At 55.0% G+C, this 115343-nt stretch carries 84 protein-coding genes, 2 tRNA genes, 22 pseudogenes and 1 riboswitch (2 of these 109 cut by a window edge); of the genes and pseudogenes, 41 read left to right on the top strand and 67 right to left on the bottom strand.

Annotation, left to right across the window (positions count from 1 at the left end):
- Positions 1-419, top strand: the final stretch of a protein-coding gene (locus tag HA45_RS01110) for a 2Fe-2S iron-sulfur cluster-binding protein (protein WP_100703431.1). 1627 nt of this gene lie to the left of the window's left edge; 419 of the gene's 2046 nt are visible here — the last part of the coding sequence; the start codon falls outside the window, past its left edge; its stop codon occupies positions 417-419.
- A 65-nt stretch (positions 420-484) separates the two neighbouring features.
- Here the strand turns inward: HA45_RS01110 and ymcF are convergent.
- The 3 genes and pseudogenes from ymcF to HA45_RS01100 all read right to left on the bottom strand — a co-directional run bounded on the left by ymcF (position 485) and on the right by HA45_RS01100 (position 1381).
- A pseudogene (gene ymcF / locus HA45_RS29395) lies at positions 485-615 on the bottom strand (cold shock small protein YmcF).
- A gap of 22 nt (positions 616-637) precedes the next feature.
- Positions 638-850, bottom strand: a complete 213-nt coding sequence (gene cspE / locus HA45_RS01105; RefSeq protein WP_100703661.1) for a transcription antiterminator/RNA stability regulator CspE — start codon at positions 848-850, stop codon at positions 638-640.
- Positions 851-1213: 363 nt separating this feature from the next.
- Entirely contained in the window at positions 1214-1381 is a 168-nt protein-coding gene (locus tag HA45_RS01100; RefSeq protein ID WP_071845640.1) for a YhfL family protein, read from the bottom strand.
- 633 nt (positions 1382-2014) lie between these two features.
- Here HA45_RS01100 and HA45_RS01095 point away from each other — a divergent pair.
- Entirely contained in the window at positions 2015-2278 is a 264-nt protein-coding gene (locus tag HA45_RS01095; RefSeq protein ID WP_100703430.1) for a hypothetical protein, read from the top strand.
- A gap of 1 nt (position 2279) precedes the next feature.
- Positions 2280-2444 (top strand): annotated as a pseudogene (locus HA45_RS01090) (type VI secretion system tube protein Hcp); the annotation flags it as partial.
- A 147-nt stretch (positions 2445-2591) separates the two neighbouring features.
- On the opposite strand, the gene HA45_RS01085 reads toward HA45_RS01090, so the two are convergent.
- Positions 2592-2667 (bottom strand) — tRNA-Phe (locus tag HA45_RS01085).
- Between the two features lie 194 nt (positions 2668-2861).
- Between HA45_RS01085 and HA45_RS01080 the strand changes: the two genes are divergently transcribed.
- The 5 genes from HA45_RS01080 to HA45_RS01060 all read left to right on the top strand — a co-directional run bounded on the left by HA45_RS01080 (position 2862) and on the right by HA45_RS01060 (position 7244).
- Positions 2862-4187: a methyl-accepting chemotaxis protein gene (locus HA45_RS01080; protein WP_100703429.1), complete on the top strand. Its 1326-nt coding sequence runs from the start codon at positions 2862-2864 to the stop codon at positions 4185-4187.
- Positions 4188-4336: 149 nt separating this feature from the next.
- Complete coding sequence (locus HA45_RS01075) at positions 4337-5560, top strand: SpoIIE family protein phosphatase (protein WP_100703428.1); 1224 nt, start codon at positions 4337-4339, stop codon at positions 5558-5560.
- Positions 5561-5570: 10 nt separating this feature from the next.
- Positions 5571-6143 (top strand): SiaB family protein kinase, encoded by a 573-nt coding sequence (locus tag HA45_RS01070; protein ID WP_100703427.1) that lies wholly within the window; start codon positions 5571-5573, stop codon positions 6141-6143.
- Positions 6144-6150: 7 nt separating this feature from the next.
- On the top strand, positions 6151-6537 hold the full coding sequence (locus tag HA45_RS01065; protein WP_100703426.1) for a DUF1987 domain-containing protein: 387 nt from the start codon (positions 6151-6153) through the stop codon (positions 6535-6537).
- On the top strand, positions 6534-7244 hold the full coding sequence (locus tag HA45_RS01060) for a GGDEF domain-containing protein (RefSeq protein ID WP_100703425.1): 711 nt from the start codon (positions 6534-6536) through the stop codon (positions 7242-7244). Before HA45_RS01065 ends, HA45_RS01060 begins: the two co-directional genes overlap by 4 nt.
- On the opposite strand, the pseudogene mrdA reads toward HA45_RS01060, so the two are convergent.
- The 11 genes and pseudogenes from mrdA to HA45_RS01005 form a co-directional block, all read right to left on the bottom strand.
- Positions 7245-9129: pseudogene (gene mrdA, locus HA45_RS01055) on the bottom strand (penicillin-binding protein 2). It abuts the gene before it with no gap.
- A 215-nt stretch (positions 9130-9344) separates the two neighbouring features.
- Positions 9345-10058, bottom strand: coding sequence for a purine-nucleoside phosphorylase (gene deoD, locus HA45_RS01050; protein ID WP_034828492.1), 714 nt, complete (start codon positions 10056-10058; stop codon positions 9345-9347).
- A gap of 33 nt (positions 10059-10091) precedes the next feature.
- Positions 10092-11315, bottom strand: a complete 1224-nt coding sequence (gene deoB, locus HA45_RS01045; RefSeq protein WP_100703423.1) for a phosphopentomutase — start codon at positions 11313-11315, stop codon at positions 10092-10094.
- Between the two features lie 91 nt (positions 11316-11406).
- Positions 11407-12728, bottom strand: a pseudogene (deoA, locus tag HA45_RS01040) (thymidine phosphorylase).
- A gap of 95 nt (positions 12729-12823) precedes the next feature.
- Complete coding sequence (gene deoC / locus HA45_RS01035; RefSeq protein ID WP_100703660.1) at positions 12824-13603, bottom strand: deoxyribose-phosphate aldolase; 780 nt, start codon at positions 13601-13603, stop codon at positions 12824-12826.
- Between the two features lie 290 nt (positions 13604-13893).
- Positions 13894-14670: a TatD family hydrolase gene (locus HA45_RS01030; RefSeq protein WP_100703421.1), complete on the bottom strand. Its 777-nt coding sequence runs from the start codon at positions 14668-14670 to the stop codon at positions 13894-13896.
- A pseudogene (locus tag HA45_RS01025) lies at positions 14667-15709 on the bottom strand (patatin-like phospholipase family protein). The gene HA45_RS01030 and the pseudogene HA45_RS01025 overlap by 4 nt, the downstream one beginning before the upstream one ends.
- Before the next feature lie 180 nt (positions 15710-15889).
- A complete protein-coding gene (locus HA45_RS01020) occupies positions 15890-16051 on the bottom strand; it encodes a DUF1328 domain-containing protein (protein ID WP_007893192.1) in 162 nt (53 codons plus the stop codon).
- 95 nt (positions 16052-16146) lie between these two features.
- Positions 16147-16734 carry a molecular chaperone OsmY gene (gene osmY, locus HA45_RS01015; protein ID WP_100703419.1) on the bottom strand — a complete coding sequence of 196 codons (588 nt, stop codon included), beginning with the start codon at positions 16732-16734 and terminating at the stop codon, positions 16147-16149.
- Positions 16735-16993: 259 nt separating this feature from the next.
- A pseudogene (gene prfC / locus HA45_RS01010) lies at positions 16994-18582 on the bottom strand (peptide chain release factor 3).
- 304 nt (positions 18583-18886) lie between these two features.
- Positions 18887-19990, bottom strand: coding sequence for a M20 peptidase aminoacylase family protein (locus tag HA45_RS01005; protein WP_100703417.1), 1104 nt, complete (start codon positions 19988-19990; stop codon positions 18887-18889).
- Positions 19991-20228: 238 nt separating this feature from the next.
- Between HA45_RS01005 and ftnA the strand changes: the two genes are divergently transcribed.
- Positions 20229-20738: a non-heme ferritin gene (gene ftnA / locus HA45_RS01000; RefSeq protein WP_100703416.1), complete on the top strand. Its 510-nt coding sequence runs from the start codon at positions 20229-20231 to the stop codon at positions 20736-20738.
- A 153-nt stretch (positions 20739-20891) separates the two neighbouring features.
- Here ftnA and HA45_RS00995 read toward each other — a convergent pair whose 3' ends face one another.
- From HA45_RS00995 to HA45_RS00945, 11 genes and pseudogenes are all read right to left on the bottom strand, one after another.
- Entirely contained in the window at positions 20892-23735 is a 2844-nt protein-coding gene (locus HA45_RS00995) for a sensor domain-containing protein (protein WP_100703415.1), read from the bottom strand.
- 309 nt (positions 23736-24044) lie between these two features.
- A complete protein-coding gene (locus HA45_RS00990) occupies positions 24045-25019 on the bottom strand; it encodes an MBL fold metallo-hydrolase (RefSeq protein ID WP_244563349.1) in 975 nt (324 codons plus the stop codon).
- Positions 25007-26749: an ABC transporter permease gene (locus tag HA45_RS00985; protein WP_100703413.1), complete on the bottom strand. Its 1743-nt coding sequence runs from the start codon at positions 26747-26749 to the stop codon at positions 25007-25009. The genes HA45_RS00990 and HA45_RS00985 overlap by 13 nt, the downstream gene beginning before the upstream one ends.
- A gap of 2 nt (positions 26750-26751) precedes the next feature.
- Entirely contained in the window at positions 26752-27741 is a 990-nt protein-coding gene (locus HA45_RS00980; RefSeq protein WP_100703412.1) for an ABC transporter substrate-binding protein, read from the bottom strand.
- Positions 27742-27766: 25 nt separating this feature from the next.
- A complete protein-coding gene (locus HA45_RS00975; protein WP_100703411.1) occupies positions 27767-28834 on the bottom strand; it encodes an ABC transporter ATP-binding protein in 1068 nt (355 codons plus the stop codon).
- A 122-nt stretch (positions 28835-28956) separates the two neighbouring features.
- A complete protein-coding gene (gene olsF, locus HA45_RS00970) occupies positions 28957-30675 on the bottom strand; it encodes a bifunctional ornithine lipid synthase OlsF (RefSeq protein WP_100703410.1) in 1719 nt (572 codons plus the stop codon).
- A gap of 235 nt (positions 30676-30910) precedes the next feature.
- Positions 30911-31615: a proteasome-type protease gene (locus HA45_RS00965; protein WP_100703409.1), complete on the bottom strand. Its 705-nt coding sequence runs from the start codon at positions 31613-31615 to the stop codon at positions 30911-30913.
- 18 nt (positions 31616-31633) lie between these two features.
- A pseudogene (locus tag HA45_RS00960) lies at positions 31634-32433 on the bottom strand (transglutaminase family protein).
- Positions 32430-33359 carry an alpha-E domain-containing protein gene (locus HA45_RS00955; protein WP_100703407.1) on the bottom strand — a complete coding sequence of 310 codons (930 nt, stop codon included), beginning with the start codon at positions 33357-33359 and terminating at the stop codon, positions 32430-32432. The pseudogene HA45_RS00960 and the gene HA45_RS00955 overlap by 4 nt, the downstream one beginning before the upstream one ends.
- Positions 33353-34792: a circularly permuted type 2 ATP-grasp protein gene (locus HA45_RS00950; RefSeq protein ID WP_100703406.1), complete on the bottom strand. Its 1440-nt coding sequence runs from the start codon at positions 34790-34792 to the stop codon at positions 33353-33355. The genes HA45_RS00955 and HA45_RS00950 overlap by 7 nt, the downstream gene beginning before the upstream one ends.
- Before the next feature lie 125 nt (positions 34793-34917).
- Positions 34918-35531, bottom strand: a pseudogene (locus HA45_RS00945) (cupin domain-containing protein).
- A 253-nt stretch (positions 35532-35784) separates the two neighbouring features.
- Between HA45_RS00945 and HA45_RS00940 the strand changes: the two are divergent.
- Complete coding sequence (locus HA45_RS00940; protein WP_100703404.1) at positions 35785-36267, top strand: YlaC family protein; 483 nt, start codon at positions 35785-35787, stop codon at positions 36265-36267.
- Between the two features lie 73 nt (positions 36268-36340).
- On the opposite strand, the gene HA45_RS00935 is transcribed toward HA45_RS00940, so the two are convergent.
- The 3 genes and pseudogenes from HA45_RS00935 to HA45_RS00925 form a co-directional block, all read right to left on the bottom strand.
- On the bottom strand, positions 36341-37756 hold the full coding sequence (locus tag HA45_RS00935; RefSeq protein WP_100703403.1) for an aminotransferase-like domain-containing protein: 1416 nt from the start codon (positions 37754-37756) through the stop codon (positions 36341-36343).
- A 158-nt stretch (positions 37757-37914) separates the two neighbouring features.
- A complete protein-coding gene (locus HA45_RS00930; RefSeq protein ID WP_100703402.1) occupies positions 37915-40011 on the bottom strand; it encodes a putative bifunctional diguanylate cyclase/phosphodiesterase in 2097 nt (698 codons plus the stop codon).
- Positions 40012-40171: 160 nt separating this feature from the next.
- Positions 40172-42273: pseudogene (locus tag HA45_RS00925) on the bottom strand (putative bifunctional diguanylate cyclase/phosphodiesterase).
- Between the two features lie 547 nt (positions 42274-42820).
- Between HA45_RS00925 and HA45_RS00920 the strand changes: the two are divergent.
- From HA45_RS00920 to HA45_RS00900, 5 genes and pseudogenes are all read left to right on the top strand, one after another.
- Positions 42821-43390 (top strand): spore coat protein U domain-containing protein, encoded by a 570-nt coding sequence (locus HA45_RS00920; RefSeq protein WP_100703400.1) that lies wholly within the window; start codon positions 42821-42823, stop codon positions 43388-43390.
- A gap of 22 nt (positions 43391-43412) precedes the next feature.
- Positions 43413-43927, top strand: a pseudogene (locus HA45_RS00915) (Csu type fimbrial protein).
- 25 nt (positions 43928-43952) lie between these two features.
- A complete protein-coding gene (locus tag HA45_RS00910; RefSeq protein ID WP_205960973.1) occupies positions 43953-44651 on the top strand; it encodes a fimbrial biogenesis chaperone in 699 nt (232 codons plus the stop codon).
- Positions 44651-47085 (top strand): annotated as a pseudogene (locus HA45_RS00905) (fimbria/pilus outer membrane usher protein). Before HA45_RS00910 ends, HA45_RS00905 begins: the two are co-directional and overlap by 1 nt.
- Positions 47082-48046, top strand: a pseudogene (locus HA45_RS00900) (Csu type fimbrial protein). The pseudogenes HA45_RS00905 and HA45_RS00900 overlap by 4 nt, the downstream one beginning before the upstream one ends.
- Positions 48047-48188: 142 nt before the next feature.
- Here the strand turns inward: HA45_RS00900 and HA45_RS00895 are convergent.
- The 3 genes from HA45_RS00895 to exbB all read right to left on the bottom strand — a co-directional run bounded on the left by HA45_RS00895 (position 48189) and on the right by exbB (position 50851).
- Positions 48189-49511, bottom strand: coding sequence for an MFS transporter (locus HA45_RS00895; protein ID WP_100703395.1), 1323 nt, complete (start codon positions 49509-49511; stop codon positions 48189-48191).
- Between the two features lie 183 nt (positions 49512-49694).
- Positions 49695-50117: a TonB system transport protein ExbD gene (gene exbD, locus HA45_RS00890; RefSeq protein ID WP_100703394.1), complete on the bottom strand. Its 423-nt coding sequence runs from the start codon at positions 50115-50117 to the stop codon at positions 49695-49697.
- Positions 50118-50122: 5 nt separating this feature from the next.
- Complete coding sequence (gene exbB / locus HA45_RS00885; RefSeq protein ID WP_167390585.1) at positions 50123-50851, bottom strand: tol-pal system-associated acyl-CoA thioesterase; 729 nt, start codon at positions 50849-50851, stop codon at positions 50123-50125.
- A gap of 259 nt (positions 50852-51110) precedes the next feature.
- On the opposite strand from exbB, the gene metC reads away from it, so the two are divergent.
- On the top strand, positions 51111-52301 hold the full coding sequence (gene metC, locus HA45_RS00880) for a cystathionine beta-lyase (protein ID WP_100703392.1): 1191 nt from the start codon (positions 51111-51113) through the stop codon (positions 52299-52301).
- Positions 52302-52406: 105 nt separating this feature from the next.
- Positions 52407-53069: a DedA family protein gene (locus HA45_RS00875; protein ID WP_100703391.1), complete on the top strand. Its 663-nt coding sequence runs from the start codon at positions 52407-52409 to the stop codon at positions 53067-53069.
- A 76-nt stretch (positions 53070-53145) separates the two neighbouring features.
- On the opposite strand, the gene HA45_RS00870 is transcribed toward HA45_RS00875, so the two are convergent.
- Complete coding sequence (locus tag HA45_RS00870) at positions 53146-54054, bottom strand: AraC family transcriptional regulator (protein WP_100703390.1); 909 nt, start codon at positions 54052-54054, stop codon at positions 53146-53148.
- Positions 54055-54259: 205 nt separating this feature from the next.
- Here HA45_RS00870 and dkgA point away from each other — a divergent pair, with 205 nt between their 5' ends.
- Positions 54260-55087: a 2,5-didehydrogluconate reductase DkgA gene (dkgA, locus tag HA45_RS00865; protein ID WP_100703389.1), complete on the top strand. Its 828-nt coding sequence runs from the start codon at positions 54260-54262 to the stop codon at positions 55085-55087.
- 75 nt (positions 55088-55162) lie between these two features.
- Here the strand turns inward: dkgA and ftsP are convergent, their stop codons facing one another.
- The 3 genes and pseudogenes from ftsP to parC all read right to left on the bottom strand — a co-directional run bounded on the left by ftsP (position 55163) and on the right by parC (position 59749).
- Positions 55163-56590, bottom strand: a complete 1428-nt coding sequence (ftsP, locus tag HA45_RS00860; RefSeq protein ID WP_100703388.1) for a cell division protein FtsP — start codon at positions 56588-56590, stop codon at positions 55163-55165.
- Positions 56591-56700: 110 nt separating this feature from the next.
- Positions 56701-57438 (bottom strand): 1-acylglycerol-3-phosphate O-acyltransferase, encoded by a 738-nt coding sequence (locus HA45_RS00855; RefSeq protein ID WP_100703387.1) that lies wholly within the window; start codon positions 57436-57438, stop codon positions 56701-56703.
- 38 nt (positions 57439-57476) lie between these two features.
- Positions 57477-59749: pseudogene (gene parC / locus HA45_RS00850) on the bottom strand (DNA topoisomerase IV subunit A).
- 411 nt (positions 59750-60160) lie between these two features.
- Here parC and HA45_RS00845 point away from each other — a divergent pair.
- From HA45_RS00845 to HA45_RS00820, 6 genes are all read left to right on the top strand, one after another.
- Positions 60161-61723: a BglG family transcription antiterminator gene (locus tag HA45_RS00845; RefSeq protein ID WP_100703385.1), complete on the top strand. Its 1563-nt coding sequence runs from the start codon at positions 60161-60163 to the stop codon at positions 61721-61723.
- Positions 61724-61741: 18 nt separating this feature from the next.
- Complete coding sequence (locus tag HA45_RS00840; protein ID WP_100703384.1) at positions 61742-62212, top strand: PTS sugar transporter subunit IIA; 471 nt, start codon at positions 61742-61744, stop codon at positions 62210-62212.
- Positions 62213-62236: 24 nt separating this feature from the next.
- Positions 62237-62551 (top strand): PTS fructose transporter subunit IIB, encoded by a 315-nt coding sequence (locus HA45_RS00835; protein ID WP_034828411.1) that lies wholly within the window; start codon positions 62237-62239, stop codon positions 62549-62551.
- Positions 62552-62562: 11 nt separating this feature from the next.
- Positions 62563-63654, top strand: a complete 1092-nt coding sequence (locus HA45_RS00830; protein ID WP_100703383.1) for a PTS fructose transporter subunit IIC — start codon at positions 62563-62565, stop codon at positions 63652-63654.
- 9 nt (positions 63655-63663) lie between these two features.
- Positions 63664-64515, top strand: a complete 852-nt coding sequence (locus HA45_RS00825; protein WP_100703382.1) for a class II fructose-bisphosphate aldolase — start codon at positions 63664-63666, stop codon at positions 64513-64515.
- 176 nt (positions 64516-64691) lie between these two features.
- Positions 64692-65555: a ketose-bisphosphate aldolase gene (locus HA45_RS00820; RefSeq protein ID WP_100703381.1), complete on the top strand. Its 864-nt coding sequence runs from the start codon at positions 64692-64694 to the stop codon at positions 65553-65555.
- Between the two features lie 95 nt (positions 65556-65650).
- On the opposite strand, the gene HA45_RS00815 is transcribed toward HA45_RS00820, so the two are convergent.
- Positions 65651-66415 (bottom strand): transporter substrate-binding domain-containing protein, encoded by a 765-nt coding sequence (locus tag HA45_RS00815; protein WP_100703380.1) that lies wholly within the window; start codon positions 66413-66415, stop codon positions 65651-65653.
- A gap of 163 nt (positions 66416-66578) precedes the next feature.
- Between HA45_RS00815 and HA45_RS00810 the strand changes: the two genes are divergently transcribed.
- Both HA45_RS00810 and HA45_RS00805 read left to right on the top strand, forming a co-directional pair.
- Positions 66579-67160 carry an NAD(P)H-dependent oxidoreductase gene (locus HA45_RS00810; protein WP_100703379.1) on the top strand — a complete coding sequence of 194 codons (582 nt, stop codon included), beginning with the start codon at positions 66579-66581 and terminating at the stop codon, positions 67158-67160.
- 31 nt (positions 67161-67191) lie between these two features.
- Positions 67192-67500 carry a putative quinol monooxygenase gene (locus HA45_RS00805; RefSeq protein WP_100703378.1) on the top strand — a complete coding sequence of 103 codons (309 nt, stop codon included), beginning with the start codon at positions 67192-67194 and terminating at the stop codon, positions 67498-67500.
- Positions 67501-67533: 33 nt separating this feature from the next.
- Here the strand turns inward: HA45_RS00805 and HA45_RS00800 are convergent, their stop codons facing one another.
- The 6 genes and pseudogenes from HA45_RS00800 to nudF all read right to left on the bottom strand — a co-directional run bounded on the left by HA45_RS00800 (position 67534) and on the right by nudF (position 72931).
- Entirely contained in the window at positions 67534-68433 is a 900-nt protein-coding gene (locus tag HA45_RS00800) for a LysR substrate-binding domain-containing protein (protein ID WP_100703377.1), read from the bottom strand.
- A 67-nt stretch (positions 68434-68500) separates the two neighbouring features.
- Positions 68501-70394: pseudogene (gene parE / locus HA45_RS00795) on the bottom strand (DNA topoisomerase IV subunit B).
- A gap of 47 nt (positions 70395-70441) precedes the next feature.
- Positions 70442-71023, bottom strand: a complete 582-nt coding sequence (gene yqiA, locus HA45_RS00790; protein WP_100703375.1) for an esterase YqiA — start codon at positions 71021-71023, stop codon at positions 70442-70444.
- 3 nt (positions 71024-71026) lie between these two features.
- Entirely contained in the window at positions 71027-71854 is an 828-nt protein-coding gene (cpdA, locus tag HA45_RS00785) for a 3',5'-cyclic-AMP phosphodiesterase (RefSeq protein WP_100703374.1), read from the bottom strand.
- A 37-nt stretch (positions 71855-71891) separates the two neighbouring features.
- Positions 71892-72317, bottom strand: a complete 426-nt coding sequence (locus tag HA45_RS00780) for a DUF1249 family protein (protein ID WP_100703373.1) — start codon at positions 72315-72317, stop codon at positions 71892-71894.
- The gene (nudF, locus tag HA45_RS00775; protein WP_244563359.1) at positions 72314-72931 is read right to left on the bottom strand and encodes an ADP-ribose diphosphatase; all 618 of its coding nucleotides are present in this window, start codon (positions 72929-72931) and stop codon (positions 72314-72316) included. Before nudF ends, HA45_RS00780 begins: the two co-directional genes overlap by 4 nt.
- Positions 72932-73160: 229 nt before the next feature.
- Here nudF and tolC point away from each other — a divergent pair.
- From tolC to HA45_RS00755, 3 genes and pseudogenes are all read left to right on the top strand, one after another.
- Positions 73161-74632 (top strand): annotated as a pseudogene (gene tolC, locus HA45_RS00765) (outer membrane channel protein TolC).
- Positions 74633-74773: 141 nt separating this feature from the next.
- Positions 74774-75463 carry a DUF1190 family protein gene (locus HA45_RS00760; protein ID WP_100703369.1) on the top strand — a complete coding sequence of 230 codons (690 nt, stop codon included), beginning with the start codon at positions 74774-74776 and terminating at the stop codon, positions 75461-75463.
- Positions 75464-75471: 8 nt separating this feature from the next.
- A pseudogene (locus HA45_RS00755) lies at positions 75472-76634 on the top strand (glutathionylspermidine synthase family protein).
- A gap of 37 nt (positions 76635-76671) precedes the next feature.
- Here HA45_RS00755 and ygiD read toward each other — a convergent pair.
- Together ygiD and ribB are read right to left on the bottom strand one after the other, a co-directional pair.
- Positions 76672-77457: a 4,5-DOPA-extradiol-dioxygenase gene (gene ygiD / locus HA45_RS00750; protein ID WP_100703367.1), complete on the bottom strand. Its 786-nt coding sequence runs from the start codon at positions 77455-77457 to the stop codon at positions 76672-76674.
- 221 nt (positions 77458-77678) lie between these two features.
- Positions 77679-78335, bottom strand: coding sequence for a 3,4-dihydroxy-2-butanone-4-phosphate synthase (ribB, locus tag HA45_RS00745; RefSeq protein WP_100703366.1), 657 nt, complete (start codon positions 78333-78335; stop codon positions 77679-77681).
- Positions 78336-78446: 111 nt separating this feature from the next.
- A riboswitch (FMN riboswitch) is annotated at positions 78447-78596 on the bottom strand.
- Positions 78597-78767: 171 nt separating this feature from the next.
- Between ribB and ubiK the strand changes: the two genes are divergently transcribed.
- Positions 78768-79073 (top strand): ubiquinone biosynthesis accessory factor UbiK, encoded by a 306-nt coding sequence (gene ubiK, locus HA45_RS00740; RefSeq protein ID WP_034828368.1) that lies wholly within the window; start codon positions 78768-78770, stop codon positions 79071-79073.
- 212 nt (positions 79074-79285) lie between these two features.
- On the opposite strand, the pseudogene hldE reads toward ubiK, so the two are convergent.
- The 3 genes and pseudogenes from hldE to HA45_RS00725 form a co-directional block, all read right to left on the bottom strand.
- Positions 79286-80709, bottom strand: a pseudogene (gene hldE, locus HA45_RS00735) (bifunctional D-glycero-beta-D-manno-heptose-7-phosphate kinase/D-glycero-beta-D-manno-heptose 1-phosphate adenylyltransferase HldE).
- A gap of 72 nt (positions 80710-80781) precedes the next feature.
- Entirely contained in the window at positions 80782-83637 is a 2856-nt protein-coding gene (glnE, locus tag HA45_RS00730; protein WP_100703364.1) for a bifunctional [glutamate--ammonia ligase]-adenylyl-L-tyrosine phosphorylase/[glutamate--ammonia-ligase] adenylyltransferase, read from the bottom strand.
- Positions 83638-83668: 31 nt separating this feature from the next.
- Complete coding sequence (locus tag HA45_RS00725) at positions 83669-84979, bottom strand: CYTH domain-containing protein (protein ID WP_100703363.1); 1311 nt, start codon at positions 84977-84979, stop codon at positions 83669-83671.
- 196 nt (positions 84980-85175) lie between these two features.
- On the opposite strand from HA45_RS00725, the gene HA45_RS00720 reads away from it, so the two are divergent.
- Positions 85176-85805: a TIGR04211 family SH3 domain-containing protein gene (locus HA45_RS00720; protein ID WP_128598855.1), complete on the top strand. Its 630-nt coding sequence runs from the start codon at positions 85176-85178 to the stop codon at positions 85803-85805.
- Between the two features lie 140 nt (positions 85806-85945).
- Positions 85946-87177: pseudogene (locus HA45_RS00715) on the top strand (multifunctional CCA addition/repair protein).
- Between the two features lie 17 nt (positions 87178-87194).
- On the opposite strand, the gene bacA reads toward HA45_RS00715, so the two are convergent.
- A complete protein-coding gene (bacA, locus tag HA45_RS00710; RefSeq protein ID WP_100703360.1) occupies positions 87195-88013 on the bottom strand; it encodes an undecaprenyl-diphosphate phosphatase in 819 nt (272 codons plus the stop codon).
- A 191-nt stretch (positions 88014-88204) separates the two neighbouring features.
- A complete protein-coding gene (gene folB / locus HA45_RS00700) occupies positions 88205-88564 on the bottom strand; it encodes a bifunctional dihydroneopterin aldolase/7,8-dihydroneopterin epimerase (protein ID WP_100703359.1) in 360 nt (119 codons plus the stop codon).
- 107 nt (positions 88565-88671) lie between these two features.
- Here folB and plsY point away from each other — a divergent pair, with 107 nt between their 5' ends.
- Positions 88672-89271: a glycerol-3-phosphate 1-O-acyltransferase PlsY gene (gene plsY, locus HA45_RS00695; protein WP_034828352.1), complete on the top strand. Its 600-nt coding sequence runs from the start codon at positions 88672-88674 to the stop codon at positions 89269-89271.
- Between the two features lie 30 nt (positions 89272-89301).
- Here the strand turns inward: plsY and tsaD are convergent, their stop codons facing one another.
- Positions 89302-90315 carry a tRNA (adenosine(37)-N6)-threonylcarbamoyltransferase complex transferase subunit TsaD gene (gene tsaD / locus HA45_RS00690; protein WP_100703358.1) on the bottom strand — a complete coding sequence of 338 codons (1014 nt, stop codon included), beginning with the start codon at positions 90313-90315 and terminating at the stop codon, positions 89302-89304.
- Positions 90316-90593: 278 nt separating this feature from the next.
- Here tsaD and rpsU point away from each other — a divergent pair.
- The 3 genes and pseudogenes from rpsU to rpoD all read left to right on the top strand — a co-directional run bounded on the left by rpsU (position 90594) and on the right by rpoD (position 94936).
- Positions 90594-90808, top strand: a pseudogene (gene rpsU, locus HA45_RS00685) (30S ribosomal protein S21).
- Positions 90809-90926: 118 nt separating this feature from the next.
- A complete protein-coding gene (gene dnaG / locus HA45_RS00680) occupies positions 90927-92672 on the top strand; it encodes a DNA primase (RefSeq protein WP_100703357.1) in 1746 nt (581 codons plus the stop codon).
- Positions 92673-93091: 419 nt separating this feature from the next.
- Entirely contained in the window at positions 93092-94936 is a 1845-nt protein-coding gene (gene rpoD, locus HA45_RS00675) for an RNA polymerase sigma factor RpoD (RefSeq protein WP_100703356.1), read from the top strand.
- A gap of 48 nt (positions 94937-94984) precedes the next feature.
- On the opposite strand, the gene HA45_RS00670 is transcribed toward rpoD, so the two are convergent.
- The 3 genes from HA45_RS00670 to HA45_RS00660 all read right to left on the bottom strand — a co-directional run bounded on the left by HA45_RS00670 (position 94985) and on the right by HA45_RS00660 (position 96931).
- Positions 94985-95743: a substrate-binding domain-containing protein gene (locus HA45_RS00670; protein ID WP_100703355.1), complete on the bottom strand. Its 759-nt coding sequence runs from the start codon at positions 95741-95743 to the stop codon at positions 94985-94987.
- An 88-nt stretch (positions 95744-95831) separates the two neighbouring features.
- A complete protein-coding gene (mug, locus tag HA45_RS00665) occupies positions 95832-96347 on the bottom strand; it encodes a G/U mismatch-specific DNA glycosylase (protein ID WP_100703354.1) in 516 nt (171 codons plus the stop codon).
- On the bottom strand, positions 96344-96931 hold the full coding sequence (locus tag HA45_RS00660) for a TetR/AcrR family transcriptional regulator (RefSeq protein ID WP_100703353.1): 588 nt from the start codon (positions 96929-96931) through the stop codon (positions 96344-96346). The genes mug and HA45_RS00660 overlap by 4 nt, the downstream gene beginning before the upstream one ends.
- 136 nt (positions 96932-97067) lie before the next feature.
- On the opposite strand from HA45_RS00660, the gene HA45_RS00655 reads away from it, so the two are divergent.
- Positions 97068-97850 (top strand): SDR family NAD(P)-dependent oxidoreductase, encoded by a 783-nt coding sequence (locus tag HA45_RS00655; protein WP_100703352.1) that lies wholly within the window; start codon positions 97068-97070, stop codon positions 97848-97850.
- A 202-nt stretch (positions 97851-98052) separates the two neighbouring features.
- Positions 98053-98128: transfer RNA gene (locus tag HA45_RS00650), tRNA-Ile, on the top strand.
- A 105-nt stretch (positions 98129-98233) separates the two neighbouring features.
- Here HA45_RS00650 and HA45_RS00645 read toward each other — a convergent pair.
- The 5 genes from HA45_RS00645 to HA45_RS00630 form a co-directional block, all read right to left on the bottom strand.
- Positions 98234-98728 carry a PH domain-containing protein gene (locus tag HA45_RS00645; RefSeq protein ID WP_100703351.1) on the bottom strand — a complete coding sequence of 165 codons (495 nt, stop codon included), beginning with the start codon at positions 98726-98728 and terminating at the stop codon, positions 98234-98236.
- A gap of 545 nt (positions 98729-99273) precedes the next feature.
- A complete protein-coding gene (locus HA45_RS00640; protein ID WP_100703350.1) occupies positions 99274-99612 on the bottom strand; it encodes a contact-dependent growth inhibition system immunity protein in 339 nt (112 codons plus the stop codon).
- A gap of 8 nt (positions 99613-99620) precedes the next feature.
- Positions 99621-100436 carry an RNase A-like domain-containing protein gene (locus HA45_RS00635; protein ID WP_100703349.1) on the bottom strand — a complete coding sequence of 272 codons (816 nt, stop codon included), beginning with the start codon at positions 100434-100436 and terminating at the stop codon, positions 99621-99623.
- 461 nt (positions 100437-100897) lie between these two features.
- A complete protein-coding gene (locus HA45_RS27265) occupies positions 100898-101119 on the bottom strand; it encodes a hypothetical protein (RefSeq protein ID WP_157811650.1) in 222 nt (73 codons plus the stop codon).
- Positions 101120-101149: 30 nt separating this feature from the next.
- Positions 101150-101854: an MgtC/SapB family protein gene (locus HA45_RS00630; RefSeq protein ID WP_034828565.1), complete on the bottom strand. Its 705-nt coding sequence runs from the start codon at positions 101852-101854 to the stop codon at positions 101150-101152.
- 399 nt (positions 101855-102253) lie between these two features.
- Here HA45_RS00630 and ddlA point away from each other — a divergent pair.
- A pseudogene (gene ddlA / locus HA45_RS00625) lies at positions 102254-103347 on the top strand (D-alanine--D-alanine ligase).
- Positions 103348-103508: 161 nt separating this feature from the next.
- Here ddlA and HA45_RS00620 read toward each other — a convergent pair.
- The 4 genes and pseudogenes from HA45_RS00620 to HA45_RS00605 all read right to left on the bottom strand — a co-directional run bounded on the left by HA45_RS00620 (position 103509) and on the right by HA45_RS00605 (position 108717).
- The gene (locus tag HA45_RS00620; RefSeq protein ID WP_100703347.1) at positions 103509-104933 is read right to left on the bottom strand and encodes a GGDEF domain-containing protein; all 1425 of its coding nucleotides are present in this window, start codon (positions 104931-104933) and stop codon (positions 103509-103511) included.
- A gap of 281 nt (positions 104934-105214) precedes the next feature.
- Positions 105215-106689 (bottom strand): annotated as a pseudogene (locus tag HA45_RS00615) (SulP family inorganic anion transporter).
- Positions 106686-107327 carry a carbonic anhydrase gene (locus HA45_RS00610; RefSeq protein ID WP_100703345.1) on the bottom strand — a complete coding sequence of 214 codons (642 nt, stop codon included), beginning with the start codon at positions 107325-107327 and terminating at the stop codon, positions 106686-106688. The pseudogene HA45_RS00615 and the gene HA45_RS00610 overlap by 4 nt, the downstream one beginning before the upstream one ends.
- A gap of 580 nt (positions 107328-107907) precedes the next feature.
- Complete coding sequence (locus HA45_RS00605) at positions 107908-108717, bottom strand: 5'-nucleotidase, lipoprotein e(P4) family (protein ID WP_100703344.1); 810 nt, start codon at positions 108715-108717, stop codon at positions 107908-107910.
- A 109-nt stretch (positions 108718-108826) separates the two neighbouring features.
- Here HA45_RS00605 and HA45_RS00600 point away from each other — a divergent pair, with 109 nt between their 5' ends.
- The gene (locus tag HA45_RS00600; RefSeq protein WP_100703343.1) at positions 108827-109537 is read left to right on the top strand and encodes a purine nucleoside phosphorylase YfiH/LACC1 family protein; all 711 of its coding nucleotides are present in this window, start codon (positions 108827-108829) and stop codon (positions 109535-109537) included.
- A gap of 31 nt (positions 109538-109568) precedes the next feature.
- On the opposite strand, the gene HA45_RS00595 is transcribed toward HA45_RS00600, so the two are convergent.
- The 3 genes from HA45_RS00595 to idnD form a co-directional block, all read right to left on the bottom strand.
- On the bottom strand, positions 109569-110888 hold the full coding sequence (locus HA45_RS00595) for a gluconate:H+ symporter (protein WP_100703342.1): 1320 nt from the start codon (positions 110886-110888) through the stop codon (positions 109569-109571).
- A gap of 79 nt (positions 110889-110967) precedes the next feature.
- Positions 110968-111732 (bottom strand): gluconate 5-dehydrogenase, encoded by a 765-nt coding sequence (idnO, locus tag HA45_RS00590; RefSeq protein WP_100703341.1) that lies wholly within the window; start codon positions 111730-111732, stop codon positions 110968-110970.
- Between the two features lie 9 nt (positions 111733-111741).
- Positions 111742-112773, bottom strand: coding sequence for an L-idonate 5-dehydrogenase (idnD, locus tag HA45_RS00585; protein ID WP_100703340.1), 1032 nt, complete (start codon positions 112771-112773; stop codon positions 111742-111744).
- 459 nt (positions 112774-113232) lie between these two features.
- Here idnD and HA45_RS00580 point away from each other — a divergent pair.
- Positions 113233-115235, top strand: a pseudogene (locus HA45_RS00580) (2,4-dienoyl-CoA reductase FMN-binding domain-containing protein).
- On the opposite strand, the gene rlmG reads toward HA45_RS00580, so the two are convergent.
- On the bottom strand, positions 115236-115343 hold the final stretch of the coding sequence (rlmG, locus tag HA45_RS00575) for a 23S rRNA (guanine(1835)-N(2))-methyltransferase RlmG (protein WP_100703338.1). 1011 nt of this gene lie beyond the right edge of the window; only the last 108 of its 1119 coding nucleotides appear in the window; its start codon lies off the right edge, out of view; its stop codon occupies positions 115236-115238.

Raw genomic sequence — 115343 nt, 5'->3', positions numbered from 1 at the left:
TTACCCAGGCTCTTTATGACGGGCTGCGCGACTACAACATCACCGACAGCCGCATTCACGCGGAAGCTTTTGGTCCGTCATCGTTGCAGCGTCGCGAGGACGCGCAGCAGCAAGCGGCAGCGCCGTTGCCCGCGATATCAACTCAATCGGTGCCCGTGATCTTTACCCAATCAGCGAAAGAAGCACGCTGGTTGCCGAATGGAGGTTCACTGCTGGAATTAGCCGAAGCACGTGGTCTTAGCCCGGAATACAGCTGTCGTGAAGGACATTGCGGCAGTTGTAAAACGCGGCTAATCAAGGGGGCGGTAACTTACCCGACTGCGCCGAGAGCAAGTGTGGCAGAGGGGGAAGTATTAATCTGCTGCGCGCAGCCGGCACAGCAGAATGGCGATATCGAGCCGATTCAGCTCGAGTTATAACGCGGGATTGTCGTTCAGATACAGCGTGAGGACGTTACACGAAATAAAGCAGTGCAAACCTGCGTCTAGGCAGCGATATTTTTATTCTCAATCATCATGGACTTGCAGAAAATGCAGGTCGCACCATGCGGGTTTTTTGGCTGACATCAAATACCGACTTGCGGTATTGGGAGCCCTGACACTGAGGGCATTTCATAAAAGTAGTGAACAAATTAATATTAGAGACCTGTAACATTGATTGCTGAAGGGCCTTTCGGTCCATCTTGTACGGAAAATTCAACATGCTGACCCTCTTCAAGGGAGCGGAAATCACTACCTGCGATAGCAGAAAAATGCACGAAGACATCTTTGCTACCATTTTCAGGGGTAATAAAACCGAAACCTTTTTCAGAATTAAACCACTTTACAGTACCGAGAATTTTATTAGACATAATTAATACCTTTTCTTTTTTTGCCCTAAGGCTGAGTAAACTGAATCGCAGAGAAAAATCAGGACTGAGATAAAACTCAAAGAGAAAGGGCTTGTTTTCGGCACTGACGTAGATGAGAGATAAACTGTGAACCAACTTTGAAACTGTCTGCATATCAGACTGGATTTCATTTACGCATGTCTAATGCAACAATGCAAGACAAAAGAAAAATAAACATTTCACCCTTACAACAAACAACCTCAAAACCAACTTAAAACCCAAATAAAAACAAACTATTAACTATTTTATTTTCGGATTTTTCAGGGGTTTTAGCGGTGCTGCGACCAGTTAACAACGTAACTGGCCGCTAATCATCAAGGCAGACTATTTATCTACTGGCCCACAGCCACCAATAATTTTTGAGATTGAAACAGCCGGATGAAGCAGATAATCGTAATCACAGTTCTTTTCTTTGTTGTACACGCTTCCAGTACACCCAGACAGCAGAGTCACTACCGCAGCGGCAATTGAAAACTTAATGAGTTTATTCATAATAACGCGTCCATTTGTTAAAAGTGTTTTTAAACAGTTGAATCGCTGTTCTCGTGCATTTGAAAATCATGAAATCACTGAGAATAACAAGCAACAGAACATAAGAACCTTACAGCGCTTATGCGATAAATTATTAATTAAACACATAACTAAAGACAATATTACGAATCATCTGTTTATTATCATTTTTAGATTAAATTTCTGTAGTAGAAGCCTGACGTTTTTTATTAATGTAAGGATATCCTTCAGATTAACAATCTGAATTATCAGCTCAAGAGTTAATAACCGCTTTTGGTAAGTGACCACGCAAGTGCTTAATTAACTCACTAGGTTGATCAGAAATAATTATCATCCATACAAAACCTGGTCCTCAGACGATCATATACTGTGGGCGACTACGCAAAATTGATGGTGCGCCATTATCACTACTGGCCCTAAATATTCACCACATCTAACATAACCCATATTTTTACATGGTAATTTATTAGGGACAGATAATGGCACTTCAGGGAAAGTTGACTCTTAACAGTGCAGATTATGCACGTATCCGCCAGGCGTTGATGAACACTGCGATGGTTTCCGTACCAAGCAAGCCTTCGCTTATGGCCCGAGGATTAATTGAGGTTGTGGCCAATGGCACGAGTACTTGTCCGTAGAATCGCAAAATGCGTTTTCTTTATACTATTATCGATTGTTGTGGGCAGATCGATCGGTGGCGCTCAAACTTATATCTCTCAGGATTTCGCCCAAAAGGTCGCCGTATTTATCAGCGGCGAATCCAATATTGAAACCCTCTACGACGCCTATTTCTACATTGATTTTTCCATCGTGATGTCCATCACTACAGCTGTTTACTTAACAATCGCGAAGTTAATTAAAAAAACAAGGAACAAGTAAAATGCCAATCCCTCCGTATATGTGGCTAAAATACGATGGTGGAGCAGATATCCGAGGATCTGTCGATGTTCAAGATCGTGAAGGCAGCATTGAAATTATCGGCATGAGCCATGGCATTAACCTGCCGGTGGATGGATCAAACGGTAGAATTAACGGTACCCGGCAAGCGCTTTGTATCTGGTGAGCTACTGCTGTGCATTACGTTAAAGCGCAGGAATCAAGATTATTGCTTTTGATGGGGTGAGTAAGTGAAGGAATTTCAGAAACCCACAAAAGCAAAAACCCAGCCATAAAGGCTGGGTTTTCAGAATGTTGGTGCCCGGACGCGGAATCGAACCACGGACACGGGGATTTTCAATCCCCTGCTCTACCGACTGAGCTATCCGGGCAACGGGGCGCATTAAACCCTACTCAGGCCGCACCGTCAAACGCTTTTCGGCAAAAATCCGCTGACTGCTGGCTTTTACAGCAACCTTTAGACCAACCGGTAAAAAATTTCTGCAACTACTAACTTTGGTGGTGGATTTTTAACCGAACCCGCCGATAACCGATTTGACGATAAATTCCAATTATAAGGTCCACCATGTTTAGCACTATTACATCGGGAGTACTGTCACGTCTGGCGTGGCAAAAACGCGGTCACAGCAGCGCAACGTTGAGTTCGTTGCAGGATGCGATTGCGATGGTTGAATTCACACCGGAAGGCCACATTCTTACCGCCAACGATCTGTTCCTTGAGCGCATGGGATATACGCTTAAAGAGATTATTGGCCAGCACCACAGTATTTTTTGCACGGCTGATTTGGTCCAGTCCCCGCAGTATCGCGACTTCTGGCGCCGCCTGAATCGCGGTGAAGGCTTTAGCGACAAGTTCCTCCGCGTAGCAAAGCACAGCCGCCCTATTTGGTTGGAAGCTAACTATGTGCCGGTGCAGGATCGCAGCGGCCGGGTGATTAAAATCGTCAAACTGGCGAGCGATATCACCGCACGGATTATGGATGCGCAAGAGCAACGCGCCATGACCACCGCTATCGAGCGTTCAATGGCGGTTATCGCCTTTAACCTCAAAGGCGAAGTATTGATGACCAATGACAACTTCCTCAAAACCATGGGCTATCGAACTGGCGAAGTGATTGGCGTACATCATAGCCAGTTCTGCCCGCCGGAAATGCGCAACAGCGAGGAGTATCGCCGCTTCTGGCATAAGCTGAATCAGGGCGAATTTATCTCCGGCCAGTTCCAGCGCGTCAATAAGTTGGGACGCACCGTGTGGCTGCGTGCCACCTATAACCCGGTGTTCAACGAAGCAGGCGAACTGTACAAAGTGGTGAAATTCGCCACCGATGTCACTGCCCAGGTGGAGAAGAACCATCTTGAGCGCGAGGCGGCTCAGCAGGCTTATCAAACCGCACTGCAAACCAGTGAAAGCACGCGACTCGGTGCCACGGTGATTGAAAATAGCGTGCAAACCATCAATGAGCTAGCCGGCGAGCTGCACGGCATTTCCGGTGACATTAATAACCTCAGCGAATCTTCCGATCGGATTGGCGCGATCGTTGAGAGCATTCGACGTATTGCCGATCAGACCAACCTGCTGGCACTCAACGCAGCGGTAGAAGCCGCACGTGCCGGGCAACATGGTCGTAGCTTTGCCGTGGTGGCTAACGAGGTGCGCACGCTGGCGGCCAACATTAACCGTGCGACCACCGAGATCGAGAATATGGTGCAGCACAATCACACCCTCGCGGAAAAAGCGCTGAAAGGCATCGCCTCGAACCTGAAACGCGCCGATCACGGCGTGGTGTTGGCGAAGGAAGCCGGTGGCGTGATCTCAGAGATTCGCGGCAGCTCAAGTGAAGTGGTGCGCGCCATCAGTCACGTTGCCGACGCACTAAAGGAAGAGCAGTAAAACGTAGCGGTGCCTGCGCATTCAGCAATGCTGGCACGGTCAAAGCGCGATGAATCGTGTCGCTACAGTAGGTTGCAGTGCCGTGACATAAAACTGTCATGGCAGTGCAGTAATCTAGGATAATTCCTAACCAATGCCAGAATACTCCCATGCAGTTGCCTGATTTACGCGCAGGATTAACCTCCCTGTCGAGCCGTTCCCGTGCGCGTTCTCTGTGCATTGAGGTGCCGTTTGTCAGTCCAGCCATGGACAACACTGCGGTGATGGCATTGTTTACCGAACACAAAGATTTGATCGGTTTGCCGGTGATCGAAAACGGCACGCCGTTTGGCATGATCAACCGCCATATCTTCCTGTCGCAGATGACGCGCCCGTTCTTCCGCGAACTCTATGACCGTAAAAGCTGTATCGCCTTTATGGATAAAGAGCCGCTGGTCATCGATGCCGATACCGAGCTGGATCAGGTGGCGCAACAGGTGGTGGCAACCGGCGATAAATCAGTGACCGACGGCTTTATCGTCACCGATCAAGGCCGCTATATCGGCATCGGTTTGGGGATCGATTTGATCCGCACCGTCTCCGATTTGCAGGCGCAACAGCATCAGCAAATTTTGCAGAGTATCGATTATGCGCGCGTGATTCAGGACGCGATGCTGGATCGATCCCGACAGCAAATGGCCCAGCAGTTCGAGGACTGGTGCCTGCACTGGCAGCCGCGCGATGGCGTAGGCGGCGATTATTACGCGTTCCATCAGGATGAACACGGCTGGCAGGCATTGATTGCCGACTGCACCGGCCACGGCATTCCGGGTGCATTTATGACGGTGATTCTGCAATCGGCGCTGGAAAATGCGCTGCAGAAGAATCGTCGGGCACCGTCCGATCTGCTGCAATCACTGAATCGTCATATTAAACAAACCCTTGGCCAGCTCAATGCCACACAACAAACGTCACTCTCTAATGACGGCTGTGATGCCATCGCGCTGCGCCTCGATACCGAAAAGCATCAACTTAGCTGGTCCAGCGCACGTATGCACGCGCTGTTGCACCCAGCGGCAGGCGAAGCGGAATCGCTAAAGGCAGATCGCGTTGGCGTGGGTTACACCGATACGCCGCAGGATTACATCTGGCCAGAACACCAACGCGCGCTGCATCCCGGCGATATGCTGTTGGTGATGACCGATGGCGTGACCGATCAGCCCGGCGGTGAACGTCATATTATGTTTGGCAAAAAGCGCATTCAGACGCTGGTAACACAATATCAAACCCTGCCGATGAGCGAGCTGTCAGCGACCTTTGAGCGGGAATTTCTCAACTGGCAAGGCAACCAGCCGCGACGCGATGACGTGACCTGGTTTGGCTTCCGTTATTAATGAGCACCTTATGAACTCAGGTTCAACCGTTAGCCGCGTTCCGCCAGAAAGCGTTGCGCTGCACTATACTGGCTTCTTCTCGCCGCAGAACATCACCGCCATGGGCGAGGTGATTAAGGTCTTTCTGGAGAACCAGCAGGCGCCGGTGAAAGTGCGCCGCCGCTTGTTCTCTAGCTTTGTTGAAATCGTACAGAACATTCTGCGTTACTCGCAGGATAGCCGCGTGATGAGCCACGCCGAGCAGGATTTTCGCTTTGGTACCGTCACGCTGCGCGTAGATGGCGACAACTACGTGCTGGAGAGCAGCAATCAGGTGGATGAAGTTGCCTGTGAGCAACTGCGTTACTGGCTGGATTTGCTGCGCACCATGAGCAATGAAGAGATCAAACAGGCTTACCGGGTAGGTCTGCGCGCTGAGAGCCCTGCAACAAGCAAAGGGGCCAACATAGGATTACTGACATTAGCACGTGACGTCAGTGAACCGCTGGAGTATGAACTGCGTCCGCTGGAGTATGAACTGCGTCCGCTGGAGTCCAGTGGTTACGCCACGTTTTGGCTCAAAGCCACCATTCACCAGGATTGAATTGTTTATGCAAAACCTTGTTATTGCTGCCACAGAAAGCACGCCCGAGGTCAACTTTGACTTCGAAACGGGCCAGTTCTCCCTGCGCGGAGAATCCTGGCCGGAAAACGCTGCCGCCTTTTATCGCCCGCTGCTGGATGCGCTGGAAAGCTGGCAGCCTGCACACAGCGGTCAGATTGAAGCGAATATCGCCCTGCGCTACTTCAACAGCTCCAGCACTAAAATGCTGTTCAGCCTGTTTGATCTGTTTAATCAGCTGGCGCAGAAAGGCCAGAAGGTTGAACTCAACTGGTTCTTTGATGAAGAAGACGATGTATCTGAAGAGTTTGGTCAGGAACTGGCGCTGGACTTTACCGACCTGCAGGTGAATCTGCGGGCGGAAATGGCCTCATGATGGACCTGAATGAGCTGTTCCGCGAAGAGAGTGAGGTGCTGACGCGCGCTCAGGATGTTGCGGCTCAGACCTCGCTCAGTGCGGATGATTACCGTGATGCATTGCAGGACGTTAATCGCCACTATCAGCGTCTGATGCGCGAGACCTATCGTATGATCTCGCGCAGTGACCGCGCTGAACGCGAGCTGAACCGCGTCAATGAGCAGCTGCACCAACTGGCGCAGGAGCTGGAATACAAGGCCAGCCACGATCCGCTCACTGCTGTCTGGAACCGCGGTGCCATCATTCAGCGAATTACTAATACGTTGAGCAATGGTCCGGCGGCGCTGATCATTCTGGATATCGACCACTTCAAGAAGATCAACGATGAGTTCGGTCATCCGATGGGCGATAAGGTGATTTGTGGTTTGGTGTCGCGTATTCAGAGCCATTGCCCGGAAGATGCCAGCATTGGCCGTATCGGCGGGGAAGAGTTTACCGTGCTGCTGCCGCATTACCGTTTATCGGACGCGGTGATTGTTGCGGGCGCAGTGCATGCCTCGCTCAATGCGTCCCCGCTGGCGGTGCTGCCTGGCCAACTGGTCACGGCCAGCCTCGGCGTCAGCTATGGCAAACCGGGTTCCGATTTCGAAACCCTGTATAACAATGCCGATGCCGCACTTTACGATGCCAAAAATCATGGCCGCAATCGGGTGTTCTTCCGTTAATTAATTCGCGGCGGGCACATTGGCGGTCGCGACCGGCGTTTCAGACGGTGGCGGCAGGAAGATGTGATCGAGAATATTGCGCATCAGCGGCGCTGCCGTTACCCCTTCACTGCCGCCGTTTTCCAGAATCAGCGCCACCGCCACTTTCGGGTCATTGAACGGGGCAAATGCGGTGTAGAAGATGTGGTCACGCAGGCGCGTTGGGATCATTTTGGCGTTGTAGACCTGATTCTGTTTCAAGCTAAACACCTGTGACGTCCCCGACTTCGCCGCAATGCCATACGGCGCGGTGTGGAAGTACTTATAACCAGTACCGTTTGGCGCATTGGCCATGCCGAACATGGCGTGACGCACCAGCGACCAATACGGTGATTTCGGATCGCCAATTTGCGGCTGTGCCGCTTTAGGTTGATACAGCTGCTGTTCGGTGCCGCGCTGCGATTTCTCCAGCAAGTGTGGATTGATCACCCGGCCATTGTTGAGCAGTGCCACCAGCGCTTTCACCATCTGAATCGGCGTGGCAATCCAGTAACCCTGACCTATACCTACCGAAACCGTATCACCCTGATACCACGCGTGTTTGTGCACTTTCTGCTTCCACTCACGGCTCGGCAGTAATCCGGCATACTCTTCGTTCAGATCGATGCCACTCGGTTTACCGTAGCCAAACTGGCTCAGCATGGTGTGAATACGGTCGATGCCCATCATAAACGCCACCTGATAGAAGAAGCTGTCCGCCGACTCCTCAATCGCTTTGGTGACGTCCAGCGTACCGTGCCCGGTTTTTTCCAGTCGCGATATTTACGATCGGTGCCCGGCAGCGTCCAGGTCGCGCACCGAAAATGGTAAAGCTGGGGGTGATCACTTTGGTCAGCAGCGCCGACATCGCCATATACGGTTTCACCGTCGATGCCGGTGGATACAAACCTTGGGTGACGCGGTTGATCAGTGGCAGGTTTTTGTCCGCCAGCAGCGTTTTGTAGGCTTTGTAGCTGATGCCTTTCACAAACGGATTCGGGTCATAGCTCGGCGCTGACACCATCGCCAGCACGCTGCCATCGCGCGGATCTTCGATCAAGGCCGCCGCACGCTGGCCGGCCAGCTGGCTCTCAACATACTGCTGCAGATGCAGATCCAGCGTCAGATAGACGTTCTGCCCGGCAACCGGCGGCACCTCTTTCAGCACGCGCACGATGCGGCCGTGGTTATCCACTTCCACTTCCTGATAGCCGGTTTTACCGTGCAGCAGCGATTCGTAATAGCCTTCGATGCCCTGCTTACCAATGTTGTGGTCTGCGGCGTAGTTTTCACCGACACCTTCTGCATTCAGGCGTTTGAAATCGTTGTCATTGATCTTCGAGACATAGCCCACCACGTGCGCCAGATCGGCACCGTACGGATACTCGCGATCTTCATAGGTATCGATGGTCACGCCGGTGAAGCGGAACTGGTTAACTGAGAAGCGCGCGACCTGTTCGTCGGTGAGTTCGCCTTTCAGCTCCACCGGTTTATAGCGGCTGTTTTGTTTCAGTTCGTGCTCGAAGGTCTCAATCTCTTCCGGCGTTAAATCGACCATCGGCGTCAGCTGTTTCAGCGTTTCCTGCATGTTGTCGATTTTGTACGGCGTGATAAGGATGTCGTACCAGGTGACGTTGCGCACCAGCGGGATGCCGTTGCGATCGTAAATCAGGCCACGCGTCGGCGCGATGGGGATCATTTTGATGTCGTTTTCGTTGGATCGCGTCTGATAATAGCTGTGCTGATCCACCTGAATGCGATACAGGTTAACGCCAAGGATAATGAAGCAGATGACGACCAGGGCAAAAGCGACAAGCGCACGGCGGACAAACAGTTTTTCTTCAGCTTCGAAATTACGGAAATTCATCAGGGGGGCTTAGTCTCTTTGTTATCACGCTAATGATAAGCAGAGATTGCTTTAGAGCCAGCACGAAGATGCACAAGCCTGGGTAAAAGTGTGTCAGATGTTTACGAAACAGATGAGGCGGGGATGTAGCGGCGCCATTCATTGCGCGCTGGAGAAACAGCGCGATAAATCGCGCCGCTACACTGGTGCGTCTGGATGGGATCAGACTGGCGGAATTAATCCCCCAGCAGCACCGACTCCAGCGCGATCTTGATCATATCGTTGAAGGTGGTCTGGCGCTCAGCAGCAGTGGTCTGCTCGTGAGTGCGGATATGGTCCGATACGGTGCAGATGGTCAGCGCTTTGGCACCGAACTCCGCCGCCACACCGTAAATACCGGCCGCTTCCATTTCCACGCCCAGGATGCCGTACTTCTCCATCACATCGAACATCTGCGGATCTGGCGTATAAAACAGATCGGCAGAGAAGATGTTGCCGACGCGCGCATCCACACCCAGTGCTTTAGCCGCATCAACCGCGTTACGCACCATGTCGAAGTCTGCAATCGCTGCGAAATCGTGATCCTTGAAACGCATGCGGTTTACTTTGGAATCGGTGCAGGCACCCAAACCAATCACCACGTCACGCAGTTTCACGTCTGCACGCACCGCGCCGCAAGAGCCGACACGGATGATTTTCTTCACGCCGAAATCAGTGATCAGCTCTTTGGTGTAGATCGAGCAGGATGGAATACCCATACCGTGGCCCATCACTGAAATCTTACGGCCTTTGTACGTCCCGGTGTAACCCAGCATGCCGCGCACGTTGTTCACTTCAACCGCATCTTCCAGGAAGGTTTCAGCGATGTGCTTAGCGCGCAGCGGATCGCCCGGCATCAGCACCACGTCCGCGAAGTCACCCATTTCTGCATTAATATGAGGCGTTGCCATGGTTATTTTCCTTTTTAAAATTGGTGGGCTGTTTTACAGCAGGCTTTTGCCGTAGTCCATGCTGGACAGGCCGAAATACTTCGCAATGGTCTGGCCGATATCCGCAAAGGTATCGCGATAACCCAGCGATCCTGGCGTCACTTTCGGACCGTAAATCAAAATCGGGATGTGCTCACGCGTATGCTCGGTGCCTTTCCAGCTTGGGTCACAGCCGTGGTCGGCGGTGAGGATCAGAATATCCCCCTCCTCCACCAGCTCCATCAGCTCCGGCAAACGGCGGTCGAAGAACTCCAGTCCACCTGCATAACCGGCGATATCGCGACGATGGCCCCAGGTGGAGTCAAAATCAACGAAGTTAGTAAACACGATAGAGTTATCCGGTGCCTTTTTCATCTGCTCGATGGTGGCGTTGAACAGCGCGTCCAGACCGGTGGCTTTCACCTTCTGAGTAATGCCCTGCTCGGCGTAGATATCCGCAATTTTGCCCACGGAAATCACTTCGCCGCCCTTCTCGTCCACCAGCTTTTTCAGCATGGTCGGCGCAGGCGGTTCCACCGCGAGATCGTGACGGTTGCCGGTACGCTCGAAGTTGCCCGCTTTGTCGCCGACAAACGGACGCGCAATCACACGGCCGATGTTGTAGCCGCCGTTGGTCAGCTCTTCGCGCGCGATTTCGCACAGCTCGTACAGACGATCCAAACCAAAGGTCTCTTCGTGACAGGCAATCTGGAACACCGAGTCCGCCGAGGTGTAGAAGATCGGCTTGCCGGATTTCATATGTTCTTCGCCCAGCTGGTCGAGGATCACCGTACCGGATGAGTGACAGTTACCGAGATAACCCGGCAGATTGGCGCGTTTCACCAGTACGTCGAGTAGCTCCTGCGGGAAGCTGTTCTCTTTGTCGCTGAAGTAGCCCCAGTCAAACAGCACCGGCACGCCAGCGATTTCCCAGTGGCCTGACGGCGTATCTTTACCGGATGACAACTCGCTGGCGTACGCGTAGGCACCAATGATTTCGGCATTGGCGTCGAGGCCCGGCGGGAAGCGGCCAGTAGAGAGTTCAGCCGCTTTACCCAAGCCGAGCGCGGTCAGGTTAGGCAGATGCAGCGGGCCTTCGCGGCCAACGTTGGCGCGGCCTTCGAAGCACGCTTCGGCGATATGGCCGAGTGTATCCGATCCTTCATCACCGAATTTATCGGCGTCTTTGCTGGAGCCGATCCCAAAGGAGTCGAGAACCATAATAAAAGCACGTTTCATGCAAGTCTCCTGCGCAATGGCGCGATGACAAGTCAAAAAAAAGCGATCAGATCAGTATACCCGAACGGCCGCTACCTGGCACCAAGAAGCGTTACTCGCTGACGCGGCGATACACCACCGGCGTCTCTTCAGGCGCACGATCGCTCAAGGTTATCGCCGCTTTTACTGCTTCAGCGGCTTGCTGCCATTGCGCTTCTGAAGCGGCATGAATCACCGCCAGCGGGCGCTGAACGTCAATTTTGGTGCCCAACGTGGTCATCTCGCTCAGGCCCACGCTGTAATCAATGCTGTCGCTGGCGCGCTGACGACCACCGCCGAGCGATACCACCGCCATGCCGAGCGCACGGGTATCCATGGCGCTGACGATTCCGCCGCGATCGGCGTAAACCGCTTTGCTCAGCATCGGCGCAGGCAGATAGCTGTCCATACGTTCGATGAAATCGACCGGGCCGTTTTGCGCCGCGACCATACGCGCGAACACTTCTGCCGCTTTGCCGTTATCCAGCACGTTTTGCAGTTTTTGACGTGCTTCGCTGTCGTTATCTGCCAATTTGCCGGAGATCAGCATTTCCGAGCACAGCGCCATGGTCACTTCCAGCAGACGCGGGTTGCGCGCCTCACCGGTGAGAAACTGCACCGCTTCGCGCACTTCCAGCGCGTTACCGGCGGTGGATGCCAATACCTGATTCATGTCAGTGAGCAGCGCGGTGGTTTTACAGCCCGCGCCGTTCGCCACGCCGACAATCGCCTGCGCCAGATTTTCGGAGGCTTCGAAGGTCGGCATAAAGGCACCGGAACCGACTTTCACGTCCATCACCAGAGCATCCAGACCTTCCGCCAGTTTCTTGGCGAGAATCGAGGCGGTGATCAGCGGGATCGAGTCAACGGTAGCGGTGATATCACGCGTGGCGTAGAAGCGCTTGTCGGCAGGCGCCAGTGAGTTGGTCTGGCCGATAATCGCGATGCCGACATCTTTGATGATCTGGCGGAAACGATCGTCGCTCGGGAAGATGTCAAAACCGGGAATGGCTTCCAGCTTGTCCAGCGTGCCGCCGGTATGACCGAGGCCACGCCCGGAGATCATCGGTACGTATCCGCCGCACGCCGCCACCATCGGGCCGAGCATCAGGGAGGTCACGTCACCCACGCCGCCGGTGGAGTGCTTATCGACGATTGGGCCGTTGAGGTTCAACGATTTCCAGTTGAGCACCGAGCCGGAATCGCGCATCGCCATGGTCAGCGCCACGCGTTCTTCGAGATTCATGTCGTGGAAATAGATGGTCATCGCCAGTGCGGCGATTTGCCCTTCTGACACGCTGTTGTCGCGTACGCCATTGATGAAGAAGCGGATCTCCGCTTCGCTCAGCGGCTCGCCATCACGTTTTTTCGAATAATTTCTTGTGGCAGGAACACGGTTGCCTCCCCGGAGAATGCTGTGAAAACGGTGCGACCTCGGCCAGGTGCGCACCAATGCGCACCCTAAGAAAACGCACCGAACATCGGTTAAATCAGTAGCCCGCTTTGCTGGTCGCGGTGGCGTGGCCCAACGTGTTCAGCAGGCTCGCTAACAGGCTTGAAGCGCCAAAGCGGAAGTGGCGCGCATCCGCCCAGCCTTCACCCAGGATATCATCCGCCAGCTTGAGGTAGATCGCTGCATCTTCTGCGGTGCGCACGCCACCCGCAGGTTTGAAGCCGACCTGCTGTTTAACGCCTTTATCGTGGATCACCTGCATCATAATCGCCGCCACTTCTGGCGTGGCATTGACCGGGACTTTACCGGTCGAGGTTTTGATGAAATCCGCACCGGCATCGATAGCAATTTCAGACGCCGCGCGAATCAGCGCTTCCTCTTTCAGCTCACCGGTTTCGATGATCACTTTCAGCAGCACGTTGGCGGCGGCACAGGCTTCTTTACAGGCTTTCACCAGCTCAAAACCGATGTCGCGATTACCGGCGATCAGCGCGCGATACGGGAACACCACGTCCACTTCATCTGCACCGTAAGCAATTGCCGCGCGGGTTTCAGCCAGCGCGATCTCAATATCATCGTTACCATGTGGGAAGTTAGTCACTGTGGCGATGCGGATATCTGGCGTGCCCTGCTCGCGCAGTGCTTTACGTGCCGCAGGGATAAAGCGCGGGTAGATGCAGATCGCTGCGGTGTTACCGGCTGGCGATTTTGCCTGATGGCACAGCGCGATCACCTTCTCATCGGTGTCATCTTCGTTCAGGGTGGTTAAATCCATCAGTTGCAGGGCGCGTTGTGCGGCCGCGTTAAGATCGGTCATGATGCTCTCCAAAAGGTGACCGGCAGACTGCGCCACCGGATAATGTGATAATTCTAACAACTCCAGCCGAATTGAATTGCGCTTCATGTCACATGAGAAAAGAAAATTCGTCATATAATTACAATTATTTAGTGATAGCCGTCACAAATAACCACTAGCGCAACCCGGTTCGGGTGAAATCTGGGTTGTGAATATTATCACAAAAACAGGCGAAAAAGTGTGTGGGTGATTTAATTACTGTAGCTAATCCGGGCCAAAACAGCGCTAAAACCAGAATCTGTCGGCGGATCTCAAGCGGGGAGTGCGAACAGCCGCTGGCTGTTGTGCCACAGCGCATCGGCAATGATATCGGCAGGTTCACTGCGCAGTTCACACAGCACTTCAAACACGTTACGTGCGCGCTCCGGTCGATTCGGCTGCCCCTGATAACCCTGCAACGGCATATCGGGCGCATCGGTCTCCAGCAACAGCGAGCTGAGCGGCAGGTTAGCAATGGTGTTGCGGGTTTTACTGGCGCGTTGATAGGTAATGGTGCCGCCCACGCCAATCGCATAACCGAGCTGGATAAACCGCTCGGCCTGCTGTTGGCTGCCAGCAAAACCATGCACGACACCGCGACGCGGCACCTCATGACGACGCAGATGCAGCGCCAGCTGATCGTGGGTGCGACGGGAATGCAGGATCACCGGTAACTCGTACTGCTTCGCCAGCTTGAGTTGTGCATCCAGCAAACGTGCCTGCTTATCAAACTGCGCATCTTCCATATACAGATCGAGGCCGATCTCGCCGATCGCCACCCGTTTGCTATCTGGCGTTTTCAACCACTGTTCCAGCTGATCCAGATGCTCTTCTTCGTGCACGGCAATATTAATTGGATGCAATCCCAGCGCGGCAAACAGCGCGTCATGCTGCTGCGCCAGCTGGCTGACCAATGCAAAGCGGCTGGCATCCACGCTCGGCACAATAATGCGTTCCACACCCGACTGCGCCGCGCGCGCGATGCTGCCTGCGGCGTCATCGACAAACGGCGGGAAATCGAAATGACAGTGGGTGTCGATAAACTTCATGCCCGCGATCCCTCATCGAAATCAGCGTCATTGTCGGCCAGCAGCGGCGTATTCACCGCGCGGTTATCCGGCGCGTTGGCAACAGCGGCAGGCGGCGTCACACGCAGGAACGGTTCGGCGTCGCTCAGCCATTGCCCGAGCGTAGCGAGGAAATAACGACCGCTGCGGCGGCCCAAGTGGTAATCCTGATTCAGTGAAGCGAGTCGGCTGCCCAGCGCCATACTCGCCAGCGGCTTCGGCGGGTAGATCTCAATGATGCGCAAATCGTCCGGCGGCTGATCGATGAACTGCTGAATCTCGCGGTAGCTCTCTTCATGATGATGCAGAATATTGATCATCGGTTGCAGCGCGCTGTCACCCAGCCAACGCTCCATGCGCTTGAACCACTTCGGCGTATAAGACATTTGTGACGGCACGGTACGGATCACCACAATGGTATCCGCCCCACGTCGGGCCGCTTCGCGTACCGGAATCGCATCACTGATACCGCCATCAAGATAGCTCACGCCGTCCATCAGCACGCCACTGCGATAGAAGCCCGGAATGGCGCTGGAGGCTTTGATCACGTCATGCCAGTTCAGGCTGGTGGGATTGAAATATTCGGCACGGTAATCGTCACCGCGACAGGCGCACATATAGAACTCGCTGCCTTTGGCAAACAGCCCTTCGGCGGTGCTCATCGACAGGGGAAATTCCTGTTTGGTGATGTCTATCAGCCAGTCGAGATCGATCAGATGTCCCCCACGCACAAAGCGCAGCGGGTCAAAAACAGTTTACTGGTGGTATAGCGGGTGATGACACGGCGAGCATAGCCCGGCTGTGCACAGACAAACGCCGACAGGTTTTGTGCTCCTGCGGAGGTGCCTAACATCAGTTGGAAAGGGTTGAAACCGGCGCGTTGAAACTCATCGAGTACGCCTGCGGTGAAGATGCCGCGTTGACCGCCGCCTTCACAAACCAAAGCAATTTTGTTGGATTTGAACGGAGTAAGCGCCAGCGGCGCAAAGGTGTCCAGTGACACCGGGATGCGTATTCCCAATGGATGTCCCTCAGTGTTTTATGCTCTGAGGGAGCCGATTAAGGCAGCATCCCGGAGAACCCGTCATTGTCGTTCCCTGACCCATTGCGTGGTGCAATCGGCGCGGCTAACGATTATGCCGCAAATGACGGTTCTCCGCTTTAAGTGACTCGCGGGTTAGCGTTGTGTTAACGCAATCGGTCAGGGTCGTTTACGCCCGGTGAACAGGCTTACGAGGAACAGAATAATACCGACAATGAAGACAATTTTAGCTGCCCATGCTGCCGTACCCGCCAGACCGCCGAAACCTAATGCTGCAGCAATCAGAGCGATGACCAGAAAGATAATACCCCAACGAAACATAAGCCTCTCCTTTACCATGTGAAAATCGAACTGCTTATACACATATCACTGTTTTTATTACGATTCGGCACCATCACGGTGCCGATCGGCTTGCGTTAAGATTTCACCTTCAGGTCATTCTTCACGCTTTTTACGCCTTCAATGGCTTTGGCGATTTTCTCAGCACGATCAGACTGTGCCTGGTTCGCCACTTCTCCTGATAACTGCACCACACCATCGGTGGTTTCCACCTTCACGTTGCGCGATGGCACAATGTCATCTGCTAAAAGCTTAGCTTTAATTTCGCTGGTTGTTGCGGTGTCGCCCGCATAACCTTTGAGTGATGCCTGTTTGCTGTCTTTAACGTGCAGTTTGTCACTGACGGATTTCACACCCTCAACTTTCTGCACCAATGCCACGGCTTTCTCTGCCTGATCCTGCGAGGCAACGAAACCGCTGAGCGTCACGACGCCCTGGTGCGTTTTCACTGAGATATCCGTGCTTTTAATCGCTTCATCATCCACCAGCGCCGCTTTGGCTTTGGCAGTGATGCCGCTGTCATCCATAAAACCATCGACTTTTTTCATAGAACTATCGATTTTAGAACCCGTGCTGCTGGTCTCTGCAGCGTATGCTGCGCCGCCCATCAGAGCAGTGGTAGCCAGAGCGGCAATCAGGGTTTTGGCAATCTTAGTCTTATTCATCGATATCATCCTTCTATCAGTTATCTCACCCGCAATCGCGAATGCGCCAGCAACAAACGGCGTTGCTGCATTAATGGACGTAATGAAAACACAGGGTCTCTTTTTTCGTCCGACTGGATAATCATAGTAGGGATTACAGGTTTTGCTGGCTTTTGTGGTTGATATCTCGCTAAAAAGCGATAAACGCAGCGCTATTAGGAGGAGTCTGTAGGATAAAAACAGGGCCAGTGAAAATCACTGGCCCAGATTTGAGGCGGGATTAATGTTCGCGCGTTTTGCGGAACGTCACGTCAGGATAGCGTTCCTGCGTGATGTTGAGGTTTACCATGGTCGGAGCGATGTAAGTGAGGTTATCACCGCCATCCAGCGCCAGGTTCACTTCGTTCTTGCGTTGGAAATCGTCGAATTTCTTCGCATCGCTGCACTCAACCCAGCGTGCAGTTGAGACGTTGATCGCTTCATAAATCGCTTCAACGTTGTATTCGCTTTTCAGACGCGCCACTACCACTTCAAACTGCAGCACACCGACCGCACCCACAATCAGATCGTTGTTGTGTACCGGACGGAACACCTGCACCGCGCCCTCTTCCGACAGCTGAACCAGCCCTTTGAGCAGCTGTTTCTGCTTCAGCGGATCGCGCAGACGAATACGACGGAACAGCTCCGGCGCGAAGTTCGGGATACCGGTGAACTTCATGTTTTCACCCTGGGTAAAGGTGTCGCCGATCTGGATGGTGCCGTGGTTGTGCAAACCGATGATATCGCCTGGGAAGGCTTCTTCCACGTGCGAACGGTCGCCGGCCATAAAGGTCAACGCATCCGAGATCACCACGTCTTTGCCGGTACGCACCTGGCGCAGCTTCATGCCTTTTTCGTACTTGCCGGAAACCACACGCATAAAGGCTACGCGGTCACGGTGTTTCGGGTCCATGTTGGCCTGAATCTTAAACACGAAACCGCTGAACTTCTCTTCTTTGGCTTCTACCAGACGCGTATCGCTCTTGCGCGGCATCGGCGTCGGTGCCCAGGCCACCAGGCCATCGAGCATATGATCGACACCAAAGTTACCCAATGCAGTACCGAAGAACACTGGCGTGAGGTCACCGCTCAGGAACAGCTCGTGATCGAACTCATTGGATGCGCCCTGCACCAGTTCCAGCTCATCGCGCAGCTGCTGAGCCAGGTCTTCACCAACGGCAGCATCCAGCTCTGGGTTCGCCAGACCTTTGACAGTGCGCACTTCCTGAATGGTGTGGCCCTTACCGGTTTGATACAGGTAAGTTTCATCTTTGTAGAGGTGATACACGCCTTTGAACAGTTTGCCGCAGCCAATCGGCCAGGTGATCGGCGCACAGGCGATTTTCAGCTCGCTCTCGACCTCATCCAGCACTTCCATCGGATCGCGGATATCACGGTCAAGTTTGTTCATAAAGGTGATGATCGGCGTATCGCGCAGACGGGTGACTTCCATCAGCTTACGGGTACGATCTTCAACGCCTTTAGCGGCATCGATCACCATCAAACAGCAGTCAACCGCCGTCAGTGTGCGATAGGTATCTTCGGAGAAGTCTTCGTGTCCTGGGGTATCCAGCAGGTTCACGAGACTGTCGCGATACGGGAACTGCATCACCGAGGTGGTGATGGAGATACCACGTTGTTTCTCCATCTCCATCCAGTCAGATTTCGCATGCTGGTTGGAGCCGCGGCCTTTGACGGTACCGGCGGTTTGGATCGCCTGCCCGAACAGCAGCACTTTTTCGGTAATGGTGGTTTTACCGGCATCCGGGTGCGAGATGATCGCAAACGTACGGCGCGCGCCACTTCATCTAAAAAGGAAGCAATAGACATGTATGAATTCTTCTTCAAGGGCAACACGCGGGCGGCGCGCTGCGAGTAAATCGTTCCGGGCAATGCCGGGGGATAACGGAACCAATGGCGACGCAGTGGCGTCAGTTCACAGCAAGATGTGTGCGATCTACATTGGCAACAGTCCGGTTATCCAGTAAGCGTTGAGGCGGCATAGCATACAATATTTCGGCAGGCGGGGAAATCGTGGGATGAGCGTGAAAAGACCCATAATGCGCGATGAATCGCGCCGCAACAGCAGAGTGCAGAGGCGTAACCGCGCAATCCATTGCGCGGAATAACGCCATCAACCTAAAACGCGTACGACCGCTGCCTTGAAGATCTTGACCCCGATCTCCAGCGAACTCAGCTCGAAACGCATATCCGGGTGATGCAGGCCCGGCACCAGATTCGTCCCTAAACCCCAGAAACCGGCTTTCACCTGCGGATTTTTCACCGGGTAATAGAAGAAATCTTCACTGCCTGGGGTGGATTTGGTGTCCAGCAGCCCTTCTTCACCCAGCACATCGACGATCGCCGCACGGATCACCGCCGTCGCTTCTTCATGAATCTCCGCGGCCGGCATCTCTTTCAATACCACCACTTCTGCGCTCGCGCCTAATGCAGCGACGCTGTGCTGAATCGCCTGCGTCACTTTCTGTTTCAACACCTCCATCGGCGCGTTCTCCTGCGAACGCAGATCCCACACCACGCGCGCCTCATCCGGCACCGAGTTGGTGACACCGGCATCACACAGGAAGCGCGTGGCTTTCACGCTCCAGGTCAGACCGGGCGCCAGATGGATACTGTTGACCGCCTGCACCGCTTGCACCGCGGCATCCAGCGCATTAACGCCCAAATGCGGACGCGCGGCATGCGCAGGCACACCTTTGATCGTCGCTTCCAGCGTGCTGCACGCCGAATACAACACCGCTGGCGTGGCCTGGCCGACGTGGCACTCTTCCAGTGGACGCACGTGGAAACCGAGGATCATCTCGACATCATCCAGCGCACCGCCCTCAATCATCGACAGCGCACCAGCACCGAGTTCTTCCGCGGGCTGAAACAGCAGCTTGAGCTTGCCGCGCTTGATCGCGCCCTCGTTCAGCAGCTCCTGTGCAGCGGTGAGCACCACCGAAGAGTGCCCATCGTGACCGCAGGTATGACGCGCACAGGCCACGCCGTTAATGATATGGCCGAGCGCATCCATATCGGCACGCAGCGCCAGCACCGGACCCGGTACGCCGCTGTCAATTTCCGCCACGATGCCGGTAGTGTTGTTAATCCCGCGCGTGACCTTAATCCCCGCCTGTTCCAGCTGATCGGCGATATAAGCAGAGGTTTTGAATTCCTGGAATCCCAGTTCAGGGATTTCATGCAGAAAATGATAATGATTTAAAACGTTCGACACCGCTAAGCTCCTGACAAGTAAAGGCTAGCGCCAGCATCCGCCGATGCACGGCTATAATCAATCCAGCGTGAATGAAAATGAGTCAAAACTGAGAACTCTTCGCATTCAACAAGCGGAATAATTCCATTTACAATCAATAAGATAAATTCAACCTTTTTACGAAAAAGCCTTCACAAAAAAGTATAGATTGATGCATAATTCACCGTACTTCACCTGACAAATTAAAAAGGACTCAGCCATGTTAACTGCTGAAATGACCTCACGCCTGAACGACCAACTGAACCTCGAATTCTTCTCAGCCAACTTGTATCTGCAGATGAGCGCATGGTGCAGCGATAAAGGTTTCGAAGGGGCTTCTTCTTTCCTGAAATCGCATTCTCGCGAAGAGATGGAGCACATGCAGCGCCTGTTCGATTACGTCAGCGATGCCGGTGCCATGCCAGTGCTGGGCAGCATTGCTGCACCGGCCATTAGCTGGACGTCACTGAATGATGTGCTGGAAGAAGCGATGAAGCACGAGCAGCTGATCACGCAGCGCATCAACGATCTGGTGCACACCGCGTTGATGTCACAGGATTACTCAACCTTCAACTTCCTGCAGTGGTATGTCGCTGAGCAGCATGAAGAAGAGAAGCTGTTCAAAACCGTACTGGATAAACTGGCGCTGGTCGGCAACAAAGGCGAAGGCCTGTTCCTGGTGGACAAAGACCTGGGCCGCATGAACGTCGAAGGCCACGGCCAGTCATAATAAAGATGACACACAGCAAACAGCACACGCCCGGCATTGCCGGGCGTTTTTTTATGCTGAAATTCGTGCGCTCAGATGGCGACGAACGTACAAACGACCCGCAGCGCATAATTGCGCCCCCTGCGTTGTAGCGTCGCCATTTATGACGATTTCTTACTCCAGTTGTTTCAGACGCAGTTCTGAAGGTTGCGGACGTCCAAAGTAGTAACCCTGGAACAGCGTACAACCCTCTTCACGCAGCTTCATAAATTGCTCGCTGCTCTCCACGCCCTCTGCGGTGATCTGAATATCCAGACTGCGGCTCATGCCGGTAATCGCACGGATAATCGCCATGGCTTCACGGCTGTCGCCCATGTCGTTGATAAACGACTTGTCGATTTTGATCTTGTCGAACGGGAAGGATCGCAAATAGCTGAGCGATGAATAGCCGGTGCCGAAATCATCCAGCGCAATCTGCACGCCAATCGCCTTCAGGCTTTGCAGGGTGCGGATATTGCCCAGCGTATCGTCGAGCAGCACCGATTCCGTGATCTCCACTTCGAGGCGATGCGCAGCCAGCCCCGATTCACGCAGCGCGCCTTCTACCACCGACACCAGCGAGCTGTTCTTGAACTGCAGCGGCGACAGGTTGACCGACACCGACTGCTCAGTGCCCCAGCTCTGTGCTTCGCGACAGGCCTCATACAGCGCGTAAGCGCCCAGCATATGGATCAGCCCGGTCTCTTCGGCAATCGGGATAAAATCATTCGGCATGATCAAGCCTTTCACCGGATGGTGCCAGCGCATCAGCGCTTCATAGCCGATAATGCCCTCTTCGTTGGTGATCGGCTGATAGTAAAGCTTCAGCTGACGCCCGGTGATGGCATCACGCAGATCGTTTTCAATCACGCGGCGACTGCGCGCCACATCATCCATTTCCATGGTGAAGTGTTCAAAGCGGTTGCGCCCGTTGCGTTTGGCTTCGTACAACGCCATATCCGCGCAGCGCAGCATATGCTCTGGCGTGTTAGTGACCTGTGACGTCAACGCGATGCCCACGCTCAAGCCGACGGAAAGGTTGTGCCCTTCCACGTTGATCGGCGGGCGAATTCCTTCAATCAGGCGCTGTGCCACCACCGCCGCTTCCTGCGCGTTGTTGATATTCGGCAGCACGATAGCAAACTCGTCGCCGCCAATACGTGCCAGCGTGTCATGGTCGCGCAGCACACTGCGCAAGCGTTTTGCCACCACGCGCAGCAGTTCGTCACCAATCTGATGACCCAGCGCATCGTTCACGTTCTTGAAGTTATCGAGATCGAGACAGAGCGTGGCGCTTAGCGCATGGTGCTGGTGATCCTGACGCAGCGCCTCACTCAACTTCTGGCGGAACAGAATACGGTTCGGCAGGCTGGTAAGGTTATCGTGGTGCGCCATATGGTGAATGCGCGCATCGGCTTCACGCTGATCCGTCACATCTTCCACAATCAGCATCACGTAGTTCTGGCGCATATCTTTGCCGCTGATGGTGGTGGCGCGGGTATGCAGAATACGATCGCCGCCCGCCGTCAGCAGCAGCTGTTCACGCGAATGGATGCCTTCACTGCGCAGTGCAATATCCGACAAGCTGTTGAAATAGTCGCTCAGCTCCGCCGACATACACTCGTGCGGACGCTTGTGCATAATCAATGATTTACTGACACCAAACAGCTGCTCGGCTTTTTCGTTCACCATCAATATTTCGCGGCTGATGGCATCTTCCACAATCACGCACGAAGGAATATTGCTGATGATGGTGTCAAGGAAGCCGGACAGCTCGGACATTTTGGCACTCTGTGCCTGCGCCAAATCGCGCGCACGCAGCAGCTGCTGTTCATTCTCACGACGCTCAGTGATATCGCGGGTGATCTTAGCAAAGCCGATCATTTTGCCATCTTCATTGTGGATAGCATCGATCACCACATGCGCCCAAAACGCCGATCCATCTTTACGATAGCGCCAGCCTTCATCCTCGAAGCGACCGGTTTTCAGTGCGATGCCCAGGTTGGCTTCCGGCGTGTTGGCCAGCCGCTCCTGCGAACCGTAAAACACCGAGAAATGCTGGCCGACAATCTCGTCGGAAACATAACCTTTGGCACGCTGCGCTCCGGCATTCCAGTTCACCACGCGGCCCTGCAGATCCAGCATATAGATGGCGTAATCGGTGACGCCTTCCACCAGCAGACGGAAGGTTTTCTCGTATTCTTGTTGCTTGCGCTGCAGTTCGCGCTGCTCGGTGCAGTCGCGGGTGATCTTGGCGTAGCCAATCAGCTTGCGCGAATCATCACGAATCGCATCAATGATCACATGTGCCCAGAACGCACTGCCGTCTTTGCGATAACGCCAGCCCTCATCCTCGAAGCGACCGGTTTTAAACGCGGTGCTGAGGTTCTTTTCCGGGATATGATCTTTACGATCCTGCGCACTGTAGAAACGCGAGAAGTTCTGGCCGACGATCTCTTCGGCCACATAGCCTTTGGCACGCTGCGCGCCGGCATTCCAGTTTTCGACGTTACCGTCGAGATCAAGCATGTAGATGGCATAGTCCGTTACGCCTTCAACTAATAAACGGAAACGTTGCTCCTGTTCCTGTTGTTTACGCTGCTGTTCCTGCTGAATCGTGCAGTCGCGGGTGATTTTGGCAAAGCCGAGCAGTTCGCCGAAGTCATCGCGAATCGCATCAATCACCACATGCGCCCAGAAGGCGCTGCCATCTTTACGATAGCGCCAGCCTTCCGTTTCGAAGCGCCCCACCGCCGTCGCCACAGAAAGTCCGCGCTGTGGCGCACCGTTTTTACGGTCATCTTCGCTGTAAAACAGCGCAAAGTTTTTGCCGACAATTTCGTCGGGCGTATAGCCTTTGGCACGCTGCGCCCCGGCATTCCAGTTTGCTACGGTGCCGTCGGGTTTGAGCATGTAAATGGCATAATCCACCACGCTCTGCACCAATAGCCGGTACATGACGTCAGAGTTATTATTCATTGTTATTCGCCTATTGCTGGCCTGGTATTGGGTGCTTATTAAGATAATTCTTAATCAATGTGGAGACTTAAACGCAAAAGCGCAGCGCTGACAAGCGTTAATCGTCCACAAACAAAAGTTGGTAGTCAGGTTATCGGCAGTGGCGAGAAATTGTTCAGCGGGATACTTAGTTTATTCTGCTGCGTTGACGGTGCTCATGAGGAAAGCGCGGGCTATCAAGATGGCATTGCAGAGGAAGATGCGCTTGCCAGCACAGGGGGGCGCGCGCCGCTAAAATCGGGCAATCAGCCGCCGCTACAAAAGCCGGGATCACGCGCTGGGCCGCCGTTTTTCGATCAACCACAGTTGATCGTCGATCGGCGGATGAACATTCCACGGCAGCCAGCGTGCCTGCTGACGCGCTAATAAATCCGCTGCACGCGTGCCGGGCGCAACGTGACTGCTGAAGATCAGCTTAAAGTCAGGCTGCTCGCTAAGCTGTGCCGCCAAACCGCTGTCGGCCACCGCATCGGCGGCCACAATCACATCCGAAGGCCGCCACTGTTCCGGCTGCGGCTGTTTCAACAAACGCACTAATCCCAGCGCCGTGGTGGCGGGCAGTTTGTCCATCGCCAGCAGCTGTGCGACTTCGCTGCGAATTTGCGGGCAGAGCTGAACCGCCAGACCACGCGCGGTGAGCTGCAAAGCCACTTCCGGTCCGCGACCGTGTTCCGGCACCGCCATCACTGCACCGTGAGTGGCGGCAATCGCCAGCGCATCCATCTGATCGCACAAACGCTGCGTGCGATCGCCGTAGGACGCATCGGTGATCAACAGTTTCGCCTGCGGTGGACAGTCAAACGGCAGCAGCAGCGCTTCGCGGCTCCAGTCGCCCATGTAAGTGATGCCACCCGCAATCGGCAGATGGAACCATACCGAACCCGGCGAATGACCGCTGCGTCCGGTAAACACATTCAACGGGCCAATGGCGCTCTGGCCGCGCAACGGCAGCAGACGCCGCGCATACATCGGTATCGCCACGTTGCCTAACTGCAACCAGGTCTGTTCGGTGGCGTACACCGGCGGCGAGCCGATCTGTGCCCAGCAGTCCAGCGAGGCGGCGTGATCAACGTGTGAGTGGGTCAAACACAGCGCATCAACGCGGCCAATGGCGCGGATATCCGGGCGCACGCCGGGTTGTGGACCGGCGCCGAGATCCCACAACAGGCGATAGCCTTCCATCTCGACCAAAAAGGCCGCGGGCAACTTGCCGCCCACACCGCTGATAACCGTTAAGCTTGCCATGGTAAAACCCCTTGCGGCAGACGCCGCGCCAGTCGCGTTGCCAATCCCATCAGCAAACACACGACCAGAATCATCAGGCAGCCTACCGCGGCCGCCAGCGAGGCGGATCCCCCTTCGTCGAGGAACACGATGGTGGGTCCGATGGTTTGGGTTTGCGAGGTCACCAGCAATACCGAAACCTGGATTTCATTCAGTGCGGTGAGGAACACCAGCACCGTTCCCGCCAGCGCAGAAGGCGCGGCCAGCGGCAGTAAAATATCGCGCATGCGGCGCATAAAGCTGGCACCGCATAAGCGGGCGGCTTCGTCCAGCGCTGGTTCCAGCTGCGCGAAGCCCGCCAGCGTCGGACGCAGCACCAGCGCGAGGAAGTTCGCCAGATACGCGGCAAGGATGATCCACACCGTGCCATACAGCGAGACGTTCACAATCGGCAGCGGGCGCAGGAAGAACAGCATCGCCGCCACGCCGGTGACAATGCCCGGCAAGGCATAGGTCAGTTCACTGGCCAGCAACAGGCCGCGCACCAGTTTGGTCCGTCGCCAGCTGAGGAAATACGCCAGGAACAGCGCGGTGGACGTCAAAATAATTGCCGCCAGCGAGGTCAATCCGAGGCTGGTCATAAACGCATGGCGCACCGCCGGATAGCCCCACAGTGCGCTGCGGAAGTTCTCCAGCGTCAGGGTTTGCCAGGTGAGCGCCTGACCAAATCCGCTGGTGAGCGCGGTGATCAGCAGTGCGCTGACCGGCAGCAACAGCGTCAGTGCCATCCACAGCCAGGCCGCACCTTCAATCGCCACACGACCGCGTCCCAATGATTGCTGCCACAGGCGCGGCGCACCGTTGACGCGCACATCGTGGCGACCACCGAGCCAGGCGCTGGCCGCCATGCCCGCCAGCGTGATCACCGCAATCAGCAGGGCGTAAACCGCAGTGTTCGGCAAGGCGCTGGGACCAATGCTGTTGAGCTGCTGATAGACCAGCGTGATCAGCGTTGGCACGCGGGCAGGAATGCCGAGCATCGCCTGAATACCGAAGTTACCGGCGGCAGCGACAAAGGTCAGCGCGGCCCCGGCAAAAATCGCCGGGCGCGCCAGCGGTAAAATAATGGTGAACAGCACGCGCATCCGCGATGCCCCGCTGATCTGTGCCGCTTCGACTAAATCGGCCGGTAAACGACGCAAACCGGCGCGTACCGTAAGAAACACCAGCGGCGCGTTGTGTGTGCCGAGCAGCAGCACAATGCCGCTCAGCGAATAGAGCGGCTGCTCGCCGGGCGCAAACCACGGCAAGCCGAGCGAGCCAAACAGCAGCGCTAACGGGCTGGACGGTGCCAGCGCCTGTAGCCAGGCGAGCGCCGTAACCTGCGGCGGAATCATCAGCGGCAGGATAAACGCGAACACCCACGCGGTTTTGGCACGCAGATCGCTCAGCGCCACCAGCCAGGCGGCGGCAGTGCCGAGCAGTACGGAAATCAGCGTCGAGCTAAGGGCGATGAGCAACGTATTGCCGCTGGCAATCAGCACGCGGTCGCTGGCAATCAGGCGCGTCAATCGCGCCAGATCCGGCACGCCTTGTGGCGCTATCGCCGTCCACACCAGGCGCAGCAGCGGCGCGACAGACAGCAAACCAATCAGCAGCACCATCAGTGCCAGGATCAGCTTTTCACTGTTGAAACGGAAGCGCTTACCGCCTCGCGCCGCATTACGCCATTCGTTGCTCACCACGCTCATGCTTAGCCGCCAAACAGCGCGGTGAACTGATCGCGCACCGTGGCATCTTCCTTGATGGCTTTCACCACATCTGGCGTCAGCAGCTTGATTTTATTGATTGGCGTGAAGCCAGCCGGCGCAGAAACACGATCGTCCACCGGGCGGTTGCCCTGCTCGACCACCAGCTTCTGGCCTTGCTCAGACAGCATAAAGTTCACGAAGGCTTTGGCGGCGGGCAGGTTGTGCACCGACTTCATGATCGCCACTGGCTCCGTCACATAGGACACGCCCTCTTTCGGATACACCAGATCCACTGGCGAGCCTTTTTTCTTCGCCAGAATCACATCGGCGTCAGTGATAATGCCGTATTTATCCAGCCCGCTGGCCACCGCTTTCAACGCCGGGCCGTTGCCGCCCTGCGGAGCCACACCAATAGCTGCCAGCTTCTTGTAGAAGTTCCAGCCGATAGTCGGCGTGTTGATATCGGTGTGCAGTTTGTACAGCGCCGCGCCGGAGTAAAGTGGGCTTGGCATGGCGATCTGGCCTTTATTGGCTTCTACCGCCAGCGCGTTCCAGCTGTCAATCGGCTGTGCGTGCTGGGTGTTATAAGCAATCACCGTGGCAATGATTTTGGTGCCAAAGAAGGTTTTGTCTTTGTCGTAGAACGACGGATTGATGTGGCTCAGGGGCGCATCGGCGTAGCTGTAAAGCTGGTTCTGATTCTTCAGTGCACCGAGGTTGATGGCATCGGCAATCAACAGCACGTCAGGCTTAGCACCGCCGCTCATCATCTCGGTCTGCAACACGTTCATCAGCTGGGTGGTGCCGTTACGCGTCCACTCCACGTCGACGTTCGGGTACGCGGCTTTGAACGCGTCTACGGTTTGCTGCGCAATTTCCGGTGCCTGCGAGGTGTAGATCACCAGTTTGCCGGAAGGGGCATCTTCAGCGTGACTGGCGGCGGCGAATACTAATCCACTGGCTAACATCAAAGCGTTAAAAGACGTGCGCATAGCAATTTCCCTAAGTATCTGAATGTTATGAAGGAAGAATCCAACCGTCGCGCAGCGCCACACCAAGGGTCGCGTCAACAACGGGTAAAGCGGCATCGGCCAGATGCAGCGTGATGCTGTGGTCTGGTGCCTCAATGGGTGCAACATCAATCTGGTAATGACTGCCGCGATAGATCACCCGCTGCACGCGCGCCGCAAACTGCGGTTCACCTGGCTCGGCAAGGCGGAAATCCACCGCGTGAAAACTGGCTTTGCCGTGGGGCACTGGGCGTTGGTCCGGTGCGCAACGCAAGGTGACGCGCAGGCCGCATAGCGTGGCGAGCGCTTTGCCCTCGCCGGTCGGTTCGATGTCGCTGACCGGCAGCACTTTGCCGTCATCGATAAATCCCGCCACCATCTCATTCGCCGGTTCACGCCACAGAGTTTGCGGCGTGGCGAACTGCATCACGCGGCCGCCATCCATCACCACAATGCGATCGGCCAGCGCCATCGCTTCATGTTGATCGTGGGTGATATAGAGCAAGGTGGCGTGGCTGTGTCGATGGAAGCGGCGAAACTCCTCTTCCATGGTGGCGCGCAGATGCACATCGAGGTTGGCGAGCGGTTCGTCGAGCAGCACCAGCGTCGGTTTGGCGACCAGACAGCGGGCTAGCGCCACGCGCTGACGCTGACCGCCAGAGAGGTCCGCTGGACGGCGTGAGGCAAAGTTTTCTAATCCCACCAGTTCCAGCGCCTGCTGCGTGCGGCTGTCACGCTCATGGCGCGCCACGCCGTTGACTTTCAGGCTGTAGGCGACGTTTTCCGCCACCGTCATGTGTGGCCACAACGCATAGCTCTGGAATACCACGCCGAGTTGGCGATCTTCTGGCGGCAGGTGCACGCCCGGTGCCGCAAAGCAGCGCTCACCGACGTGGATTTCCCCGGCATCGGCGGTTTCAAACCCCGCCAGCAGACGTAATAAGGTGGTTTTGCCGCAGCCCGAAGGGCCAAGAACGGCGATGAACTCTCCCTGCGCAATCTGCAGCGAGATATCCTGAAGTACTGGCTGGGCGGCAAAAGATTTGCTTAACCCGTGAAGTGTGATCGTTGCCATGTTTCTGGCCTTTATCTGACAGTCCGGCTAAGACCCTACGACAATCAGATGACGATCCCGTGACATCAACTTGACGTTTCCGTGCTCAAACAAAACGGGAGGCCCGAAAGCCTCCCTGTACCTTATTCGACGCTCTCAGCCTGCAAATGCATGCCGATATAGCGCTCATAGCGCGATGGCTTCACGCGTGACAGATCCACCAGCACCAGCCCGTCAATACAGTTGTTGAAATCGGGATCGCTGCCGAAATCGATAAACTGCACCCCGCCCGGTTCACACACTTCCGAGTACTGCTTGTACAGCGTGGGAATGGCGGTGCCGAGGTTCGCCAGCAGATGTTTTAAACGACGTAAATCTTCCGCGTAGTTATCGCCGGTAAACTGCGCCAGCACTTCCGGCAGCGAGGCTGGATAAGGTCGGCGTGATTTCGCCAGCGGCAATTCGGTCGGGAAGTACATGCGATAGAACGCCACCAGCAGATCGCGCGCCGCCAACGGCATGCCGCCGGAGATCGACACCGGGCCGAACAGGTAGCGGGTTTCCGGGTATTTGGCGATATAGGCACCAATGCCCATCCACAGATAATCCAGACCGCGTTTGCCCCAATAGGCCGGCTGGATAAAGCTGCGACCCAGTTCCAGTCCCTGATTGATGATCGGCAGCATGCGCTCGTCATAGTGGAACAGGCTGTCGCTGTAGATGCCTTCCAGACCACGACGCTCCAGCTGCTCGGCGCCCGAAATAAAGCGGTAAGCGCCGACGATCTCCAGCGCGTCGTCATCCCACAGAATCAGGTGGTAGTAATCGTCATCGTATTTATCGAGATCTCGACGGCGACCGCAGCCCTCGCCCACGGCGCGGAAGGCGATTTCACGCAGGCGACCCAGTTCACGCAGCAGCGGCACCCAGGTCGCGCCGTTACGCCGCCACAGATAGATCTGTTTGCCATCCGGCAGCGAGCCCAGACGCTCACTCTCCATCAGCGCTTTTTTCAGCTCGGCACGATCTTCCGGACGGGCAATCGCCGCTTCCGTCAGGAACAGGCCACGCCGCCCCTGGCCGATGCGATAGAGATGTTTGCGTAGCCGTTTCGCCAGCTCTTTGCCCGGCGTGTGGCCATCGTGCCAGTTAGCGAAGGGAATCTGCTCACCGATATGCAGCTTGATGCGCGAACCGCGCTGGCGGAACATTTCGCGCACCAGCATCATCAGCGCCAGCGGCGAAGCAATTTTAGCGGCGGCGTAGAAGGCGAGACTGTTACGTCCTGCCACATGCACCGGCACAATCGGCGCGCGCGCGCGGGCAGCCAGACGCAGGAAGCTGTGGTGCCAGCGGCTATCGCGTACCCCACGGCTGGAGAGACGGGAGACTTCACCCGCCGGGAAGATGATCAATGCACCCTGATTATCGAGATGCTGCTGCATCCGCGTTAGCTGTTCACGACTGGTGCGGTTGCCCATGTTATCCACCGGCAACATCAGGTTGTTGATCGGTTCCAGCATCATCAGCATACGGTTGGCGACGATTTTCACGTCACGACGCACCTGTGACACCGCCGCCAGCAGTGCCAGCCCGTCCAGCGCACCCAGCGGATGGTTGGCGACAATCACCAACGGGCCCGTGGTCGGGATCTGCTCCAGATCGCGCTCACTTAATTCACAACGCACATCCAGGTGCTCCAGCACTTGCTCGACCATATCCACCCCTTTCAGGTGGCGATAACGGTCAGCAAAGGATTGGAATTCATTTTCGCGAACCGCCCATTTTACCAGGCGTTTTTGCCAGTTCGCGGGTTGATGGCCTGGCCAGTAAGTATCGAGAAGCTGATCAACAGAAAACATCATTCACCTTTTGTGCGCAGAGGTTACCGCACCGAAGGTAAACAGGCTTGTTTTCAGATTTATGACCAGTGAGAAAGCGCAGCGGAAAAACCGAGGGAGAGAGGGATGCGCAATACATTGCGTAATGCCGCTCACTCAAGCCAATAAGTGCGTATTTAACCCGGTACGCATGAATGCGTACCCTACGTAAACCGCACTGAACAATGTAGCGGCGTGATTTATCACGCGGGTTTAATTACAGTTTTAACGGCGGTAATTGCGAAAACACGCTTAACAACCCTTTGCTCCACAGCTGACGGATCTGTGAAAAATAGGGATGTTGATCGGTAATGTGATGCTGCTCGTTGTCGCTAAAACTGTCGGTGCGATACACCATCACATCCAGCGGCAGCCCCACCGAAATGTTACTCGCCAGCGTCGAGTCCATGGAAATCAGCGCGCACTGCATCGCCTGGCTGAGCGGGGTTTCATAGCGCAGCACACGGTCGATAATCGGCTTGCCGTATTTGCTTTCCCCTATCTGGAAATACGGCGTATCGACACTGGCCTCGATGAAATTGCCCTGCGGATAGATCTGGAACAGGCGCGGCGCTTCACCACGAATCTGACCACCCAACAACAGCGTGCCGCCAAATTCCTCACCGTCACGCTTGATCACTTCACGCAGCGTTTCGCCCACCATCAGCGCAATGTCGTACAGCGATCGCCCGTTTAGCAGATTGGGCTGATCGTTGTCGTTGTTGTTACGCCGTAGCAGGCTTAACACGCTTTGCGTGGTCGCCAGATTGCCGGCGCTTTGCAGCACCAGCGTGCGTTCATCATCTACCTGAAACACGTGTAATTTACGGAACGAGGAAATATGATCAACGCCCGCATTGGTGCGTGAATCCGATACAAAAATCATCCCTGACGATAAACGCATTGCCACACAATAAGTCATAATCACGCCTGCAAAAAATTACTGCTGCGCATGCACCTGCTGCACCGCCGCTACCGCCAGCATATCTTCACCGCCGCCGCCCAGTCGCATACCGCGCACCGGACAGGCATCAAGATAATCCACGCCTACCGCCAGCCGTAAATGCTGACGCGTGCTGCGCGTATTATTGGTGATATCAAAGCTGTGCCAATTGCCATCCAGCCAGGCCTCAACCCAAGCGTGGGTGGCAACGTGTTCAACATTATCAGTATAGAGATAGCCGCTGACATAGCGCGCCGGATCCCGAGGCTACGACAGCAAGCAAGAAACACGTGGCTGTGATCCTGGCAAACCCCGCTGCCCGCCGCAAATACTTTCGCTGCGGTATCACTCACCTGGGTGCTGCCAGGCTGATACGGCATTTTTAGCAGCAGTTCATCCATCAGCTTTTCCAGGCTGGAAAGGGGTTTTTCGGCGTGCCAGTAGCGCAGCGCAAAATCACGAATGGCCGCATCCGGCAACGTCAACGGCGTGGCGCGCAGGAACACCAACGGCGACAGAATCGATTCCGGATCGGGTGACAATTCGCCGTCATCCAGTATCTCCACCACCCCGCGCGCGGCGATCGCCAGTTGCTGATGCGGCGTATCCAGCGTCAGCACGTGCATCACGTTGCCATACGCATCCAGGGTACGCGTGGCTTCACAGGGCAAATCAAGATCCCACGACAGGATCTGCTGGTGCACCGAGTTTTGCGGCGTCAGGCGCAGATACTGGGTGCTGAGTTTGACCTGCTGCTCATAGGCGTACCAGGTTTTGTGCTCGATGGTCAGTCTCATTTCGCCTCCAGATAGGTCTGATTGATACTTTCCGCCAGCGCAGTGATCTGCGTAAGAAAGTGGTTGAGCCAACTATATAACCCGTCACGCGTCAGACTTTCCCAGGTGCTGAAGCGCATTTCGGCTAACAGCACCGTGGCCAGATAGCGGGGACGATCTTCACCGCTGCTGCCGATCTGTTCTAACTGATTGGCGATCTCCTCGATACAGGAGTGCAACGATCGTGGGCTTTCATTACGCAGGATCAGCATCTCATTGACCAGATCCGGCATCAGCTGCTGCTTGAAGATCGCGTTATAAGCTTCACGCGCCGACACCGCCCGCAGCAAAGTATCGAGGCAGTAATACTCACGCACCGAATCGGCCGTCTGCTCCAGCAGTTGCTGATTGACGCTCAGCAGCCGCGCGGTGCCGTCGCTGCGCTCCATCAGCGTACCGATGCGGATAAAGCACATGGCATCGCCACGCAGCAAGGTGCCGAACATCGCGCCGCGAAACAGGTGCGAGCGTTCTTTCACCCAGTCAAAAAAACTGTCGGCGTTGGCGCTGGTGATGCCGCGCCGCCGCATGTTGCGCATCTCAATCCACGTCGAGTTGATGCTCTCCCACACCTCGGATGACAAACTGCCACGCACCGCGTGCGCATTGTTCCACGCTTCCTGCCAGCAGCTGAAAATGCTGCAGGGGTTACGATCGTCGAGGGCAAAAAAGTTAAACAACTGCGGCATGGTGAAACGCCCGTTGAGGGTTTCAAACAGCTGGCGCGTGCCGGTGAGATTGAGCGGCAACAGCAGCTCATCGGTCTGGCTGTTACGCACCGGCATCAGCGAGAGTCGGTTGGTGACATCCAGCACTCGGGCAAGCTGTTCTGCGCGCTCCAGATAGCGCGCCATCCAATAGAGGCCACTGGCCGTGCGGCTTAGCATGATGCGTCATCCTCCAGAACCCAGGTGTCCTTGGTGCCGCCGCCCTGCGACGAGTTCACCACCAGCGAACCTTCGGTCAGCGCCACGCGGGTTAACCCGCCGGGGACTAAACGAATATCCGCACCGCATAAGGCAAAGGGACGCAAATCGATATGACGCGGCGCGAGGCCGTTGTCGATAAAAGTCGGGCAGGTGGAGAGCGACAACGTATCCTGGGCGATATAGTTTTCCGGGCGTGCTCTCAGGCGATCGCGGAAATCACTCAGCTCCTGCTGGCTGGCCACCGGTCCGATCAACATGCCGTAACCGCCTGCGCCGTGTACCTCTTTCACCACCATTTTGTTGAGATTGGCGAGGACGTAAGTCAGATCCTGCGGCTTACGGCACTGCCAGGTCGGCACGTTGTTGAGGATCGGATCCTCATCAAGGTAGAAACGGATCATATCCGGCACGTAAGGGTAGATCGATTTGTCATCGGCCACGCCGGTGCCGATGGCGTTAGCCAGCACCACGTTGCCGGTTCGGTACACCGACAGCAGGCCCGGTACGCCGAGCATTGAATCGGGGCGGAACGCCAGCGGATCGAGGAACGCGTCATCGACACGCCGATAGATCACATCGACTTTGCACGGCCCGGCGGTGGTGCGCATCATCACTGCGCCATCTTTCACAAACAGATCGGCACTTTCGACCAGCTCGACGCCCATCTGCTGCGCGAGGAAGCTGTGTTCGAAGTAAGCGCTGTTAAAGCGGCCTGGCGTCAGCACCACCACCACCGGATCGTTGACCGGTGAGCTTTCGCGCAGGGTTTGCAGCAGATGCGAGGGATAGCGTTCCACCGGAGCGATGTGCTGTTCAGCAAACAGTTCCGGATAGAGGCGCATCATCATCTTGCGGTTCTCCAGCATATAGGAGACGCCGGACGGCGTGCGCAGGTTGTCCTCCAGTACGTAATATTCGCCGTCGTTGTTACGCACCATATCGACGCCGGTGATGTGCGCGTAGATGTTGCGATGCAGGTCAACGCCTTGCATACAGGGCTGATATTGATCGTTGATCAACACCTGTTCGGCTGGGACGATACCCGCTTTGAGGATGTGCTGCTGATGGTAGATGTCATGCAGGAAAGCATTCAGGGCCTGCACGCGCTGGCGGATGCCGCGGTCGAGCATTGCCCATTCACGAGCCGGAATAATGCGCGGCACGCTGTCGAACGGAATCAACCGCTCCGCGCCGCCGTCTTCACCATAGACGTTGAAGGTGATGCCCACACGATGAAACAGTAATTCCGCCTCTTCGCGCTTACGCGCCACAGCCTCTTTGTCCGCCTGTTGTAACCACTCCCAGTAATGCTGATAGTGCGCACGGTGTTGGCCACCGTTCAGCAACATCTCATCATAGAAGTGTGACGCTATCTGGTAGCTTTCTTTCATGATTTACCCGGCGCTTGTCAGAGGACCTATCTCCTCTCCTGCACAAAGTGTGCCAGAGGCTCGCGGCCCAAACGGCACACGCGCCCCGATAGCGGAGCAGCGCCGGATAACGGTTGTGTTGCACCTTACTGGTGCATCAACTGCTGCGCAACTGGCAGCCAGATATCGGTCATCGCCCCTTCGCCGCCGGTAAAAGGATCGCGATGCGGAAGCGGCACGCGGGCAATTTGATCTTTCGCGGCGCGTAAACGGGAAGGTTCATCACGCACGGTTTCCGGCGACATTCCTTCAGGATAGGCGCCAACGGCGAAAAAATCGTCCGAGGCGAACACCTGTTTATGGCCAACACCCGCCGGGATCAGCACCGCATCGCCCTCGCGCAGCGTCACCATGCGGCCGCTGTCGCCGCCAAACAGGACTTCTGCCCAGCCCGACGCCACGCCTAACACTTCATGGGTGTTGGGATGGTAATGGGTATAAGGGAAGATCGGCGCACGCCACGCGGCTGGCCAGCCGCTGGCGGTAAAGGTTTTTCAAACCACTCGGCACTGTCGCTTTGCAGCTCTTCATCGTAGTCAGGCGCAATGCCCGGCCAGATGATCAGCGGCAGCAGATTGTTGGGGACGCCGCCTGAAGGCTGCGCCAGCATCAAATGCTGCGGATTACTGGATGAACCTGCGGAAAAGGTACCGGCGGCGAAAGACATCAGTAACAGCAGGCTGGAAGTGTTGGCAGTCATACTCTTTCTCCGGGAAGCCACGTTGCTTAATTGTGGCAAACCCAGAGGGCATTGCAATGTGCGCCCACCAACAAAATTCACATAAAAGAATGATTTACCTTACTAAAGTCAAATTAGTTAGCAACATATTTAACATTATGTGGGGTGAGGAAATGCCTGCTGCAACTGTTATACAAAAACACCCCAATTCTGTATCTGATTCACTTCACTGTTATGTGCTTAACTGGCAGGCAGTAACATGTAGAGGTGAACTATGGAAGCCATCAAACAAATTCTGCTCGATGAAATCGCCACGCTGAACCGTGAAGGCCAGCGCGATAATCTGCCACGCTTTAGCTTTTCATTCCTCAAAACCCATCCGGGGCTGTGGGCGGTAATGTACCTGTGCTATGCGCTGTGCACCGCGCTGATTTTCTCCACCGATATGCTGGGCTGGCCTGCATTTTGGTTCGCCACCGCGTTTGTCGCGGTGATGAGTGTCCTGATGCTGATGGACATCAATCCCAAATACCGTTTCGAAGACATTGATACGCTGGATCTGCGTGTGTGCTACAACGGCGAATGGTATTACGTGCAGCCGGTGTCGCAGCAGGCGCTGAATAAGATTGTCGATAATCCCGGTACACCCGACCGCGTGCGCAGCGGTATCGATCGCCTGATGAAGCAGAAAGGCGAAGTGGATTTTTATGATGTTTATTACCTGACATGGGGAAATAAACAGGCGGCATCCATCTGATTAATAGCCATTAATCGAGGTGCGCGTAATGCGCACCCTACAAAAATTTGATGCAAATACGCAGTGTCGCCCTTTATGGCGACCGCAGCTGCGCAATCAATTTCCCCAACGTCTCCACCGCTGCCTCGGCGCGCGCATCCCATGGCCAGGCGGTGTTGAAGCGGAAGCAGTGGCTGAACCCTTCACTGCCGGAGAACAGCTGGCCGGGCGCGATGCTGATGCCCTCTTTCAGCGCCAGGTGATACAGCTGTGTGGTGTTGATGTGTTCCGGCAAGGCAATCCACAGAAAATAGCCGCCCGGCGTGTCGCTGATCTGCGCGTCTGCGGGCAGCACGCGCCGCAGTGCTTGCTGTGCCAGCTGCTTCCGCTTTGCCAGCGTCTGGCGCAGCTTCTTTAAATGCGTGTCATAGCTGCGGGTGCTGAGGAAGTCGGCCAACGCCAGTTGCATCGGCGCACTGGTGGAAAGCGTACTCATCAGTTGAATGCGCTGTACGCGCTGCGCATAGCGTCCGGCCGCTACCCAGCCCACGCGGAATCCCGCCACCAGATTCTTCGAGAAGCTGCCGCAATGCAGCACATTGCCATCACGATCAAACGCTTTAGCCGGCAAAGGCTTGTCCTGGCCGCTATAGAGATCGCTGTAAACGTCATCCTCAATCATCGCCACGTTGTAGCGCGCCAGCAAAGCCACCAGTTGCTGTTTGCACTCGACGCTCAGGGTAAAGCCGAGCGGGTTTTGCCGGTTGGTCATCAGCCAGCAGGCTTTGACCGGCCAGCGTTGCAGCGCCTGCTCCAGTTCATCGAGATCGATGCCCTGTTCGACATCGCTGGCGATGGCAATCGCATTCAATTTCAGGCGCTCAATCACCTGCAAGGCACCGTAGAACGAGGGATTTTCGATCACGACCCAATCACCGGGTTCGGTCACCGCCTGCAGGCTGAGGTTGAGGGCTTCCATCGCGCCATTGGTGATGACGATATCGTCCGGCGACAAGGTCATGCCCTGCTGCGCATAGCGCTGCGCCAGAATTTTGCGCAGCGCTTCGTTGCCGGGCGGCAGGTTGTTGAGGGCATCAGAGGGTTTGAGATTGTGCGAGACCTTAACCAGCGAGCGCATCAGCTGGCGCTGCGGAAACAGCTCAGGATCGGGAAAAGCAGAGCCGAACGGCATGATGGCCGGATCGCGCGTGGCTTGCAGCACATCAAACACGAAGCTGTTGGTATCAGCCTGGTCGGTTTTGGCAATCGCCTGGGTGGGCAGACGCGGGCGACTTTCGGCGGCTCGTGGCGCTACGTAGTAGCCGGATTGCGGTTTAGCAACAATCCAGCCCTGGCTCTCCAGCACTTCGTAGGCGTGCATCACCGTCATCAGGCTGAGACCGCTCTGCTCTGCCTGCTGACGCAAGGACGGCAGCTTTTCGCCCGGCGGCCAAATACGCGCTTCGATCTGTGTCCGAAGCAGATCAACCAACTGCTGATATTTCGCCACCCTGGCTCCGATATTGGGGAATAAGTGCGGCCATTTTCCCTCACCGTGGCACTCTCCCGCAAGCGAGAGAGTGGAGGGTGACTCAGTTCATGACGCTTTGCCGCGCAGAGGTGTGCCCTCCTCTTGCGTTGGAATGAGAGCCATCGACGCCCCTCGCCTTAAGGCAGCTGCACCAGCTCCTGCTTATTCTCTTTTTCGACAAAATTCGGCAGTTCGTGAATGCGGTCCGGCGGCACCGGTTTGCCCAGCAAAAAGCCCTGCAAGGTATCGCAACCCAAACCGGTGAGGAAGGCCTGCTGCTCCTGGGTTTCCACGCCTTCCGCCACCACTTTAAGATCCAGCGACTGCGCCAGTGCCACAATCGCAGAAACAATGGTGGCATCTTCCGATTTCGCCTGCAGTTCATTCACGAATGCACGGTCAATCTTCAGCTCGCTGGCCGGCAGGCGCTTGAGATACAGCAAACTGGAGTAGCCAGTTCCGAAATCATCAATCGAGGCTTTCACGCCCATATCCGTCAGTTGCGTAAGAATACGCACGCTCTCTTCCGGATCGCGCATCGCGGTGGTTTCCGTGACTTCCAGCGTCAGCAATTCTGCCGGGATTTGGTGCTTTGCCAGCGCCTGGGTCACGGTTTCCACCAGGTTGCTCTGCTCAAACTGCAACGCGGACAGATTCACCGCCACCGACCAGTGCGGATGGCCCTGCAGATGCCAGCTGTGCAGCTGACGGCAGGCTTCGTTGATCACCCAGTTGCCAATGTTGATGATCATGCCGGTCTTCTCAGCAATCGGCAGGAATTTGTCCGGCGCCAGCAAACCGCGCGTCGGATGTTCCCAGCGCAGCAGTGCTTCAAAGCCGATAATCGGGCCGCTCGGTGCACAGTATTTTGGCTGGTAGAACAGACGCAGCTCTTCGTTATCCAGCGCTTGCCACAGGTCGTTATTCAGCTGTAGCTGCGACTGCGCAAGGGTGTTCATTGACGGCTGGAAGAAGTTGTAGCCGTTGCGGCCGTTATTTTTGGTGTGATACATCGCGGCATCGGCGTTAAACATCAGCTCGCGATCATCTTTACCGTCACCGGGATAGACCGCGATACCAATACTCAGCGATACCACCAGTTCATAGCGTGAAATATCGAACGGGCGATCCACCGCTTTCACCAGCGCATCCGCCACCGCAGCGGCATCATTCGGGTCATCAATCTCAATCAATAACACGAACTCGTCACCGCCCATGCGCGCCAGCGTGTAGTGGCCTTTCATCTGCCCAATCATGCGTTCGGCGACGGCGATCAACAGGTTATCGCCCACGTGGTGGCCAAAGGCATCGTTGACCGCTTTGAAGCCATCCAGATCCATAAACATCAAGGCAAACTGCGACTTCTCGCGGTTGGCTTTGTTGATCGATTGCTCCAGACGATCTTCCAGCAAAATACGGTTTGGCAGGCGCGTCAGGTTATCGTGCAATGCCAGCTGCGCCAGCTCGCGGTTGGCTTCCGCCAGCGAGTGCGCAAGGATTGAGGTGCGCGCTTGCAGGCGTGCATCCAGCATTGAGACCAGCAAGGTGATGCCGAGGATCGCCAGCGTCACCACGGTGACCACAATCGCCAGCCAGTTGCTGTTAACGCCAATGTGCGTAGCGTGGCTCATCATCGGGAAATTCGCCGCCGCCATCCCGGTATAGTGCATACCGGCAATCGCACAGCCCATCACCACCGATGCACCCAGGCGCAGAATTGTCACGCGCCCATGTCCTTCGCGCAGGTTAAAGGCCAGCCACAGCGCCGCACCCGACGCCACCAGCGCAATCACCACCGAAGCGGCAACCCAGGCCCAGCTCCAGGTGATGCCTGGCGCAAACATCAGCGCAGCCATCCCCATGTAGTGCATCGCAACCACGCCAGAACCGAGCACAAAAGCCCCGCCCGTTAAGCGCCGCCAGGATAAATCATGCGATGAGCACACCAGCCACAAGGCAAAAATCGACGCCAGAATCGCCACTGCCATTGACGTAGCCGTCAGCAGCGGATCGTAACTCATGACCATATCCAGGCTCATCGACAACATGCCGATGAAATGCATCGCCCAGACGCCCACACCCATGGCGAATCCACCGCCTAATAACCAAACCAGCGCCACCTTGCCAGTTGAAGAAGCCACGCGGCCCGCCATATCCAGCGCGGTAAACGAAGCCAGCATCGCCACCAGAATGGAAACGATGACGGTAAACGAATCGTACGAAGTCACTAACATAGTGATTTCCCAAGTTAAAGCCGTTATGAGTCAGCTGTGGTGTTGTGAAGAAAAAGTAAAAGCCATTGGTTTTATTGTATAAATCATCGGCAGATTAACGGCCGAATTGAGTCTTTGAACGATGAAACCTTCCGATGCGGAAGAAAATAAAAATTGATGCTTATGCACTGGTGAGCGGCAGGGCATGCTCAGCAAACATCGACGGCACGTTAAGCGAAGCGGTAAATTCACCGATGCGCTCTGCCGGTGTCGGCTTGCCCAGCAAGTAGCCCTGCAGCGTGTCAAAACCGAGTCCGGTCAGCAAACGCTGCTGCTCCTCGGTTTCCACCCCTTCTGCCACCATGCGCAGATTGAGACTTTGTGCCAGCGTCAGCATTGCGCTCACTACCGTGGCGTCTTCGCTGTCTGCACGCAGGCTGTTGATAAAGGCGCGATCGATTTTAAGTTCGCTCGCCTCCAGATGTTTCAAATGCAGTAAGTTCGCATAGCCGATACCAAAGTTATCTATCGCCACTTTCACGCCAAGCTGATGCAGTTCGGCAATACGCATCTGGCTAAATTGCGGATCGCGCATCGCGATGTTCTCAGTGATCTCCAGCATCAGAGCACCTTCTGGCAGCTGATAGCGCAGCAACGCATGCCGCAAGCTGTCGATGAGATCGCGCTGATGGAACTGTAAGGCAGAAAGATTGACCGATACGCTCCAGTCGCGATGGCCTTCATCGTGCCACTGCTTCAACTGGCGGCACGCTTCGTTGATCACCCAATTCCCCAGCGCCACGATTTGCCCGGTTTTCTCGGCACGCGGCAGGAACATATCCGGCATCAGCAATCCACGACGCGGATGCTGCCAGCGCAGCAGCGCTTCAAAGCCCATCAGCACCGTGCCGCCAGCCTTGAATTTTGGCTGATAGAACAGGCACATTTCCTGATATTCCAGCGCATTCCACAGGTCATTCGCCAGCGCCAGCTGATGCTGCGCCACGGCGCTCATCATCGGTTCAAACAGGCACCAGCCGTTTCGGCCGCTGTGCTTGGTGTGATACATCGCCGAGTCGGCGTTGAACATCATCTCCTGCTGGCTGCGACCGTGCAGCGGGAATACCACAATGCCAATACTGAGTGAAACGCGGAGAGCATAGCGATCCAGCTCAAACGGCACATCGATGGCATCCACCAGCTGTTGCGCCAGCGCCGCAGCTTGCAGGTTATGGTATTGCGGGCAGAGCAGGACAAATTCATCGCCACCGAGTCGTGCCAGCAGCACGCCTTCGTCCAGCTGCATGCGCAGACGCTCTGACACCGCAATCAGTAAGCGATCGCCCACGTGATGACCCCAGGTATCGTTGACCGCTTTGAAACCGTCGAGATCCATGAACATCAGCGCGAAGGTTTCATCCTGCAAGGTGGCTTGTTTGATCTGCGCCGTCAGCTGCTGCTCCAGCAACACGCGATTGGGTAGCGAGGTGAGATTATCGTGCATCGCCAGCTGACGCAGTTCGCTGTTGGCACGCTTGAGCTTGGCGGCCAGACGCGCTGCACGCAGTTGGGCATCCAGCATCGACACTAACAGCGTGAATCCGAGAATGGACAAAGTGATAATCGTTACCCAAACAGCCAATCCATCCTCACTGATGCCATGATGCTGCTGCATGGTGCTCGGCATGCTGTATTCCGCCGCCGCCATGCCGGTGTAGTGCATCCCGGCGATGGCAATGCCCATCACCAGCGCGGCACAGACGCGCATGATCCACACGCTCTCGCCCTGACGCAGATGGAATGCCAGCCACAGCGCCGCCCCCGAGGCGGCATAGGCAATGATCACCGACACCGTCACCAGCCAGGTATTCCAGCGGATCGCCGGTTCAATCATCAAGGCATTCATGCCGAGGTAGTGCATCGCCACCACGCCGCTGCCGAGTATCAAGGTGCCCGCACCAGCCGACGCGGCGTCAGGTGACTGCCTTGCACGCCCTGCGCAAACGCAAAGATAGCCGAGAGGATCGCTACCAGCAGTGAAACCGCCGTGAGAGTGATGTCATAGCGCATGGTCATCGGCATCATCATCGCCAGCATGCCAATGAAGTGCATCGCCCAAATACCAATGCCCATGGCGGTGCCGCCGCCCACCAACCACATTTTCGCCAGGCAGCCGCGTGAAACCGCGACGCGCCCAGCCGTATCCAGCGCGGTAAACGCAGCAATAAAGGCCACGATCAGTGAAACCGTAACCAGAACGCTATCCCAGGTAACCAGCAGCATGTGCGCTCCTAAACTCAGCCCGCTGCGGAGCAGGTGCTGTATCGTCAAAAAAGGTCAAAGAGTATAAGAACATTGATTAAGGGCGAGTAATGACCGCATGCAGTGAGGCAGAGGGGAGAGCCGATCCAGACAATTCTGGAAACACCGCGCTATGTTTTTTGTTTTTCATCGTCTGTCGCAGTCAGAAAAATTAATAAAATCTGATTAATGCACGAACATAGCATTGAACGGTTAATCGCGGTAGAGGCTTAAATCACTCGCTGTTTAGTTTTTTAACCGGTTGTCACCCCTTGTAGTTACTGAGTTATCGGCGAAAAGTGTGAATTGATTAATGAAAAAACCAAGCGCAACGCCCCAAGTGTCGATTTGCTGATCTATAGTAAAGAAAACTGATATAAATCATAAACCCAACATCTAAGAATATTCCTAGATGACGGGCACTTACGCGGTGACGGCGATCGCGGCTCTTGTTTGAATTCGGATTCGTTTCATAAATGAATCACCAGGTGAAAAAGCACTGACATTGGATAATCAGTAAGGAATGATTATGAAACTCAAGCTTTTTCTTTTTGCTTCCAGCCTAAGCGTTGCGCTTGCTCCAACCGCTGCTTTCGCCGCCACCACAACGGGAACCATCAATGCAACGTTGACCTTGACCACGGGTTGTCTGGTGAATGGCCAGTCAGCCACCACCGGCGTGGCCTTCGGTACCCTAAACTTTGGTAGCAGTGCCGCGACTTTTGATACCTTGAACGCCACCCTGGTGGGTGCAGCGGGCAACGGTATTTATGTGCGTTGTACTACCGGCCAAACGTTCAACGTTCAGGTCACCAGCAGTAATGCCGCGCCCGCCACCGTCTATGGCACCGTGAGCGGCCAGCCGCGCTACCTGATCCTCGGCTCCAACAATACACAAGGCATTGCTTATACCCTGTATAGCGATGCGGCGTTCACGACTGCTATCGGTAATAACACCAATATCGCGGCCAGCGGCACCACAGACCCCACGCTGGGGACCAACTACGCCATCTACGGTCGCGTGGTAGGCGGTGGCTTTAACCCACTGATCCCGGCAGGCACTTACACCGATACCATTAACGTGGCGGTGAACTACTGAGGACATATTTGGGGTAATCAGGGTGGCCGTGGTGCGACGTTGGGTGCACAGTGCAGGCGGTCTGGCCCTGCTGATAGGGAGCGTCTCTGCCTGGGGGTTGCCAACCGCAACCTTTCAGGTCTCTGCGTCAGTAGTGGCAGGCTGTGTCGTTTCCGGTACCAATACCGGGGTGTTTGGCACGCTTGATTTCGGCACGCAGTCTGGCGTAGCGACCAGCAGCGTGAGCGCCAGCTATGTACAAAACACCACCATCACCCTCGCCTGCACGCCAGGCACCGCCGTGAGTATGAGTATCAATGGCGGCGGCAATTACTCCTCCACCCGAAATCTTAAGGTATCCGGCAACACCAATACGGTGCCCTATTACCTGTACACCAATGCGGCACATACCACGCGATTCCGGTCAACAGCGCCGTTGCGCTGAGTTACAGCAACGCCAATAACATTACTTTGCCGATTTACGGCCTGTTAACGCTGCCCGGCCCGACGCGCGCCGGGACTTATACCGACACCTTAACCGTTACGCTTAGCTGGTGACGGAAGTGATAAAGAAGGATGATTAATCATGAACCTGCGCGCCTTGTTACTGTTGTTTGTAATGGCCCTGATGCCTGCTGCCCACGCCGCCAACTCGCTGATGATTTGGCCGATCGATCCCGCGATAAACCCTGATGATAAAGCCAGTGAACTGTGGCTGGAAAATCGCGGCAACACCACCACCATGATGCAGGTGCGCATCTTCAACTGGCTGCAAGTCAACGGCCAGGAGCAGTATCAGACGCAACAGCAGGTGGTTGCCAGCCCGCCCATGGTGCGGCTGGAGCCGGGGCAGAGGCAGTTAGTGCGTCTGATCAAACAAGGCCCACCGGAAGCAGGACGTGAAATGTCCTATCGCGTGGTGCTGGATGAGATCCCGACACCGCGCACGCCGGGAGAGAACCAGGCCGGACTGACGTTCCAGATGCGTTACTCGGTGCCGCTGTTTGTGTACGGCAGTGGCGTGACCAGCGACAGCGCGAAACCGCAACTGAGCTGGCAGCAAGTCGATAGCGGCGGTAAACGCTGGCTACAGTTGACCAACCGTGGCAATGGCCATGCCCGATTAAGCAACGTCACCATCGGCGGCCGTCGTCTGGGCAACGGGCTATTTGGCTATGTGCTGGCGAACAGCAGCAACCGCTGGCCCTTGACCAGTAGCGTCAGCGGGGAGTTGTCAGCTGATGTGAACAAAGGACACTGGAGCAGCGCGGCCGCGCGTTAATGAAGTTTTCGCCGCACCCCTGTGCGCTGGCGGTGGCTAGCGTTTTATGTCTGGTTCCTCAATTCAGTAGTGCGGAAACTTTTTCCGAACTACCTCCCCCGCCTGCGCTGGAAAACACCGCCAACGGCCAGCAATACATGCTGGAGTTGGTGGTTAACCAGAGCGGGCGCGGCGAAATCGTACCCGCTGAACGGAAAAACGGGGATTTTTGGCTGCGCAGCGGCGATTTGCAGCGCGCGGGTATTCCGGCGGAGAAGCTGCAGGGTCAGCAGATCGATATCAATCAGCTGGCGGAGGTTAAAGTGGAGTATGACGAACGACGTCAGCGCCTGCTGCTGACCGTTCCGCCCGCATGGCTGCCCGACCAGGTGATTGGCAAGGGTCAGCGCGGCGCGCGCTATCCCGGTCAAGCCAGTAATGGTGCGCTGCTCAATTACGATTTCTACGCCACCCGAACAGATAATGCTGGATCGCGCCTGTCCAGCTGGAATGAGCTGCGCGTGTTTGGCCCCGTAGGGCAGTTCTCCACTAACGGCGTGTATACCCAGCAGTTGGAGGGCGGCGTCAGCGGCCAGCAAGAGGGGTATATCCGCTACGACACCTGGTTTAGCAATGAAGATGAGAACGATGCAATCAGCTGGCGCGCCGGGGATTTAGTGACGGATGGGCTGAGCTGGAGCAACAGCGTGCGTTTGGGTGGCGTGCAGATTGCCCGAGATTTTAGCGTGCGGCCGGATTTGGTCACTTATCCGCTGCCGGCTTTTTCCGGTCAGGCTGCGGTACCTTCATCCGTGGATCTGTTTATTAATGGCTATCGCAGTGCGCAGGCTGATGTACAGCCCGGCCCCTGGTCACTGACCAATCTGCCCTTTGTGAATGGCGCAGGCGATGCGGTGATCACCACCACGGATGCCGTTGGCCGCCAGGTCACCACGACCCTGCCGTTTTATGTATCCAGCAGCCTGCTGCGTGAGGGATTGTCTGATTACTCCTTCTCGGCCGGTGCCTGCGTGAAAACTACGGGCTGCAAAACTTTGACTACGGCGCGGCAGCGGCCAGCGGCTCCTATCGTTACGGTTTAACCGACTGGCTAACGCTGGAGAGCCACGCTGAAGGCAGCGACAATGTGGCGACTGGCGGTGCCGGGGGATTGGTGAAGCTTGGCAGCTGGGGTGTGGTGAACGGTGCTTTAGCGCAGAGCCAGATGGACGGCAAACCCGGCACGCAATACAGCTGGGGTTATCAATATAACAACAGCTGGTTCAGCCTCGGCACGCAACACGTGTTACGCACCGCTGATTACGGCAATCTGGCTCTGGTTGGCAGCCAGGGCGATAACGCCAATACCAGCTATTCGCTGGCGCGACGCAGCGCCCAATACACCGCCAGCGTGTCACTCAATCAATACGGTAGCCTGGGCCTCGCCTATTTTGATATCGCTGGCGGAACGGGCGACCGCACCCGCTTGTTGAATCTGTCATGGAGTAAGAACCTCTGGGGCAACAGCAGCCTCTACATCTCGGCCAGCCGCGATCAGGAACAGGGCGACTGGAGTGGTGCCATCTCTCTGGTTATTCCGTTTGGGGAACAGAGTAGCGCTTCGGTGAGTTACGAACGCGATCAGCAGGGCAACAACAATCAGCGCCTGTATGTGTCACGCGCCATGCCGACCGACGGCGGTTTCGCTTACGATGCTGCGTGGGCCAATCAGGGCGGTTACAGCGGTGATTATCGCCAGGCGAGCCTGCGTTATCGCAATAACAAAATCGATACCTCCGCCGGATTTTATGGCGATAACGATAACACCACGCAGTGGGCCGATTTCACCGGTTCGCTGGTGCTGATGGACAACCGCGTGTTCGCAGCGAATGACATTAATGATGCCTTTGTGGTGGTGAAAACCGACTACCCCGATGTGACGGTGCGTTATGAAAACCAGTCAATGGGGCGCACGGATAAACAGGGCTATTTGCTGGTGCCGTCAATTAGCAGCTATTACGGGGCAAAGTACGATATTGATACCCTGGATCTCCCCGCCGATCGCACCGCTCCACAGGTGGAACAACGCTTCGCCGTGAAACGGAAAAGTGGTTATCTGCTGAACTTCCCGGTGGAGCGTCTGCGTGCGGCCAGCGTGGTGCTGCATGATAAGGATGGTCAGCCGTTGCCGATCTCCAGCCAGGTGCTGCGTCCTAATCAAGCGACGGAATACGTGGGGTGGGACGGTATTGTCTGGATGGAGAATCTGATGGGCGAGAACCCAATTCACGTGGTGACTCCAGATGGGCGCAGCTGCGATACCTCGTTGACCATCGCCGATGGCCAACCCAAAGCGCTGGAAACCTATGGCCCGCTGACGTGCGATCTGCCGCCGCCTTCGCCTGGCGCGGCAGTCAGCACCGCCAATAATTCACAGTCAGGAATTTCACCATGAGAAAGCTTCTTTTGCTGCTGGCGCTGTTTATTCTGCCGGGCACCAGCTATGCGCTGTGTAGCTTATCCGCCCCGACGGCGACCTTTGGTACAGTGACGACGTTTGCCCTGGGCTCAACGGTGCAAAACACCGCCAGCATCACCAACGTCAACTGCGGCTCCGGCACGCTATCGCTACTCGGCACCGATAACGTGACTTACGCCTTTAGCTCCGCCACCTATCTCAGCGGCACGCGAGCCGTGTTGAAAAGTTCCAGCACCGGCACTGACAGTATTCCGATTCAGATGTGCATCGACAGCGCCTGCGCCACAGAATTGCAACAAGGTGGCAGTTATCGCTGGAGTTCGGCGTTACTGCTTGGTCTGGGGAACAGCCTTAACTTTAATATTCCGCTCTATTTTCGCACCCTGACGGGACAAGTGATTGCCGCCGGCAGTTACACCACCACGATTACCATAATGGTGAGTTATACGGTGTGCGCGGGTTTGAACGTGGCAGGTTTATGCGTGGGTACAGTCCAGACCAGCACCGGGACCGCTATGCCGATTACAGTGAATCTGGTGGTCACCAATGATTGCACCACCATCACCGCCCCTAACGTCAGTTTGGCAGCGCACCGCTGGTGGGAAGTTTCTCGACGGTGCAGCAAACGATTAACGTGGTGTGTTCCAAAGGCAGCACCTATACCGTGGGCTTGAGTAATGGCAGTTACTACAGCGGCACCACGCGCCAGATGGCGAGCGGCACCAATCGCCTGGCGTATGATATCTACAAAGGCACCACCACCACTTCCCGTTGGGGACCAACCGGCACCGACCGCTGGAGCAGCACCACATCCACATCGCTGAACGCAGATACCGTCACGCGCAATTTCACCTACACGGCGCAGATTTTGACGTCACAGAATACACCAGCAGCCGGAAGCTATACCGACAGCGTGGTGGTGGATGTGTCGTTTTAGGCAGGAAAGGTGTGCTGAATGGGTGTGTCGTTCCAGGCAGGAAAAGCGTACTGAATGGGTATGTCGTTCCAGGCAGGAAAAGCGTACTGAATGGGTGTGTCGATGCAGAGAGGGAAACGGCGGCCAACGGGCCGCCCAATAATTACAGCGAAGCCCCCACCGGCGTGCCGCTGTGGCGCGCCTGATACTGTTTCACCATGCGGCCAATCAACAGCGTACCAATCAATCCGCACACCGCCGCAAATGACAGCCACACGCCCGGCATCGCTTTATCGCCGGTGGCATGAATCAGATAGCTGGATATCGCCGGCGTGAAGCCGCCAAACAGCGCCGTTGCCAGGCTGTAGGCCAGCGAGAAACCGGTGGCGCGTACTTCTGCAGGCATAATCTCAGCCAGATACACCACCATCGCGCCGTTATAGCTGGCATACAGGAACGACAGCCACAACTCCGCTTCCACCAAATGGGCAAAGGTTGGCGATCCTACCAGCCAGTGCAGTACCGGCCAGGTGGTGAGAATCATCAGGATGGTAAAGGTGATCAGCAGCGGACGGCGTCCTATGCGATCTGACAACGAGCCCATCACCGGCAACCAGATCAGATTTGAGATGCCGACAAACAGCGTCACCATAAAGCTCTGTTCGTCGCTCATCATCAACACGGTTTTGCCAAAGGTCGGAGTGAAGGCGGTGATCATGTAGAACATCACCGTGGTGGTGACCACCATCAGCATACCCGCCAGCACCAGGGCCCAGTTCTGCCCCACCGAACGCATAATCTGGCCCATGGTCGGATGCTGCTTGCGCTTGCTGAACGCTTCGGTCTCTTCCAGCATGCGGCGGATCCAGAACAGGAACGGCACAATCATACAGCCCACAACAAACGGAATACGCCAGCCCCATTCGGTCACCGCATCCTTCGCCAGCAGATGGTTCAGGCCAAGGCCGAGCAGTGCAGCAAAGATCACCGCAACCTGCTGGCTGCCGGACTGCCAGCTAACATAAAATCCTTTCCGCCCTTTCGGCGCGACTTCAGCCAGATACACTGACACACCGCCCAATTCCACACCGGCAGAGAAGCCCTGCAGTAAACGACCGAGCAGAATTAAAATCGGCGCAGCGGCACCCAACGTGGCATAGCCCGGCACCAACGCGATGGTTAGCGTGCCCACCGCCATCAATCCCAGCGTCAGCAGCAGCCCTTTGCGGCGGCCATGATGGTCGATGTAAGCACCCAAAATAATCGCGCCGAGCGGACGCATCAGGAAGCCCGCGCCAAAGGTCATCAGCGTCAGCATCAGTGAAGCAAAGGGGTCATCTCCGGGGAAAAAGGTTTTGGCAATCGCCGTCGCGTAATAGCCAAACACCATGAAATCGTACATCTCAAGAAAGTTACCGCTGGTAACGCTAAAGATGGTTTTGGCACCGCCTTGCGATGGCTTTTGTAAAGATTGACTCGCGCTCATATTGTCCTTCCTGGTTTTTTCTTCAGTTGTAGCGGGTTGCGCCAGGAATAGATGTGATCGGCTTCACCATTGCAGTTTACAAAAGTAAGACCAAAAGTAACAATTGATTAACATGGCGGCGGGGGGAGGGAAATAAAAAGGGCCGCTGTTGAGAGCGGCCCTTGAGAGGAGTCGGAGGGGAAATTACTTCTTCACCGATTCCATGCCCATTAATCCAATCTTCAGATATCCGGCTTCGCGTAGCTGATCCATCACGCTCATCAGCGTTGCATAATCCACTGACTTATCGGCCTGGAAGAAGATGGTGGTCTCTTTATTGCCTTCGGTTTGTGCCGTCAGCGCATTCACCAGTGTCTCTTTGGTGACCGCATCGTTGCCGATGTAAATCTGCTTATCTTCTTTGATCGACAGATAAACCGGTTTTTCCGGACGCGGTTGCGGTGCGCTGGTGGAAGCTGGCAGGTTAACCCGCACATCCACCGTAGCTAATGGCGCGGCGACCATAAAGATGATCAGCAGAACCAGCATGACGTCGATAAACGGCGTCACGTTGATTTCATGCATTTCGCCATCGCCTACCGAGTCATCGTTTAAACGCATCGCCATAATACTTATCCTACGCGCAGTTTCTGTGCCGCCGCTGGACGGTTGGCTTCTTTCGCCGTATCCACGTTGCCGAGATCCAGATCGCGGCTCTGCAGCAGCATCACCTGTGCCGCAACATCACCCAGTGAGGCTTTGTAGCTGGCAATCATGCGAGCGAATACGTTGTAGATGACAACCGCAGGGATGGCAGCGATCAGACCGATGGCGGTAGCCAGCAGTGCTTCGGCAATACCCGGTGCGACCACCGCGAGGTTGGTGGTTTGCGTCTTGGCGATACCGATGAAGCTGTTCATGATGCCCCACACGGTACCGAACAGACCGATAAACGGTGAGACCGAACCGATGGTGGCCAAGAAGCCATTACCGCGACCGGCATGACGACCAAAGGCGGCAACGCGACGATCGAGGCGGAAGCTGGTGCGCTCCTTGATACCATCAAGATCTTCGGTGCCGGCTGAAAGTTCCAGCTCGTTTTGCGCATCGTTGAGCAGGACAGCGCTATGGCTGTTGCCTTTGAAGCTTTCGGCGGCGCGGTAAGCATCGTTAAGCGATCGCGCTTCACCGAGTGCCTGCTGTTCGCGTTTCAGGCGACGTTTCGCCCCGCTCAGCTCAGCAAACTTGCCGAAGAAAATCGCCCAGGTGACAACGGAGGCCAGTAACAGGCCAATCATCACAATTTTTACCACGATATCGGCATGCTGATACATGCCCCAAACGGAGAGGTCCGTTTGCATCAAATCACTGGCTACCACGCTGCGTCTCCAACTTCTGTTGCACAGTTCACGATTGAAGCGCGGATCATAGCAAAAAATCGACCGAAGTGATAGTAGTTCTCATTACTATTTACAATCGAAAAGTGCCTTGTATTTCCACAATTTGGCAAATGTTTTACAGAATACTGGCGTCACTCTGATATTCCTTAAACAGGGTCAACCCAGTGCCACATTTCGTGGTAACGTGAATGTTTTGTGGTAAGTGTCAGGAAAGGCAGTGATGGCAACGAAAAAAATTGATACCACGCTGGTGAGCGCGGGACGCAGCAAACGTTACACTCAGGGCTCAGTGAACAGCGTCATTCAGCGCGCCTCGTCGCTGGTTTTTGACACGGTTGCTGACAAAAAACGTGCGACCGCGGGTCGTGCATCCGGTGAGCTTTTTTATGGCCGTCGCGGCACCCTCACCCACTTCTCCCTGCAAGATGCCATGACCGAACTGGAAGGCGGCGCCGGTTGCGCACTCTATCCATGCGGTGCTGCTGCCGTATCCAATGCGATTCTCTCGTTTGTTGAAGCGGGCGGTCATATTCTGGTCAGCGGCGCGGTCTATGAGCCGACGCAAGATTTCTGCACCAAAATCCTCAGCAAACTAAATGTGTCCACCACCTTCTTTGATCACTGCATCGGCAGCGAAATCAGCGAACTGATTCAGCCGAACACGCGGGTGGTGTTTCTCGAATCCCCTGCCTCGATCACCATGGAAGTGCAGGACATCCCGGCCATCGTTGCCGCCGTCCGTGCCAAAGCGCCAGATGCGATCATCATGATCGATAATACCTGGGCGGCAGGCGTGTTGTTTAACGCGCTGGAGCATGGCATCGATATTTCGATTCAGGCAGGCACCAAATACATTATTGGTCACAGCGATGCGATGATTGGCAGCGCCGTGGCCAATGAACGTTGCTGGCCACAGCTGCGTGAGAATTCGTATTTAATGGGCCAGATGGTGGATGCGGATACCGCCTACATGGCCAGCCGTGGATTACGCACGCTGGGCACGCGTTTGCGTCAGCATGAAGAGAGCGGCTTACAGGTCGCAGAATGGCTGGCTAAACAACCTGAAGTGGCGCGCGTTAATCACCCTGCGCTGCCTCAGTGCAAGGGCCATGAATTCTGGAAGCGCGATTTCAACGGCAGCAGCGGACTGTTCTCATTCATCCTGCATGAAAAGCTCAGTCGTGAGCAGCTGGCTAATTACCTCGATCACTTCCACCATTTCAGCATGGCCTATTCTTGGGGCGGCTATGAATCCTTGATTCTGGCTAACCAGCCGGAAGAACTGGCGGAGATTCGCCCGGCGGGTGGCGTGGATTTTGACGGCACGCTGGTGCGTTTGCACATTGGTCTGGAGCACGTTGACGACCTGCTGAATGACCTGAAAGCGGGCTTTGCACGCTTAAAACAGTAAATATCTAAACAAAACTTAAACCGTTCCGTGCCACATCGCTGAGATCAACGTCTGCGATGCCACAGAAGGTTAAAATAGAATCCTTGTGACTTGATGGGATAGCAGATGGGTGTTTTACATGAGATTGTCCACGCGCTCTGGCATCAGGACTTTGCCGCGCTGGCCAATCCGGATGTCGTATGGATTGTCTACGGTGTGATGTTTCTGACGCTGTTTCTGGAAAACGGTTTGCTGCCGGCTTCGTTTCTGCCGGGCGACAGCTTGCTGCTGCTGGCAGGCGCGATGATTGCTAAAGGCGTGATGGATTTCGTGCCGACCCTCATTATTCTGACGACCGCCGCAAGCCTCGGCTGCTGGCTGAGTTATTTGCAGGGCCGATGGCTTGGCAACACGCGAATGGTGAAAAGCTGGTTGATGCATCTGCCAGCGCAATACCACCAGCGTGCGTGGAATCTGTTTAACCGTCACGGGTTGATGGCGCTGCTGGTGGGCCGTTTCCTGGCCTTCGTGCGCACGTTGTTGCCTACCATGGCGGGTATTTCGGGGCTGCAGAATGGCCGCTTCCAGCTGTTCAACTGGCTGAGCGGCGCGTTGTGGGTCGGGATTGTCGTGGCCATGGGTTATGGCATCAGCCAGGTGCCGTTTATCAAGCGTCACGAAGATCAGGTGATGGCGGTGCTGATGATCCTGCCGATGGTATTGCTGTTTGTCGGCCTGGCCGGCAGCATCGTGGTGATTTGGAAAAAGCGTCGCCAGAAAATATCGTGATTAATCAGCTGCTCACTGACATTTCCGGTAGCGGCACGCTTTATCGCGCGGAGTTCTGAACCGCGCCGCTTTGCTTTCAGGCGGCGTCAAACGGCAACGTTTGGCGCACGCGACTGGCTTCCTCTCCCGGCGTTACGCCGAAATAGCGTTTAAACTCCCGTGAAAACTGCGAAGGGCTTTCATAACCGACGCGCACCGCTGCCGCACTGGCTTTCATCCCATCATGCAACATCATCAATCGCGCCTGATGCAGGCGATAACGCTTCAAGTATTGCAGCGGCGAGGTTTGCGTCACGGCTTTAAAGTTGTGATGAAACGCCGAGACGCTCATGTTCACTTCCGCTGCCAGCATTTCCACGCTAAGGCTTTCTGCATAATGGTTTTCGATACGGCGTAACGCGCGGGCAATCTGACTGAACTGCGTCTGGCGATTAACCAGTGACAGCAGCGCGCCACCGATCGGTCCGGTGAGCACATAGTAAATAATTTCACGCACCAGCTGCGGACCCAGCACGCGTGCATCACGCGGATGGCTCATCACATCCAGCAGACGCTCGGCGGCGCACAACATCTCTTCGCTCATAAAGGCTGAATGAATCCCAGAGGTGTGCAGCTGCGGCTGAAACTGCTCGTCGTCCCCGATATCCATCAACAAATCCTGCAGGCTGGCGGTATCGACACTCAAACACATGCCGGCCAGCGGCTCTTCCAATGTGGCTTCGGTTTCGCACTCCACCGGCAGCGGCACCGTGAGCATCAGATATTTGGTGGCGTCGTAATGAAATACCGTGCTGCCGAGATAACCGGTTTTACGTCCCTGAAAAAGAATCACGATGCCAGGTTGGTACATCATTGGCGTCCGCGGCAAAGTCTCGCAGGCATAGATCAGTTTGACGTTTTCCACTGCGCACAATGGCTTGCGTGAATCATTCATTAACATCACCACACGCTGTGCCAGCTGGCGGCAAAGGGCATCGTTCGACATAGTTGTCTCTCAGGCAGCGAAAAATTCAGTGTGCCGTAATGCTGCTCAAAGCTCCACTCCTCAGCAGAATCAGGCAAGATTCTGGCAGAAATGACCAGGGCAAAGATGCTGCATGATTGCCACAATGATCCTGCGGTTGAGTTTGTTGACTAGACTTAACCACAGCGCTTTTTCGGTAAGTCACTGCGACAGATAAGGAGCAACAATGGCAGAGCAACCCATTATCAAACTGCACGACGGCAATATGATGCCGCAGCTCGGGCTTGGTGTCTGGCAAGCGAGCATTGAGGATGCGCGCGCGGCGATTCTTGAAGCATTGAAAGTTGGCTATCGCTCGATTGATACCGCCGCCATTTACAAAAATGAGGAGGCGGTTGGCCAGGCGCTGCAGGAAACCGATGTCGCGCGTGAGGACATTTTCGTCACCACCAAGCTGTGGAACGACGATCAGCAAAACGCACAGCAAGCGATTGAGACCAGCCTGAAAAAATTGCAGCTGGAGAGTGTCGATCTCTATCTGATGCACTGGCCGTGCCCGGAAAAGGATCACTATGTCGAAGCCTGGAAAAAGTTGATTGAGCTACAGCAGCAAGGCTTAACCAAAAGTATCGGTGTCTGTAACTTCCACGAAGCCCATCTGAAGCGCCTGATCGATGAAACTGGCGTCTCACCGGTGGTCAATCAGGTTGAGCTGCACCCCATGCTGCAACAGCGCACGCTGCACGCGTGGAATGCACTGCACCAGATTCAGACCGAATCCTGGAGCCCGCTGGCGCAGGGCGGTAAAGGCGTATTCGATCAGGAGATTATCCGCGAACTGGCGAAAAAGTATGGCAAGACGCCGGCGCAGATTGTGATTCGCTGGCATCTGGACAGCGGGCTGGTGGTGATCCCGAAATCCATCACGCCGGAACGTATTCGTGAGAACTTCCAGGTGTTTGATTTCAGACTGGAGAAAACCGAGATCAGCGAGATTACCAAACTGGATAAGGGCAACCGTTTAGGGCCGGATCCGGAAAGCTTTAACGGATAGGTTGATGCGCTCTACGTGCGGTCGCCATTATTGGTGACCGCACGTATTCGCCGATCTCTTGTAGAGTGCGTTAACTCAAGGAACAGGATTCACCTGCAACTGCCCCGCCGTACCGCGATCGGCCAACTCCAGCGTCTGGCTGTAATACATAAACGGGAAGTGATCCGACGAACTCTGCGGGAAACTGACCAGCAGCTCCACATCGCCATCGACCCACACCGTGTCTTTCCAGCCGCGATCTTCGCCCATCGGCTGTGCGCCGTTGACGCTTTTGATCAGGAACATCACGCCCTGAATATGCAGCGACTGTGGACGGTCAGCGTGGATAATCCAGCGCTCAAAGGTGCCCTGCTGCACCGTGGTATCAATGCGGCTCATATCCCACAGCGCGCCGTTAATGCCCGGCACGCTGTCGCCAATGCGGAATTCACGCGTGCGCACCGCCACGCCATCCAGAATCTGGTCGGCCAACAGACGCATCGGCAGATTATCGGTGACCAGCGGCAGCAAACCGGTCGGCCGCAAACTCAATACCAGCGTATTCGCCAGAATGGCCGAAGGTTCAAACAGGCCGCGCAGGCGATCCATCAACCCCGCTGCCGTTCCGGCGGTAATGGATACCTCATCACCCTGCGACATATCCACCAGCACTTCACGGCGTTCACCCGGCGCCAATGACAGCGTAAGTACTGCCACTGGCGCAGGCAGAAACCCTTGATCGCTGGCAATCACGGTAAACGGGCGATTGTCTGAGAACGTAAAATCAAAACGGCGAGCGTTGGAGGCGTTTAACAGACGCAGACGCACCCAACCCCGCGACACTTCCACGTAAGGATTTTGCACGCCGTTGACCAGCAGCGTATCGCCGAGGAAGCCGCCGTCGGAAGGAGGGTTATAAACCGGCGTGGCGAAGTTATCGAGACGCTTGTCCTGAATAATCAGCGGGAAATCATCGACGCCATAATGCTTGGGCAAAGGCAGCGATTTACTGACGTCATCCTCAATCAGCCACAGGCCCGCCAGTCCGTTATAAACGTGGGGCGCCATGCGATTTGGCGTGTTGGCGTGGTACCACAGCGAGGATGCGCCCTGACGGATCGGCAGCACCGGTGCCCAGTCAACGCCCGCCGACATCAAGCGCGGCGCGCCGCCCATCAACGCACCCGGCACTTGCAAGCCACTGACGGTCATCGAAACGGGTTCATTCAGGCGATTGCTATAAATCAGCTTCACATCATCGCCGCTGTAAACGCGCACCGTGGGGCCGAGATACATGCCGTTAATGCCCCAAACCGGGGCTTTATTGCCGTTACCGCTAAATGACCAATGACTGCGTTGCAGCGTCAGAAATAGCGGTTGGCCGCGGCGAGATTCAATCAACGGCGGAACCGGAAGGGGCACATCGCCCACGGGTGCCGCAGCGTGAGCGGCATAAGGGATGCTACTGGAAGCCAGCGCAACACCGGCTGAAAGCTGAATAAACTGACGTCTGCTGCAAGACATAAAACTTCAGACCTTTTGAGCGTGGCGTGAGGACGCCGTGTCCATGTTGTTTTTGTTAGTGAGTTTTTTGCTGTGATGAGGACGGGGCAGAATCTCTGCCCCGTGGATGGCTAGAGTTTACCGCTTTTTTCGCGTTCGGCGACTTCGGCGTTCAATTCTTCCAGCTTAGCAGACATTAATTCGCGGCAATGGGTGGCTAACTTACGTACCGAAGTGGTTTCGAACTGCCTGGTGTCTACCGGAGGCAGCATTTCCACAATCACCAGCCCATTGTTCCAGCGGTTCAGCTTGATTTTGCCATGGGTGTTGGAGACCACAATCGGAATGATCGGCACGCCCGCAGCCACCGCCGCATGGAAGGCGCCGGTTTTAAAAGGCAATAAACCGCGGCCACGGCTGCGTGTACCCTCCGGGAACATCCAGAAAGAGATGCGCTTCTTATTAAATTGATCCACCAGCTCACCGATGGTGCCATGCGCTTTGGCACGGTTATCACGGTCGATCAGCAGGTTACCGGCCAGCCAATAGAGTTGGCCGAAAAACGGAATCCACAGCAGGCTTTTTTTACCCACTGTCACCGTGGTGGGCTGAACAATTTTAGCCGCAGTGACCATATCGTAATTGTTCTGATGGTTAGCGATGTAAATCGCATTACCGTAGTGCGCCGCTTCCGGTGGTTTGCGCAGTTCCACTTTCAGGCCAAGCACCGTCGACATACGACCATACATGTGGCCGAACGTCGCCACGTGGCGTGGATTACGCGGTGAAAACAGGCACCAGATAATGCCGAAAACGCTCACCAAAATTGAATAAATAATAACAATAATTGTGCGTAAAATTAGTAACATAGATTCCTCAAATAGGGCATTCCATTGCCTGATCAGTCTTATTCTTCGCTACTCGCGTCACTTTTCGGGCGCGCTGGCGCATTCACTTCCACGCTATCAATACGCTGCAATCCGCGAGACACACTGCCGCGACGACCGCGATCGGCTCGCACTTTTTGCAGATCTTCATCGCGCATAATCAGCTTACGTTTGCCAACGTAGAGAGTGAGCGAACTGCCCGGCGGTAAGATGAGCAGCCATTGCAGTTTATCCACGCCAGCGGCCGCATCCGCCGATGGGATCGAGATGATTTTATTGCCTTTGCCTTTCGACATCTGCGGCAAATCGCTCACCGGGAACATCAACATACGGCCCGCCTGAGTAATCGCCAGCAGCATGTCGTCACCGGAGTGCACCGCCATCGGCGTCATCACTTTGGCATTTTCCGGCAGCGTCAGCAGCGCTTTACCCGCACGGTTGCGCGAAATCAAATCGGCAAAGGTACAGATAAAGCCGTAACCGGCATCGGAGGCCATCAGCAGTTTCTGATCGTCTGGCTCCATCAACACCTGTTCAAAGGCCGCGCCAGGCGGAGGTGTTAACTTGCCGGTCAGCGGTTCGCCCTGCCCACGTGCCGATGGCAGCGAGGTCGGATCCAGCGTGTAGCTGCGGCCGGTGGAGTCGATAAAGGCCACCGGCTGATTGCTCTTACCGCGCGCGGCGGCGAGATAGCTGTCACCGGCTTTGTAGCTGAGCCCGGTTGGATCGATATCGTGACCTTTGGCGCTGCGCACCCAGCCCATCTGCGACAGGACGATCGTTACTGGCTCAGCACTCACCAGCTCGGTTTCGCTCAGCGCTTTGGCCTCTTCACGCTCGTGCAGCGGCGAACGGCGAGCATCGCCATAAGCCTGGCTATCCGCCAACAGTTCTTTCTTCAGCAGGTTGCTCATCTTGCGCTCGGAAGCCAGAATCGCCTGCAGCTGATCGCGCTCTTTCTCCAATTCGGCCTGTTCACCGCGAATCTTCATCTCTTCCAGCTTGGCGAGATGACGCAGTTTCAGTTCCAGAATGGATTCGGCCTGAGTGTCGCTGAGTTCAAAGCGCGACATCAGGACTTGCTTAGGCTCGTCCTCGGTACGGATGATGTGAATCACTTCATCAATATTGAGGAACGCCACCAGCAAACCTTCGAGGATATGCAAGCGGCGCAGCACGCGATCTAAGCGATAGTTCAGGCGGCGCGTCACAGTATCGCGACGGAACACCAGCCATTCAGACAGGATTTCCAGCAGGTTTTCACCGCCGGACGGTTATCCAGTCCGATCATATTCAGGTTAACGCGATAGCTCTTTTCCAGATCGGTGGTGGCAAACAGGTGGTTCATCACCTGCTCAACATCGACACGATTGGAACGCGGCACAATGACCAGACGCGTGGGGTTCTCGTGGTTGGATTCATCACGCAGATCTTCCACCATCGGCAGCTTTTTATTGCGCATCTGGTTAGCGATCTGCTCCAGCACGCGCGCGCCAGAAACCTGATGCGGCAGTGCGGTGATCACCACATCGCCATCTTCTTTCTTCCACACCGCACGCTGACGGATAGAACCGCGTCCGCTTTGATAGATTTTGCGGATTTCGCTGCGCGGCGTGATGATCTCAGCTTCGGTCGGGTAATCCGGACCTTGCACGATATCCAGCAACTCATCGAGCGTGGTATCCGGCTTATCGATCAGTTTGACGGCGGCTTCCGCCACTTCACGCAGGTTATGCGGGGGAATGTCAGTGGCCATGCCCACGGCGATGCCGGTGGTGCCGTTCAGCAGGATGTTGGGCAAACGCGCCGGCAACATTTTCGGTTCCTGCAGGGTGCCATCGAAGTTCGGCGAGTAATCGACCGTTCCCTGCCCCAATTCACCAAGCAGGACTTCAGCGTACTTAGACAAGCGTGATTCGGTGTAACGCATCGCCGCAAAGGACTTAGGATCATCTGGCGCACCCCAGTTGCCCTGACCATCCACCAGCGGATAACGATAGGAGAACGGCTGCGCCATCAACACCATCGCTTCATAACAGGCGCTGTCACCGTGCGGATGGTATTTACCCAACACGTCACCGACGGTACGCGCGGATTTCTTGAATTTGGCGCTGGCATTCAGGCCCAATTCCGACATCGCATACACAATACGGCGCTGCACAGGCTTGAGGCCATCGCCGATATACGGCAGTGCACGGTCCATGATTACGTACATGGAGTAGTTCAGGTACGCGTTTTCGGTAAACTTGTGCAGGGCAAGACGCTCTGCACCATCCTGCGTCAATTCGCTCATTAAGCTCGCATCCTCACTTCGTGGCCCGCAACGGCGGGACATCCGGCGGTCATTTGGCGAGGATAGTACCTTATTCGTGCGAGTTAGTCACAGGGAAGCCCGCTGCGAAAAGAAGAATCACGCGGCGTTAAATAACGTGACATGGGTTAGAAAATTAAAAAGGAATGGGAGCAACATCACAATTAATATCGCCCTTTATATGTGAGCAGGATCGCAATTAATTATTAATGATTTCAGGTGTATTAAAGCTGTCCGCAATCATGGACAACATTTAGTATTGTTGGTTACGCCGTCCTTTTCTAAATTCATACTCCATAAGACACAAGTTTTGCGTTCCTGATTTCTGGCATCAACAAATATATCCCAAGGAAATATTCTTAAAAACGCTTTGCCAAAATAAAGGGTGACCGAATGCAAATACTGACTTCGCGACAACACCGTTTAGTCAAAATGCTGTTGCAACACGCTGCACCGCAGCCGATCAAAGCGTTAGCCTTACAGCTCGGCGTCTCCGAGAAAACCATCCAGCGCGATTTACAGTGGCTGGAAAGCTGGCTGAGCAGTTGGTCGCTGGCGCTGGAGAAGATGCCAGGACGCGGTGTGCGATTGCGGGTCGATGATATCCAGCAACGTTTGCAGCTGGAGCAGCAGCTCAACGGTGATGAGAGCAGTGCAGATGCGCTGGGTCAAAACAGCCGCAGGGTAAAAATTGCGTCACAGCTCCTGAGCGATGCACCGCGCGTGACCTCAATCAGCAAACTGTCAGAGCGCTATTTTATCAGCCACGCTTCGATAGTGAATGACCTGAAAGTGATTGAAGAGTGGCTGCAGCCGCTGGGGTTAACGCTGCAGCGCGGACCGGCCGGCACCCATATCGAAGGCAATGAGCAGACGCTGCGCCAGGCGATGGTGTCACTGATTAACGATGTAATGCAGCAAAACGTGGCGGGCACACCGCTGTTACCCAGACTCGATCCCGGCAGCCAGCAGGCGCTGGTGCATTATTTTGGCGATGAGGATGTGGCATTTGTGCAGGCGCTGTTGCAGCAGATGGAGCAGCAGCTCAGTTATCCGCTGGGCGATGCCTGGTACCTTAACCTTTGCACCCATATTCTGATCATGATGCATCGCATGGCGCAGGGGAATGCGCTGGCCCTGGAAACGCTGACCACCGCACAGGATCTCGATCAGCGCATTTTGCTTATCGCCCAACAAATGGTGACGCAGATTGAACAGCGGATGTGCTGCGCCCTGCCCGCCGATGAAGTGGGTTTTATTTATCAATATATCGTTTCATCCGGCATTGTGGTGGAAGAGCGTGGCGATAATGCGCCGATGCATAATCAATTCTCCACCGCTGAATCGGTAAAAATAACCTGTGAATTAATTGATCGTTTCTCTGCATTTATTCAGCAGGACTTAGCGCAAGACCGATTATTATTCGACGGCTTATTGGTACATATAAAGCCATTATTAAATCGACTTAAATATCACATTCATATTCGCAATCCGCTGCTGGAAGATATTCAACAAGACATGAAGGGGATATTTTCCTTAACGCAACAGGCGATGCAATTGACCGCGCGCACTCATGCGCTTTCGCCGGTGGCGGATGATGAAATCGGCTATCTCTGCGTGCATTTTCAGGCGGCGCTGGAGCGGCAAATTGCCCACAAACGTATTCTGGTGGTGTGCTCCAGCGGGGTTGGCACCTCGCATCTGCTGAAGAGCCGCATTCTGCGCGCCTTCCCGGACTGGGAAATCGCCGGCGTGGTTTCCGCCAGCAATCACCCGGCTTTCTGCCAGAACCAGGCGGTGGATTTGGTGATTACCACCATTCATCTCGACGTCGGTGCGATCCCGACGGTGTATGTCAGTGCGTTTTTTAACGATGACGATATTCGGCGGGTGACTGACGCCATGATTGGCAGCCAGCTGCCGGACGGCGCGCACTGCGCGTTGGCTGAACATTAATTGAATGAGGTAAAACCCATGGATATTTCCCGCATTCTGACGCCACGCCGCGTTAACCTGGCGCTGACCGCCACCACCAAAGAAGAGGTGATTCATCAACTCACCGATTTGCTTTATCAGGACGGCGCGATTACCGACCGTGAGGCGTTTATTGAAGACGTCTGGCTGCGCGAAGCCGAAGGGTCGACAGGTTTCGAAAACCACGTCGCGATTCCACACGGTAAATCTGCCGCTGTCCAACACACCACGCTCGCCATTGGTCGCACCCAGCAGGATATTCCGTGGGAAACGCTCGATGGCAGCCAGGTGCGCTGCATCATCCTGTTCGCGGTGCGACTGGAAGATCAGAACACGACCCATATTCGCCTGTTGTCGCAGGTGGCCAGCGCGCTGGCCGATGATGAGGTGATAGCCCAACTGCTGGTGGAAAACGACCCCAGCAATATCATCCGGCTGTTTAGTCAGTACGCCGAAACCGACCTCTGTTAATCCCTTACATCTCTGAGGTGACACATGAATATTGTCTGTGTAGCGGCCTGCACGGCAGGCATCGCGCATACCTATATTGCGCGCGAAAAACTGATCAAAGGGGCTCACGCACTGGGCCATACCATCCACGTTGAAACCCAGGGCACTATCGGCACCGAAACTGCGCTAACGCGTGAAGATATTGCGGCCGCTGATGTGGTGATCCTTGCCATCGACGTGAAGATCAACGGCGAAGAACGCTTTCAGGGCAAACCCATCGTCCGAGTGAAAACCGAAGTGGTGATTAAGTCACCGGTAAAATTCCTCGAAAAAGTGGCGGATTCACTGGCGCGTGCCTGAGGAGATCCATCATGAACGAGAACAAACGTCAGTATGGCCAGGAGATCAAAGGCCACTTGCTCACCGGGATCTCCTGGATGATCCCGCTGATCGTCGCTGCCGGGATCTGCATCGCGCTCGGCCAGGTGATTGGCGGGCCGGATGTTGGCAAGCATCCCGGCACCATCGCCTGGATGCTGAATCAGATCGGCGGTTGGGGCATGGGCTTGATCGTCCCGTTGATCAGTGCGGCCATCGCTTACTCCATCGCCGATCGTCCCGGCTTTGCGCCTGGTTTGATCGTCGGCTTTATCTGCGGCCAGATTGGCACTGGTTTTATCGGCGGCATGCTCGGCGGCTTCCTGGTGGGCTACACGGTGCTGTTGCTGCGCCGCACTATCAAGCTGCCGCAATCCATGCAGGGGCTGATGCCCATCATGGTGCTGCCGGTGCTGAGCACCATCATCGCCGGGCTGTTGATGATGACCTTTATCGGCCAGCCGATTGTCTGGCTGCAGAAGGCGCTGATTCATCTGCTGGAATCGATGCAGGGCGGCTCGAAGTTTGTGCTGGGTGCCGTGCTGGGCGCAATGGCAACCTTCGACTTCGGCGGTCCCGTCAACAAGACCATGTCGCTGTTTGCTGACGGCATGCTGGTGGACGGCATCTACGGCCCGGAAGCGGTGAAGTTTGTCGGTTCGATGATTCCACCGTTTGGCATCACGCTGTCGTATCTGCTGACCCGCCACAAGTACTCCCAGGCTGAAAAAGAGGCGCTGAAAGCCGCCTTCCCGATGGGCATCTGCATGATTACCGAAGGGGTGATTCCGATTGCGGCGCGTGACCTGCTGCGCGTGGTCGCCAGCTGCGTGGTGGCTTCAGCGATTGCGGGTGGGCTGATTATGGTATGGGGCGTCGAAGCACCGGTGCCGCACGGCGGGATGTTTGTGGTGCCGCTGTTTACCAAACCGCTGATGTTCTGTCTGGCGCTGGGGATCGGCACCGTAGTGTGCGGCGTGATGCTGTCGCTGATGAAGAAAACCGTAACGCAGGCAGATGAAGAGTTCGATGACGTGGAAGCCCCCGGCGTCCGCGATGAAGAGATCAAATTCACTCTGGAATAAGGAGCCACCATGTTTGCCATGATGAACGACCTGATTCAGGCCGCCGCCAAACAGCAGTATGCCGTGCTGGCGATCAACTGCTTCAACCTTGAAACCGCACGGGCGGCGATCCATGCCGCTGAACAGCAGCGCGCCCCGCTGATTCTCAATGTCTATCAAGGGCACAGCACGCACTTCCCGCCCGCCGTGGCAGTGCCACTGGTGCAGGCGCTGGCGGCTGCCGCATCAGTGCCCATCGCCCTCGCGCTGGACCACGGTAAAGCCTTTCCGCTGATTGGTCAGGCATTCCGCGCCGGGTTTACCGGGCTGATGATCGATGCCTCCGCCGATCCGCTGGCCGAGAATATCCGCCAGACGGCGGCGGTGGTGAAGATAGCGCACACCGCTGGCGTTTGCGTTGAAGGCGAGCTGGGGCATATCGCCGATGCGCCAACCTACGAGTTAGCCGATGCGTCAGTGAAGATGACACAGGTTGCCGACGTGCTGCCGTTTATTGAACAAACCGATATCGATTTACTGGCGATTTCAGTGGGCACCGCGCACGGACTGTACCCGGCGGGCGTGAAGCCGAAGATCGATTTCCAGCGTTTGCAGGAGCTGCAGGCGGTTTCAACCCGCCCGCTGGCGCTGCACGGCGGTTCGGGCACGCCCGCCGAAGATATTCGCCGCGTCAGCCAGTATGGCGTCGCCAAGATCAACGTCGGCGCAGCGGTGTTTGATGCCGGTAAAAATGCGGTCGAGCAGGCGCTGAAACAGCATCCGCACGCGGAGCTGGCCGATCTGCTGGGGCTGATGGAATCCGCCTGCCGCGAGGTGGTGATTGAGTATCTGAGCTGGTCGGGATCGGCGAACCGAATTTGAAGTGTTACACAGCATCGTAGCGGCGCGATTTATCGCGCGAAATGTTAGCGACGGTGCTGCGAGAAAACGTGCGAAAAATCGCACCGCTACAGAACACAGAAGCATTTCCCTTAAATCCATCATCGGGTCGGCGCGCACGTCGGCTCTGGTAAAACTCACGTTGAGGAAATATTAACATGTTGATTTCAATGAAAGAGATGTTGGCACCGACTCGTGAACACCGTTACGCCATCGGCGCATTTAACGTGGCAGACAGCTGCTTTATCCGTGCCGTAGTGGAGGAAGCTGAAGCCACTAACACCCCGGCAATTATCTCGATTCACCCGAGTGAGCTGGAGTTCGTCACCGATGAATTCTTTGGTTATGTGCGTGAGCGTACGCTGAAAAGCAAAGTGCCCTTCACCATCCATCTCGATCACGGCGCATCGATTGCGCAGGTGCTGCGCGCCATTCAGTGTGGCTTTACCTCGGTGATGATTGATGGGTCGCTACTGCCGTATGAAGAGAACGTGGCGCTGACCAAAGAAGTGGTGAAGCTGGCGCACTCGGTGGGCGTGTCGGTGGAAGGCGAACTCGGCACCATTGGCGACACCGGCACCTCCGTGGAGGGCGGCGTCAGCAAAGTGATCTATACCGAACCGGCGCAGGCGGAAGATTTTATCCAGCGCACCGGCGTCGATACGCTGGCCGTGGCGATCGGCACCGCGCACGGCATCTATCCAAAAGATATGAAGCCAGAACTGCAGATGCATATTCTGCGGGACATTGCGCAGCGCACCACTATTCCGCTGGTGCTGCACGGCGGTTCTGCCAACCCGGATGCGGAGATTGCAGAAGCGGTGACGCTCGGCGTAGGAAAAATCAATATCTCCAGCGACATGAAGTACGCCTACTTTGCCAAACTGCGTGAGATTCTGGCGCGCGAAACCTGGTGGGATCCCAACGTGATTTATCCTGAAGCCATTACCGCAGCCAAAGCGGTGATTCGCTACAAGATGAATCTGTTTGGTGGATTGGGTAAAGCGAGTTTGTATCGCTGAGTGGCGGCACGGGGCCATGCTGCCCCTTTTAAGCCACGCAATAATCGCGCCGCTCCAGCAGTGATGGGGAGCAGCGCGATGTATCAAGGTAAGTTTTACTTAATCACGCCCAGCCACTGCGAGGCGATCTGCGCATATTCACCGGTGGCGGTGCTGAGATGCAGCCACTGATCGACATACAGTTTCCAGCTCATATCATCACGCGGGATCATGTAAGCCTTCTCACCGTACTGCATCGGTTTATCCGGATTGATGGCGCACAGCGTCGGATAATGTTTCATCTGGAACAGCGCTTCGGAGGCATCGGTGATCATTACGTCCGCTTTCTTGTCCACCAACTGCTGGAAAATGCCGACGTTATCGGCCAGTTGCAGCGTCGCCTGCGGCAAATGACTGTGCACGAAGGCTTCATTGGTGCCGCCAGCCGGCTCAATCACGCGAACGCTTGGTTTGTTGATCTGCGCAACGGTTTGATATTTGTCTTTGTCATCACAGCGCACCAGCGGGATTTTGCCATCCACGCCCAGCGGCTCGGCAAACCAGGCAATCTGCTGGCGCTTTAAAGTGACCGAAACGCCTCCCAAGGCGATATCACACTGCTTCGCCACGAAATCATCACTCATGGTTTTCCAGGTGGTCGGCACCCATTGCACTTTGGCGCCCAGGCTGGTGGCCAGCGACTGCGCCATGCTGATATCCAGCCCTTCATACTGCCCATCACTGCGCAGATAGCTGTAAGGCTTGTAGTCGCCGGTGGTACAGACTTTCAGGGTTTTACTGCTACGAATTTCGTCGAGGTGGGATTGCGCCTGAGCAGCGCCCGTCACCAGAAGTAATGCACTCAGTATCGCGGTTTTCATGGGTTCTTCTTTTATATGTTGATGTTGGTTTGCGTGCGGATTGTTGCATAAGCCTCCGCATTATTGCCTTATTAGCAAAAGTCTTGTGATCGATCACGCATTTTTCTCCTTCGCCTGCGCGCGTAGAGTGTGCGCCATCAACGGGAAACGGAGCGAATCATCCATGAGCAATATTTTCATCATCGACGGCGGCAAAACCTTTGCCCACTCAAAAGGCGAACTGAACCACACCCTCACTGACGTGGCGGCCAGCCAACTGCGCGATCTCGGCCATAACGTGGTCGTTACTCTTGCCGACAGCGATTACAACGTGGCAGACGAAGTGCAGAAATACCTCGACAGTGACGTGGTGATTTATCAAATGCCAGGTTGGTGGATGGGCGAGCCGTGGACGGTGAAAAAATACATTGATGACGTGTTCACTGAAGGTCACGGTTCACTGTATGCCAGTGACGGCCGCACGCGCAGCGATGCGGGCAAAATGTATGGTTCAGGCGGTCTGATTCAGGGCAAAAAATATATGCTGTCGCTGACCTGGAACGCACCGCTGCAAGCGTTTAATGATCCTGAGCAGTTCTTCGAAGGCGTGGGCGTTGACGGCTTGTATCTGCACTTCCACAAAGCCAACCAGTTCCTCGGCATGGAAGCTTTACCGACCTTTATCTGTAACGATGTGATCAAAATGCCAGACGTGCCGCGCGATATTGAACGTTATCGGACTCATCTCAGCCAGATTTTTGCTTAACTGTAAGCACACCGGGAAAAGAGGAAGCGCTATGTTAACTGTCGTTGCAGAAATCTGTGTTAAGCCAGGTCGTCGTCACGTGGTACTGGAAGCCATCAATACGCTGATTCCTACCGTGCTGGAAGAGGAAGGCTGCCATCAGTATGACGCGCTGGTCGATCATCAGGCGCAGGTGCCGTGGAAGCAAAATTCTCCGGATTCCATTTTCATGCTGGAACAGTGGGAATCGCTGCGCCATCTTGAGCAGCATCAGCAGATGCCGCACATGGATGCGCATCGCGCCACGATTAAAGATGATGTGGTGGATGTGAAGATCCTGGTGTTAGAGCCGGTTCGCTAATCACCTTGAGCCTCTGCCTGTGCAGGGGCTTTTTTATAGCATGCGATCGGCTTCGATCTTCTCGCGCAGAAAATCGAGAAAACAGGTAATCCGCGAAGTCAGGGATTGATTGCGGTAATACACCGCATGGATTGGCAGACGCAGTTCGCGAGTGTCGCTCTCCAGTACCTGGACCAAATCCCCACGCGCACGATCCTCGCGACTGACAAAATCAGAAAGGCGCGCAATGCCCTGTCCCGCTAACGCCAACTGGCGAAGCGTCTCGCCGCTGGATGCCGACAACGTCGGTTTAATCTGCAGAAACTCCCCTTCACGCTGCCAAACCGGCCAGACATTGTGCGCGTCCAACTGACTGAAGCCGAGCAGTTGATGGGCAGCCAACGCCTCAACCGTGGCAGGTTCACCGTGCTGCTGCAGATAAGCCGGGCTCGCCACTAATCGCGTGGCGCTGCTGCCCAGCACGCGGGCGCGCAGTGTAGAATCTCGCAATTCTCCCACGCGGATCGCAATGTCAGTCTGCTGCTCCAGCAGATCAATCATGATGTCGTCGGTGTTCAACTCCAGCTGAATCTGTGGATAGCGCTGACGGAATTCCGCCACCAGCGGCACAATCACGTGCAGCATAAAGGGCGCGTTAGCATTGATACGCAATCTGCCTGAGGGGATATCGCGGCGTTGGGCAATCTGCTCTTCTGCTAACTCCACCGAAGAGAGGATCTGACGCGCATGATCGAGAAAGATCAGCCCTTCCTCTGTGAGCGCGAGACGCCGCGTGGTGCGATGCATCAGTGTGGTTTGTAATTTGCTTTCCAGCCGACTCAGCGCCCGGCTGATACCGGAGCTGGTTTGATCGAGTTGATCGGCAGCAGCGGTAATCGATCCGCTGTCCACCACCGCCACCCAGGCGCGCAGCTCTTCCAGTGTGATTTTCACGTTCCTTTCCCCGGAAAAATGTTTGGCTTGCCCTAAATAACAAGGGACGCCGCAGCGTCCCATGTCATCAAGCTTCCAGGTCGGCGAGGTCGCCCTTTTCCTGTAGCCAGTTACGGCGATCTTCAGAACGTTTCTTCGCGAGCAGCATGTCCATGACGCGCAGCGTTTGCTCGACATCTTCATCGCTCACCGTCAGCTGTACCAGACGGCGGGTGTTAGGATCGAGCGTGGTCTCACGCAGCTGTAACGGGTTCATTTCACCCAGACCTTTGAAGCGCTGTACGTTCGGCTTACCTTTCTTGCGCTTCAGCTGTTCCAGCACGCCTTCTTTCTCGTCTTCATCGAGGGCGTAAAACACCTCTTTGCCGAGATCGATGCGATACAGCGGCGGCATAGCAACGTAGACATGGCCATGTTGCACCAGCGAGCGGAAGTGCTTCACAAACAGCGCGCACAGCAGCGTGGCGATGTGCAGACCATCGGAGTCCGCATCCGCGAGGATACAAACCTTGCCGTAGCGCAGCTGGCTGAGATCGTCGCTGTCGGGATCGATACCGATCGCCACAGAAATATCGTGCACTTCCTGTGAGGCCAGCACTTCATCCGATGAGACTTCCCAGGTATTGAGGATCTTACCTTTGAGCGGCATGATCGCCTGATATTCACGATCGCGCGCCTGCTTGGCCGATCCACCTGCCGAGTCACCTTCCACCAGGAACAGTTCCGTGCGGTTTAATCCTGCGCCGAACAGTCAGCCAGCTTGCCCGGCAGTGCCGGACCGCTGGTGAGCTTTTACGCACCACTTTCTTGGCGGCGCGCATACGACGCTGGGCACTGGAAATCGCCAGTTCAGCCAGCATCTCTGCCGCCTGCACGTTCTGGTTAAGCCACAAGCTGAACGCATCTTTCACGATAGCCGAGACGAATGCCGCGCACTGACGTGAAGAAAGACGCTCTTTGGTCTGACCGGCGAACTGCGGATCCTGCATTTTCACCGACAGGACATAGGCGCAGCGTTCCCAGATATCTTCCGCCGACAGTTTTACACCGCGCGGCAGAATGTTGCGGAATTCGCAGAACTCACGCATCGCATCTAACAGACCCTGACGTAAGCCGTTAACGTGGGTTCCGCCTTGCATGGTGGGAATCAGGTTAACGTAGCTTTCGGTCAGCAGTTCGCCACCTTCAGGCAGCCATAACAGGGCCCAATCCACCGCTTCGACATCGCCAGCAAAGCTGCCGACAAAGGGTTTTTCCGGCAGCGTGGGCAGACCATTTATCGCTTCGCAGAGATAATCGGTCAGGCCGCCGTGATAAAGCCAGGTTTGCTCGGTGTTGTTCACTCTGTCTTTAAAGACAATCTCCACGCCCGGACACAGCACCGCTTTGGCTTTTAAAACATGCGTCAAACGTGAAACAGAGAAACGGGGGCTGTCAAAGAAGCTTTCGTCCGGCCAGAAATGCACGCGAGTACCGGTATTACGTTTACCGACCGTGCCGGTAACCGTCAAATCCTGTACTTTGTCGCCGTTTTCGAAGGCGATGTCGTACACTTCGCCATTACGACGCACGGTGACTTCGACTCGTTTTGACAGGGCGTTAACCACCGAAATGCCCACGCCGTGCAGGCCGCCAGAGAATTGGTAGTTTTTGTTGGAGAATTTACCGCCCGCATGCAGACGACAAAGGATCAGTTCAACCGCTGGCACGCCTTCTTCGGGATGGATATCCACCGGCATACCGCGACCGTCATCGATCACTTCCAGTGACTGATCCGCATGAAGAATGACTTCCACACGTTTGGCATGACCGGCCAGCGCCTCATCGACGCTGTTATCGATCACTTCCTGGCCCAGATGGTTTGGGCGCGTGGTATCGGTGTACATCCCCGGACGACGACGCACCGGTTCAAGGCCGGTTAAGACCTCAATGGCATCGGCATTATAACTTGATTGGCTCATCGTAACTGTCTGATTAGCAATAGGAATAGGGGTCCATCTCGCAGCAATCAGGGAGCATTAAGTCCCAGAAAATCAATAATCTGCGCAAAATGGCGTTCGAATCCGATATAGGCATGATTGCCACCCTCTTCGACCGTTTGGCGGCATGCGCTGTAGTATTCCAGCGCCTGGCGGTAATCGAGCACTTCATCGCCGGTCTGTTGCAGCAGCCAGAGTAAATCGGGCGCTTCGAGAGGGTCAATCTGCATGACTTTCAGATCGTAAATGTGGCGTGACTCTAACACATATTGCTGGCCGGTGTAGGGATTACGGTTCTCGCCAAGGTAATCCACCAGCAGCTCAAACGGCCGCACGGCAGGATTTACCACCACCGCAGGCAACATAAAGCATTGTGACAGCCAGGTGGCGAAGTAGCCGCCGAGCGACGATCCCACCAGGCCCAATGGTTCGCCCGCATACTGCATCACGATTTCTTCCAACATCGTGGCGGCTTCTGCCGGGAACGTGGGCAGCTGCGGTACCAGTACGTTGATGTGGGGATGGTGCGTTTCCACCCACTGTTGCAGCTGCGTAGCTTTGGCCGATTGCGGGGAACTATTGAATCCATGCAAATAGATCAACGCCGCCATGGTTTAGTAGCCCTCGGAATCAAGATCGGGACGGAACAGATCGCTTTGCAGGCGGTTCACTTCGGTTTCCATTACGCCATCGGCTTTTAGGGTTAACCAGCGCCAACCCGGCGCGACATTATCAATCGTGAAGTTGGTGCAGTGGGGTTTGAACTGAACACAGGTAGACGGCGAAGCCAGCACGCGACGGCCGTGCCAGTCGAGATCCAGCTCCTGATGAATATGACCACATACCAAATTGCGCGCGCGCGGGAAATGCTGCAGCACCGCTTCTAATTGATGAGGGTTACGCAGGCTATGTTGATCCAGCCAGGTACAACCGGAAGCAAGCGGATGATGGTGCAACAGGACCAGCGTGTGGCGCTCAGGATGCTTGCGCAATGCTTTATCCAGCCACTCCAGCTGGTATTCACTTAACATGCCATGTGGCACGCCAAAGACCTGGCTGTCGAGCAGCACCAGTTGCCAGTGTTCACCCAGCAGTACGTGTTTGTCAGAGGCGACACCGGCATCGGCTAGCGTATCCACCATCGCGGGCTGAAAATCGTGATTGCCTGGCAACCAGACGCACGGCTTCGGCAGGCGCGTTATGCCCGCAACAAAGTGTTGATAAGCTTCGACGGTGTGATCCTGGGCGAGATCGCCGGTGGCGATAATCAAATCGTAATCGTGCTGTTGCGCCATGATGGCATCCAGCACCGCATCAAAACTCGACCAGGTATTTACCCCAAGCAGCGATTGATGTTTTCCTGCAAAAAGATGGGTATCCGTGATTTGTAAAATCCTGATATCGGCCCCATTCGCCGCAGGAAGAGTAAGCAGGCTATCCAAAGCGTTTCCTTTCTCTCCACGCCACAGTTGTTAGCTATCAGCAGACCGGCACTGCCACAGCGCCGTGCGCCAGACAATAGCGCAACCAATCCGCAAGAAACTGGTTAATCTGATGTTTTTCATCGCGCTGATGCAGTTTTTTATTAGGATAATCATAGCGCGCTTTGAAACGATAGATCTGCTGAGTGGAACACACTTCAGCGACCATCGCATCGTGGTAGAGCCTGACCGACATGGATGGCAAGCTCCAGTAACTGACCGCTGGCGCCACCTGGCGAACCTCCACCAGCGTGGTGTAACGCGTCGACTCCTGAATGGTCAGCTGATAACTGGCGCCGTTCACCTGATACATCACCGACGCGCCTGCCTCGTCATTACGCGGCAGCAGGCGACGCAGCTGGGCGAAATTGGTTTCGCACAGGCGCATCATTTCGGGAAAGTCAGGGGTATAGCGCTGTTTCATTTTAGCTTCCACTCTTGTCGTAGTTTTTCATGGTGCAATGCCAGCCATTGCAGGGCGATGACAGATGCCGCGTTATCAATAATCCCCTCTTCCACCCAGCGATAAGCCTGTTCGCGGCTCACCACATGGACAAGAATATCCTCATTCTCTTCCTCCAGCCCGTGATTTCCCTCTGCCAGGCTGGCATCCACTTCGCCCACCAGCACCGACAAACGTTCAGACGTTCCGCCTGGGCTGGCTAAGTAATTCACTATCGGTTTGACGCGTCCAACCTTGAGGCCGGCCTCTTCTACCGCTTCGCGACGCGCTACATCTTCCGGGGTTTCGCCAGGTTCAATGATGCCGGCCACCATTTCCAGCAGCCAGGGCGTTGGGCTGGAATCATAAGCCGGGATGCGGATCTGTTCGATCAGCACCACTTCGTCGCGTAAGGGATCATAGGGTAGCAGCACGGCAGCGTGTCCGCGCTCAAAAACTTCGCGTACCACCTCACCGCTCATCTCGCCATTAAAACGGCGATGGCGGAATCGGTAGCGGACGATGGAAAAAAACCATCGTAACGTGTATCGCGTGCAATAATTTCTACATCGTTTTTTGTGAAAGTCACAGGGGATTTTTTTTCTACCGCCATCATCTGGTTCCTTATGCAGATTGGGATGGAGCGAAGAAAAGCCAACCCTAGTGCTCCGTCCGAGTGGTTCTTTCTGAATTATTTACGTAAATTAGGGGAAGAAGGCACGTTCAGCCAACTTATCTCTGACGCCGCCTCTGTAGAATCGGCGATTATTTTTTGGCTTACCTGCAGCACTACCAGTGCAATTTGCTGCATCAAAAGGAATGCAAATGAAAAAACTGCTCCCACTTTTTATTGGGTTGAGCCTGGGCGGATTCAGCCTTGCCAGCCAGGCAGAAAACCTGTTGCAGGTTTACCAGCAGGCGCGCCTTAGCAACCCGGATCTGCGTGCTTCTGCCGCCGATCGCGATGCGGCCTTTGAGAAAATTAACGAAGCGCGTAGTCCTTTATTGCCACAGTTAGGCTTGGGCGCAGATTATACCTATAACAACGGTTACCGTGACAGCAGCGGTATTCATTCCAACACGACCAGCGCTTCTCTGCAATTAACACAAACTATTTTCGATATGTCGAAATGGCGTGCTTTGTCATTGCAGGAAAAACTGCCGGGATTCAAGATGTCACTTATCAGGTTGCCCAACAGGATCTGATTCTGAACACCGCAACCGCGTATTTCAATGTGTTGAAGGCGATTGATACCCTTTCTTACACGGAAGCGCAGAAACAATCGATTTACCGCGAATTGGATCAAACCACCCAGCGCTTTAACGTGGGTCTGGTGGCCATCACCGACGTGCAGAACGCCCGTGCGCAGTACGACAGCGTGCTCGCTAACGAAGTGACCGCACGTAACGACCTCGATAACGCGGTAGAGTCACTGCGTCAGATTACCGGTATGGATTATCTGGCACTGGCCTCACTGAACATCGATCGTTTCAAAACTGCCCGTCCTGACGCTGTGGCAACGCTGCTGAAACAGGCCGAAAGCCGCAACCTGAACCTGTTGTCTGCTCGTCTGAGCCAGGATTTAGCGCGTGAGCAGATTCGCTCTGCTGAGACAGGTCATATGCCAACGCTGGATCTGACCGCTTCAACCGGAATGTCTAACAGCAAATACGGCGGCAGCCGTGCTAACCAGAGTTCAGGCACGACGGATTCTATTACGGGTACCAATCAGGTTGGCCTGAGCTTCTCCCTGCCGCTGTACAGCGGTGGCTCGGTGACTTCGCAGGTGAAACAGGCGCAATATAACTTTGTTGCCGCCAGCGAGCAGTTGGAAGGCGCACATCGTAGCGCTATCCAGACCGTACGTTCATCCTTTAACAACGTGAACGCCTCAATCAGCAGCATCGATGCTTACAAGCAAGCGGTAGTATCTGCACAGAGTTCATTGGACGCCATGGAAGCGGGCTATCAGGTGGGTACGCGTACCATCGTTGATGTGCTGGATGCGACCACCACGTTGTTCAACGCCAAGCAGCAGCTTTCTGATGCACGTTACAGCTACCTGATTAACCAGCTGAACATCAAATATGCATTGGGCACGCTGAATGAGCAGGATCTGCAGTTGCTGAACAGTTCACTGGGCAAAGAAGTGACGACCGCGCCAGAAGCGGTGGCACCGGAAAACGCTCAGCAGGCTTCGAACGTGGATAATGGTCCGAAAACCACTACCGCGTCAGCCTCCGCCAAAGCCCGTCCGGCAGCGGCGCACAGCAGTGGAAATCCTTTCGGTAATTAATCCCTTAAGGGGCCGCTTGCGGCCCCTTTCGCATTCAAACGTATAACAACGTAAAGATCCCCCAGCCATCCGGCTTCGCGCTTCATTTTCAACCACTCATCACCTATCCTAAGCCCCACCTTTGGGCACAGGATGAAAATAATGAAACGGACTAAACATATTCGCCATGCTGCTTTTCGTAAAAGCTGGCAGGCACGCCATTTAACGCCAGTTGCACTCGCGGTTACCGCGGTGTTCATGCTGGCAGGCTGCGAACAAAGCGATGAAACAGTCTCGCTGTATCAAAACGCGGATGATTGCGCGAAAGCCAACCCGAGCCAGGGCGCACAGTGCACCACCGCTTATAACAATGCGGTGAAAGAAGCCGAGCGCACCGCACCGAAATACGCCACGCGTGAAGACTGCGTCGCCGAGTTTGGTGAGAACCAGTGCCAGCAGACACCTGCTCAGGCCGGTGTAGGCACCACCAACAATGCTGAGGCGCAGCAGAGCGGTAGCTTCTGGATGCCGCTGATGGCCGGTTACATGATGGGTCGTATGATGGGCGGCGGCGCGGGCTTTGCGCAGCAACCGTTGTTCTCACCGAAAACCCCGAACAGCCCAGCCAACGGTCAATTTGTTGATGCCTCGGGCAAAAACTACGGTGCCGCGAATTCTGGCCGCAGCATGAACGTGCCGAAAACCGCCATGGCCCCTAAACCGGCCACCACCTCAACCATCACCCGTGGTGGCTTTGGTGAGACCGTCGCCAAGCAAAGCACGATGCAGCGCAGCAATGCCACCAGCACCAATCGCAGCAGCACTGGCAGTAGCCGCTCGATGGGAGGCTAAGCCGTCACATGCAACGTATTGCCATCAGTGAACGCCCGGACTGGCGCGAAAAGGCCAACGAATACGGTTTCCAGTTTCATACCATGTACGGCGAACCCTATTGGTGTGAAGAGGCTTACTACCAGTTCACCCTGGCTCAGGTGGATCAGCTTGAAGAGACCACCGCAGAATTGCATCAGATGTGTTTGCAGGCGGTAGAAAAAGTGGTGAACAGTGATGAGCTGCTCACCCGTTTCTGCATTCCTAAGCACACCTGGGATTTCGTGCGTGACTCATGGAAACTGCGCCAGCCCTCGCTTTACTCACGCCTGGATTTGGCCTGGGATGGCAAAGGCGATGCCAAGCTGCTGGAAAATAATGCCGACACGCCAACCTCGTTGTACGAAGCGGCGTTCTTCCAGTGGATTTGGCTGGAAGACCAGCTTAATGCCGGTAACCTGCCGCAGGGGAGCGATCAGTTTAATAGCCTGCAAGAGAAGCTGATTGAACGCTTTGCCGCGCTGCACCAGCAGCATGGTTTTAACCTGCTGCACTTCGCTTGTTGCCGTGATACCGAGGAAGATCGTGCTACGGTGCAATACATGCAGGATTGCGCCACCGAAGCCGGTTTGCCGAATGCGTTCTTGTATATCGATGAGATTGGCTTGGGTGAAAGAGGCCAATTTACTGATGAGCAGGATCAGGTGATCAGTAACCTGTTCAAGCTCTATCCGTGGGAATTCATGCTGCGCGAAATGTTCTCCACCAAGCTGGCAGATGCCGGTGTGCGTTGGTTAGAACCGGCGTGGAAGAGCATTATCTCGAATAAAGCCCTGCTGCCGCTGCTGTGGGAAATGTTCCCAAACCATCCCAACCTGCTGCCCGCTTATTTTGCCGACGATAAAAATGCCCCGCAGATGGACAAGTATGTGGTGAAGCCGCTGTTTTCACGTGAAGGCGCCAATATTCGCATCATCGAAAACGGTCAGGAAATCGCGCGCGCAGACGGTCCGTATGGCGAAGAAGGATGATCATCCAGCAGTTCTATCCGTTGCCAAAGTTTGGCGACAGTTACACCTTGATCGGAAGTTGGCTGATTGACGATCAACCTGCCGGTATTGGTATTCGGGAAGATCGGGCGCTGATCACGCAGGATCTGTCGCGCTTCTATCCCCATACTTTTATCGAGTAAATGCTGTGCCGCCCGTTTAACACGGGCGGCCAGAGAATTATCCCACCTGCACCGAGAGCATACTGATCGCTCCCATCTCCATTCCTTCAACCGGAATGCTTAACGATTCATCGTCTGCACGTGCGCCAAGGATATACAGCAACGGCAAATAGTGTTCTGCCGTTGGGTTCGACAGTTCCGCACCTTCGTGCTGCAAATAATTCACCAACGGATGTTCGGCTGCAGCACCCGCAAAGCTTAAATTATCCCGTACAAATTCATTGAAGCTTTCTGCCCATGGATAAGCCGTTGCGGCTCCCTGCCAGCGCAGCATTCGCAGGTTGTGCACCACATTCCCGCTGGCGACGATCATCACACCATCATCACGCAATGCGGCCAGTTGGCGGCCGAGTTCAAAATGCCACTCCGCCGGTTTGGTGCCATCGATGCTCAGCTGAACCACCGGGATATCGGCTTCAGGGTACATTTTGGCCAGCACGCCCCATGAGCCATGATCAAAGCCCCATTCCTGATCGGCTTTGACGTCAACCGGCGCCAACAGATCGATCACTTGCTGTGCCAGTTCAGGCGAACCCGGTGCAGGGTAACGCACGTCAAACAGCGCCTGCGGGAAGCCACCAAAGTCATGAATGGTGCGCGGATTATTCATCGCCGTCACCGCCGTACCGCGAGTGTACCAGTGCGCCGACACCGCCAGAATGGCGCGTGGGCGCGGCAATGTTGCCCCCAAATGCTGCCATGCGCGGGTATAAATATTGTCTTCCAGTACGTTCATCGGGCTGCCGTGACCTAAGAACAGGGCGGGCATACGGTTGTGGCTCATGATAGTTCCTCTGACGAAAGTGTCGTTTTATTAGTCGCTACGATACGCGCTTTCGTACCGGGATTAACGCAGATAACGGTGATGATGTTTATCAGAAAATTTGAACAATAATTCGTCGGGTGGGCGGTAGCCAATTACCGGATTTTAGGAGGCATTTTGCGAGATAAAAAAAATCCGCAGCCTAAAAGGACTGCGGATCTTCCAATAACCATTGCTGCAACTTAGCTAGCCTGACGCGTCTCGCGCTGACGGCGATAAGCCACCAGATCTTCAATCGTCACCACTGGCATATCATGTTGTTTCGCAAACACGATCGCTTCTGGCGCGTGCGCCATGCTGCCGTCATCGTTGGTTAATTCGCACAGTACACCCGCCGATTTAAAACCTGCCAGCGTCACCAAATCAATGGTCGCCTCAGTGTGGCCTCCACGCGACAGCACGCCGCCTTCACGGGCGCGCAGCGGGAAAACGTGGCCAGGACGATTTAGATCGCTTGGTTTAGCGCCATCTGCAACGGCGGCACGAATGGTGGTGATGCGGTCTGCTGCAGAAACGCCAGTGGTGACGCCTTCTGCTGCTTCAATTGTCACCGTAAAACCGGTGCCGTAAGCGCTGGTGTTGGTCTCGACCATCATCGGCAAATCCAACTGCTGGCGGCGCTCTTCAGTGATGCACAGGCACACAATGCCGCTGCCGTGGCGAATCGTCAGCGCCATTTGTTCAACAGTCATGGTTTCGGCGGCAAAGATCATGTCGCCTTCGTTTTCACGATTTTCATCGTCCAGCACCATCACACCGCGGCCATTGCGCAGCGCATCGATGGCGCGTTCTACACGCTGTTCAGGCGTGCCAAATTCAGAAAGAAGCGTCTGATTCATGGTAAAAAACCTTATAAAAAAAATATGAGTTACCAGAACCAGGGCGTGCTTAGGAGTGCGCATAAAAAACACATGGCAAAAACGTGACGCGGGCGTAAGCCCGGCTGATGTCGTTACCCTCTCCCATCCGGACTCTAACCGTCGGCCCCGGAATTACACCGGGTCTGCTGACCTTTCACTTTGCAGCAAAAGCGCTCGCGGGCTTTCAGCCGAAGCTGATTTACCGCCGGTGGGGAATTTCGCCCCGCCCTGAGAATAAGCGAGGTCACTATAACGCCAATCATCTGGACGGGCAATCGCCAAAAGCGCAAATGCTTTTGCATTTACTGCGATGCGGAATTCAGGTTTAACCTTTTCGTTTCAGGCATTACACTTAACCTTTGTTGAGTCGGAACACGCGCTGTTATCAGCCACCGCAACCAGGAAATCATCATGATCGACACGAAAAAAATTGAACAACTGGCTCGCCAGGTACATGAAGCCATGCCAAAAGGGATTCGCGACTTTGGCGACGATGTCGAAAAGAAAATTCGTCAGGTGCTGCAGGCGCAGTTAACCCGCATGGATTTGGTTAATCGTGAAGAGTTTGATGTGCAAACGCAGGTCTTGCTGCGCACGCGTGAGAAGCTGGCCGCACTGGAACAGCGCCTGGCAAAACTGGAGAGTGAGAGCCCTGCAGCACCGGCTCCGGCGGTTGTGACGCCTGATCCAGCAGGTAAGATCGACACTCCGCAGTAAGCAGCTGACTGGCTGGGCGTACATTGCTCGCAGACAACAACAGGCGGCCTTTTGGCCGCCTGTTGCGTTAGTACCCGCTTGCCCTACGATCGCCGCTCATCACTGCGAATCGCCTGAAATCTCAGTGCTAGCCTTCAATGACTGCGAATCATCTGAAATCTCAGTGCTCGCCTTCAGTGACGACGAATCATCTGGAATCCCAGTGCTCGCCGTTAGTGGCTGCGAATAGTTTTGATGATGTTGCTGGTTGAGATACCGTCTTCAAAGTTAAGCACACGCACGTCGCCGCCGTTGGCCCAAACCTCTTTGCTGCCCGCGATATCTTCCGGCTTGTAATCACCGCCCTTCACCAGCAGATCCGGTAATACACCGGCAATCAAACGCTGCGGCGTGTCTTCTTCAAACAGCACCACCCAATCCACCGCTTCCAGCGCACCGAGCACGATCATGCGGTTTTCCTGCGGGTTAACCGGACGGGTTTCACCTTTTAAACGTTTGGTCGAAGCATCGCTGTTCACCGCAACAATCAGGCGATCGCCTAACTTGCGTGCATTGGCCAGATAAGAAACGTGGCCCGCATGCAGAATGTCGAATACGCCGTTGGTCATCACCACTTTCTCACCGCGCTGACGCGCCAGCGCAACGGCGGCTTTCAGCTCGGCTTCGGTCATCACACCAAATCCGCTATCCGGACGGGCGTGAATCGCATTTTCCAGCTCTACGGTACTCACGGTTGAAGTCCCGAGTTTACCGACCACCACGCCGGCTGCCGCGTTGGCGAGGAAACAGGCTTCTTCCAGCTATCGCCCGCTGCCAGCACCGCAGCCAGCACGCCAATCACCGTATCACCGGCACCGGTAACGTCATACACTTCCTGCGCCTGCGTTGGCAGATGTACCGGCGCTTTGCCCGGTTGCAGCAGCGTCATGCCATTTTCTGAACGGGTGACCAGCAGCGCAGAGAGTTCATAATCAGCGATCAGTTGCATACCACGGCTGACAATCTCTTCCACGGTTTTGCACTTGCCCACCACCGCTTCAAACTCAGACAGGTTTGGCGTCAGCAGGGTTGCGCCGCGATAGCGCTCGAAATCGGTGCCTTTCGGGTCGATCAACACCGGCACGTTAGCTTCACGCGCCAGCTGAATCATGGTTTGCACGCTGCTCAGCGCGCCTTTGGCGTAATCTGACAACACCAATGCACCGGCCTGCGCCAGCGATTGACGCATACGATCGTGGATCGGCTGCGGATCCACCTGCTCAAAGCCCTCTTCGAAATCGAGGCGGATCAGCTGCTGGTTACGCGAAAGCACACGCAGCTTGGTGATGGTTGGATGGCTTTTCACCGCCACAAAATCACATTCAACGTTGACCTTTTCCAGCGTTTCACTCAGCACGCGTGCGGCATCGTCTTCGCCCGTCAGACCAATCAGACGTGAGTTTGCACCCAGTGCAGCAATGTTCATCGCCACGTTGGCCGCGCCGCCTGGACGCTCTTCAATGGTATCGACTTTCACCACCGGTACCGGGGCTTCAGGAGAGATGCGGCTAGTCGGGCCATACCAGTAGCGGTCTAACATAACATCGCCAACAACCAGCACAGCGGCTTTGCCAAAAGCAGGCAGCGTAACTTTCATTCAAGAGACTCCAGACTTCGTACTACAGTCAAAATAATGCGCGGATTCTAGCATAAAAGCCTGGCGGCTCAGCTACTCCGCGCCATCAGATTCGGTGGCGGCCAGCCAGCGTTGCCAGCTGTCATGCACGGCGGCACGCTCGGTGGCAAAGGATTCCGGCGCAACATGGCCCGGAAGCTCCTGCAATGCCAGGTGGTGCAGTGCATCACGTAGCGTGACATACGCATGGGTCAGCGCCTGCGCTTCCTCTGCATCCATGATGTCCTGACGCGCCATCAACTCAAAAATACGCACATTGTCTGACCAGCGCGTCAACGCAGGCTGTTCAGCCGCGTAGCCTAAGACAAGATATTGCGCGATGAATTCAATATCGGTGATACCGCCCTCATCGGTCTTAATTTCCCAACGGCCTTTGTGCTTGTTGCTGAGGTGCGAGCGCATTTTCTCACGCATCTCACGCACTTCTCTCTGCAGCGTATGACGCTCACGCGGCAGACAAAGAATGCCGCGACGAATGTCATTGAAGCGATCGCAAAGCGCCGTCTCACCAAACACAATGCGCGCCCGCACCAGTGCCTGATGTTCCCAGGTCCAGGCTTCATTGCGCTGATACTCATCGAAGGCCGCGAAGGTACTGACCAGCATGCCCGCCGCGCCCGATGGACGTAAGCGCGCATCCACTTCATACAAGATGCCGGACGAGGTGCGCGTGCTGAACAGATGCATCACACGCTGCGCCAGCCGCAGGTAAAACTGACGGCCATCAATCACGCGCTCGCCATCGGTTTCCGCATCATCCGGACAATCATGCAGGAACACCAAATCCAGATCTGAGCTGTAACCCAGCTCCCAGCCACCCAGTTTGCCATAGCCGACCACGGCAAAACCGCGCTCGCTATCAATGGTGAGATGTGTAGGGCGGCCATAGCGCTGCACCATCATCTGCCACGCTTGCTGCACCACCGATTCGATGATGGCTTCTGCCAGCCAGGTTAAGTGATCGCTCACTTTCATCACCGGCAGCGTTTCGGCGATATCAGCAGCGGCAATGCGCAGATGCTGAGCCTGCTTGAACTGACGCAGTGCTTCCAGCTGCTGCTCTTCATCATCAGTAGGAATACGCAGCAGATACTGGCGCAGCTCATCGCGATACGCATCGGTGGCCGTCGGTTGATACAGCGTGGCGGGATCGAGCAACTCATCCAGCAACAGCGGATAACGTGCCAGCTGGCTGGCGACCATCGGCGAAGCGGCGCACAGGCGAATCAGATGGCGTAATGCGCCATGGTATTCCGTGAGCAGCTCCAGATAGGTACTGCGCGTGAGAACGCCTAACAGCAACGGCGTCAGGCGGCTGAGCACCACATCGGCATCTTCACGCGGGCAGACTTCGCTCAGCAGGCGCGGCATGAGCTGATCAAGCGCCAGACGCCCACGCGGCCCGATGGTACGGCGACTAACATCCTGGCGGAAACTGTTCAGCGATTCGTATAGCGCATGACGTTGCGCTTCATTCAGCTGCGGCACCACGGGAATGAGATCGCTCTCCTCCAGCGTGTCCTGCCACAGGCCAGCAAACTCAGCCAGCTGCGGTTGATCGTCAACGTCTGGCGCATCGTCACCAATCAGTTCATCAAAGATGCTGCGCACGCCCGCCATCTGCTGCTCAAGCTGCGCCATCAGCGCATCCCAGTCCGCCGCGCCCATCGCCCAGGCCAAACGCTGGCGATCGAGTGGGTTTTCCGGCAGCGTTTGTGTCTGCTCATCGTTGATGCTTTGCAGCAGGTTTTCCAGGCGACGCAGGAACAGGTAAGCCTCACGCAGATGTTCAACCTGTGCGGTGCTCAATAGTGCCAGTTCACCAATGGCTTTTAGCGTAGGCAGCAGGGATCGCAGCTGAAGTGAGCGCTCACGTCCACCACGAATTAACTGGAACACCTGTACGATAAACTCGGTTTCACGGATGCCGCCCGCGCCGAGTTTGATGTTGTCTTTCAGGCCACGACGCCGCACTTCACGGGCGATCATGCCTTTCATGTTACGCAGCGACTGAATCACACTGAAATCGATATAACGGCGATAGACGAACGGACGCAGCATTTGCTGCAGTTCCTGGCTCCAGTGGCCCTGATCGTCGCCCATCAGACGCGCTTTGACCATCGCATAGCGTTCCCAGTCGCGGCCCTGCTCCTGGTAATAGTCTTCCAGCGCAGCAAAACTCAGCACCAGCGGACCGCTGTCGCCAAAGGGACGCAGACGCATATCCACGCGGTAGACAAAGCCATCCACAGTGGGCTGATCCAGCACTTTAATCAGGCGCTGGCCCATGCGGGTAAAGAATTGAGCGTTATCGAGTTCGCGGCGACCGCCTTGCGTCACGCCGTTTTCCGGCCAGGCAAAGATCAGGTCGATATCAGAAGAGAAGTTGAGTTCGCCGCCGCCCAGCTTGCCCATGCCGAGGATCAACATCGGCTGCGCTTCACCGGCTTCATTGCACGGCGTGCCAAAGTCGCGGCTGCAATCCTGCCACACCCAGTCGCGTGCGGCAGCGATAAGAATCTCCGCCAGCGTGCTGAGCTGCGTCAGGCTTTGTTCTGTACTGGCGTGTTGCAGCGCCTGCATCCACGCCATACGCACCAGCATATGACGGCGGAACAGGCGCAGTTCGCGCATCAGAGAGGTTTCATTATCCACGCCCACCAGCGCCTGATTCAGCCAGCCGGTGTAATGCTGCCACTCATCTGGCGCAGGCGGTTGCTGCTGGAGCTGTTGCCACCACTCCGGATGCTGCTGCAGGTTATCAACAATAAAGTCACTAAAGGCCAGCGCGCCCGCCTGCTCTGCCGTAAAGGCAGAAGGCGACATATTCAGGCGCTCAGCCACATTAGCTAACTGCGCCTGCATCAGCGCCGGTAACGATAACAACATCTTCCCTCCCTGATTCGATTGTGCGTCAGGCTTAGCGTTTTACTCCGCTGTTCAGCCAGAACGGCGATGGCCGAATGGCCAGATTAACCAGTTGGATCAAACCGCGTTCCTGCTGCGTGTGAATGGCATGCTGCAGCTCCTGCCAACCCGCCAGCCAGACATTCACCTCTTCCGCTGGGTAAGCACCCGCCAGCAGATGCACCGCCAGCAATTGGCGATTCAGGCGCGTGGACTTGTCCTGGAATTCATTGAACAGCTGCACATCAACGAAGGTTTCACGCAAATCGGCGGCAATACGGCTGAGCATGATGTCGCTAAAGCGTTTAAACGAACTCTGCAGTTTGCTTTTGCTCTTGTCATCCAGCCAGTTGTGCCACTGTGTCTCAACTAACCAGTGAGTAAGTGCTAACTGGGCTTCGACGGAGATGGCGGAAAAACAGGCCGTTTCAGCATCAATTTCCGTATCCGCTAACAGCTCATCCAGCCGAGTGAGTTTCTGACGCAGATCGCTGCTCGCCTTGCGTGGCACCAATGCACCAAACAGCGAGAAAGCCTGACGCAAGGTTTCCAGCGCATCCATCACCGCTTCTTTGGCATCCGCATTTCCACGCAGCCACAATTCTTCGTGATACTGCCACTGGTTGAGACCGGCCGTCATCGCGTTGACCATGCCCTGCTCTACGGTGGCTTTGGCTGCGATTTTTTGCAGCGCTAGCGCACGCAGTGGACGTGCAGGATTACCCTGCGCCAACTGATAGCCGCGTGCCGCTTTGCTCAAGCTGCCAAGACGCAATCCACCGCGGGTGATCAAGGTTTCGGCGAATTTCAGCATGTCGGCGCGCTGGCCGCTTTTCAGCTCCAGCTCGACTTCATACAGCGGTTCGCTCAACTCACCTGCGGCAACGTCTCCGCGATCAAACGCCACTTCGATTTCGCTTTCGCCGAACTGAACCAGCCAGGCTTCGCGTTGGAAATGGGTGCTGAACAGGGGTTGCAGGCGTTGCTGCAATGCCGCGACATCGGTGCCTTGCGGCCAGATTTCTGCTGGCAGCTGGGCGATATCCAGCGTTGGCTCAGCGAGGTCGACGTTGTATTCCGGTCGCTGATGCAGGCCGCCCACGGTTTTCCCGGCGGCTTTCAGCGTCATTTCATAACGCTGATCCACGCCGCGGATGCGCAGGCCCATATCCCAACGACGTAACTGATTGTCATCGGTCTCAAAATAGATGTTAGTCAGCTCGCGCGCGGCGAAGTGCTGATGTGGCCACGCGGCAAGGGTTTCACCGAGTTTTTCGGCGGCTTGTGGTGTGGCAATGAACTTTAATTCGATTTCGATGGTCATAATTTTTTATTCAATACGCTGCTGGCACTTACGAGTTTAATCTGGCGAAGAGTAATGCACCGTGAGCCCGCTGTCTCCGCTTTCTTGTGCTTTTACGACCCTTTTCGCACCAGATTGAGACCAGGATAGTTCTCATTCAGATTTTTGAGAAGCGTCTCCAGACTGTGCCGGTAATTTTACGCCATTAAGAAAAACGATATCGAATGAAAAAATCACACTTGCTGCCCTTTCTTTACTGGCTTTTAGCGCCATCGCTCCCGTTCATGCTGCTGACGAAAAGCGTTACATCTCCGATGAATTATCCACCTGGGTACGCAGCGGCCCGGGCGATCAATATCGCCTGATTGGTAAGCTGAATGCCGGAGAGGAAGTCACCCTGTTGCAGGTCAACAATGATTCCCAATACGGCCAGATTCGTGATGCCGAAGGGAAAACTAACTGGATCCCGCTGTCACAGTTAAGTGCTGATCCAAGCCTGCGCACCCGCGTGCCGCAACTGGAGCAACAGGTTAAAGATCTCACCGCCAAGCTGGCGAACATCGACACCAGCTGGAATCAACGCACCTCTGAAATGCAGAACAAGGTGGCGAACAGCGATGGCACCATTGACGGCCTGAAAGCTGAGAACCAGAAGCTGAAAAATGAGCTGATCGTTGCGCAGAAGAAAGTCAGCGCCGCTAACGTTCAGTTAGATGACAAACAGCGCACCATCATCATGCAGTGGTTTATGTATGGCGGCGGCGTGTTGGGCGTTGGCTTACTGCTTGGTTTGCTGCTGCCGCACATGGTGCCGCGCCGTAAGAAAAACGATCGCTGGATGAACTAAACCACCACGCCGATTTGTTCTTTTCTTCAAGGGGATCGTAAGATGCCCCTTTTGGCGTGCCCGAATTTTAGCCAAAGTATGCAACAATAACGCAACATGCGTGCACGGCGCGCAGAATACATTGCCTCTGGAGTGGTTGAGTGAAGACGTTTCTGGTCGGCGGCGCGGTGCGTGATGCCTTACTGCGTTTGCCGGTAAAAGATAGAGATTGGGTGGTGGTCGGCGCCACGCCGGATGCCATGCTGGAACAAGGTTATCAGCAGGTTGGCCGGGATTTTCCGGTTTTTTGCATCCGCGTAGCCGTGAAGAGTATGCGCTGGCGCGCACCGAACGCAAAAATGGCAAAGGCTACACCGGTTTTGTCACCCAATTTGCGCCGGATGTGACGCTGGAGCAGGATTTGCAGCGCCGCGATCTCACCATCAATGCCATCGCACAGGCTGACAACGGTACGCTGATCGATCCTTATCACGGACAGCAAGATCTGGCGAATCGTACCCTGCGTCACGTTTCTGCCGCATTTAATGAAGATCCGCTGCGCGTGCTGCGCGTGGCGCGTTTTGCTGCCCGCTTTGCCCACCTCAACTTTCGTGTCGCGGACGAAACGCAGGCGCTGATGCGTGAGATGGCCGAGAGCGGCGAGCTGGCTCATCTCACCGCCGAACGCGTGTGGAAAGAGACCGAGAAAGCGCTGCTGACCCGCAATCCGCAGGTCTATTTTCAGGTACTGCGCGACTGTGGCGCTTTGCAGGTGCTGTTCCCGGAGCTGGATAACCTGTACGGCATTCCGGCGCCGATCAAATGGCATCCTGAGATCGATACCGGCATACATGCGCTGATGACGCTGACCCTGTCTGCCGCACTGTCAGAGGAGTTGGACGTGCGCTTTGCCACGCTGTTCCACGATGTCGGTAAAGCGCTGACGCCACCGGAAAAATGGCCGAGCCATCATGGCCACGGTTTAGCCGGTGTACCGATTGTCGAAGCGCTGTGCCAGCGGTTACGCGTGCCGAATCAGGTGCGCGATCTGGCGCTAATCGTCACCGAATTCCACGATATCGTCCACACCATTGAACGTCAGTCGGCGGAGTCACTGGTGGCGTTGTTTGATCGTATCGATGCATGGCGCAAGCCCGATCGCGTTGAAAAGATGGCGCTGACCAGCGAAGCCGATGCACGTGGCCGTACCGGAATGGAAAGCATGGCGTATCCGCAAGGCGATTATCTGCGTCAGGCGTTTGCGCTGGCTCAGGCGGTGCCAACCAAAGAGGTGGTCGCTGCAGGCTTTAAAGGTCCGGCAGTGCGGGAGGAGTTAACGCGTCGTCGGGTGATGGCAGTACAGGAAGAGTTAATCAACGTGCGGCCAGCATAACTGGCCGCACGTCGCGCTTACATGAAGATGGCGTAAACCGCCGCTGCCACGATGAAGCGATAGATAGCGAACGAGACAAACGAGATACGCTTAATCAGTTCCAGGAACACTTTGATCGCCAGCAGGGCCACGATAAAGGCGGTCACGAAGCCGACGGCGAACATCGGGAAATCCTGCATTGTCAGGAAGCCCATGCTCTTGTAGAGATCCAATCCGGTGGCGCCGATCATCATTGGCACCGCCAGAATGAACGAGAACTCTGATGCCGCATAGCGGCTCACGCCCATCAGCATACCGCCAGAAATAGTGGCACCGGAACGCGAGAAGCCCGGCCACAGCGCCAGACACTGGAAGCAACCAATCATAAATGCCTGACGATAGGTAATATCATCAATCCCCACCGCTTTTGGCTGTTTAGGTTTGAAGTATTCAGCCACCAACAGCAGCACGCCACCCACGACCAGCGCGTACATCACGTTAATCGGATTAAACAGGGTTTTGATTTGATCGTGCAGCAGCAAACCAATCACCACCGCAGGCACCATACCTAACAGGATATGGATCAGGGTTAACTTACCGGTTCCGGTGCCCTCATGTGGCTCCTTGCCGAAGTGAATACCAATCAGCCCAAACAGGCGACGCCAGAACATGACTACCACAGCTAAAATTGAACCCAGCTGAATCACCACTTCAAAGGTTTCAGCTTTATCGCCCTCGAAGCCGAGCAGATGGCCAACAATGATCATATGGCCCGTAGAAGAGACCGGCAGGAATTCCGTGAGGCCTTCCACAACCCCCAGGATTGCAGCAACCCAAAGCTGGTGAATATCTGCCATCAAAATTTTTCCTCTATCCGTTTTAAACAGTAAAAAGGCGGTCGCAAGGTGCTACCGCCTAAAATTATGCCTGCGCTACGCTGAAGGAAACCTTAAGAAAATCGGTTACTTCGCGTCCGTTAGCGCAACGGCCTCAAGTGAGACACACCATAATTTGGTTTGGTTTCACTGTGATGGCAATCACGGAGGATTTATTTAGGAATAGTCCCGCGCTCAATACGCACGCCAACGGTCGCTGCCTGGGCTACCGCGCCAGGTTTTCCCACCTTGATGCGCACGCCCGGCGTTTTGAAACGATTCATCAACAGATCGGCAATTTCTTCCGCGACGCGCTCGACTAAGGCAAAGCGCTGGCCCTGCAGATGATTGAGGATAACGTCGGTGACATCGGCATAGCTCAAACAGTCGTTCACATCGTCACTCACCGCAGCACGACGGTTGTCCCACGCCATTTCGACATCGAGCACCAGCTTCTGCTGCATGCCCTGTTCCCAGTCGTAAACGCCAATGGTGGTGAACACGGTGAGTTGTTCTATAAATACGATATCCATGATGTCAGTCTCTGTTTTTGGCTAAGCCGGATACCACTTCCGGCGGATTATGCGTATTATCCACGCTTATCGAGAACAAAACGACCCAAAAGGAACGGTACGACGCTATGAGTGCTATCGCGCTTGGTATGATTATTTTCGCGTATCTTTGCGGTTCGATTTCCAGTGCGATACTGGTTTGTAAACTCGCGCGTTTACCCGATCCGCGTACTGCTGGCTCCGGCAATCCCGGTGCAACCAACGTTTTGCGTATCGGCGGCAAAGCCGCAGCCGCAGCGGTACTGATTTTCGATGTGGCGAAAGGCATGATCCCGGTGTGGATCGCTTATCTGCTGCACGTCACCCCGATGTATCTCGGCTTAACGGCGATTGCTGCCTGCCTCGGCCATATCTATCCGGTGTTCTTCCGTTTTCGTGGCGGGAAAGGCGTGGCGACGGCGTTTGGTGCGATTGCGCCGATTGGCTGGGATTTGACGGGATTGATGACCGGCACCTGGCTGCTGACGGTGTTGCTGAGCGGCTATTCCTCGCTGGGCGCGATTGTCAGTGCGCTGATTGCCCCGTTTTACGTGTGGTGGTTTAAACCGCAGTTCACCTTCCCGGTTTCGATGCTCTCCTGTTTGATTCTGTTGCGTCATCACGACAACATTCAGCGCCTGTGGCGCGGGCAGGAAAATAAGATCTGGAAACGGAAGAAGAAGAAATAAAAAAACCGGCGCGATGCCGGTTTTTTCGTTTTAGATGGCGGGCAATTCTGCCAGCGGCCAGCGAGGTCGTACGCTGACCCCCAATCCGCCGCGCGTACCGCCTTTCAGCCGTACCATGCCCGCGTAGGCAATCATCGCGCCATTATCGGTGCAGAACTCCGGGCGGGCGTAAAACACTTCGCCACCGCGCTTTTGCATCATTTCTGCCATGCGCTCACGCAAGGTGTGGTTGGCACTGACGCCGCCGGCAATCACCAGGCGCTTAAAGCCAGTCTGTTCCAGCGCGCGTTTGCATTTGATCATCAGCGTATCCACCACCGCATCTTCAAACGCACGGGCAATGTCGGCACGCGCTTGTTGATCATCCTGATGCTCACGAATGGTGTTAGCGGCAAAGGTTTTCAGGCCTGAGAAGCTGAAATCCAGCCCTGGGCGGTCGGTCATCGGACGCGGGAATTTGAATCGGCCTGGCGTGCCCTGCTGCGCCAGGCGCGCCAGCATGGGTCCGCCGGGATAATCAAGGCCAAGCAGTTTGGCGGTTTTATCAAAGGCTTCACCGGCCGCATCGTCAACCGATTCGCCCAGCAAGGTGTATTCGCCCACGCCGGTTACGCTGATCAACTGCGTGTGACCACCCGAAACCAGCAATGCCACAAACGGGAATTCCGGTGGATTGTCTTCCAGCATCGGCGCCAGCAGGTGGCCTTCCATATGATGCACCGGCACGGCAGGTACGTTCCACGCGAACGCCAGCGCACGGCCAATCGTGGCACCGACCAACAGCGCACCGACCAGACCAGGGCCAGCGGTATAGGCCACACCATCAATCTGATTGGCTTCCAGTCCGGCTTCTTTCAGCGCGGCCTGAATCAGTGGCACGGTTTTACGCACGTGGTCACGTGAGGCCAGTTCCGGCACCACGCCACCGTAATCGGCGTGCAGTTTGACCTGGCTATATAATTGATTCGCCAACAAACCGGACGCATCGTCATAGATAGCGATGCCGGTTTCATCGCAGGACGTTTCAATACCCAGAACTCGCATAGCTTTTATCACCCTCTTCTTGCGGCGCGCAGTGTAGCACAGGGGAATCATACGCCGGACGACTTTGCCAGGAAAAAGTGTTTTTCTGTCGCACAAAGAGTGCGCTATACTCCACGGCCTGAAAAAACCGGCAGCCGCGATGGCAAATGCCTCTGTTGGTTCTAAATTGTTCATGGTGCTTTACAAGTCAGCCGCGGCTGGAGTAAAATGCTGCACCATTTTAAAAGTGCTGGCGCCGCAGTCAGCAGCAAAACCGAATTTATCGAGGTAAGAGTTACATGCCGGTAATTAAAGTACGTGAAAACGAGCCTTTCGACGTAGCACTGCGTCGCTTCAAGCGTTCTTGCGAGAAAGCAGGTGTTCTGGCGGAAGTTCGTCGTCGTGAGTTTTATGAAAACCAACGACTGAGCGTAAGCGCGCTAAAGCGTCTGCTGTTAAGCGTCACGCCAAGAAACTGGCTCGCGAAAACGCACGCCGCACTCGTCTGTACTAATTTCTTTCGGAAGTTCGCTTCCGCCGCGTGTTAAACGCAGACAGAGTCAAGTAAGAGGCCGTGCTTTCCGAAAGGAAGCGCGGCTTGTTGCCGTTTATGAGCGGAAAAACTGGGGCTTATGGCTGGACGAATTCCACGCGTATTTATCAATGACTTACTTGCCCGCACGGATATCGTGGATCTTATCGATGCCCGCGTTAAGCTGAAAAAGCAGGGTAAGAACTATCACGCGTGCTGTCCTTTTCATAATGAGAAAACCCCCTCTTTCACCGTAAGCGGTGAGAAGCAGTTCTATTACTGCTTCGGCTGTGGCGCCAAAGGTAACGCCATCGACTTCCTGATGAATCACGATCGTCTGGATTTTGTTGAAAGCGTTGAGGAGCTGGCTACGCAACACGGCTTAGAAGTGCCGTATGAAGCGGGCAACGGCCCCAGCCCGATGGAACGTCATCAGCGTCAAAGTCTGTATCAGCTGTTGGAAGGCCTCGATGGTTTCTATCAGCAAAGCCTGCGTAATCCGCAAGCGACATCTGCACAAAATTATCTCGCTACACGCGGTCTCAGCCAGGAAGTGATTGATCACTTCGCGATTGGTTTTGCGCCAGCAGGCTGGGATAACGTGCTGAAACGTTTTGGTCAGCAGAAAGAAGACCGCGAATCCTTGATGGAAGCGGGCATGCTGGTCAGTAACGATTCCGGCCGCACATATGATCGTTTCCGCGATCGCGTGATGTTCCCGATTCGCGATAAGCGTGGGCGCGTGATTGGCTTTGGTGGACGTGTACTGGGCAACGATACGCCCAAGTATCTGAACTCACCGGAAACACCGATTTTCCATAAGGGTCGTCAGCTTTACGGCCTGTATGAAGCGCAAAAGAATCATCCACAACCGGCACGCTTATTGGTTGTTGAAGGTTATATGGACGTGGTTGCCCTGGCACAGTTTGGTATCGACTATGCTGTAGCGTCATTGGGCACCTCGACCACGGCAGAACACGTTCAGCTGCTGTTCCGCTCTACCGACACGGTGATCTGCTGTTACGACGGCGACCGAGCCGGGCGCGAAGCCGCCTGGCGTACGCTGGAAACCGCATTGCCTTACATGAATGACGGTCGTCAGCTACGCTTTATGTTTTTGCCGGATGGGGAAGACCCGGACACGCTGGTACGAAAAGAAGGTAAAGAGGCTTTCGAAGCGCGGATGGAGCAGGCAATGCCGCTCTCCACGTTTTTATTCGACAGCCTGATGCCGCAGGTCGATCTGAGCACGCGTGACGGTAAAACCAAGCTGGCAACGCTGGCACTGCCGCTGATTAGCCAGATCCCCGGTGAAACGCTACGCATTTATATGCGTCAGAATTTGGGTAATAAACTCGGCATTCTTGACGATAACCAGTTAGACAAGCTGATGCCGAAGCTGGCAGAAAGCGGCGCAGCGCCAACCGCACCACCGTTGAAGCGCACCACCATGCGCGTGCTGATTGCGTTACTGGTGCAGAATCCGCAATTTGCCGCCATCGTTCCTACGTTGGACGGGCTTGAGCAGTCAAAGATGGCGGGTTTACCGCTGTTTGTGGAGATAGTCAGTCGTTGTACGGAGAATCCTGGCCTGACGACCGGACAGCTACTAGAGTTATATCGCGGGACAGAATTTAGCCAGCCCCTTGAAACGCTGGCAACCTGGAACCACATGATAGTGGATGAAGAGGCGGAAGCCGTGTTCCAGGATTCACTGGCGAGTCTTTACGACTCTGCGCTTGAACAGCGCCTTGAAGCGTTGATCGCTCGTGATAGAACCGAAGGCCTGAGCGCCGCCGAACGCCGCGAGTTTTGGGCACTAAGCCAGGCATTAGCGAAAAAATAAGATTTTTACCAAGCCAGAACGTTGAAGGCTGTTAAAGCCGCCGTTTTGGTTTGATCGTTCGGTTCGGTTTTAAGCGCACCGTACGAGGGCCGTCGGCGTCGAAGCCAGTTTCGTTACCGCCAGCGCGCAGCAACCGGAGCGTACTGAAGTACGTGAGGATGACTCGCGAAGCTCGCCCCTCCGGGGCCGCCCTGAAGGGCGTTCAAGTTGCTAAAGCAACTTGTGCGAGCACTGCCGGGGACGGAAATGGCGAGTAAGCCAGGCCCGAACAGAATTCAAGCGGCTTAAGTGCCGATTTATGAAGGGTCGATACCCTGGCCGCGTTGAAGGCAGCGGCAAAAGAACAACGCCTTCACTGTTATAGTTGGCTCGCTGCCGACCGACACCAATCTAATTAACAGAAGTGTGGATACCGTCTTATGGAGCAAAACCCGCAGTCACAGCTTAAGCTGCTTGTCACCCGTGGTAAGGAGCAGGGCTATCTGACCTATGCTGAGGTCAATGACCATCTGCCGGAAGATATCGTCGACTCCGACCAGATCGAAGACATCATCCAGATGATTAACGACATGGGTATTCAGGTTGTTGAAGAAGCACCTGATGCCGATGATCTGATGCTGAATGAAAACAGCTCTGATACTGATGAAGATGCCGCAGAAGCTGCCGCTCAGGTACTCTCCAGCGTTGAATCTGAAATTGGCCGTACGACCGATCCAGTACGCATGTATATGCGTGAAATGGGTACCGTTGAACTGCTGACGCGCGAAGGCGAAATCGACATCGCTAAACGCATCGAAGACGGTATCAACCAGGTACAGTGCTCTGTTGCCGAGTACCCGGAAGCGATCACCTATCTGCTCGATCAGTACGATCGCGTTGAAGCGGGCGAGGCTCGCCTTTCCGATCTGATCACCGGTTTTGTTGATCCGAACGCGGAAGCAGATATCGCGCCAACGGCCACGCACGTGGGTTCAGAGTTGTCTCAGGAAGATCGTGACAACGACGAAGAGGAAGATGAAGAGAGCGATGATGACAGCTCCGACGACGATAACTCTATCGATCCGGAACTGGCACGCGAGAAATTCAACGACCTGCGTACCCAGTACGAAACCGCGCGTACCGTGATCAAAGCTAAAGGCCGCAGCCACGCGGATGCCGCAGCAGAAATCACTAATTTGTCTGAAGTGTTCAAACAGTTCCGCCTGGTACCGAAGCAATTCGATTACCTGGTGAACAGTATGCGAGTCATGATGGAGCGCGTGCGTACGCAAGAACGCCTGATCATGAAGCTGTGTATTGAACTGTGCAAAATGCCGAAGAAAAACTTCATCACCCTTTTCACCGGCAATGAAACCAACCCTAGCTGGTTCAAAGCTGCGTTGGCCATGAACAAACCGTGGTCTGAAAAGCTGCTTGAAGTTGAAGACGATGTTTCGCGCTCACTGCAGAAATTGCAGCAGATAGAAGAAGAAACCGGCTTGACCATCGAGCAGGTTAAAGACATCAACCGTCGTATGTCGATCGGCGAAGCTAAAGCGCGTCGTGCGAAGAAAGAGATGGTTGAAGCAAACTTGCGTCTGGTTATTTCGATCGCTAAGAAATACACCAACCGTGGTTTGCAGTTCCTCGATCTGATTCAGGAAGGTAACATCGGCCTGATGAAAGCGGTTGATAAGTTTGAATACCGTCGTGGTTATAAGTTCTCAACTTATGCGACCTGGTGGATTCGTCAGGCTATCACCCGTTCTATCGCCGACCAGGCGCGTACCATCCGTATTCCGGTGCATATGATTGAGACCATCAACAAACTCAACCGTATTTCGCGCCAGATGCTGCAAGAGATGGGCCGTGAGCCAACGCCGGAAGAGCTGGCTGAGCGTATGCTGATGCCAGAAGATAAAATCCGCAAAGTGCTGAAAATCGCTAAAGAGCCGATCTCGATGGAGACGCCGATTGGTGATGATGAAGATTCGCATCTGGGCGATTTTATCGAAGACACCACGCTGGAGCTGCCGCTGGATTCTGCTACCTCAGAAAGCCTGCGTTCAGCCACCCACGACGTGCTGGCGGGTCTGACTGCGCGTGAAGCGAAAGTCCTGCGTATGCGTTTCGGTATCGATATGAACACCGACCACACGCTGGAAGAAGTTGGCAAACAGTTTGACGTTACGCGTGAGCGTATTCGTCAGATCGAAGCCAAGGCGCTGCGTAAGCTGCGTCACCCAAGCCGCTCCGAAGTACTGCGTAGCTTCCTTGACGATTAATCCTCGTTAAGACGAAAAACCCCGGCTTGCCGGGGTTTTTTATTGCCTTTAAAACGGCGTCAGCCCTTTTTCCTGCATCATTTTGCGCGCTTTATCGCTCTGCAAATACGTCACAAACTGCGCTGCCGCCTGCTTCTGCTGGGTGCTGCGCGTAATTACCGCGCCATATAGCGTGTCCTGCTGCACCGCTGGCGGGATCAGTCCGACAATAGTAATCCCCTTCACCGCCTGCAATTCGCTGTTCTGCTGGAAGCCCAGCTCCGCTTTGCCCTGAGCCACCGCTTCACCCACCGGCGTGGCAGGAATCACGGAGACTTTGCTGGCGGTCTTCGGCCCCAACTCCAGCTTGCTCAGCATCTTGCCTTGAATATATTTTCCGCTGGCACTGTCCGATATCGCGATGCTCGATGCTTCCGTGAGGACCTGTTTGAATTTCGCCACCGTGCTGATGTCCGGCGGCGTCATGCCCTGCTTCACCGCCATCGCGATGTAGGAGTGCGCCAGCACCTGATGGCTGCTGCTATCAACAAATTTGGCCTGCTCCAGCGGTTTGATAGCGTAATCGACCATCACCAGCACATCGGCATTATTCTGACGTTTCAGACGATTAGGGATCGCCTGCGGCGTATCGCCCATCGATGGTGCCGCTTCAAGTTGCAAGGTATTGCCGGTTTGCTGCTGATAATCTTGCTTAAGGCTCTCAATTACCGGATACATACCACCGGAGCTAAATACTTTCAGCGTCTCTGCCTGTGCAGTTTGTTGCGCCATCACCAGCAGCGCCGCTAACGCGATTGTGCGTTTCATCTTCCCTCTCTTTATTTGCCATAAAGATTTGGGTTTAGTTAGAAACCACAGATTGAACAACTTCAGGGCCGCGTTAAGCGGAGCACGCTCACGCGTTATTCTGTAACCAATCATGAAGTTGGCGATAGGCCGCGGCCATCTCCTCAATCGTCGCGCGGTTCAAACCGCTGGGATTGGGCAACACCCACAGACGCGTTTCGCCCAAAGTTTGCGGCTGCTCGCCCCACTCCACTTTGCGCTGTCGGAACGCTTTCTGAAACGCATCCTTGCCCAACACCGCCAGCGCACGCGGCTGATAGCGTAGGATCTTATCCTGCAAGCGCGCCCCGCCATCGCGCAGCTCTTCACCCGCCAGCTCGTTAGCCTGAATGGTGGGACGCTCAACCAACATAGTGATGCCACAACCGGTTTCCAGCAGCCGCTGCTCCTGTTCTGGCTTCAGCAACTCGCGGGTAAAACCGGCCTGATGGATCACCTTCCAGAAGCGATTGCCGGGATGGGCGAAGTGAAAGCCAGTGTGTGCCGAAGATTTGCCCGGATTGATACCGCAAAACAGCACCTGTAAGTCGGGTGCAATGATGTCCTGAATATCGTGCTCACTCATGCGTTCACCAATCCTGCGCGCTGTTTTACCGACCGACGGCTGATCGCCAGCATGTTGCGGGCTTCCTCATCATCCGGACAGGCTCGCGCCAGCGCCACCGCACCCACCATTTCGGCTAGCATGCTGGCGGCGACGTCATCAGCCTGAGGATGATGCATTTCGTTGAGGGCCTGCGCCAATCGCTGACGCACTGCATCGCGACGTTGTGAAAACAGCGTACGTGTTTCAATCGGCAGATGGGCAATCTCACTCACCAGCGCGGGCATTGGGCAGCCTTCGCCAGGCGTGTTGCGATGCTGCTCAGAGAGATAGTTATCGATCAGTTGGGTTAATCGCTCGGCTGGATCTTCGAGTTGGGTGATGGCGGCAAAGCGCTGCGCTGAATCGGCAAACATCGTGGCAATTACTGCTTCAACCAGCGCTTCCCGTGAGTCAAAGTGGGCGTAGAAGCCGCCGTGAGTTAAGCCCGCGCGCTTCATCAGCGCCGCCACGCCAATGCCTTCAGTGCCGCATTCGCGCATCACTTCCGATGCCTCATCGAGTATGCGCTGCCGTGTGCGCGCTTTGTGGCTCAGCTTTTCCATCGTTGGTCATCCTGCTTCATCGTTTATGGCAATCAGTGTAATTATTACGATCATCATATTCCAGCTTGACGAAAAATATGATGGTCGTCATATTAAGTCCAGCAGATATGACACTCATCATTTATAGGAACTGACAATGACACAACAACTGGCTTTGATTACCGGCGCATCCAGCGGGATTGGCGCAACTTACGCGAAACAGCTGGCCGCGCGCGGCAGCAATTTGATTCTGGTGGCACGTGATGAATCACGTCTTAACCAGCTGGCGCAATCGCTGCGTGATGCTCACGGCGTGGAAGTAAGCGTGCTGGCGGCGGATCTGACCCGCACTGAGGATTTGCAACGCGTGGTACAAACCCTTGCGGACAACGAGCGGATTACGATGCTGGTGAACAATGCCGGGATGGCAGTTGAAGGCGAGTTCGTCGCGGGTGATATCTCGCAGATACAAACCATGCTGACACTGAACATTGTAGCGCTGACGCAGTTGGCGCATGCAGCCGCGCAGGCATTCCGCCGCCGTGGTGAAGGCACGATTGTGAATATTGCTTCAGTGCTGGCACTGGTGAGTGAAATGGCGAATGGCGCGTATAACGCCAGCAAAGCCTTTGTGCTCTCGCTGACGCGCAATATGCAGCGCGAGCTGGCGGAGAGTGGCGTACGTATTCAAGTGGTATTACCGGGTTTAACCCGCACTGAGATCTTCGAACGTTCTGGGAAATCAGTTGATGATCTTCCGGCTGAGAGTGTGATGGAGGTTGAAGATTTAGTGGCTGCGGCGTTGCACGGACTGGATAGCGGTGAGCTGATCACCATTCCTTCAGTGGAAGATGTGGGACTATGGCAGAGCATGGAGAGCGCCCGCTTCTCTATCCTGCCGTTTATCTCGTTGAATAAGCCTGCTTCGCGCTATTTGTGAGTTTTAGTGGTGATTGAGATGAGGTGGAAGGATGGCCTTATCTCAAAAACCTGCGGAGGTTGAGGGCTGATTGAGCGATCTTAGGGGGTGGAAAGGGATTTTTGCTTGGAGATCAAGGAGTCAGAGATTGTTCTAAATTTCACCAACCGATTGGCGAACGCTGGATCACCCCTCCGAGATACTTTATAATCCCCGCTCCGCTGGCCCCTTAGCTCAGTGGTTAGAGCAGGCGACTCATAATCGCTTGGTCGCTGGTTCAAACCCAGCAGGGGCCACCAAATTTTATCAAAAAATTCTGTAAAAATAGGCCACTCAACTGATTGACCTATTTTTTTATAAATCTCGAGTAGCGATGCAATGGCGTTGGATTTCAAGCCCAGACGCTATGCGGCATCTTTATCTTCTATAAAATTGTTCACTACACGACGGAAGTCTAGTGGCTGTTTAATAGAAGGGATCGGAGTTCCTGTCCCACCGGTCCCCCTTACGACTACACTGCCATAACCGAGCAGACGACCCAAAATTCCCTGATTCACTCCAATGCTTTCAACTTTTTCGAGACGTAACTCAATAGTTGTTCTTCTGATAAAACCAAATTTTGCAATTACTCGTTTGTTCGTTAATGCAAGTTCAGTAGTAGCAATGGTCAGTGCAGCTTTACCAATGATAAAAGCAGCAATGAGGATCATTAACCAAGGCAATCCGCTGCCTCCAGAATTTGGATTAGTACTGATTGCGCTACCAATTAAACCTAATATCCCGAAAACAAAAATAAAGATGCTTATGATTATAGAGGGAAGATAAGAAAGCCAAGATACATGCGCTCTTGAAACTACTTCCTCTCCTTTTGAGAGGTTTGAATCAACGTAACTAGCCATACACCATCCTTGAAGGTAAAAAAATCGAATTTATTGTAAGCGGATGAGAGTTTTTCGAAAAGAATATTTTTTAAATATTCAATAAATTTCACTTAACTAACGACATTTCCTCTTCCTCTATATAATTTACATGCTGATTTTTAGATAACTACAGACATCAAGTTAATCCCTACCTTTAGATTTATTGGTAAGTAGGTTTAATAGCCCCCGTTTAAACCGGACACTTCATCAGTAAGGCATAGGCATAGACCTATGTATAAGGAGTGTTCTGTGCAAGGAATCGAAATGATTACTGACAGCAAAAGCGCCGTCGTTGAAAGTTCGATTTGTCGCGCTCGCCATGCAGCCTGGCTATACCGTTCTCTCGTTGTCCGGCTATATGGCATCACATCCAATCTTCATTGGAAATGGAAACGACTTTTGAACGATTGTGGAAAGTCTGCGATAGCCGAAGGTGATGAGGTGATCTACTCCCCGTTAATTAGTACACCGCGATGTTATTAATACCTCCATCAGCAAGGTGAAAATCTCTCCCCTAAGTAGCATCAAAAATTCGATAATTCAGAGGAATGGCCATTAGCGTGAAGCTCGTCAACAACCCTTTTCCTGACCACACTTAGCCATTCAACCACCGTCATATCCCATCTATCTGGCGCAAAATCATACTTGTACCGTTCGGAAAAAATATGAATTCCATCAGGTTCTTGCTCAAACTCTTGTATGTTAGCGAGCAGCATTCTCAGATTGAAAGGTTGAGAGGTGGATAAATAATCATTCAAAAGGTTATCGAAATTACAATCAGGGTCAATAATATCGCAATCCTGGCCAAAGTAGGCCACGACGAGACTATCCATCTCGCAGGATTTAGTCATATCAGTATCCATACGGCTCCTTATGGCGTTGGGAATGCTGTTACAAGATAGTACTGTTTGCCGTTGAAGGTGGTTGGCCTGATAACGATGCGGACATTATAGGCTTTCTTAACCTTAGTCGCCCCTCGCTCAACGTAAGTTCCAATTGGAAAATTGAACCTGTGCGCATAAACAAGTGTGGTGCGGGCATGTGAATACTTTAAAGCATTTTCAATTTGTGTACTTTTAACTGACAGCACTTCAGAAATAACCAACTCAGCTTGCCTAATATTTCCAAAAGTGCTGGAAATATGGGGGGCATGAGGCTCAGAAAAACGGGCGATAAGCTGTTCTGGTGTCTTGCCAATATGCCTGGCAATCGTGTGTCCTAACGCGCTACCTTCATGCTCCATCAATCGGATGCGACCGGAATAAATAGATGCAACACGTGATGCTCCTGCTAGCGAGGCGAAGCCAATAGGTACAATTAAATCAACGGTCGCACCTATCTTGTAAGCCATCTCGGGATCGGCACCAAATTGGCTTGCTGCTTTTTCTGCCAGTTGTGCAGTTGCCGTTTCCATTCGGCGCCCCGTCCACAGTTGTTTAATCGAAGTATTGAGCGTGTCCAGGCTGTGAGATCCAACCACAACACATCCAGCTTTCGTTAACATAGTTGGCTCAGGCACGACGCACAAAACGCCAGCGCCAAAAATTTCAGCAACACCTCCCAGAACACCAACGCCGCCCCAAAGTCGGTTACTTAGTGTCTCACCTTCACTCACCGTTCCTCTTCGTAAAATGGCAGCAAGCTGCACAGGCGATATCGCCAGGGTTAAGCCGTCATCATCATTCATTTTAATCCTTTTCGGGTGAAGCTATGCGTATCGGATTAGATTCAGATTAGGTAGGAAGAGATTTTAAACAATAGTAATCTTCTTAATAATACCATGAAAATTAAAGTTCCAAGTTGGAATAATAACACTCATAAATAATTATACATTCAACATTGAACCCGAACAAAGTCACATCCATACTGAAATCAGCATGCTATAGATTGAAGTGCTTATACTCACTGAAAATACTTATCACTATGATATCATTTGAATAATTTTGTAATACAACTAACGACCATCAATGAAATCGTTATTTCGTCTTATAAAGTATAAATACAGCACCTTTATTTTTTTAGCATTACCATTGAGACAAGTGACTAAATGATTAACACTAAGTTTTAAAAGAATAAACAATTATCAGATAGTAAAATTCTATAAGGACGATTCGAGAGATGAAGAGAGCACTTTTGTGGTTAATTCAGTCATTTATCTACCTCATACCACTCGCAGCCATTATGGTCGGAATCTACATTTTTTCCCGCTACATCCCAAATTACGCGGCCTTCCTGAGCATATCCTGGGTGATCGTTGTTTCCTTCATCTACATCAAATACAACAGATGGTATTGAATATTTCCAACACCATCTGTCAGCACTCTCTTCTAACATCCAACCCAAATCATCGGTTATAGAACTGCCCAACATGTGAAGGGTCCGAAAGCGTAACCCAGCCCATCACTCCCCTTCTAACCCACAAACCTGCCACCTAACCGAACTCACGCCCTTCTCCAGGCTAATCCGTCCCACCAGACTCTCCAGCTGATCCGTCATACTCGGTTTTCCCAGCACTTCCGCATTCACTTCCATGCGATGCGGCGGGTTCATATCTTCGCTGTGCAGTGATTGCAGGCGTAATCCGCTGCCGCCAAGGCTGTGCAGCATCAGGCTGCGCACCTGCACTTCATCCTGCGCCAGACAGATAATCTGCACTTTGTAGTGCTGCACCACCTCTTCCGCAGGCACCAGGCTCTGGCGATTTATGCCCTGCGCCAAATCGCGCAGCAAAATGTTGGCGCACAGAATCACCATGCAGCCAATCGCCGCTTCCAGCAGCAATCCCATGCTGCACAGCACGCCCACGGCGGCGGTGCACCATAGCGTTGCGGCAGTATTCAGGCCGCGTACGTTGAGGCCGTCGCGCATGATCACCCCGCCGCCGAGGAAGCCGATGCCAGAAACCACATAGGCCGCCACGCGGGAGGCATCAGTGGCGATGCCGGGTACGCTTTGCGTCATTAAAACAAATAAACAGGCGCCAGTGCTGACCAGCGCATTGGTGCGCAAACCGGTCATACGTTGGCGAAGCTGGCGCTCGCTGCCAATCAGCGCGCCCAGAACCAGCGCGACGGTGACGCGCAGTAAAAAGATTTTCCAATCCATCATAAACCTCACTCCGCTGCTTCAGGCAGGCGGAACTTCAGGGGGTAAAAAATGGATTACAGCCGGTGCCGCTACCGCTGAAACTCAGCAGCATCACGCAAAAAACAGGGGGAGATTTTGGAAGGAAATCCACCGTCTTAACGCACGGTTAAGACAGAGTTGAAGGCTATCTTACCGCAGGGACCTTTTGTAATCGTTCGGGACAAGTGTCCAATGCAGTTATCCTCTTGGGGTAAAATTCGCCGGGATTCTAAACCTCGTATCCTGTTATGGCTACTCCAAATAGCGCTTTCGTTTAGGTTGGGTTAAAGACTTCGCTATCGGAATCCCCAACCTGTTGATGCCTTTTATCACCGTGCTATCTTACCCACTCGCTATACCGCAATCGGATCAAGACCAATGGCAAAACAACGTGTAGGAATCGTGTTTGGTGGCAAATCGGCCGAGCATGAAGTGTCGTTACAATCAGCGAAAAACATCCTCGAAGCCATCGATAAGAGCAAATACGAGGTGGTGCTGCTGGGCATCGATAAACAGGGTGAATGGCATCTGAATGATGCTTCCGGTTTCCTGCTCAATGCCGATAATCCGGCGCTGATTGCCCTGAATCGCTCGGGCGAAAACGTCGCGCTGGTGCCGGGCAGTGCTTCGCAGCAACTGATCACTCGTCAACAGGCGCAGCCGCTGTCACAGCTGGATGTGATCTTCCCGATCGTGCACGGCACCTTGGGTGAAGATGGATCGCTGCAGGGCTTGTTGCGCATGGCGAATCTGCCGTTTGTGGGATCAGATGTGCTCGGCTCGGCGGTGAGCATGGACAAAGATTTCACCAAGCGTTTGTTGCGCGATGCGGGCTTAAAAGTCGCGCCGTGGATCAGCGTGACGGAGGCACAGCGTTCGCGTCTGGATGCGCAAGCCGTGATCGATCAGTTCGGATTACCGCTGTTTATCAAGCCGGCCAATCAGGGATCGTCTGTCGGTGTCAGCAAAGTGGATCGCATCGACGATCTGGTGGCGGCACTGGATCTGGCCTTTACCTTCGATCGTAAAGTGCTGATCGAGCAAGGCATCAAGGGCCGCGAAATTGAATGTGCGGTGCTGGGCAATGATGAGCCCGAAGCCAGCCCGTGTGGCGAAGTGTAGTGCATGATGCCTTCTATTCGTACGACACCAAATACATCAGCGCAGATGGAGCACAAGTGGTGGTGCCCGCTGCCATCAGCGAGCAAGACAGCGAAGCAATTCGTGCCGTGGCGATTCGCGCGTTCCAGGCGCTGGAGTGCTTCGGCATGGCGCGTGTCGATGTGTTCCTGACCGAGAGCGGCGAGATCGTGGTGAACGAGGTGAATACCCTGCCGGGCTTTACCAATATCAGCATGTATCCGAAGTTGTGGCAGGCGGCAGGATTAAGCTACAGCGATTTGATTACGCGCTTGATTGAGCTGGCGCAGCAGCGCCATCAGCAAAGCAGCCAGTTGAAAAGCAGCGTTTAATCATCAATTTCCAGGTGCGCAGCAATGTGCACCCTGCGATGGTAAAACAGCTCCGTCATTGATGGTTGTCGAAACAAACTCGCATCAGGCAATTGTGAGGACGTCATTAAGGTAGAACCCAGCATCTGCATGGTCGCCATCCACGGCGACCATCACGCACTTCACGCCACATCATTCACCATGCTGCGCGGTTCCATCGCCGGAGAGGTTTGGTTACGGCCATTGCGTTTCGAGAGGTAGAGGTTTTTATCCGCCGCCGACACCAGACGATTTATCACGCCTGGCCATTCCCGCTCACTCTGCGCACTGCCGCGCGCCAGGCCCAAGCTGGCGGTTACCGTGACGGTGTTGCCCTGAATCCAAAACTTCTCTTTGACCATCGCCTGACGTATCGCTTCGGCCAGTTGGTAAAGTTGCAGATGGCTGTAGTCGAACACCACCACCACAAACTCTTCGCCGCCAAAGCGACACACCATGCCGCGATTGCCCACCACGCGTTGCATGCGGCGCGCAATCTCTTCCAGCACGCCGTCACCGGCATCGTGGCCGAAGTTATCGTTGATGGCTTTGAAATAGTCGACATCCAACATCACCACGCCCGCCTCGCGTTCCACAGAAAACGGTTCCTGTTTTAGGCTTTCATACAAGCCGGAACGTGACAGCAGTTGAGTGAGAAAATCGAAGTTCGCGCGCAGCGCCAGGCGATGATTGAGCTGGCGAATCGCATCCATACTCACCGCCACCAACAACGGGCTGAGTGCCACCGTCGCCACGCCCAGTCGCGCCGAAGTGAGATGGCTGATCGGCAACAGCGCGTCATCGCCCTGAATATTCATTACGCCATGAGAAACGAGAACGATCTCAGTGATGCCAGTCAGCAGGATCACCAGGCTTGTAACAGGAATTGGTAACACGATGGCGCACCAGATCAACGCCGGCACCGGGAAGGTCAGGCTGCCTGCGCCGCCAATTAGCGCGCCCACGGTTATCGAGAGCAGTACGGCGGCCAGCGGTAACAGCTTGCCAGGATGCAGCAAGGTGCGCGGTGAAACGCTGCGCAACGGTCGCGCCAGCATCACCGGCAGCAGCATCAGTGAAGTTGAGAACTGCTCGCTAAACCAGTCGCCCCACGCCACCACAAATCGTGCATTAAAATCGATATCCTGCGCCCACGCGCCCCAGGTAGCACAGGCTGCCGCGCCAAGGAAACACGCCGGGAAGATGCGCATGGCATTGAACACCTGGCTGTTAGCCGAAGGTGGCTGCAGGTGTTTGATCAGCATGCTGACCGAAACGAGGATAAACAGGATATTGGCGAAGTTCACGGTCACGGCAGGCAACGCCCAGCCAGAGAACACCGTGTCATTGAAAATCATCGCAGCGAAGCACACCAGATAACTGGAGGTGGTATGCAGGAATGGGTTACGCACCATCAATCCGGCAATCAACGCGTTCACCGGCCAGAACAGTGAAAATTCCTCAGGGATGCGCAGATGACTGCCAATAAAGCAGAAGAAAAGCGTAATGAGGAACAGCGAGAGTGCATTCTTTTTTAAATTATTCTCAGCAAACAGCTTAACGCGCATACGTCTGAACCCTGTAACCTGGAAATCACTGCCCTCTGCCCACAGGCATCAGCAAGCATTTAACCTGAAATAAGCGTGCGATGATTCGGCAATTAAGCGAGTGTTCGTCATCCTACTCTGCGGCTGGACACCACTCAACCGACGCCATGACGATAGCGTCGCGACAATGTATACGAATGCAGGCAGGAATTGCTGCAATTATGCCCTGCAAATAAAAAAATCGGATATCCGAGATATCCGATTTTTACGCTAAAAACCAGTTTTTAAGCAAAGTGTTATTGCTATCTCACCGCCACCGGCCACTGACTCAAACGAATGCCGCGCTCGCGGGCGTTTCACCGAAATCCTGCAGCACCGCTTTGACGTCCGGATCCAGATACTCGGCGTTATCATGATCGACAATCACCGTGCTGTTTTCCGGGATCTCCGCCAGCAATCCCTGCAGTTTAGGGTTGTGCATAAAGGTGAGGTTCTGCTGGAAACGCAACACGTAATGATCGTCGTAACGAGTCAGCTGCAGCGCATTGCGATGGCTCTTATAAATGCTGTAAAGAATCTGCATAACGATACCGATGCCAATCCCCGCCAGCATGCCAAACACAATAATGCCGACGATGGTGGCAAGGAACGGCACGTATTGCTGCGGCCCCATGCGGAACTGCTCGATGAACAGGCGCGGCGTTGCCAGCTTATAGCCGGTATACAGCAATACCGCAGCGAGGCTCGCCAGTGGAATCGCGTTTAGCAGATGGCTGAACCACAAACCGCAAATCAATAACAGCGCGCCGTGGATCAAGATGGAGAGTTTGGTCTGAGCGCCAACGCTGACGTTCACCGAGCTGCGCACGATCACCGCCGTAATCGGCATCGCACCGAGGAAACCGGCGGTCAGGTTGCCGATGCCCTGCGCGAACATCTCTTTATTGGGTGAAGGTGCCGGATGCTGCGGACGCAGTTTTTTCAGCGCTTCCTGGCTGAGCAGCGTTTCCAGGCTCGCCACCAGGGCCAGCGTCACGGCCACCATCCAGACGGCAGGATTTTGCCACGCCAGCCAGTCCGGCGTTTCCAGTTCAGCCACCAGCGCCGACATACTGTCAAAAGCCGGCAACGTGATACGCGGCAGCCCTTCCGCCAGACTCGGGAACAAACGATCGCCAAATACCGTCGCCATGCAGCCGAATAACACGGCCACCAGCGGACCCGGGATCCAGCCAAGCAGCTTGACCGACTTCACCATGGGCGTGGTCCACAGCCAGAGAATCAGCAGACCGATTCCCGCCACCAGCATCGCACTCAGCGAAAATTGAAACTCGCCATTCACCAGCGACAGCAGTTCGGCATCGCCTGCGGCACCGAAGGCCACCGGGATCTGCTGCATAATCAGCAAAATACCAATCGCCGCCAGCATCCCTTTAATCACGCTGCCCGGCACCAGCGAGATAAAGCGACCGGCACGCAGCAAGCCAAGCAGGCACTGCAATACGCCCGCCAATATCAGCGCAGTAAGGAAAGCCGAGAAGCTGCCGAGCGTCTGGATCGAGGCCACCACAATGGTCACCAGACCTGCCGCCGGGCCGCTGACCGCAAAACGCGAGGGACTCAGTGACGTGACCAGCAAGCCACCGATCACCCCGGTGAGCAATCCGGCAAACGGCGGCAAACCGCTGGCCTGCGCAATGCCGAGACACAGCGGCAACGCCACCAAAAACACCACCAGACCGGCGGGAATATCCTGACGCAGCGTATTCAGATTCATGGTACCGATTCCTCTGCAGATTGCTGAGTAAGCTCTTTGAGATGTCCCGACTGCAGGTCATACACGCAGCCAAACACATCCAGCGTCTGATTGATTTGCCAGGCCTGCCGCACCGGCTCGCTTGCCACCAACTGGGCAAACTGGGCGATGACGTTGGCCTCGACTAAACGGTTGAGCCGGCTGCTCTCCTCTTCCTCAGCGCTGCTGGCGTGATACTCCACCAGACCTTGTTGCAGGCCACTGCGCAACGCGGCGATGCGTCTTGCCAGCGCCGAATCCTCTTTTGCCAGCGGGCTGGCAGGCAAACCCAGCGCAGCCTGCACGCCGCCGCAGCCGTAGTGGCCGCACAGGACAATGCGCTCCACGCCGAGGTAGAAAATCGCGTATTGCAGCACGCTCATCAGGTTGTCGTCATCGGGCACCACCATATTGGCGATGTTGCGATGCACGAACAGTTCGCCGGGATGCGAGCCGGTCAGCACTTCCGCAGGTACACGGCTATCGGAACAGCCAATCCACAACGAATGCGGTTTTTGTTGATGCAGATATTGTTCGAAATAATCTGGATTACGCTCGCGGCGCTGTAATGCCCAACTGCGATTTTTCGCTAATAAGGGTTTAAGTGTCGTCACAATTATCTTCTCTCTACGTCCAGAAATATCGCTTTCAGGCTAAGTCACAGGGTTTAAAAGGCCGCTAAGACGATCGATGGAGGATGAAAGCAGCGCTTCCTCACATAAATTGTTTATAGCTGCTTATGCTTGTGGTTGCACAATGAATATTTCCTCGCCCTACAAAACCCCACGCTCTGTAAAATAAACGTCAGGAAATGTCGGCTAAACGTAATTTAACGCAAGCGTCCACATTAAATTAAAATCAATAATTATGAATTAAAATCAATCAGTTGGTATTAATATAATATTATTCATTTCAAATGAAACGACAAAACTATACATGCACTCGCATTATGCCTTTGCACTGGTATGGTGAAACAAACCTTTTGAGCTGAGAAAATTCTTAATTAAAAAATTTATGAATGGAATGATTCACTGGATAAATAGCAGAATGACGATATTTTCCGCCTATCACTCACCTACAATTAAGCAAGAGATCAGGAAAATAATAAGGAGAATAATAATGACGGAGAAAAGTAAATATCACTGGCCCTGAAGCAGGAATGAAGCGCCTGCGAATACAGGCGCTAATTCGCTTGACGAATTATTTACCGTTCCACGCTTTTAAACGCGCTTCACGCACCTGAAGCTGCTGTTCCGGCGTCAATTTGTTGTAGTTTTCCGCCATGCCGCTTTCCCAGTCACCGTACAGCGGGTTTGGCAGCACGATAAATTGCGTACCAAAGCGCTGATGATTGAGGCTGACAAACTGCTGGCGCTGGGCATTACCCTGATGCCAGGTCCCGCCGCCAAAATCATTCAGGTTATCGCCCACGTACAACACCACGTTGTAGCCGGCGTTTTTAATCGCATCGAAGCGCTCCTGTTTATTGGAGTTACCGGTGCTGAGACGCACGGTTTTATCGCTCACGCCGCTGAAGCCCAGCTTGTTGAGATTCTCCACCGTGGCGGTGAAATCCTTCTGGTCGCGGTTCGAGACATAGAACATGGTGCCGCCGTGGCTGTTGACGTAGTGAGCGAACTCAACCGCACCCGGCACGGCGGTGGCCTGACGCGCCTGAGTCCAGGCGGACCAGGTTTTACCGGAGAACGGCTGGCCGTTTTTCGCCTGCCATGCGCTGTAGGCGCTGTTATCGATCATGGTTTCGTCGAGATCGACGATCACCGCTTTCGGCTTGCCCACCAGCGACGGTGCCGCATCAAACGCCATGCGCGCACTGTTAAACGCCTGCCAGCTCAACGCCTGATATTCACCGGACTGCTGGAACCAGTTCACTGCCAATACCGATTGCTGGCCGAGCTGCTGCTGCGCCTGCTGTTTGGCCGGTTGCGCGCATCCCGTCAGCAGCAGCGCAAGAATGCCGGACGCCGCCAGCAAAGAGGTGTTTTTCATCAGATCATCCTTAAGTGATTATGGTCAGTTTGTGTAAAGCTTTAAAAATGTAGCAGTTAACGTAAGCTGTGGGCAGAAGAAAGCTGCCGCCCTGTCAAAGGAGACACTTATGTCACATGCCGGACCGCGTTCAACTCTGCTTGATGCCCTGCCGTGGCTCGATTATGCCTTCCAGCCTGCGGGCCAACCGGTGCCAGCAGATGCCGCCTATGGCCAGCAGCGTCATAGCGCCCAGGTGGTACTGGCAACACAAAACCTGCCGCCGAAAAGCTGTGAGTCCGATGGCGTGATCGGGGAAAACCAGTTGCCGGTTGCGATATACACCGCAGATTGCTTACCGGTGCTGTTTGCCGACAGCCAGCAACATCAAGTGGCTGCGGTGCATGCGGGTTTGAAGGGCACGTTAAGCGGAATACTGAACAGTGCCATTGATGCGCTGCTGGCGCGCGGTGCCAGCACAGAAACGCTGCAGGTCGCCATCGGCCCGGCAATTGGTCCGTGCTGCTATGAGCTAGGCAAAGATTTAGTGGCGCAGATGCAGCAGCGCACAGATTTGCCTGCGCTGCAGTGGGCAAGCCAGCAACCGCACAATAGCGCGGCGATTCGTCCGCAGGCGCACGCGCATCATCAGGGGATTTGGTTTGATTTGCCGCATCTGGCGCGCGGGTTACTGTTACAGCGCGGCATTCTGGCGGAACATATTGAGGTGCTGAACGTCTGCACTTATTGCATGGCGGAGTCGGGATCGAGCTATCGCTACAACACCCATTTTGACAGCGGTTACCAGTCCCGTTTTTCGTGGATTCGTTGCCGCGATTGAGTGGCTGCACATCCTTGTGCAGCCTGTTGCATCAGTGAATGATGGCGTTAAGCGCCAGCACACCCGCCAGACCGAGGATGGAGATCAACGTCTCCATCACCGTCCAGGTTTTCAGGGTTTCCACCACGCTCAGGTTGAAGTAGCCCTTAAACAGCCAGAAGCCCGGATCGTTGACGTGCGAAGCGATCACACTGCCCGCGCCCACTGCCAGCACCATCAGCGCCGGATCGGCATGGGTGACTGCGATGATCGGGGTGACGATCCCGGCGGTGGTGATCGCCGCAACCGTGGCCGATCCCAGCGCGATACGCAGCATCGCCGCCACCGTCCAGCACATTAGCAGCGGAGACAGCGACGATCCTTTCATCATGTCAGCGATATAGTTGCCGACACCACTGTCCACCAGCACCTGCTTGAACGCACCACCGCCGGCAATGATAAAGACGATCATGGCGATGGCGGCAATCGAGTCACCGCACATATCCATCACGTCTTCCATCTTACGGCCGTTACGCAGTCCCAGCGTCAGCACCGCGATCACCACGGCAATAAACAGCGCCACGGCCGGGTTACCGATGAACTCAAAGAACTGGCGCAGCGGGTTCTCTTTTGGCGTGGTCAGCTCAAACACTGCCGCAATCGCCATCAGCACCACCGGAATCACCGCCGCAAATATGCTGATACCGAAGCCTGGCATCTCTTCTTCAGTGAAGATTTTTGGATTGTACAAACCTTCTGGCGGCGACTTCTCAAAGCTCTTAAGGAATTTCGAGAAGATTGGACCCGCCACAATCACTGTCGGAATGGTGATGATCATGCCGTACAGCAGCGTGGTACCGAGGTTCGCGCCAAAGATGGTGGCGATCGCGGTTGGGCCAGGGTGCGGCGGCAGGAAGCAGTGCGTCACGGAGAGCGCAGCCACCATCGGCACGCCGACGTACAGCAGCGGCAAACCGGCAGCAGCCACGATGGTGAACACCAGCGGCAGCAGCAGCACGAAGCCCACTTCATAGAACATCGCCAGACCGACGATCAATCCGGTGACCACCAGCGCCCATTGCAGCCGCTCTTTACCAAAAGCGGCAATCAGCGTGGTGGCGACGCGTTGTGCCGCGCCGGTGTCCGAAACTAATCGCCCGAGCATGGCACCGAAGCCGAGGATCATCGCTAATCCGCCGAGCGTCGAACCGATACCTTTCTGGATCGAGGCCATCACGTTGAGCGGCGTCATCCCTTCAGCGATACCCACCACCGCCGAGACAAACACCAACGCAATGAAGCCGTTGACCTTAAACACAATCATCAATACCAGCAGCAGTATCACACCCAGCACAATAATGGTTATTGGCATTTTTTATTATCCTTAGGAATACAGAGGGGTGATTAAGGTTTAGGCGCGGCCAGGCAATAAAGCCAGCCGCGCCATGGCATTACACGGCGACGCGCATACCGCCATCAACAAACAACAAGTGGCCATTCACGAAATTCGAAGCGCCTGACGCGAGGAACACGGCCGCGCCAATCAGCTCTTCAGGTTTACCCCAGCGGGCGGCAGGCGTGCGTTTGGTGAGCCAGCCGGTGAAGGCCGGATCGTCGGCCAGCGCCTGGGTCATCTCCGTGACGAAGTAGCCCGGTGCGATAGCGTTGACCTGGATGTTATGGCGCGCCAGCTCGACGCACATGCCGCGCGTCAGCATGGTCACTGCGCCCTTGGAAGCGGCGTACGGCGTGATGGTGTCGCGACCCAGCTCGCTCTGCATCGAGCCAATGTTGATGATTTTGCCGCGCTGGCGCTCGACCATCTTTTTCGCCACGGTTTGTGACACCAGGAACACCGCGGTCTGGTTGACGGCAATCACGTCATTCCAGTCCTGCTCCGGAAATTCGAGGAACGGACGGCGGCGCTGGATCCCGGCGTTGTTGACCAGAATATCAATCGGGCCCCATTCGGCTTCGATCTCATCCACCGCCTGCTGCACCTGCGCAGACTGTGTCACATCAAAGGCTTTGGCATGCGCGCGCAGGCCCAGCTCGCGCAGTTTCGCCGCGCCCTGCTCTGCACCCTGTTCCGTGGTGGCGTTGACGATCACTTCCGCACCGGCTTCACCCAGGCCACGCGCCAGCAGAAAACCAATGCCGCGCGCCGAACCGGTGAGTAATACACGCTTGCCTTCGAGGGAAAATAACTGACTCATCACTGCTCCTTAAAAGGTTAACTGGACTTTCGCCGCACGGGTTTTATCGCCGGCAAACTGCAAGGCCGCGTCGATGTCCTGCAAAGCATATTCACCGCTGAACAGCGGCAGCGGATCGACCACGCCGTTCGCCAGCCACTCAACGGCGGTATTGAATTCATGGGTGAAACGGAAGGAACCGACCAGCTGAATCTCTTTGGCGATCAACGCCATGATCGGGAAGTTCGGGATGGTGCCGCCCATGCCAACCTGCACCAGCGTGCCTTTGGCGCACACCACATCGAGGCAGCGCTGCAGCGAGGAAGGATGGCCAGAAGCTTCAAACGCGACATCGAAATAGCCTTTGTCGGCCAGATACGGTGCGAAATCGCCTTCAGCGGCATGGATCACATCAGTCGCGCCCATCTGCTGCGCCATCTCCAGCGAACGCTCGCTGATATCGCTGCACACCACGGATGCGGCACCGCGTGCTTTGGCGGCGGCGGCAATCAAACAGCCGATCGGACCGACGCCGGAAATGAACACGTGCTTGCCGGTGAGATCGCCTGCCTGATGGGTAGCGTGAATACATACGGCCAGCGGCTCGGCGAACACCATCACGGTTTCATCGGCGTCCTGTGGGAATGGCACGCACTGTTTACTGGCCACCACTTTGTATTGGGTGAAGCCGCCGTCGACGTGCGGCACATACATGGCGCTGCCGAAGAAGCGCATTGAGGTGCACTGGTTTTCCTGATCGCGCTGGCAGTATTTGCACTCGCCGCACGGCTTGGAAGGATTGACCGCCACTTTCTGGTCGGCCTTCAGCTCAGGATTATCACTCTCCACCACATGGCCAATCACCTCGTGGCCGAGGATCATCGGCATTTTGACTTCAAAGCTGCCGACTTTACCTTCCTGATAGTAATGCAGGTCAGATCCGCAAATGCCGCCGCGCGTAATCCGCACCAGCGTGCCTTTGCCGTCCCACTTCACCTGTTGCTGGGCGACGCTGACCTGTTTTTTCCCGGTAATCACGCAGGATTGCGTTTCGATATTCATGGTTTCCCCATTTGTTGCTGTTGCAATGGGGGCTATCAAAGCGGGATCGGACGCTGAAAACTGTGAACCAGATCACTCTAAATCATGTTACGAAATAGCTGTTACCTGGAACGTGAACTGCTCGTACAGAAGATGGAAGCGGGATCACTGTTTGCTGGGAAAAACCAAGACCGTTCTTGGGGAAATCGGGGTTTGAGCTATGCCATTATCGCCACACCCTCACCCGGGATTGAGTCTGACAGGAGTCATAACTATAGAGCTAATCCATTAGCCCTCATCTTCACACTGTTTCAGGGTGCACAGGTTTCTTCCCGTGCCTGGCGAAGGAGTCCGAACCTTTCGCTAGCGACCTGTCACCCTGCTTTTTTGAGGTTTCTCACAGCCTGAACACCGCGAATTTCCATCCCATCCATTTCCCGCTAAAGTTGACTCATCCGACCACTTTCCGAGACTGTGTTCATGACTGAGCATTACGCCCACCTGTTTGCCCCGCTGGATCTGGGATTTACCCAACTGAAAAACCGTTTTCTGATGGGCTCGATGCACACTGGGCTGGAAGAACATATCGATGGCGCCGCACGTTTAGCGGCGTTTTATGCCGAGCGTGCGCGGGAAGGCGTGGCACTGATTGTCACGGGCGGCATTGCACCTAATCCTCAGGGCGTGGTGGCGCACGGCGGCGCGATCCTCAATCATGAAAGCCAGGGCGATTGGCATCGAACACTCACTGATGCGGTGCATGCCGAGGGCGGCAAAATCGCGCTGCAAATTTTGCATGCCGGGCGCTACAGCTATCAGCGCGATCTGGTGGCGCCGTCGGCATTGCAGGCTCCGATTAACCCACTCACACCGCGCGAACTCAGCGATGCCGAGATTCGCCAGACTATTGCTGACTTTGCGCACTGCGCCCAATTAGCCCAGCAGGCCGGTTATGACGGCGTCGAGATCATGGGATCTGAAGGCTATCTGATTAATCAATTTTGGTGGCGCACACCAATCACCGCGACGATCAATGGGGCGGCGATGTGCAGCGCCGTCGACGTTTTGCGTTGGAGGTCACGCAGGCGGTGCGCGAAGCGGTGGGCCCGGAATTCATTATCATCTTCCGCTTGTCGATGCTCGATCTGGTCAACAACGGCAGCTCGCTGGAAGAGACGCTGACGCTGGCAAAGGCGCTGGAGCAGCGCGGCGTGACCTTGTTCAACAGCGGCATTGGCTGGCACGAAGCGCGCATTCCCACCATCGCCACCTGCGTGCCGCGTGCCGGTTTTGCCTGGGTGACGCAGCATCTGCGCGAAGCAGTGTCGGTCCCCGTTATTGCCACTAACCGTATCAACCATCCGCAGGTGGCGGAATCGCTGCTGCGTGATGGCATTGCCGATATGGTGTCAATGGCGCGTCCGTTTCTTGCCGATGCCGCCTTCGTACGCAAAGCACAAACCGGGCAGCCGGATGCCATCAACACCTGCATCGCCTGTAATCAGGCTTGCCTCGATCAGATCTTTGTCGGCAAAGTCACCTCATGTCTGGTGAATCCTCGTGCCTGCCACGAAACCCTGATGCCGGTTATCCCTGCTGAACAGCCTAAACAGATTGCGGTGGTCGGTGCCGGTCCGGCGGGCATGGCGTTTGCGCTACAGGCGGCGCAGCGCGGCCATCAGGTCACATTGTATGAAGCGGACGCAGAGATTGGCGGCCAGTTTAATATCGCCCGTCAGATCCCCGGTAAAGAGGAGTTTAGCGAGACGCTGCGCTACTTCCGCCATCAGCTGGCAGCGGCTGGCGTGGCGATTCGCACCCAGCATCGCGTGAGCGCTAACGAGTTGGAAAGTGTGGATGAAGTGGTGATCGCCACCGGGATTTCGCCGCGTCAGCTGTCGATTCCTGGCATCGACCATTCCAGCGTACTCAACTATCTCGATGTGATCCGCGATAAAAAGCCGGTCGGCCAGCGCGTGGCCATTATCGGTGCGGGCGGCATTGGCTTTGATACCGCCGAGTTTTTGCTGCATCAAAACGCGCACGAAGATTTCTATCAAAGCTGGGGGATCGATCATAGCTTACAGGCGCGTGGCGGATTAGTGCGTCCACAGCCGCTGGCAGCGGATCGGCAAATCTGGCTGTTACAGCGTAAATCGGGCAAACCCGGAGCCGGACTGGCGAAAACCACCGGCTGGATTCATCGCGCCAGTTTGCAGGCACACGGTGTGCAGATGTGGGGCGACGTTGAGTATCTGAAGATTGATGATCACGGATTACACCTGCGCCATCAGGGCGACGCGGTCACGCTGGCAGTGGATAACGTGGTGATTTGTGCCGGGCAGGAACCGCTGCGTCAACTGGCAGATGAGCTGGCCGCACGTGGCAAAGCGGTAAAAATAATTGGTGGAGCCGATGTGGCGCAGGAGCTGGATGCTCGCCGCGCCATCGCACAGGCCACTGAGCTGGCGCTCAGCGTGTGATTAACGCAGTTTGACTGAGCGCAACACCACGAATTTGGCGTTCGAGCCCACCAGCTCACAGTTGCCAAACAGCTTTTTCATTTTGACGTGATAACCGAGGTGGCGGTT

The organism is Pantoea rodasii (assembly GCF_002095465.1).
GTDB classification, from domain to species: domain Bacteria; phylum Pseudomonadota; class Gammaproteobacteria; order Enterobacterales; family Enterobacteriaceae; genus Pantoea; species Pantoea rodasii.
Note: the sequence above shows the minus strand (reverse complement) of the source record. Positions and strands in the feature narration are given on the sequence as shown.

What these genes read in the sequence shown, in the direction of transcription:
- cspE (WP_100703661.1), bottom strand. Translation starts at nt 850, where the DNA reads ATGTCTAATAAAATTCTCGGTACTGTAAAGTGGTTTAATTCTGAAAAA.
- HA45_RS01100 (WP_071845640.1), bottom strand. Translation starts at nt 1,381, where the DNA reads ATGAATAAACTCATTAAGTTTTCAATTGCCGCTGCGGTAGTGACTCTG.
- HA45_RS01095 (WP_100703430.1), top strand. Translation starts at nt 2,015, where the DNA reads ATGGCACGAGTACTTGTCCGTAGAATCGCAAAATGCGTTTTCTTTATA.
- HA45_RS01080 (WP_100703429.1), top strand. Translation starts at nt 2,862, where the DNA reads ATGTTTAGCACTATTACATCGGGAGTACTGTCACGTCTGGCGTGGCAA.
- HA45_RS01075 (WP_100703428.1), top strand. Translation starts at nt 4,337, where the DNA reads ATGCAGTTGCCTGATTTACGCGCAGGATTAACCTCCCTGTCGAGCCGT.
- HA45_RS01070 (WP_100703427.1), top strand. Translation starts at nt 5,571, where the DNA reads ATGAACTCAGGTTCAACCGTTAGCCGCGTTCCGCCAGAAAGCGTTGCG.
- HA45_RS01065 (WP_100703426.1), top strand. Translation starts at nt 6,151, where the DNA reads ATGCAAAACCTTGTTATTGCTGCCACAGAAAGCACGCCCGAGGTCAAC.
- HA45_RS01060 (WP_100703425.1), top strand. Translation starts at nt 6,534, where the DNA reads ATGATGGACCTGAATGAGCTGTTCCGCGAAGAGAGTGAGGTGCTGACG.
- deoD (WP_034828492.1), bottom strand. Translation starts at nt 10,058, where the DNA reads ATGGCAACGCCTCATATTAATGCAGAAATGGGTGACTTCGCGGACGTG.
- deoB (WP_100703423.1), bottom strand. Translation starts at nt 11,315, where the DNA reads ATGAAACGTGCTTTTATTATGGTTCTCGACTCCTTTGGGATCGGCTCC.
- deoC (WP_100703660.1), bottom strand. Translation starts at nt 13,603, where the DNA reads ATGACCGATCTTAACGCGGCCGCACAACGCGCCCTGCAACTGATGGAT.
- HA45_RS01030 (WP_100703421.1), bottom strand. Translation starts at nt 14,670, where the DNA reads ATGAAGTTTATCGACACCCACTGTCATTTCGATTTCCCGCCGTTTGTC.
- HA45_RS01020 (WP_007893192.1), bottom strand. Translation starts at nt 16,051, where the DNA reads ATGTTTCGTTGGGGTATTATCTTTCTGGTCATCGCTCTGATTGCTGCA.
- osmY (WP_100703419.1), bottom strand. Translation starts at nt 16,734, where the DNA reads ATGAATAAGACTAAGATTGCCAAAACCCTGATTGCCGCTCTGGCTACC.
- ftnA (WP_100703416.1), top strand. Translation starts at nt 20,229, where the DNA reads ATGTTAACTGCTGAAATGACCTCACGCCTGAACGACCAACTGAACCTC.
- HA45_RS00995 (WP_100703415.1), bottom strand. Translation starts at nt 23,735, where the DNA reads ATGAATAATAACTCTGACGTCATGTACCGGCTATTGGTGCAGAGCGTG.
- HA45_RS00990 (WP_244563349.1), bottom strand. Translation starts at nt 25,019, where the DNA reads ATGGCAAGCTTAACGGTTATCAGCGGTGTGGGCGGCAAGTTGCCCGCG.
- HA45_RS00985 (WP_100703413.1), bottom strand. Translation starts at nt 26,749, where the DNA reads ATGAGCGTGGTGAGCAACGAATGGCGTAATGCGGCGCGAGGCGGTAAG.
- HA45_RS00980 (WP_100703412.1), bottom strand. Translation starts at nt 27,741, where the DNA reads ATGCGCACGTCTTTTAACGCTTTGATGTTAGCCAGTGGATTAGTATTC.
- HA45_RS00975 (WP_100703411.1), bottom strand. Translation starts at nt 28,834, where the DNA reads ATGGCAACGATCACACTTCACGGGTTAAGCAAATCTTTTGCCGCCCAG.
- olsF (WP_100703410.1), bottom strand. Translation starts at nt 30,675, where the DNA reads ATGTTTTCTGTTGATCAGCTTCTCGATACTTACTGGCCAGGCCATCAA.
- HA45_RS00965 (WP_100703409.1), bottom strand. Translation starts at nt 31,615, where the DNA reads ATGACTTATTGTGTGGCAATGCGTTTATCGTCAGGGATGATTTTTGTA.
- HA45_RS00955 (WP_100703407.1), bottom strand. Translation starts at nt 33,359, where the DNA reads ATGCTAAGCCGCACGGCCAGTGGCCTCTATTGGATGGCGCGCTATCTG.
- HA45_RS00950 (WP_100703406.1), bottom strand. Translation starts at nt 34,792, where the DNA reads ATGAAAGAAAGCTACCAGATAGCGTCACACTTCTATGATGAGATGTTG.
- HA45_RS00940 (WP_100703404.1), top strand. Translation starts at nt 35,785, where the DNA reads ATGGAAGCCATCAAACAAATTCTGCTCGATGAAATCGCCACGCTGAAC.
- HA45_RS00930 (WP_100703402.1), bottom strand. Translation starts at nt 40,011, where the DNA reads ATGTTAGTGACTTCGTACGATTCGTTTACCGTCATCGTTTCCATTCTG.
- HA45_RS00920 (WP_100703400.1), top strand. Translation starts at nt 42,821, where the DNA reads ATGAAACTCAAGCTTTTTCTTTTTGCTTCCAGCCTAAGCGTTGCGCTT.
- HA45_RS00895 (WP_100703395.1), bottom strand. Translation starts at nt 49,511, where the DNA reads ATGAGCGCGAGTCAATCTTTACAAAAGCCATCGCAAGGCGGTGCCAAA.
- exbD (WP_100703394.1), bottom strand. Translation starts at nt 50,117, where the DNA reads ATGGCGATGCGTTTAAACGATGACTCGGTAGGCGATGGCGAAATGCAT.
- exbB (WP_167390585.1), bottom strand. Translation starts at nt 50,851, where the DNA reads ATGCAAACGGACCTCTCCGTTTGGGGCATGTATCAGCATGCCGATATC.
- metC (WP_100703392.1), top strand. Translation starts at nt 51,111, where the DNA reads ATGGCAACGAAAAAAATTGATACCACGCTGGTGAGCGCGGGACGCAGC.
- HA45_RS00875 (WP_100703391.1), top strand. Translation starts at nt 52,407, where the DNA reads ATGGGTGTTTTACATGAGATTGTCCACGCGCTCTGGCATCAGGACTTT.
- HA45_RS00870 (WP_100703390.1), bottom strand. Translation starts at nt 54,054, where the DNA reads ATGTCGAACGATGCCCTTTGCCGCCAGCTGGCACAGCGTGTGGTGATG.
- dkgA (WP_100703389.1), top strand. Translation starts at nt 54,260, where the DNA reads ATGGCAGAGCAACCCATTATCAAACTGCACGACGGCAATATGATGCCG.
- ftsP (WP_100703388.1), bottom strand. Translation starts at nt 56,590, where the DNA reads ATGTCTTGCAGCAGACGTCAGTTTATTCAGCTTTCAGCCGGTGTTGCG.
- HA45_RS00855 (WP_100703387.1), bottom strand. Translation starts at nt 57,438, where the DNA reads ATGTTACTAATTTTACGCACAATTATTGTTATTATTTATTCAATTTTG.
- HA45_RS00845 (WP_100703385.1), top strand. Translation starts at nt 60,161, where the DNA reads ATGCAAATACTGACTTCGCGACAACACCGTTTAGTCAAAATGCTGTTG.
- HA45_RS00840 (WP_100703384.1), top strand. Translation starts at nt 61,742, where the DNA reads ATGGATATTTCCCGCATTCTGACGCCACGCCGCGTTAACCTGGCGCTG.
- HA45_RS00835 (WP_034828411.1), top strand. Translation starts at nt 62,237, where the DNA reads ATGAATATTGTCTGTGTAGCGGCCTGCACGGCAGGCATCGCGCATACC.
- HA45_RS00830 (WP_100703383.1), top strand. Translation starts at nt 62,563, where the DNA reads ATGAACGAGAACAAACGTCAGTATGGCCAGGAGATCAAAGGCCACTTG.
- HA45_RS00825 (WP_100703382.1), top strand. Translation starts at nt 63,664, where the DNA reads ATGTTTGCCATGATGAACGACCTGATTCAGGCCGCCGCCAAACAGCAG.
- HA45_RS00820 (WP_100703381.1), top strand. Translation starts at nt 64,692, where the DNA reads ATGTTGATTTCAATGAAAGAGATGTTGGCACCGACTCGTGAACACCGT.
- HA45_RS00815 (WP_100703380.1), bottom strand. Translation starts at nt 66,415, where the DNA reads ATGAAAACCGCGATACTGAGTGCATTACTTCTGGTGACGGGCGCTGCT.
- HA45_RS00810 (WP_100703379.1), top strand. Translation starts at nt 66,579, where the DNA reads ATGAGCAATATTTTCATCATCGACGGCGGCAAAACCTTTGCCCACTCA.
- HA45_RS00805 (WP_100703378.1), top strand. Translation starts at nt 67,192, where the DNA reads ATGTTAACTGTCGTTGCAGAAATCTGTGTTAAGCCAGGTCGTCGTCAC.
- yqiA (WP_100703375.1), bottom strand. Translation starts at nt 71,023, where the DNA reads ATGGCGGCGTTGATCTATTTGCATGGATTCAATAGTTCCCCGCAATCG.
- HA45_RS00780 (WP_100703373.1), bottom strand. Translation starts at nt 72,317, where the DNA reads ATGAAACAGCGCTATACCCCTGACTTTCCCGAAATGATGCGCCTGTGC.
- HA45_RS00760 (WP_100703369.1), top strand. Translation starts at nt 74,774, where the DNA reads ATGAAACGGACTAAACATATTCGCCATGCTGCTTTTCGTAAAAGCTGG.
- ygiD (WP_100703367.1), bottom strand. Translation starts at nt 77,457, where the DNA reads ATGAGCCACAACCGTATGCCCGCCCTGTTCTTAGGTCACGGCAGCCCG.
- ribB (WP_100703366.1), bottom strand. Translation starts at nt 78,335, where the DNA reads ATGAATCAGACGCTTCTTTCTGAATTTGGCACGCCTGAACAGCGTGTA.
- ubiK (WP_034828368.1), top strand. Translation starts at nt 78,768, where the DNA reads ATGATCGACACGAAAAAAATTGAACAACTGGCTCGCCAGGTACATGAA.
- glnE (WP_100703364.1), bottom strand. Translation starts at nt 83,637, where the DNA reads ATGTTGTTATCGTTACCGGCGCTGATGCAGGCGCAGTTAGCTAATGTG.
- HA45_RS00725 (WP_100703363.1), bottom strand. Translation starts at nt 84,979, where the DNA reads ATGACCATCGAAATCGAATTAAAGTTCATTGCCACACCACAAGCCGCC.
- bacA (WP_100703360.1), bottom strand. Translation starts at nt 88,013, where the DNA reads ATGGCAGATATTCACCAGCTTTGGGTTGCTGCAATCCTGGGGGTTGTG.
- folB (WP_100703359.1), bottom strand. Translation starts at nt 88,564, where the DNA reads ATGGATATCGTATTTATAGAACAACTCACCGTGTTCACCACCATTGGC.
- plsY (WP_034828352.1), top strand. Translation starts at nt 88,672, where the DNA reads ATGAGTGCTATCGCGCTTGGTATGATTATTTTCGCGTATCTTTGCGGT.
- tsaD (WP_100703358.1), bottom strand. Translation starts at nt 90,315, where the DNA reads ATGCGAGTTCTGGGTATTGAAACGTCCTGCGATGAAACCGGCATCGCT.
- dnaG (WP_100703357.1), top strand. Translation starts at nt 90,927, where the DNA reads ATGGCTGGACGAATTCCACGCGTATTTATCAATGACTTACTTGCCCGC.
- rpoD (WP_100703356.1), top strand. Translation starts at nt 93,092, where the DNA reads ATGGAGCAAAACCCGCAGTCACAGCTTAAGCTGCTTGTCACCCGTGGT.
- HA45_RS00670 (WP_100703355.1), bottom strand. Translation starts at nt 95,743, where the DNA reads ATGAAACGCACAATCGCGTTAGCGGCGCTGCTGGTGATGGCGCAACAA.
- mug (WP_100703354.1), bottom strand. Translation starts at nt 96,347, where the DNA reads ATGAGTGAGCACGATATTCAGGACATCATTGCACCCGACTTACAGGTG.
- HA45_RS00660 (WP_100703353.1), bottom strand. Translation starts at nt 96,931, where the DNA reads ATGGAAAAGCTGAGCCACAAAGCGCGCACACGGCAGCGCATACTCGAT.
- HA45_RS00655 (WP_100703352.1), top strand. Translation starts at nt 97,068, where the DNA reads ATGACACAACAACTGGCTTTGATTACCGGCGCATCCAGCGGGATTGGC.
- HA45_RS00645 (WP_100703351.1), bottom strand. Translation starts at nt 98,728, where the DNA reads ATGGCTAGTTACGTTGATTCAAACCTCTCAAAAGGAGAGGAAGTAGTT.
- HA45_RS00640 (WP_100703350.1), bottom strand. Translation starts at nt 99,612, where the DNA reads ATGGATACTGATATGACTAAATCCTGCGAGATGGATAGTCTCGTCGTG.
- HA45_RS00635 (WP_100703349.1), bottom strand. Translation starts at nt 100,436, where the DNA reads ATGAATGATGATGACGGCTTAACCCTGGCGATATCGCCTGTGCAGCTT.
- HA45_RS27265 (WP_157811650.1), bottom strand. Translation starts at nt 101,119, where the DNA reads ATGTTGGGCAGTTCTATAACCGATGATTTGGGTTGGATGTTAGAAGAG.
- HA45_RS00630 (WP_034828565.1), bottom strand. Translation starts at nt 101,854, where the DNA reads ATGGATTGGAAAATCTTTTTACTGCGCGTCACCGTCGCGCTGGTTCTG.
- HA45_RS00620 (WP_100703347.1), bottom strand. Translation starts at nt 104,933, where the DNA reads ATGCGCGTTAAGCTGTTTGCTGAGAATAATTTAAAAAAGAATGCACTC.
- HA45_RS00605 (WP_100703344.1), bottom strand. Translation starts at nt 108,717, where the DNA reads ATGAAAAACACCTCTTTGCTGGCGGCGTCCGGCATTCTTGCGCTGCTG.
- HA45_RS00600 (WP_100703343.1), top strand. Translation starts at nt 108,827, where the DNA reads ATGTCACATGCCGGACCGCGTTCAACTCTGCTTGATGCCCTGCCGTGG.
- HA45_RS00595 (WP_100703342.1), bottom strand. Translation starts at nt 110,888, where the DNA reads ATGCCAATAACCATTATTGTGCTGGGTGTGATACTGCTGCTGGTATTG.
- idnO (WP_100703341.1), bottom strand. Translation starts at nt 111,732, where the DNA reads ATGAGTCAGTTATTTTCCCTCGAAGGCAAGCGTGTATTACTCACCGGT.
- idnD (WP_100703340.1), bottom strand. Translation starts at nt 112,773, where the DNA reads ATGAATATCGAAACGCAATCCTGCGTGATTACCGGGAAAAAACAGGTC.